General features: G+C 67.1%; 78 protein-coding genes and 2 tRNA genes (1 of these 80 running past the window's edge). 41 read left to right on the top strand and 39 right to left on the bottom strand.

Features of this window, described 5'->3' with window-relative positions; translation table 11 throughout:
• Positions 1 to 197: 197 nt before the first annotated feature.
• From B9Y64_RS10980 to B9Y64_RS10940, 9 genes are all read right to left on the bottom strand, one after another.
• Positions 198 to 1,790 carry an alkaline phosphatase D family protein gene (locus B9Y64_RS10980; protein ID WP_100440673.1) on the bottom strand — a complete coding sequence of 531 codons (1,593 nt, stop codon included), beginning with the start codon at positions 1,788 to 1,790 and terminating at the stop codon, positions 198 to 200.
• Complete coding sequence (locus B9Y64_RS10975; RefSeq protein ID WP_100440672.1) at positions 1,790 to 4,033, bottom strand: TonB-dependent receptor family protein; 2,244 nt, start codon at positions 4,031 to 4,033, stop codon at positions 1,790 to 1,792. The genes B9Y64_RS10980 and B9Y64_RS10975 overlap by 1 nt, the downstream gene beginning before the upstream one ends.
• Positions 4,034 to 4,237: 204 nt before the next feature.
• A complete protein-coding gene (locus B9Y64_RS10970; RefSeq protein ID WP_075677331.1) occupies positions 4,238 to 5,668 on the bottom strand; it encodes a replicative DNA helicase in 1,431 nt (476 codons plus the stop codon).
• Positions 5,669 to 5,965: 297 nt separating this feature from the next.
• Positions 5,966 to 6,526: an NADPH-dependent FMN reductase gene (locus tag B9Y64_RS10965; RefSeq protein WP_100440671.1), complete on the bottom strand. Its 561-nt coding sequence runs from the start codon at positions 6,524 to 6,526 to the stop codon at positions 5,966 to 5,968.
• A 66-nt stretch (positions 6,527 to 6,592) separates the two neighbouring features.
• Positions 6,593 to 8,536, bottom strand: a complete 1,944-nt coding sequence (gene asnB / locus B9Y64_RS10960) for an asparagine synthase (glutamine-hydrolyzing) (RefSeq protein ID WP_100440670.1) — start codon at positions 8,534 to 8,536, stop codon at positions 6,593 to 6,595.
• A gap of 3 nt (positions 8,537 to 8,539) precedes the next feature.
• Positions 8,540 to 10,819 (bottom strand): thiamine pyrophosphate-dependent enzyme, encoded by a 2,280-nt coding sequence (locus B9Y64_RS10955; protein WP_100440669.1) that lies wholly within the window; start codon positions 10,817 to 10,819, stop codon positions 8,540 to 8,542.
• A 63-nt stretch (positions 10,820 to 10,882) separates the two neighbouring features.
• On the bottom strand, positions 10,883 to 11,539 hold the full coding sequence (locus B9Y64_RS10950; RefSeq protein WP_100440716.1) for a glutathione S-transferase family protein: 657 nt from the start codon (positions 11,537 to 11,539) through the stop codon (positions 10,883 to 10,885).
• A 156-nt stretch (positions 11,540 to 11,695) separates the two neighbouring features.
• Positions 11,696 to 12,244 carry a GNAT family N-acetyltransferase gene (locus B9Y64_RS10945; protein ID WP_100440668.1) on the bottom strand — a complete coding sequence of 183 codons (549 nt, stop codon included), beginning with the start codon at positions 12,242 to 12,244 and terminating at the stop codon, positions 11,696 to 11,698.
• Between the two features lie 126 nt (positions 12,245 to 12,370).
• Positions 12,371 to 13,216, bottom strand: a complete 846-nt coding sequence (locus B9Y64_RS10940) for a glycine zipper 2TM domain-containing protein (RefSeq protein WP_100440715.1) — start codon at positions 13,214 to 13,216, stop codon at positions 12,371 to 12,373.
• A 163-nt stretch (positions 13,217 to 13,379) separates the two neighbouring features.
• Here B9Y64_RS10940 and B9Y64_RS10935 point away from each other — a divergent pair, with 163 nt between their 5' ends.
• Together B9Y64_RS10935 and B9Y64_RS10930 are read left to right on the top strand one after the other, a co-directional pair.
• Positions 13,380 to 13,595 (top strand): DUF6116 family protein, encoded by a 216-nt coding sequence (locus tag B9Y64_RS10935; protein WP_100440667.1) that lies wholly within the window; start codon positions 13,380 to 13,382, stop codon positions 13,593 to 13,595.
• Positions 13,592 to 14,365 (top strand): TatD family hydrolase, encoded by a 774-nt coding sequence (locus tag B9Y64_RS10930; RefSeq protein WP_100440666.1) that lies wholly within the window; start codon positions 13,592 to 13,594, stop codon positions 14,363 to 14,365. Before B9Y64_RS10935 ends, B9Y64_RS10930 begins: the two co-directional genes overlap by 4 nt.
• Positions 14,366 to 14,398: 33 nt before the next feature.
• On the opposite strand, the gene B9Y64_RS10925 is transcribed toward B9Y64_RS10930, so the two are convergent.
• Positions 14,399 to 15,226: a tRNA threonylcarbamoyladenosine dehydratase gene (locus B9Y64_RS10925; RefSeq protein WP_100440665.1), complete on the bottom strand. Its 828-nt coding sequence runs from the start codon at positions 15,224 to 15,226 to the stop codon at positions 14,399 to 14,401.
• 79 nt (positions 15,227 to 15,305) lie between these two features.
• Here B9Y64_RS10925 and B9Y64_RS10920 point away from each other — a divergent pair, with 79 nt between their 5' ends.
• Entirely contained in the window at positions 15,306 to 15,740 is a 435-nt protein-coding gene (locus tag B9Y64_RS10920) for a cytochrome c (protein ID WP_100440664.1), read from the top strand.
• Between the two features lie 136 nt (positions 15,741 to 15,876).
• The gene (locus B9Y64_RS10915) at positions 15,877 to 16,371 is read left to right on the top strand and encodes a glycine zipper 2TM domain-containing protein (RefSeq protein ID WP_005410289.1); all 495 of its coding nucleotides are present in this window, start codon (positions 15,877 to 15,879) and stop codon (positions 16,369 to 16,371) included.
• Between the two features lie 72 nt (positions 16,372 to 16,443).
• Here the strand turns inward: B9Y64_RS10915 and B9Y64_RS10910 are convergent, their stop codons facing one another.
• Positions 16,444 to 16,653, bottom strand: coding sequence for a cold-shock protein (locus B9Y64_RS10910; protein ID WP_014647720.1), 210 nt, complete (start codon positions 16,651 to 16,653; stop codon positions 16,444 to 16,446).
• Positions 16,654 to 16,888: 235 nt separating this feature from the next.
• On the opposite strand from B9Y64_RS10910, the gene B9Y64_RS10905 reads away from it, so the two are divergent.
• From B9Y64_RS10905 to arsC, 3 genes are all read left to right on the top strand, one after another.
• Positions 16,889 to 17,374 (top strand): DUF456 domain-containing protein, encoded by a 486-nt coding sequence (locus B9Y64_RS10905; RefSeq protein WP_100440663.1) that lies wholly within the window; start codon positions 16,889 to 16,891, stop codon positions 17,372 to 17,374.
• 118 nt (positions 17,375 to 17,492) lie between these two features.
• Positions 17,493 to 18,647 carry a phospholipase A gene (locus B9Y64_RS10900; protein WP_100440662.1) on the top strand — a complete coding sequence of 385 codons (1,155 nt, stop codon included), beginning with the start codon at positions 17,493 to 17,495 and terminating at the stop codon, positions 18,645 to 18,647.
• The gene (gene arsC / locus B9Y64_RS10895) at positions 18,647 to 18,988 is read left to right on the top strand and encodes an arsenate reductase (glutaredoxin) (RefSeq protein ID WP_100440661.1); all 342 of its coding nucleotides are present in this window, start codon (positions 18,647 to 18,649) and stop codon (positions 18,986 to 18,988) included. Before B9Y64_RS10900 ends, arsC begins: the two co-directional genes overlap by 1 nt.
• 74 nt (positions 18,989 to 19,062) lie before the next feature.
• Here the strand turns inward: arsC and B9Y64_RS10890 are convergent, their stop codons facing one another.
• From B9Y64_RS10890 to B9Y64_RS10880, 3 genes are all read right to left on the bottom strand, one after another.
• Positions 19,063 to 19,698 carry a glutathione S-transferase family protein gene (locus B9Y64_RS10890; RefSeq protein WP_100440660.1) on the bottom strand — a complete coding sequence of 212 codons (636 nt, stop codon included), beginning with the start codon at positions 19,696 to 19,698 and terminating at the stop codon, positions 19,063 to 19,065.
• Between the two features lie 57 nt (positions 19,699 to 19,755).
• Positions 19,756 to 20,094 carry a hypothetical protein gene (locus B9Y64_RS10885; RefSeq protein ID WP_100440659.1) on the bottom strand — a complete coding sequence of 113 codons (339 nt, stop codon included), beginning with the start codon at positions 20,092 to 20,094 and terminating at the stop codon, positions 19,756 to 19,758.
• A gap of 123 nt (positions 20,095 to 20,217) precedes the next feature.
• Positions 20,218 to 21,735, bottom strand: coding sequence for a fumarate hydratase (locus B9Y64_RS10880; RefSeq protein WP_100440658.1), 1,518 nt, complete (start codon positions 21,733 to 21,735; stop codon positions 20,218 to 20,220).
• Between the two features lie 144 nt (positions 21,736 to 21,879).
• On the opposite strand from B9Y64_RS10880, the gene B9Y64_RS10875 reads away from it, so the two are divergent.
• From B9Y64_RS10875 to B9Y64_RS10860, 4 genes are all read left to right on the top strand, one after another.
• Positions 21,880 to 22,776 carry an RNA polymerase sigma-70 factor gene (locus B9Y64_RS10875; RefSeq protein ID WP_100440657.1) on the top strand — a complete coding sequence of 299 codons (897 nt, stop codon included), beginning with the start codon at positions 21,880 to 21,882 and terminating at the stop codon, positions 22,774 to 22,776.
• A gap of 36 nt (positions 22,777 to 22,812) precedes the next feature.
• Positions 22,813 to 23,262 carry a carboxymuconolactone decarboxylase family protein gene (locus B9Y64_RS10870; RefSeq protein WP_100440714.1) on the top strand — a complete coding sequence of 150 codons (450 nt, stop codon included), beginning with the start codon at positions 22,813 to 22,815 and terminating at the stop codon, positions 23,260 to 23,262.
• A gap of 108 nt (positions 23,263 to 23,370) precedes the next feature.
• A complete protein-coding gene (locus B9Y64_RS10865; RefSeq protein ID WP_100440656.1) occupies positions 23,371 to 25,242 on the top strand; it encodes an ABC transporter ATP-binding protein in 1,872 nt (623 codons plus the stop codon).
• Positions 25,243 to 25,321: 79 nt separating this feature from the next.
• Positions 25,322 to 26,101, top strand: a complete 780-nt coding sequence (locus tag B9Y64_RS10860) for a ferredoxin--NADP reductase (protein WP_100440655.1) — start codon at positions 25,322 to 25,324, stop codon at positions 26,099 to 26,101.
• Between the two features lie 84 nt (positions 26,102 to 26,185).
• Here the strand turns inward: B9Y64_RS10860 and B9Y64_RS10855 are convergent, their stop codons facing one another.
• Entirely contained in the window at positions 26,186 to 26,665 is a 480-nt protein-coding gene (locus B9Y64_RS10855) for a glutathione peroxidase (RefSeq protein WP_100440654.1), read from the bottom strand.
• A 141-nt stretch (positions 26,666 to 26,806) separates the two neighbouring features.
• Here B9Y64_RS10855 and B9Y64_RS10850 point away from each other — a divergent pair, with 141 nt between their 5' ends.
• Positions 26,807 to 28,975 (top strand): M3 family metallopeptidase, encoded by a 2,169-nt coding sequence (locus tag B9Y64_RS10850; RefSeq protein ID WP_100440653.1) that lies wholly within the window; start codon positions 26,807 to 26,809, stop codon positions 28,973 to 28,975.
• 152 nt (positions 28,976 to 29,127) lie between these two features.
• Here the strand turns inward: B9Y64_RS10850 and cfa are convergent, their stop codons facing one another.
• The 3 genes from cfa to B9Y64_RS10835 are packed head-to-tail and all read right to left on the bottom strand — an operon-like array spanning position 29,128 to position 31,484.
• Complete coding sequence (gene cfa, locus B9Y64_RS10845) at positions 29,128 to 30,243, bottom strand: cyclopropane fatty acyl phospholipid synthase (protein ID WP_100440652.1); 1,116 nt, start codon at positions 30,241 to 30,243, stop codon at positions 29,128 to 29,130.
• A gap of 19 nt (positions 30,244 to 30,262) precedes the next feature.
• Positions 30,263 to 31,144 carry a DUF3298 and DUF4163 domain-containing protein gene (locus B9Y64_RS10840; RefSeq protein WP_100440713.1) on the bottom strand — a complete coding sequence of 294 codons (882 nt, stop codon included), beginning with the start codon at positions 31,142 to 31,144 and terminating at the stop codon, positions 30,263 to 30,265.
• A 37-nt stretch (positions 31,145 to 31,181) separates the two neighbouring features.
• Positions 31,182 to 31,484: a GNAT family N-acetyltransferase gene (locus B9Y64_RS10835; protein ID WP_100440651.1), complete on the bottom strand. Its 303-nt coding sequence runs from the start codon at positions 31,482 to 31,484 to the stop codon at positions 31,182 to 31,184.
• Positions 31,485 to 31,693: 209 nt separating this feature from the next.
• On the opposite strand from B9Y64_RS10835, the gene B9Y64_RS22145 reads away from it, so the two are divergent.
• Positions 31,694 to 31,855 carry a hypothetical protein gene (locus tag B9Y64_RS22145; protein ID WP_014037806.1) on the top strand — a complete coding sequence of 54 codons (162 nt, stop codon included), beginning with the start codon at positions 31,694 to 31,696 and terminating at the stop codon, positions 31,853 to 31,855.
• Positions 31,856 to 31,898: 43 nt separating this feature from the next.
• Here the strand turns inward: B9Y64_RS22145 and B9Y64_RS10825 are convergent, their stop codons facing one another.
• Together B9Y64_RS10825 and B9Y64_RS10820 are read right to left on the bottom strand one after the other, a co-directional pair.
• Positions 31,899 to 32,525 (bottom strand): rhomboid family intramembrane serine protease, encoded by a 627-nt coding sequence (locus B9Y64_RS10825; protein WP_049417227.1) that lies wholly within the window; start codon positions 32,523 to 32,525, stop codon positions 31,899 to 31,901.
• Between the two features lie 7 nt (positions 32,526 to 32,532).
• Positions 32,533 to 34,098, bottom strand: coding sequence for an oligopeptide:H+ symporter (locus B9Y64_RS10820; RefSeq protein WP_100440650.1), 1,566 nt, complete (start codon positions 34,096 to 34,098; stop codon positions 32,533 to 32,535).
• A 162-nt stretch (positions 34,099 to 34,260) separates the two neighbouring features.
• On the opposite strand from B9Y64_RS10820, the gene B9Y64_RS10815 reads away from it, so the two are divergent.
• Entirely contained in the window at positions 34,261 to 35,109 is an 849-nt protein-coding gene (locus B9Y64_RS10815; protein WP_100440649.1) for an endonuclease/exonuclease/phosphatase family protein, read from the top strand.
• Positions 35,110 to 35,241: 132 nt separating this feature from the next.
• Here B9Y64_RS10815 and B9Y64_RS10810 read toward each other — a convergent pair whose 3' ends face one another.
• Positions 35,242 to 35,853 (bottom strand): superoxide dismutase, encoded by a 612-nt coding sequence (locus B9Y64_RS10810; RefSeq protein ID WP_005410310.1) that lies wholly within the window; start codon positions 35,851 to 35,853, stop codon positions 35,242 to 35,244.
• A gap of 219 nt (positions 35,854 to 36,072) precedes the next feature.
• On the opposite strand from B9Y64_RS10810, the gene B9Y64_RS10805 reads away from it, so the two are divergent.
• Positions 36,073 to 36,525, top strand: a complete 453-nt coding sequence (locus B9Y64_RS10805; RefSeq protein ID WP_100440648.1) for a ribonuclease domain-containing protein — start codon at positions 36,073 to 36,075, stop codon at positions 36,523 to 36,525.
• Positions 36,525 to 36,938, top strand: coding sequence for a barstar family protein (locus B9Y64_RS10800; protein ID WP_100440647.1), 414 nt, complete (start codon positions 36,525 to 36,527; stop codon positions 36,936 to 36,938). Before B9Y64_RS10805 ends, B9Y64_RS10800 begins: the two co-directional genes overlap by 1 nt.
• Positions 36,939 to 37,089: 151 nt before the next feature.
• Here B9Y64_RS10800 and B9Y64_RS10795 read toward each other — a convergent pair whose 3' ends face one another.
• The gene (locus B9Y64_RS10795) at positions 37,090 to 38,850 is read right to left on the bottom strand and encodes a hypothetical protein (RefSeq protein ID WP_100440646.1); all 1,761 of its coding nucleotides are present in this window, start codon (positions 38,848 to 38,850) and stop codon (positions 37,090 to 37,092) included.
• A gap of 10 nt (positions 38,851 to 38,860) precedes the next feature.
• Positions 38,861 to 39,460, bottom strand: a complete 600-nt coding sequence (locus B9Y64_RS10790) for an NfuA family Fe-S biogenesis protein (protein ID WP_014037813.1) — start codon at positions 39,458 to 39,460, stop codon at positions 38,861 to 38,863.
• A 90-nt stretch (positions 39,461 to 39,550) separates the two neighbouring features.
• On the opposite strand from B9Y64_RS10790, the gene B9Y64_RS10785 reads away from it, so the two are divergent.
• The 3 genes from B9Y64_RS10785 to zupT all read left to right on the top strand — a co-directional run bounded on the left by B9Y64_RS10785 (position 39,551) and on the right by zupT (position 41,222).
• Complete coding sequence (locus B9Y64_RS10785; protein ID WP_100440645.1) at positions 39,551 to 39,901, top strand: 4a-hydroxytetrahydrobiopterin dehydratase; 351 nt, start codon at positions 39,551 to 39,553, stop codon at positions 39,899 to 39,901.
• A complete protein-coding gene (locus B9Y64_RS10780; RefSeq protein WP_100440644.1) occupies positions 39,898 to 40,314 on the top strand; it encodes an energy transducer TonB in 417 nt (138 codons plus the stop codon). Before B9Y64_RS10785 ends, B9Y64_RS10780 begins: the two co-directional genes overlap by 4 nt.
• Positions 40,315 to 40,412: 98 nt before the next feature.
• Complete coding sequence (gene zupT, locus B9Y64_RS10775) at positions 40,413 to 41,222, top strand: zinc transporter ZupT (RefSeq protein WP_014037815.1); 810 nt, start codon at positions 40,413 to 40,415, stop codon at positions 41,220 to 41,222.
• A 310-nt stretch (positions 41,223 to 41,532) separates the two neighbouring features.
• Here zupT and B9Y64_RS10770 read toward each other — a convergent pair whose 3' ends face one another.
• The gene (locus B9Y64_RS10770) at positions 41,533 to 42,507 is read right to left on the bottom strand and encodes an RluA family pseudouridine synthase (RefSeq protein ID WP_100440643.1); all 975 of its coding nucleotides are present in this window, start codon (positions 42,505 to 42,507) and stop codon (positions 41,533 to 41,535) included.
• A gap of 408 nt (positions 42,508 to 42,915) precedes the next feature.
• Between B9Y64_RS10770 and rne the strand changes: the two genes are divergently transcribed.
• Positions 42,916 to 46,200 (top strand): ribonuclease E, encoded by a 3,285-nt coding sequence (rne, locus tag B9Y64_RS10765; protein WP_100440642.1) that lies wholly within the window; start codon positions 42,916 to 42,918, stop codon positions 46,198 to 46,200.
• Between the two features lie 171 nt (positions 46,201 to 46,371).
• Here the strand turns inward: rne and B9Y64_RS10760 are convergent, their stop codons facing one another.
• From B9Y64_RS10760 to B9Y64_RS10715, 10 genes are all read right to left on the bottom strand, one after another.
• Positions 46,372 to 47,256 (bottom strand): endonuclease/exonuclease/phosphatase family protein, encoded by an 885-nt coding sequence (locus B9Y64_RS10760; protein ID WP_100440641.1) that lies wholly within the window; start codon positions 47,254 to 47,256, stop codon positions 46,372 to 46,374.
• 2 nt (positions 47,257 to 47,258) lie between these two features.
• Positions 47,259 to 50,426 (bottom strand): discoidin domain-containing protein, encoded by a 3,168-nt coding sequence (locus tag B9Y64_RS10755; protein WP_100440640.1) that lies wholly within the window; start codon positions 50,424 to 50,426, stop codon positions 47,259 to 47,261.
• Positions 50,423 to 51,259 carry a carbohydrate ABC transporter permease gene (locus B9Y64_RS10750; RefSeq protein WP_100440639.1) on the bottom strand — a complete coding sequence of 279 codons (837 nt, stop codon included), beginning with the start codon at positions 51,257 to 51,259 and terminating at the stop codon, positions 50,423 to 50,425. The genes B9Y64_RS10755 and B9Y64_RS10750 overlap by 4 nt, the downstream gene beginning before the upstream one ends.
• The gene (locus B9Y64_RS10745) at positions 51,256 to 52,137 is read right to left on the bottom strand and encodes a carbohydrate ABC transporter permease (protein ID WP_005410323.1); all 882 of its coding nucleotides are present in this window, start codon (positions 52,135 to 52,137) and stop codon (positions 51,256 to 51,258) included. Before B9Y64_RS10745 ends, B9Y64_RS10750 begins: the two co-directional genes overlap by 4 nt.
• On the bottom strand, positions 52,134 to 53,474 hold the full coding sequence (locus B9Y64_RS10740; RefSeq protein ID WP_100440638.1) for a sugar ABC transporter substrate-binding protein: 1,341 nt from the start codon (positions 53,472 to 53,474) through the stop codon (positions 52,134 to 52,136). The genes B9Y64_RS10745 and B9Y64_RS10740 overlap by 4 nt, the downstream gene beginning before the upstream one ends.
• Positions 53,475 to 53,478: 4 nt before the next feature.
• Positions 53,479 to 55,083, bottom strand: a complete 1,605-nt coding sequence (locus B9Y64_RS10735; RefSeq protein ID WP_005417626.1) for a glucoamylase family protein — start codon at positions 55,081 to 55,083, stop codon at positions 53,479 to 53,481.
• A gap of 245 nt (positions 55,084 to 55,328) precedes the next feature.
• A complete protein-coding gene (locus B9Y64_RS10730; protein WP_100440637.1) occupies positions 55,329 to 58,382 on the bottom strand; it encodes a TonB-dependent receptor in 3,054 nt (1,017 codons plus the stop codon).
• A gap of 76 nt (positions 58,383 to 58,458) precedes the next feature.
• Positions 58,459 to 59,496 carry a LacI family DNA-binding transcriptional regulator gene (locus B9Y64_RS10725; protein ID WP_100440636.1) on the bottom strand — a complete coding sequence of 346 codons (1,038 nt, stop codon included), beginning with the start codon at positions 59,494 to 59,496 and terminating at the stop codon, positions 58,459 to 58,461.
• A gap of 148 nt (positions 59,497 to 59,644) precedes the next feature.
• Positions 59,645 to 59,920: a BolA family protein gene (locus tag B9Y64_RS10720; RefSeq protein WP_100440635.1), complete on the bottom strand. Its 276-nt coding sequence runs from the start codon at positions 59,918 to 59,920 to the stop codon at positions 59,645 to 59,647.
• Positions 59,917 to 60,216: a YciI family protein gene (locus B9Y64_RS10715; RefSeq protein WP_014037825.1), complete on the bottom strand. Its 300-nt coding sequence runs from the start codon at positions 60,214 to 60,216 to the stop codon at positions 59,917 to 59,919. Before B9Y64_RS10715 ends, B9Y64_RS10720 begins: the two co-directional genes overlap by 4 nt.
• A gap of 375 nt (positions 60,217 to 60,591) precedes the next feature.
• Between B9Y64_RS10715 and B9Y64_RS10710 the strand changes: the two genes are divergently transcribed.
• From B9Y64_RS10710 to B9Y64_RS10700, 3 genes are read left to right on the top strand one after another with little or no spacing between them, the layout of a single operon-like run.
• The gene (locus tag B9Y64_RS10710) at positions 60,592 to 61,500 is read left to right on the top strand and encodes a segregation and condensation protein A (protein WP_087923091.1); all 909 of its coding nucleotides are present in this window, start codon (positions 60,592 to 60,594) and stop codon (positions 61,498 to 61,500) included.
• Between the two features lie 13 nt (positions 61,501 to 61,513).
• On the top strand, positions 61,514 to 62,392 hold the full coding sequence (gene scpB / locus B9Y64_RS10705; RefSeq protein ID WP_100440634.1) for an SMC-Scp complex subunit ScpB: 879 nt from the start codon (positions 61,514 to 61,516) through the stop codon (positions 62,390 to 62,392).
• Complete coding sequence (locus B9Y64_RS10700) at positions 62,385 to 64,022, top strand: pseudouridine synthase (protein WP_100440633.1); 1,638 nt, start codon at positions 62,385 to 62,387, stop codon at positions 64,020 to 64,022. Before scpB ends, B9Y64_RS10700 begins: the two co-directional genes overlap by 8 nt.
• Before the next feature lie 161 nt (positions 64,023 to 64,183).
• Here the strand turns inward: B9Y64_RS10700 and B9Y64_RS10695 are convergent, their stop codons facing one another.
• The 3 genes from B9Y64_RS10695 to B9Y64_RS10685 all read right to left on the bottom strand — a co-directional run bounded on the left by B9Y64_RS10695 (position 64,184) and on the right by B9Y64_RS10685 (position 66,691).
• The gene (locus B9Y64_RS10695; protein WP_100440632.1) at positions 64,184 to 64,618 is read right to left on the bottom strand and encodes a hypothetical protein; all 435 of its coding nucleotides are present in this window, start codon (positions 64,616 to 64,618) and stop codon (positions 64,184 to 64,186) included.
• 103 nt (positions 64,619 to 64,721) lie between these two features.
• Positions 64,722 to 65,528 (bottom strand): amidohydrolase, encoded by an 807-nt coding sequence (locus B9Y64_RS10690; protein ID WP_100440631.1) that lies wholly within the window; start codon positions 65,526 to 65,528, stop codon positions 64,722 to 64,724.
• Positions 65,529 to 65,542: 14 nt separating this feature from the next.
• The gene (locus tag B9Y64_RS10685; RefSeq protein WP_032129783.1) at positions 65,543 to 66,691 is read right to left on the bottom strand and encodes a pyridoxal phosphate-dependent aminotransferase; all 1,149 of its coding nucleotides are present in this window, start codon (positions 66,689 to 66,691) and stop codon (positions 65,543 to 65,545) included.
• Positions 66,692 to 66,879: 188 nt separating this feature from the next.
• Here B9Y64_RS10685 and ccmA point away from each other — a divergent pair, with 188 nt between their 5' ends.
• The 11 genes from ccmA (at position 66,880) to B9Y64_RS10630 (ending at position 75,278) form a co-directional block, all read left to right on the top strand.
• Entirely contained in the window at positions 66,880 to 67,509 is a 630-nt protein-coding gene (ccmA, locus tag B9Y64_RS10680) for a heme ABC exporter ATP-binding protein CcmA (RefSeq protein ID WP_032954317.1), read from the top strand.
• Complete coding sequence (gene ccmB, locus B9Y64_RS10675) at positions 67,506 to 68,201, top strand: heme exporter protein CcmB (RefSeq protein ID WP_100440630.1); 696 nt, start codon at positions 67,506 to 67,508, stop codon at positions 68,199 to 68,201. Before ccmA ends, ccmB begins: the two co-directional genes overlap by 4 nt.
• A 43-nt stretch (positions 68,202 to 68,244) precedes the next feature.
• On the top strand, positions 68,245 to 69,015 hold the full coding sequence (gene ccmC, locus B9Y64_RS10670; RefSeq protein WP_100440629.1) for a heme ABC transporter permease CcmC: 771 nt from the start codon (positions 68,245 to 68,247) through the stop codon (positions 69,013 to 69,015).
• On the top strand, positions 69,012 to 69,200 hold the full coding sequence (gene ccmD, locus B9Y64_RS10665; protein WP_100440628.1) for a heme exporter protein CcmD: 189 nt from the start codon (positions 69,012 to 69,014) through the stop codon (positions 69,198 to 69,200). The genes ccmC and ccmD overlap by 4 nt, the downstream gene beginning before the upstream one ends.
• On the top strand, positions 69,197 to 69,658 hold the full coding sequence (gene ccmE / locus B9Y64_RS10660) for a cytochrome c maturation protein CcmE (protein ID WP_100440627.1): 462 nt from the start codon (positions 69,197 to 69,199) through the stop codon (positions 69,656 to 69,658). The genes ccmD and ccmE overlap by 4 nt, the downstream gene beginning before the upstream one ends.
• Entirely contained in the window at positions 69,659 to 71,578 is a 1,920-nt protein-coding gene (locus B9Y64_RS10655) for a heme lyase CcmF/NrfE family subunit (RefSeq protein WP_100440626.1), read from the top strand.
• 8 nt (positions 71,579 to 71,586) lie between these two features.
• Positions 71,587 to 72,204, top strand: a complete 618-nt coding sequence (locus B9Y64_RS10650; protein ID WP_100440625.1) for a DsbE family thiol:disulfide interchange protein — start codon at positions 71,587 to 71,589, stop codon at positions 72,202 to 72,204.
• Between the two features lie 4 nt (positions 72,205 to 72,208).
• A complete protein-coding gene (locus B9Y64_RS10645; RefSeq protein WP_100440624.1) occupies positions 72,209 to 72,658 on the top strand; it encodes a cytochrome c-type biogenesis protein in 450 nt (149 codons plus the stop codon).
• A complete protein-coding gene (locus B9Y64_RS10640; RefSeq protein ID WP_100440623.1) occupies positions 72,652 to 73,641 on the top strand; it encodes a tetratricopeptide repeat protein in 990 nt (329 codons plus the stop codon). The genes B9Y64_RS10645 and B9Y64_RS10640 overlap by 7 nt, the downstream gene beginning before the upstream one ends.
• Positions 73,642 to 73,821: 180 nt before the next feature.
• Positions 73,822 to 74,934 carry a homoserine O-acetyltransferase MetX gene (gene metX / locus B9Y64_RS10635; RefSeq protein WP_100440622.1) on the top strand — a complete coding sequence of 371 codons (1,113 nt, stop codon included), beginning with the start codon at positions 73,822 to 73,824 and terminating at the stop codon, positions 74,932 to 74,934.
• Positions 74,934 to 75,278, top strand: a complete 345-nt coding sequence (locus B9Y64_RS10630; RefSeq protein WP_100440621.1) for a DUF1294 domain-containing protein — start codon at positions 74,934 to 74,936, stop codon at positions 75,276 to 75,278. The genes metX and B9Y64_RS10630 overlap by 1 nt, the downstream gene beginning before the upstream one ends.
• A gap of 100 nt (positions 75,279 to 75,378) precedes the next feature.
• Here B9Y64_RS10630 and cydC read toward each other — a convergent pair whose 3' ends face one another.
• Positions 75,379 to 77,052 (bottom strand): thiol reductant ABC exporter subunit CydC, encoded by a 1,674-nt coding sequence (cydC, locus tag B9Y64_RS10625; RefSeq protein ID WP_100440620.1) that lies wholly within the window; start codon positions 77,050 to 77,052, stop codon positions 75,379 to 75,381.
• Positions 77,049 to 78,794, bottom strand: a complete 1,746-nt coding sequence (cydD, locus tag B9Y64_RS10620) for a thiol reductant ABC exporter subunit CydD (protein WP_100440619.1) — start codon at positions 78,792 to 78,794, stop codon at positions 77,049 to 77,051. The genes cydC and cydD overlap by 4 nt, the downstream gene beginning before the upstream one ends.
• Before the next feature lie 227 nt (positions 78,795 to 79,021).
• On the opposite strand from cydD, the gene B9Y64_RS10615 reads away from it, so the two are divergent.
• The 7 genes from B9Y64_RS10615 to pgaA all read left to right on the top strand — a co-directional run.
• A complete protein-coding gene (locus tag B9Y64_RS10615) occupies positions 79,022 to 80,611 on the top strand; it encodes a cytochrome ubiquinol oxidase subunit I (protein ID WP_100440618.1) in 1,590 nt (529 codons plus the stop codon).
• A gap of 15 nt (positions 80,612 to 80,626) precedes the next feature.
• On the top strand, positions 80,627 to 81,778 hold the full coding sequence (gene cydB, locus B9Y64_RS10610; protein ID WP_100440617.1) for a cytochrome d ubiquinol oxidase subunit II: 1,152 nt from the start codon (positions 80,627 to 80,629) through the stop codon (positions 81,776 to 81,778).
• 58 nt (positions 81,779 to 81,836) lie between these two features.
• Entirely contained in the window at positions 81,837 to 81,953 is a 117-nt protein-coding gene (gene cydX / locus B9Y64_RS10605; protein ID WP_008268311.1) for a cytochrome bd-I oxidase subunit CydX, read from the top strand.
• 55 nt (positions 81,954 to 82,008) lie between these two features.
• Positions 82,009 to 82,085, top strand: a tRNA-Pro gene (locus B9Y64_RS10600).
• Between the two features lie 140 nt (positions 82,086 to 82,225).
• Positions 82,226 to 82,302: transfer RNA gene (locus B9Y64_RS10595), tRNA-Pro, on the top strand.
• Between the two features lie 222 nt (positions 82,303 to 82,524).
• On the top strand, positions 82,525 to 83,730 hold the full coding sequence (locus tag B9Y64_RS10590) for a CynX/NimT family MFS transporter (RefSeq protein ID WP_100440616.1): 1,206 nt from the start codon (positions 82,525 to 82,527) through the stop codon (positions 83,728 to 83,730).
• A gap of 342 nt (positions 83,731 to 84,072) precedes the next feature.
• Positions 84,073 to 86,079, top strand: partial view of a poly-beta-1,6 N-acetyl-D-glucosamine export porin PgaA gene (pgaA, locus tag B9Y64_RS10585; RefSeq protein ID WP_100440615.1) — the 5' portion only. The gene runs 21 nt beyond the window's last position; the window shows 2,007 of its 2,028 coding nt (coding positions 1-2,007); its start codon is at positions 84,073 to 84,075; the stop codon falls past the right edge of the window.

The raw sequence follows: 86,079 nt of genomic DNA, 5'->3' as shown, positions 1-86,079 counted from the left end.
CGACGTTAAGGTGCGGGATGGGGATCGCTCGGCTCGTCTGTCGGCTGGTACCCGCAGATATCATGTTGACGGTCCCTCCACCCTGGCTCCTACATACCTCGTAGGAGCCGGGAGGAACATACAAGCCCATGCTCGGCTGTCGCGCGCAGCGCGGGGTTTCTGCGATCGCGATGAAGAGCAGCCGAGCGTCGGCTCGGCTACAGAATCTGCACCGCCCCCGGGCGGCCGTGGGTCACCTGGAAGCGCGCCGTGGCGTGCACGGCGGCATCCGGGCGCAGCACGCTGTCGGCGAAGCGCAGCTCGGCGTCCACGGCCTGCCGGTTCAGCTGCAGCTTCCACCAGCCGCGGCGGTCGCCGTCGAAATAGCGGATATGCGGGTTCTGCGCGATCGACGGCCCGTAGTACCGCCCGTACGGTGTGTCGTCACCACCACTGCTGATCGCCGGGGCGATGAATTCGGTGGCCACGACCGGCGCGTTGGCTGCGTCGAAATCCAGCTTCAGGTCGTTGACGAAGGTGGAATGCCAGTCACCGCCGAGAACAATGGCATTGCCCTGCCCGCCCGCCTGCAGCGCCTGCAGCAGCCGGTTGCGTGCGGCGGGATAGCCATCCCAGGCGTCGTTCCAGAAGCGTTCGCGCGGTGTGCCGCCGTCCAGCCGCAGTTGCGCCATCAGCAGCTGCTGCACCACCACGTTCCAGCGCGTGCCCCTTGCGGCGGCCATCGACTGCGCGAACCACGCTTCCTGGCCCGTGCCGAGCATGCTCATGCGTGGGTCCAGCGCGGCGTCGCAGCGTGGCGACTCGCCCACCCCGCACGGATTGGCCGGGCGGAACTGGCGGCAATCCAGCAGCGTCAGCTGTGCCAGATCGCCATAGCGCAGCCGTCGGTGCACGCGCAGGCCGCCATTGCCCGCGGGCGTGCTGCGCATCGGCAGGTGTTCGTAGAACGCGCGGTAGGCCGCCGCGCGCCGCACGATGAAGTCCTCGATCGATGTGCCGGGCTTCTCCGGATGGATGCCGGAGTAGTCGTTCTGCACCTCGTGGTCGTCCCAGATCACCGCGAAAGCGTGCGCGGCATGGGCTGCCTGCAGATCCGGATCGAGCTTGTACAGCGCGTACTGGTCACGGTAGCGCTCCAGGCTCACGGTCTCTCCACTGAAACGCGCCGCGTCCAGCGTGCTGCCGCGTGCGTTCTGCAGCGGGCTGTATTCGTACAGGTAGTCGCCCGCATGCAACACCAGGTCGACATCGCTCTGCGCGATATCGCGCAGCACCGGGTAGTAGCCACTGTTCCAGGCCTGGCAGGTGCACAGTGCCAGCCGCAGCTGCTGCAGCTGCGTCTCCAGCAACGGCGCGGTGCGGAAGTGGCCGACCGCACTTTCCTCATCGCCATCGCAGGCAAAACGATAGTAGTAGTCGCGGCCGGGACGCAGGCCGTTGACCTCCACGTGTACCGAATGGGCCAGCTCCGGCACCGCAGCAGCCACGCCTCGCTGCACCAGCCGGCGCATGCTGGGGTCTTCGGCCACGAACCAGCGAACCGGCACCGCCCGCGACGGCATCCCGCCGCCGTTGAGCGGGTCGGGCGCCAGCCGCGTCCACAACACAGCCCCCTGCGGATCCGGATCACCGGCGGCGACGCCGAGGGTGAACGGATCACGGCCCAGCCGCGGCCGTGGGCCGGCCGTGGCCAGCCCCGGCATCGCCGCCAGCGCGATCGCCGCCCCCGTGCCCTGCCACGCCATGCGCAGCAGGCGACGGCGGCTTTCCGGATCCGCCGGCCCGCGCATCAGAAGCGCACGGTGGCAGTGGCCATCACCTGCCGCGGCGCGCCGACCTGCATGGTCGCCAGGCTGCGGGTCGGGTCGGCGGCATAGGTACCGTTGGTGTTGATCGAAGACAGGTAGCGCTTGTCGGTCAGGTTGGTCAGGTTCAGCGCCACGGTCAGGTTCTGTGCCGGGCCCAGCGCGCCGAAGTCATAGGCCACGGAGGCATTGACCAGCCAGTAGCTCGGCACCGACACGTCGTTGGTATAGGTCACGTAGCGCTTGCCGACGTGGTTGGCCGACAGGCGCATGTCCCACGGGCCCGGGGTCCAGGCCAGGGTGCTGGCAAACATCCATTCCGGGGTGTCGACGGTCTTCTTGCCGCGGGTCGGCACCACGCCGTTGTTCACGTAGTCGTTGTCGTAGGTGCTGTCATTCCAGGACAGTGCGTTGGACCACGCCAGGTCCTGCATCGGCTTCAGCTGCAGGGTCGCCTCGGCGCCGCGGCTGGTTACCGAACCCACGTTGGAGAACAGCGCCGGGCAACCGAGGATGCCCACGCACTGTGCGATCGCCAGCAGTCGGTTGTCGAACTTGACGTCGTACACCGCAACCGAGGCTTCATAGCCCTGCCCGTAGCCGCGCCAGCCCAGCTCCAGGGTGCGCGACTGTTCCGGCTTCAGGTTCTGCGCACTGGCATCGAACGCCGCCTGCGGCACGTTGAACGGGCTGCCCACGCCCAGCGCATAGGCGGCGATGTTCTTGGCGAACGAACCAAAGATCTCGTTGCCTTCGTTGAGCTTGAAGTTGAATCCCGCCTGCGGCAGCAGGCCCTTCTTCGAGGTCAGGCTGCTGTTGTTGGCATAGCTGCCCAGCGGCGTGCGCACGCTGGTGCGGGTATGCGGCGACTTCGCACCGATGTCGATGGTCAGGCGGTCATCGAACAGGCGGAAACGATCCTGCACGTAGAACTGGCGGGTGATGGTGGTGTAGCGCTGATGCCACACGCGCTGGTCCGGGTTGCGCAGGAAGAAGTCGTCGGTAATCGGGCCGTCGATGTAGTAGAAGTTGCGCTGCACGCTGTGGCCGTTGTCCTCGTACCAGAGGCCGGCCTCCAGCTCGTGGCCAGCAACGTTCCAGGTGAACGCCGAGGTCACGCCGGTGCGGTCGATCGCGTACTCGGTGGTGCGGATCGAGATCGGGATCTCGCGGCTGGTGCCCGGATTGGACGGATTGGACGGGCTGAACCAGTGGCCCTGGCCACGATTGCTGTGGTTGTAGACGTTGACCTTCAGCCGCATCGACTCGTTCAGGCCGAAATCGCCGGCGATGCTGGACAGGTCGTCATTGCGCAGTCCGTGGCCGGAGTAATACGCATCCCAGGGGCTGTTGACGCCGCCGCTGAATTTTCCGCGTGCCGCGGCAACGGCGCGATCCCAGTCCGGCGCGTAGTTGTCCCAGTCCCAGCCAAGACGATCGATCATCTCCAGCGACAGATCCTGGTAGTCGGCCTCGACGCGGCGCGAGGCGTTGAACAGCGCGGTGATCTTGCTGTCTGCACCAAAGTTGTAGGTGGCCTTGCCGTTGAACTGCTTCAGTTCCTGCGAGCCCTTGCCCTTCCACTTGTCGCCTTCGGAGTACACGCCGGACAGGTAGGCAGCAAAGCCCTGGTGCTCACCGGTCTCCAGGCGTGCATAGCTGCGGCGCGCACTGTCACTGCCAAAGCCCTGCGCCAGCACCACCCCGTATTCGGTGGACGGATCGATCGAATAGAACTGGAATACGCCACCGAGATTGCTGGTGGACGGCGTGCCAAGCGCGCCGATGCCGGTGGACACTTCGGCACCGCCCAGGTTCTCGCTGATCACGGCACGGCTGATATGCAGGCCGTTGCTGTTGCCATAGGCCATGTTGCCCAGCGGAATGCCATCGAGCGTATAGCCCAGGCGGTTCTGGTTGAAGCCACGCAGGCTGATGGTGGTGGACCATTCGTAGGCGCCGGTGGCATCGGCCGACTCGAAGTGCACGCCGGGTTTGCTGGCCAGCAGCTTCAGCGGGTTGGCACCGGGCGGAAGAATCTTCATGTCCTCGGCGGTCACGCGCTGCACCTGGCGGGCTTCGCCGCGGCCGATCACCGAGATCGAATCGAGGGTGGTGGCCGACTGCGCGTCGGTGGCGGGGGCGGTTTCAGCGGCAGCCAGCGACGGCAGCGAAGCACAGACCAGCAGGGCCAACAGATTGCGGCGAAGCGGAGCGTGGGACGGCATGGAGGCGGATTCCTTGGGCACGCTGGACGCCGAAGGGCGGCGTCGAAGGGCAGCAGCGGCGGAATCGTAGAAGCGTCGCGTTACATGTCATTTACACGCCACATACGGAATTTTGGCGTTCCGAATGGTGCTGGAGCCGGAACCTGGCCCAGTCGAAAGAGCCGGGCGTGGGCCCGGCTCTACACGGAGCAAGGGAAACACCCGTTATTCGAACGAACCGACCGAATCGTGGGCCAGGTTGTCGAAGCGGGTGTATTCGCCGAAGAACTTCAGCTTGCACGAACCGGTCGGGCCACCACGGTGCTTGCCGATGATGATCTCGGCCAGGCCCTTGTCCGGCGAATTTTCCTTGTTGTAGTAGTCGTCGCGGTAGATGAACACGATCATGTCCGCGTCCTGCTCGATTGCGCCCGACTCGCGCAGATCGGCCATCACCGGGCGCTTGTCGGTACGCGTTTCCAGCGAGCGGTTGAGCTGGGACAGCGCGATCACCGGCACGTTCAGTTCCTTGGCCAGTCCCTTCAGCGAACGCGAGATTTCCGAGATCTCGGTTGCCCGGTTTTCACTGTTGCCCGGCACGCTCATCAGCTGCAGGTAGTCGATCACGATCAGGCCGAGATCATGCTCGCGCTTGAGGCGGCGGCACTTGGAGCGCAGCACTTCCGGCGACACGCCCGGCGTATCGTCGATGAAGATCTTGGTTTCCTTCAGCATCTTGATCGCGCTGGTGACGCGGCTCCAGTCCTCGTCTTCCAGCTGGCCGGTACGCAGGCGCTGCGCGTTGATGCGGCCATTGGAGGAAATCAGGCGCATCGCCAGCTGCGATGCCGACATTTCCATCGAGAACACCGCCACGCCCTTCTTCGACTTGATCGCCGCGTACTCGGCGATGTTCAGCGCGAAGGTGGTCTTGCCCATCGCCGGGCGCGCCGCGAGGATGATCAGGTCGGTCGGCTGCAGGCCGGCGGTCATCGCATCGAAATCGTTGTAACCGGTCGGCAGGCCGGTGATGTTGCCGCCGTTCTCGAAGCGGTTGCGCAGCTCCTCGAAGGCATCCTTCAGTGCACCGGGCATGGCCACGAAATCGGTACGGCCACGCGCGCCCTGTTCGGCGATGGCGAACACGCTCTTTTCCGCCGACGCCAGCAGCTCGCTGCTGTCACGCCCCTCGGGCTGGAAACCGTCGTTGACGATGTCGGTGCCGACCTGGATCAGCTGCCGCAGCACCGCCTTGTCGCGCACGATCTCGGCGTAGGCCACGATGTTGGCGGCCGACGGCGTGGTACTGGCCAGTTCGATCAGGTAGGCGCCGTCGCCCACCAGTTCCATCTTGCCCTGCGATTCAAACCACTCGCCCAGGGTCACCGCATCGAACGGCCGTTCGCGCTCGGACAGCTCGCGGATCGCACGGTAGATCATCTGGTGATCGCGACGATAGAAGTCGCCTTCAGTCAGCTGGTCGTTGACCCGGTCATACGCCTCGGGTGCCAGCATCAGGCCACCCAGCACCGCCTGCTCGGCTTCCACCGAATGTGGCGGTACCCGCAACTGGTCGATGCGCGACTCGTCGCGATCGCGATCGAAGCCATCACCGCGCTCTCTGCGGTTGGAACGGAAGCCGGGACGAGCGGACATGCTGCGGTGTTTCCTGCAAAAGTGGGCCAGACGAGTGTAGGCATGCGCCGACCCCGGCGACCATGGACAAGCCTGTGGATAAGCCGTGGAGAAACGGGGGATATCCGCCGGCGCCTGGCCAGACTGGCGTGGGGGTGTCGCACTGCCTGCGACGGGCGCCATTGCGGTGCCCGAGCGGGACATTATCGCAGATCGGGCGGCCGGGGTCGGAGCCCGCCGCTGCGCGCCGGGATCCGACCCCCGGCGTGGTTGGGGTCGGATCCCTCTGCAAAGCAGAGGGCGCTGACCCCATCGGCGTCAATCGCCCTTGGCGTGCACCGCGATCAGCGCCAGGAAGCGGTCCACGTAGCCCTGCAGGAATTTGTGCGTGCCCTCGTTGTGGATCGTGCCATCTGCATCGATCAGGCCGTCCTTGAAGTGGATGAATGCCTCGGGCTGGCCCAGCACGTGCATGTCCAGGAAGGCCAGGCTGTTGCGCAGATGCTGCTGGGCCACGGCAGTACCGATCTGGCCGATGGAGGCTCCGATCACCGCCGCCGGCTTGCCGGCAAACGCACTGTCACCGTAGGGGCGCGAGCCGATATCGATGGCGTTCTTGAGCACGCCCGGCACCGACCGGTTGTATTCCGGGGTCACGAACAGCACGGCGTCGGCGGCGCGCACCTGGTCCTTCAGCCGGGTGCCCTGCGGCGGGTAGTGCGCGTCGAAGTCCTGGTCGTACAACGGCAGGTCGCCGATCTGCACGTACTGGAAACGCGCGCGATCGCCGGCGATCTTCTCCAGCGCATGGGCCAGCTTGCGGTTGCAGGAGTCCTTGCGCAGGCTGCCGACGAACACGGCGATGGTGGGGACGGACATCGGTACATACTCCTCACGGTGCGGGAGGCCCAGCCTAGTCGCCGGGCCCGTGCAGGCCGGTGAAGATCAGCCGCCCACGACGCCTGCGCGCACCTGCCGCCAATGCGCCTGCCAGGCCTGGAACATCAGTACGTTCCACAGATGGGTATGCCACTTGCGCTGGCCTGCCAGGAACTGCTGCCACAGCGGCTGCACCGCCACTGCCGACAGCACGCCCTCGCGCTCCAGCCGCGCCGGCTGCAGCAGGTCCTCGGCCCAGGGCCGCAGGTCGCCCTTCAGCCAATCGCTGACCGGTGCACCGAAACCGCGCTTGGGACGGTGCACCATCGAATGCGGCACGTAACGGCCCAGCACCCGCTTGAGCAACACCTTGCTGGTCGTCTCGCTGCGCTTGAAGCCCAGCGGCAGCGACCAGGCAAACTCGGCCACGCGCCAGTCCAGCAGCGGCGCGCGCGCCTCCAGGCTGACCGCCATCGAGGTACGGTCGACCTTGCACAACAGGTCATCCGGCAGGTAGGTCACGAAATCGGCCAGCATCATCGCGTCGGCCGGCGTACCCGCGCCGTGCAGCGGATCGGCCAGGTCGTAGAAGCTGCCGGCGGCCTGCGCGCCGGGCACCGCCGCGGCCGGGTCGCGCCAGCGCGAGATGCGGTTGCGGTAGACGTCGCCGATGCCACGTGCGCCGGTCTCGGCCAGCAGCGCCGCCAGGCCACCGGTCCGCGAGGCTTCGCCCTGCTGCTGCGAGCGTGCGCCCATCCAGCGCCGCAGCGGCCCCGGCACGCGGCCGAGCATCTGCCAGTTGCGCAGCGCGCGTACATACCGGGTGTAGCCGAAGAACAGTTCATCGCCACCGTCGCCGGACAGCGCAACGGTCACGCCCTGCCGCGCCAGCCGGGCGACCAGCGCGGTCGGCACCTGCGAAGCATCGGCAAAAGGCTCATCGAACATCGCCGGCAACTGCGGCACCACCGCCAGCGCATCGGCGCCGCTGACGTACAACTCGGTGTGATCACAACCCAGGTGCGCAGCGAGCTCCCTGGCCAGCGGTGCTTCGTCATGCCCCGAATCGGTGAAGCCGATGCTGAAGCTGTGCACCGGCTGCCCGCTCTGCGCCTGCATCAGCGCCGCCACCAGCGATGAATCGGTGCCGCCGGACAGGAACACGCCCACCGGCACGTCGGCCACCATGCGCAACGCCACCGCGTCGCGCAGCAGTGCGTCCAGCTGCTCTTCGGCGTCCTCGATGCGGCCCTGGAACGGGGCGGCCAGCGCCGCCTGCATGCGCGCGCGCGCATCCCAGTACGGGCGCTGCGCCTGCTCCGGGCGATGTGCTGCGGCGCCTGCGGCCACCGCTGCTGCGTCCAGGCGCAGTACCCGGCCCGGCATCAGCTTGTAGCAGCGCTGGTGGATGCTGTGCGGCGCCGGGATGTAATCCAGCCGCAGCAGCAATGTGAGCGCATCACGATCGATGTCGTTGTCGAACGCCGGGTGTTGCCAGAGCGCCTTCAGTTCCGAACCGAACACCAGCGTGTCGCCAGCCCAGCCGTAGTACAGCGGCTTCTTGCCGACGCGGTCGCGGGCCAGCCACAGGCAACGCTCCTGGCGGTCCCACAGCGCGATGGCGAACATGCCGTTGCAGCGCTGCAGGGTGTCTTCCACGCCCCACTGCAGGATCGCCGCCAGCAGTACTTCGGTGTCGGAATGGCCGCGGAAGGCATGCCCCAGCGGCTCCAGTTCCTCGCGCAGGGCGGCGAAGTTGTAGACCTCGCCGTTGTAGGCCATCACGTAGCGACCGTCGGCCGAGGCCATCGGCTGGTGGCCCAGCGGGGACAGGTCGAGGATGCTCAGGCGGCGATGCGCCAGCGCGATGCCCGCCTCGGCATCGACCCAGCTGCCGCCATCATCCGGCCCGCGATGGTGCAGCGCCTGGCCCATCGCCAGGGCCTGCGCCTGCAGCGCCTCGGCCGACGCCAGCGGCGCCGGCAACAACATTCCCGCCAATCCACACATGCATCAGGGTTCCTGCGCCAGGTCGAGGGCGGCGCCAATCACCGCATTGTCGCTTGGAAGCCCGAACATTGCTGCCCCCGCCAGTGGCGTGTACGTATCGGCACCGCAGACCCGGCGCAGCGGCAGATGGCCGAACCCGGCCTCGACCAGCGCGGTGACCACCCCCTCACCCACCCCGCCGCTGTGGCGCCCTTCGTCCAGCACCAGCACCCGCCGTGCGCTGGCAGCCTGGGCGGCGATGAAGCCGGCATCCAGCGGGACCAGCCAGCGCAGGTCGACCACCCGGACCTGCCAGCCCAGCCGCTGCTCGATCGCCCGCGCCGCGCGCAATGCCATCGGCACGCCGTTGCCATAGGTATAGATCACCAGGTCGCCGGCTTCCGGCGCATAGACCCGGCCCTCGCCCGGCACCAGCGCCTGGCCCTGCGCCGGGTAGTCGAACAGCCACTGGCCGTCACCCGCTTCGTGCAGGTCCTTGCTCATGTACAGCGCGATCGGCTCCAGCAACACCGCCACGCGCCCATCCACCCGCGCCAGTGCCGCCAGCGTGCGCAGCATCATCACCGCATCGTCGCCGCGCGACGGGCAGCCCACCACCAGGCCCGGGATGTCGCGCAGCGCGGTGATCGAGTTGTCATTGTGGAAGTGGCCACCGAAGCCCTTCTGGTAGCCCAGTCCGGCCACCCGCACCAGCATCGGGTTGCGGTACTGGTCGTTGGAGAAGAACTGCAGCGAACACGCTTCGCCGCGCACCTGATCGATGGCGTTGTGCAGATAGGCCAGGTACTGGATCTCCGGAATCGGCAGCATGCCCAGGTTGGCCAGGCCCTGTGCCATCCCCAGGATCATGGTCTCGTCCAGCAGGGTGTTGAACACCCGGCGTGGGCCGAAGCGGCGCAGCAGATCCTTGGTGACGGTATAGACGCCACCCTTCTGCGCGACGTCCTCACCGAACAGCAGGCTCTGCGGATACTTCGCCAGCAGTTCCTGCAGGCCATGGTTGATCTGGATCGCCAGATGACGTGGCGCCTGCCGCTCAGGCAGGGCCTCCGCACCGCCATACAGCGCCTCGCGCGCCGCAGCGGGCACCTCGCGCCGCGCTTCGGCCTGCACCGCTGCGGGCGTGTACGGTGCCAGCGGCGCCATCACCTCCTGCAGCGACTGCAGCTTCGGGCGCCTTTCAGCATCGGCGGCGGCAGCCATGCAGCGCGCGCGCATCGTCTCGTAGGCCACCTCGATGGCTGCCGCATCCATCCAGCCCGATTCCATCGCGATCTGTGCCGAACGCAGCAGCGGATCCTGCGCCTCGGCCGCGCACAGTTCCGGCAACGCGCGCCATTCCACCTCGAAGTCGGTGCCGGCGTGGCCCATCAGGCGCGTGGTGCGCAGATGCAGGAAAGTCGGCCGTCGCGTGCGCCGGCAGTGGTCCACCGCCGCCTGCACCTGGGCATGCCCGGCGGCCAGGTCGAGGCCATCAGCGAAGAAATAATCGAGCCCCGGCTGGCGGCTGAACCGTTCGGCGATCCAGCCGTCCGGCGTCTTCACCGAGATGCCCAGGCCATTGTCCTCGCAGACGAACAGGACCGGAGCCGGCAGCTTCTGGTAGGCCGACCACATCGCGGTGTTGAATGCGGTCTGTGCAGTGGCATGGTTGGCCGAGGCATCGCCGAACGAGCACAGCACGACGCTGTCGGCCGGGATCGGAAGCGCGTGGCCCAGCCGCTTGCCACTCTCGATGGCCAGCGCGGTGCCCAGCGCTTTGGGCAGATGCGATGCGATGGTCGAGGTCTGCGGCAGCACCCATAGCGGTTTGCTGCCCCACACCTTGTGGCGGCCGCCGCTGGCCGGATCATCGGCGCTGGCAGCGAACGAAAGCGCGGCATCGCGCAGCGGGTCGATCCCCGGCACCTGGCGCGAACGCTCGGCCATGAAGGCGCCGGAGCGATAGTGCAGGAACGCCGGGTCGGTATGCCGGCTGGCCCGCGCCAGCAGCGCGTTGCCCTCGTGGCCGGACGAACCGATGGTGTAGAAGACCTTGTTCTGCACACGCAGTACGCGTGCCATCAGGTCCAGCTGACGGCTGGCCAGCTGCGAATCGAACAGTTCACCGAAAGCCATGGCGCTGAGCGTGCTGCCCGGCAGGATCGGCGCATCCGGCGCAGGACGAGTGCGCGGCGTACCTCGCCAGCCACGCACCGCGTCGAGGAAGTTGGCGTCGCATACTTCGGCGCGGTTGAGCACGCGCATGCGTGCAGGAATCGGATCTGGAACCACAGCAAACATCGAACACCCTCCGTGTCGTTGTTGCGTTCCGCCGGGCGCTGGCCCGGCGCTACCCTGTGGACATCAGGCGGCCTCGAAGCGCGCGCGCACTTCGGCGGTCACCGCCGGCATCGCCAGGAAGCGTGGCTGCTCACGCACGCGCAGCAGCCAGGCGCGCACCTCCGGGAACGGCGCCAGGCTGATGCCGCCCTCGCCCGCCACATCGGTATAGGCAAACAGCGCGATATCGGCGATGCCGTACCCGTTGCCGGTGAACCACTGCGCCTGGCGCAGGTGCTGCTCCATCACCGCCAGCGCGGTCGCGGCGCGTTCGTGCAGGCGTGGCAGTTCGGCGCGGCGCGGCGAATCGGGCGCGGTCCAGCCGCGGATGAAGCGCGCTACCGCCACGCAGGGCTCGTGCGTGTACTGCTCGAAGAACATCCAGCTCAGTGCCTGCGCGCGCTCCCAGCCATCGGTGGGCAGGTAGGGCGTGCCCTCGGCCAGCCAGAACAGGATCGCGTTGGATTCGGTCAGCACGCGGCCATCGTCGCGGACGATCAGCGGCACCTTGGCATTGGGATTGAGCGCGAGGAACTCGGCGCTGTGGGTCTGGCCATGGGCACTGTCCACTTCCACCCATCGGTAACGGCTGCCGAGCTGCTCCAGCAGCAGGCGGACCTTGTGGCAATTGCCGGACACCGACATGCCGTGCACCGTCAGCGGGACGCGCTCTTCCACCATTGCCTGCTCCATCGGATCCGGCCGGCGGCCGGCTGCGGGCAGTCTGGCAAGCGCGCCGGTGAATGCCAAGCGCGGGTGCAGCATGGCGGGTAATCTGTAGAGCCCAGCCCATGCTCGGCCGCATCTGGCGAACAGCAGCCGAGCATGGGCTCGGCTCTACAGCGGCGAACGGCGCCGCCGCCACTGCTCGCGCGACTGCCCCCAGATCTGCATGGGTTTGTCGTTGTACGGCGCTGGCAACTGCCCCATGCGCAGCAGGGTGCTGCCAAGCTTGCGCGCCACGGCCCGCGAGTTGTCGTTGTCCTCGGCGATGGTGTGGATCACCTCGTCCCAGCCCAGCGTATCGAACGCCCAATCGATCGCGGCGACCGCGGCTTCCGGCGCATAGCCCCGGCCCCAGCTGGCGTGGCGGATGCCCCAGCCCACCTCGGTGCCCGGCCAGTCCTGCGGCTGCCAGGGCCCCATCCGGCCAATCCAGTCGCCGCTGGATTTCTCAATCACGCTGAACATCGAGAAGCCGAACATCTGCCAGGCGCCCGCCAGGCCGCAGAAACCACGCCAGGCCACCGAGGGCGGCTGCACGCCACCCAGGGTGCGCATCGTTTCCTCGTCGGCGCAGAACGCCAGATACGGCTCGTAGTCCTCGCGCAGCAGCGGGCGCAGGATCAGGCGCTCGGTTTCGATGCGCAGGTCGAAGATGCTCATGCCGGCTCCATGTCGAAGGGAACGTCCATGATGGTGGATTCGCTGCCTGCGCGGATGAACATCGCCGGCGGCAACGAAACGGGCCGGCATGAGCCGGCCCGTCAGGTGCTGCAGGCTGCGCCTAGATTACTGGCGCGTGGCTGCGGCAGTGGCACCGGCAGCAGCGGTCTGCGTGACCAGCTGGCCATCGACCACCGGCAGGCGATCGCTGGCCGGCTTGTTGTCCATGCGCACCGTCTTCTCGGCGCCGTCATAGCGGTAGGTCACGTTGTAGCCCTTGACCACATCGGTGTTGCCCATGGCGATGCGGGTGCCCGGCTTGCTGGCCATGCGCATGCTGCCGGTGGTGCCGTCCTCGTTGCGGTAGGTCACGTTGTAACCGGTGACACGGCTCGACTCGGAGGTCGCGGTCTCGGTATGGCACTGGCGCTCGGTGCGGTTGACCACGCGGCCACCCACATGGCGCTTGTCGATCTCGTTGCCGATGAAGCCACCGGCCACGGCACCGGCGGCGGTCGCCGCCTTGCGGCCATTGCCGCGACCAACCTGGTTGCCGAGCAGGCCACCGACCACGGCGCCAACCACGGTACCGCCCACGTTGCCATCACGCTCCGGCAGGCGTTCCTGCACCGTCACGTCCTCGCAGACTTCATGCGGGGTCTGGGTGGTGGAGGTCTCGCGCACCGGATCGGTACCGATCACGGTGGCGTACGCCTTCTGCTTCTCGGTGATCGGATCGACCTTCAGCACATCGGCGTACTCAAGGCCGCGCGGCGCGGACGGGTCGAGCTTGTCACCACGCGCGCCATCGTCGGTGGCACTGCCATCGACCAGGCGCGACTCGCCATTGGGGGTTGCGGCGCTGATGGATTCGGGCGATTTGTCGCCACTCTTCATGAAGGCGGCGGTGGCGATGCCACCGACCAGCAGCGCGCCCGCTGCGACCAGGACAGTTGTAGTTGTGCTTTTCATGACCTGCTCCTTGCGGACCATCCGCAACGTTCTCGGGGCAGATTGCAGCATGTACTGCCTGAACGGAATCTCCACATTTCCTGCTCATTCCGGTAACCCATTCAGCATCGGGAAATGCTGGGCCCGTGATAGCGTTTGCATATTCCCCACGAGGATTCCCGCCATGGCCAACCCGATGCTGCTGCCGGTACTGCAATGGGCCCGCCGGCTGCGCTACCCCACCCTGTTCAAGCTCACCGCCGGCCTGTTCGTGCTGACGCTGTTCATCCCGGACCCGATCCCGTTCGTCGATGAGCTGGTGCTGGGCTTCGGCACGCTGCTGCTGGCCAACTGGAAGAACCGCAACCCCACCACGCCCCCGCCGCTGGAACAGCGTTGAGCCTGCTGGTCGACAGCCATTGCCATCTCGACGCGGGCGGTTTCGACCCTGACCGCGCCGCCGTGATCGAACGGGCGCGGGCTGCGGGTGTGGGGCAGCAGGTGGTGCCTGCGGTGACCGCTGCCAGCTGGCCGAAGCTGCGCGAGGTCTGCCAGCAGGCGCCAGGACTTTACCCTGCCTACGGCCTGCACCCGATGTTCCTGGCCGAGCACCGGCCTGAGCACCTGCCACTGCTGCGCGGGTGGATCGAGCGCGAACGCCCGTGTGCGATCGGCGAATGCGGCCTGGACTTCTTCATCGAGGGACTGGATGCCGAGGCCCAGCAGGTCTATTTCAACGGCCAGCTGGAGCTGGCTCGTGAATTCGACCTGCCGGTGATCGTGCACGCGCGACGCGCGGTGGATGCGGTGATCGCCGCCATCCGTCGCATCGGCGGCCTGCGCGGCGTGGTGCACAGCTTTTCCGGCAGCCCCGAACAGGCCGCGCAGCTGCACAGGCAGGGCTTCCTGCTGGGGCTTGGCGGCCCGCTGACCTACGAGCGGGCACAGCGCCTGCAGCGGCTGGTGCGCGAGATGCCGCTGGAGCAGCTGCTGCTGGAAACCGACGCGCCAGACCAGCCCGACGCCGGCATCCGCGGCCAGCGCAACGAACCGGCGCGGCTGGCGATCATTGCCCGCCACGTGGCCGCGTTGCGCGGGATGGAGCTGGAGGCCGTGGCGCAGGCCACGACCGAGAACGCGCGGCGGCTGTTCGCGCTGCCGGCAATGTAACGGCTGGTGCCGGCCGCTGGCCGGCACGATCCATCACGCCTCGCTGGCCTCGATCGTTTCGGCCTTCACCTTCTTCTTCGGCTCCAGCAGCATCTCCAGCGCCTTGCCCACCGCCGCGAAGGCGAACGCGCCGGTGATATGGGTCGCCGCGCCCAGGCCGGCGCCGCAATCCAGCTTCAGCGCCGCATCGGCACCGAGGTTCGGGCGGATGCCGCAGACGCTGCCATCGGCCTGCGGGTACTTCACATTCTCCAGCGAATACACCGCCGGCACGCCGAAATAGCGCTTGGCGTTCTTCGGGAAGTTGAACTCGCTGCGCAGCTTCTTGCGGATCAGCGCCAGCATGGCGTCATGCTCGGTGCGCGAGACATCGCGGATACGCACCAGGGTTGGGTCGGTACGGCCACCGGCAGCGCCGACGGTCAGCAACGGCAGCTTGCGGCGGCGGCACCAGGCAATCGTCTCGACCTTCACCCGGAAGCTGTCGCAGGCATCGATCACCAGATCGAACCCACGGTCCAGCAGCTCAGCCATGTTGGACATCGTCAGGAATGCCTGCACGGCATCGACCTCGATCCCCGGGTTGATTGCGCGGCAGCGCTCGGCCATCGCCTCGGCCTTGTTGCGCCCGTAGTTGCCTTCCATCGCCGGCAGCTGCCGGTTGGTGTTGGACACGCAGATGTCATCGGCATCGATCAGGGTCAGGTGGCCGACGGCCGAACGGGCCAGCGCCTCCACCACCCACGAGCCGACGCCACCCATGCCCACCACCGCCACGCGGCTGCCCTGCAGGCGCTCGAGCGCGCCCACGCCATACAGCCGTTCGATGCCGGCGAAGCGTTGTTTGACCTGTTCGTTCATCGGGCTATTTTAACGTGCAGGCGCTGGCGCCCGCAGTACGCCGGCATCGAACCCACCGTTGCACGCCCGGAGAGCCCGCATGAACGCCAGCCCGCCCCGCCGCCTGTCCACCGCCCACCGCTACCAGTTCGTGCTCTGCCTGGGCCTGCTGCTCGGCCTGATCGCCACGGTGATGGTCGGCCGCGCCCTGCAGGCCCGTCGCGACCCGTTCCCGGGCAGCCTGATGCAGGTGATGCAGCGGCAGTCGCAGCTGCTGCAGCAGGCCCAGCAGCAGAACCGCTGCAGCCTGGCCGACAGCGTGCCGCGGCTGCAGGCGCTGCGCCTGCTGTCCAACGACCTGGACCTGGCCTTTCCCGGGCTGAAGGACAGTGCGCAGTTCCAGCAGCACGCCAGCCAGCTGCGCGGCAACCTCAACACAGCACTGGCCGCACCGCCAGGCGATTGCAACGCCCTCGCCCAGGTGGCGGAAACGCTGCAGGCCGACTGCCGCGCCTGCCACCAGGATTTCCGCTGAGGCGCATTCATCCTGCAGCCGGGCATAGCGCATACGGTTGGCGCGCTGTTCACGTTCGAAAGGAGAGGATTCCTCCACCCTGCTGCATGACGCAGTACCACCCAACACACCCGCCTTCACGGCCAGGAGACGCCCCATGAAGATCCAGCTCATCGCCGCCAGCGCCATCGCAACCCTTGCGCTGGCCGGCTGTGCCACCTCGCCTGGTTACGGTGGTGGTGGTTACAACAATGGCTACAACAACGGCGGCTACGGCAACAATGGCGGTTACAACCAGGGCCGCTGCGCCGACTGCGGCATCGTCACCCGCATCAACACCGTGCCCTCGGGCCGTACCGCGCCCAGCGCGACCGGCGCGATCCTCGGCGGCATCGTCGGCGCCGTGGCCGGCCATGAAATCTCCGACCACACCGGTGGCAGCCGTGGCAACAAGAACATCGCTGCCGCTGCAGGCGCGGTCGGTGGCGCCCTGGCTGGCAACCAGATCCAGAAGAATGTCACCAGCGATACCTACGACATCAGCGTGCGCATGGACGATGGCCGCACCATCGTGGTCAACCAGCGCGACCTGGGTGGCATCCGCGAAAACACCTACGTGCGCGTGGTCAACGGCAAGGTCATCCTGCGCTGACCTGCACCGGGCCAACGGCAAAGAAAAAGGCCCGCTTGCGCGGGCCTTTTTCATGCCGACAGGCGGCGGGTATTACACCGGCTGCACCTTGTCAGCCTGCAGGCCCTTCTGGCCCTGCACGACTTCAAAGCTCACAGTCTGGCCTTCCTTGAGGCTCTTGAAGCCCTGGGTCTCGATGGCGCGGAAGTGCACGAACACGTCCTCGCCATTCTGCCGGCTGATGAAGCCGAAGCCCTTCGCATCATTGAACCACTTTACGGTACCGGTCTCGCGCTCAGCCATCTCACTAACTCCCTTTGACTCTCTCTTGTTGTTGGAAACGCCTGGTGGGCGGCTGACAAGCAAGGGGGAAGCGAGGTGCATCGATGCAGCGGATCGGGAAGATCTTGCTTCATCAGGCCACGATCCACGGTGACCTTGCCAAGCTCAGCGACTGCAACTTAACCCGCCCAAAACGAAAAAGCAACTGGCAAAATCTTTCACTGTCAACCCCAAAACAGACACCATACGGGACAGCATGGGACTCTCATTCATCTTGTATCTGCTAGCGGTCATTTTTGTCCTGATCGGCATCGCCGGCATCATCCTGCCGGCCCTCCCGGGCATCCCGCTGGTGTTCATCGGACTGCTGCTGGCCGCGTGGGCTGACGGCTTCGCCCATGTCGGCTGGCCCACCCTGGTCGCACTGGGCGTACTGACCCTGCTCTCACTGCTGGTGGACGTGCTGGCCACGGTGGTCGGCGCGCAGCGCGTCGGCGCCAGCCGCAAGGCCCTGTGGGGAACCTTCGTCGGCAGCATCGTCGGCCTGTTCTTCATGCCCATCGGCCTGTTTGCCGGACCACTGTTCGGTGCCCTGCTCGGCGAGTACTGGCATACCCGCGAACTGGGCCGCTCGACCAAGGTCGGCCTGGCCACCTGGCTCGGCATCCTGCTGGGCCTGGCACTGAAACTGGCCGTGGTGATCGCAATGCTGGGCCTGTTCGCATTCGCCTGGTTCTTCTGAGCCACAAGGCCTTCACGCCACGCGCACGCTGTAGCCGTGCATAAACCGTGGGGCTGGCCGCGATCCGGTCCAGCCGCCACACTGTGCAATTCCCGTATTCACCGAAGGGCCTGCTGCAATGACCCTCCCCACGCTGCTTCCCCGTCTGGCGCCACTGGCGCTTGCCCTGATCAGTGCACCGCTGGCTGCGCAGGAGTTCGCGCCGAGCGCCGACACCTCGCCGGCCGCCTGCGCGGCGATCACCACCGACGCGGCCCGACTGGCCTGCTATGACCATTTGTTCGGGCGTACCGCGGAGGCCACCGCTGCCGCCGATGCGGCCGCCGAAGCGGCTGCGCAGGCCCGACGCGAAGAGCGGCAAACCGCCCGCGTGAGCCAGGGCGAGGAGAAGCTGCGCGAGCGGGTCAGCGACCTGTTCCGCCCGGCGACGCCGGACAGCGCGCTGGCCAATGCCGGCCGCGGTTCGCTGCTGGACAGCCGCTGGGAACTGGCCGAGGACTCCAAGCTGGGGCCGTTCCAGCTGCGCGCCTACAAGCCGGTGTACCTGCTGCCCGCATTCTGGACCAGCGATCGCAACACCATGCCGCACTCGCCGAACCCGGCCAACAGCGTGACCACCCCGCAGGTACTGGACAGTGCCGAGCTGAAGTTCCAGATCAGCTTCAAGACCAAGATCGCCGAGAACCTGTTCGGCGACAACGGCGATATCTGGGCCGGCTACACCCAGAGTTCGCGCTGGCAGGCCTACAACAGCGAGGATTCGCGCCCGTTCCGCGAAACCAATTACGAACCGGAAGTGATGATGGTGTTCCGCAACGGCTACTCGATCGGTGGCTGGCGCGGGCGCATGACCGGCATCAGCCTCAACCACCAGTCCAACGGACGAGCCGATCCGCTCTCGCGCAGCTGGAACCGGGTCATGCTCAACATCGGCCTGGATCGCGAGAACTGGGCATTGGTACTGCGCCCGTGGTACCGCATCCCGGAAAGCCGCAGCGAAGACAACAACCCGGACATCGAGGATTACATGGGCCGCGGTGACGCGACCCTGATCTGGAATCGCAACGGGCATGAAGTCTCGCTGATGGCGCGCCATTCGCTGCGCACCGGCAGCCGTTCGCACGGTGCCCTGCAGCTGGACTACGGTTTCCCGATCAGCAACCTGCTGCGTGGCCATGTGCAGATCTTCGACGGCTATGGCGAGAGCATGATCGACTACAACCACAAGGCCACCTATGTGGGCGTGGGCGTGTCACTGCTGGAGTGGTTCTGATGGACGTGACGATCTGGCACAACCCGGCCTGCAGCAACTCGCGCGGCGCACTGAAGCTGATCCGGGACGCAGGCTTCGATCCGGTGGTGGTCGACTACCTTGGCAGCCCGCCCGACACGGCCACGCTGCGCCAGGTACTGGCCGAATCGCGGCTGCGCGCACAGGAACTGATACGCGACAAGGAAGCGCTGTTCGCCGAACTGGGCCTGGAGGGTGCCGACGAAGCCACTCTGCTGGCAGCAATGGCCGAACACCCGCGGTTGATCAACCGCCCCGTGGTACGCACGGCCAAGGGCACGCGGCTGTGCCGCCCACCGGAAACGGTGCTGGAAATCCTGTAACCCGAAAAAAGGGGACGGAGGGAATTAAGTCGTTTGTGCATAAACGACTTAATTCCCTCCGTCCCCTTTTTTGGTTACAGCCAGTCGGTGATGCCTTCGCGGCGGTAGACCTCGGCGAATGCAGGGCGCGCCTTCATCGTTGAGGCGTGCGCCTTGAGCGCCGGCCAGGTATCACTGGGCCTGGGCATGTTGCGTGACCAGCGCATCAGCATCACCAGCATGTAGTCGACCACGCAGGGGGTTGCGCCCAGCAGGTACGGTCCATGCGCCTGCAGGTGGGTGGCCACCTGCTGCCATGCATTTTCCAGGCGCTGGCGCGCCATCCCGCGGCTGGCCTCGATGTTCGACTCGCCCGCCACTTCGTGCGGATAGAACCAGGCACGATAGGCCGGCTGCAGCGTATTGGCACACCAGAACATCCAGCGGTAGGCATCACCGCGCAGCGGGGTACCCAGTGCCGGCAACAGGCCGGCCTCCGGATGGCGGTCGGCCAGGTACAGTGCGATCGCTGCCGCTTCGGTCAGCACCAACCCATCAATCATCAGCGTCGGCACCACGCCGGCAGGATTCAGCGCCAGGTACTGCGCTGATTTGTGCTCGCGCGCGTCGAAATCCAGCAGCACCAGTTCATGCTCGATGCCGAGCTCGATCAGCAGCCAGTGCACCACCAGGGCGGCAGTGCTTGTCGAACCATACAGCGTCGTGCTCATGTGGCGGATCCTGTGCGGACGGATCGGCTGATTATGCGCCTGGCCGATGCCCGATGCTCAGCCGCAGCTGCTCATGCAGGTATCGCGGCGTTCGCCACAGGACATCATCGGCGCGCGCAGCGTGCAGTCATGCGCCTTCAGCTCGCAGGCACGGCGCAGCTCGGGGTTGGCAACGTCCTTGCAACGCCGGTCAGATGCCGGTGCCGCTTGCTGCTCGCAACTGCGCTGCCGGCCGCCGATGGAATCGTCCTGCGCCATGCAGCTGCGGTAGCCTGCCTGGCACTGCATGTGGCATTGCGCCGATGCGGAGAAATCCGCGCCTTCGTACGACGATGGGGTGCGGCAGCCCGCCAGGGCCAGCAGCAACCCCACCACGATGAAACGATGCAAGACCATGGACACGTCCTGTGCAAGGGCATGCCGACAGTAGCAGAGCGACTGCGGCAGGCTGGTCAAGCCTTCCCCAAGCACGGCAACGGCGCCACAAGGGCGCCGTTGCCTGGACCGGAAGCGGGAGGATTACTCCACCACCACCGGAATCTTGCCGATGCGGGCCTGCCATTCGCGCGGGCCGGTCTTGTGCACCGACTCGCCGGTGGAATCGACCGCCACGGTCACCGGCATGTCCTGCACCGTGAACTCGTAGATCGCCTCCATGCCGAGGTCGGCAAAGCCGACGACCTTGGCGGCCTTGATCGCCTTGGACACCAGGTACGCCGAGCCACCGACGGCCATCAGGTAGGCCGACTTGTGCTTCCTGATCGCCTCGATGGCGGCCGGGCCGCGCTCGGCCTTGCCGACCATGCCCAGCAGGCCGGTCTGTGCCAGCACCTGCTCGGTGAACTTGTCCATGCGGGTGGCGGTGGTCGGGCCGGCCGGGCCCACCACTTCGTCACGCACCGGATCGACCGGGCCGACGTAGTAGATGAAGCGGCCCTTCAGATCGACTGGCAGCTCCTCGCCCTTGTTGAGCATGTCGACCATGCGCTTGTGCGCAGCATCGCGGCCGGTCAGCAGCTTGCCGTTGAGCAGCAGGGTCTGGCCCGGCTTCCAGTTGGCCACGTCTTCCGGAGTGATCGTGTCCAGGTCCACGCGGGTGCCCTTGGACGAATCGTAGGTCAGCTTCGGCCAGTCTTCCAGCGACGGCGGGTCCAGCATCACCGGGCCGCTGCCATCCAGGGTGAAGTGCGCATGCCGGGTGGCCGCGCAGTTCGGGATCATCGCCACCGGCAGGTTGGCCGCATGGGTCGGGTAATCGTTGATCTTGATGTCCAGCACGGTGGTCAGGCCGCCCAGCCCCTGCGCACCGATGCCCAGCGCGTTGACTTTCTCGTACAGCTCCAGGCGCAGCTCTTCGATGCGGTTGGAGGCACCACGGGCCTGCAGCTCGGTGATGTCGATCGGCTCCATCAGCGCTTCCTTGGCCAGCAGCATCGCCTTCTCGGCGGTGCCGCCGATGCCGATGCCGAGCATGCCTGGCGGGCACCAGCCGGCGCCCATGGTCGGCACGGTCTTCAGCACCCAGTCGACGATCGAGTCGGACGGGTTGAGCATCGCGAACTTGGTCTTGGCTTCCGAACCGCCGCCCTTGGCGGCGACGATGACGTCGACCGTGTTGCCCGGCACCACCTTGACGTTGACCACGCCCGGGGTGTTGTCGCGGGTGTTGATGCGCTTGCCGGCCGGATCGGCCAGCACCGAGGCACGCAGCTTGTTGTCCGGGTGCATGTAGGCGCGGCGCACGCCTTCATTGGCCATGTCTTCCACGCCCATGGTGGCGTCATCCCAACGCACGTCCATGCCGATTTCCAGGAACACGGTGACGATGCCGGTGTCCTGGCAGATCGGGCGGTGGCCTTCGGCGCACATGCGCGAATTGATCAGGATCTGGGCCATCGCTTCCTTCGCGGCCGGCGACTCCTCGCGCTCGTAGGCGGCGGCAAGGTTCTTGATGTAGTCGACCGGGTGGTAGTACGAGATGTACTGCAGCGCGTCGGCGATGGACTGGATGAGGTCTTCCTGCTTGATCGATGTCACGGCTTGCTCGCTTGCTCGAGGCTGGCGGGGGTAATCCGCCCATTTTACCCCCTCCCCCGGCCGCGGGGTGGTAGTGCCGGCCACTGGCCGGCAAGATCACAGTTCCGTTGTCACGCCGCGCCTGGTTGGCGCGTCCTTGCCCACATGAACGCCGAAACCGCTTTCCAGACCCACCGCCCGCGCCTGATGGCGCTGGCCTACCGCCTGCTTGGCAGCCGTGCCGATGCCGAAGACGTGGTCCAGGATGCCTGGCTGCGCTGGTCAGGGGCCGACCCGGCAGCCGTCCGCGACCCTGAAGCCTGGCTGGTCACGACCACCACCCGGCTCGGCCTGGACCGGCTGCGCGCGGCCAAGCGCGAGCGCGTCCACTACGTTGGTCCGTGGCTGGCCGAGCCGCTGGCGGTCACCCTGGAACCCGACCCGGCACCCGGCCCGGCACAGGTGCATGCGCTGGCCGACGATGTCTCGGTCGCCTTCCTGACCCTGCTCGAACAGCTCGGCCCCGAGGAGCGCGCCGCGTTCCTGCTGAAGGAAGCCTTCGACCACGACTACCGCGACATTGCCGACCTGATCGGCCACAGCGAAGCCAACTGCCGGCAGCTGGTGCACCGTGCCCGGCAACGCCTGCAGGCCGGGCGGCCGCGCTTCAACGCCGATGCCAGCCAGCACCGGCAGCTGCTGGCGCGCTTCATGGATGCCTCGCAGCGCGGCGACAGCGAGGCGATCCAGGCCCTGCTGCATGCCAACGCGCTGCTGGTCTCCGACGGTGGCGGCGTGGTTACCGCGGCGGTCCGCCCCCTGCTGGGCGCCGAGCGCATCGGCCGCCTGTTCTGGGCCATCGCCCGGCGCGGTGCGTCGTATCCGGCACGGTTGGGCTATGTCAACGGCGAGCCGGCGATCCTGCGCTTTCAGGGCGATCACCTGCATTCGGTCACCACCATCGAGGTGGTCGACGGCCATATCGCCAACATCTACAGCGTGCTCAATCCAGAAAAGTTGCCGGCGGTTGTCACGCGCGGCGACAGTGTGGCGTCCTGGTAATGAAAGGCGGCCATGGTGGCCGCCGTGGAGCCCACGATGTCCCATCACACCTCCCCCCGCGTTCCCTACGCCCGCCTGGCCGCAGACGCCTTCAAGGGCCTGCTGGCCACCAGCCAGGCGGTGCATGACAGTTCGATCGACCCGACGTTGATGGAACTGGTGTTCCTGCGCGTGTCGCAGCTCAACGGCTGTGGCTACTGCATGGACATGCACGGCACCACGCTGCGCAAGGGCGGCATCGAGCCGCGCAAGCTGGACACCCTGCCGGCCTGGCACGAAAGCCGCTTCTTCGATGAGCGCGAACGCGCAGCGCTGGGCTGGGCCGAGGCACTGACCCGGCTGACCGACGGTGCGCCGTCGCAGGTGGCGTTCGATGCACTGGCACCGCACTTCGATGAGAAGGGCATCAGTGATCTGAGCATGGGCATTGCAGTGATCAATGCCTGGAACCGCCTGGGTGCCGGCCTGCTGCCGCCGCTGCCCTGATGCTCGACGGGGTCGGATCCCTTTGCCTTGCGAAGGGCTCTGACCCCGGTGCTGGCCGCACGGCTGCACTGACCCCCTCTGCACGTATCGGGCGCGCACAATAAGGGCATGCCTGCTACCCCGACCGCTGGCGCTGCCGCCGCGAAGAAACCCAGCCTGCGCCAGCGCTTCAAGGCGATGCGCAACCTGCCGCCGTTCCTGCGCATGGTGTGGCAGACCAGTCCTGCGCTCACCCTGGCCAGCCTCGGGCTGCGCCTGATCCGTGCGCTGCTGCCGGTGGCGATGCTGTACGTCGGCAAGCTGATCATCGACAGCGCCCTGCACCTGAGCCAGCACGACGCCGGCTTCCCGCCACTGGGCGAAGCCCTGTCCAGCGGCGTGCTCAATCCATTGCTGGGCCTGCTGGCGCTGGAGTTCGGCCTGGCCATCGCCTCGGACCTGCTCGGCCGGCTGGTCAGCTATGCCGACGCCCTGCTTTCCGAACTGTTCGCCAACGTCACCAGCATCCGCCTGATGGAACACGCAGCGACGCTGGACCTGGAGGATTTCGAAGACCCGGACCTGCAGGACAAGCTGGACCGTGCACGGCGCCAGACCATGGGCCGGATGAACCTGATGAGCCAGCTGTTCGGCCAGGTCCAGGACGCGATCACCGTGGCCAGCCTCGCCGTCGGCCTGCTGGTCTACGCCCCGTGGCTGATCCTGCTGCTGGCGCTGGCCCTGGTGCCGGCCTTCATCGGCGAATCGCACTTCAACGCGGCCGGCTACAGCCTCAACTTCCAGTGGACGCCCGAGCGCCGCCAGCTCGACTACCTGCGCCAGTTGGGTGCCAGCGTGGAAACGGCCAAGGAAGTGAAGATCTACAACCTGCACCGCTTCCTGGTGGAGCGCTACCGGCGCCTGTCGGTGGCGCTGTTCCACGCCAACCGTGCCCTGGCCCGGCGCCGCGCGTTCTGGGGCACGCTGCTGGCCGCACTGGGAACGCTGGGTTACTACACCGCCTACGCCTACATCGCGTGGCGCACCGTGCGCGGCGACTTCTCGATCGGCGACCTGACCTTCCTCGCCGGCAGCTTCCTGCGCCTGCGCCAGCTGCTGGAAGGCCTGCTGATCGGGTTCTCGCAGGTGGCCAGCCAGGCGCTGTACCTGGATGACCTGTTCTCGTTCTTCCAGATCCAACCGGAAATCCACTCGCGCGAAGGGGCTGTGCGCGTGCCGCAACCTATCCGCGAGGGCTTCGTGTTCGAGAACGTCGGCTTCCGCTACCCCGATGCCGAGCAATGGGCGGTACGCCATCTGGATTTCCAGCTGCGGGCCGGCGAAGTGCTGGCCCTGGTCGGCGAGAACGGCGCGGGCAAGACCACCCTGGTGAAGCTGCTGGCGCGCCTGTACGAACCGGACGAAGGCCGCATCCTGCTCGATGGCCGCGACCTGCGCGATTACGACCTGGATGACCTGCGCGCCAACCTCGGGGTGATCTTCCAGGACTTCGTGCGCTACAACCTCAGCGCCGGCGAGAACATCGGCGTCGGCCAGGTCGAGGCGATGGACGACCAGGCACGCATCGCCGACGCCGCGCGACGTGGCATGGCCGAGGAAGTGATCGACGAACTGCCCGGGGGCTACAACCAGCAGATCGGCCGCCGCTTCAAGCAGGGCGTGGACCTGTCCGGCGGCCAATGGCAGAAGATCGCCATTGCCCGCGCATGGATGCGCAATGCGCAGGTGATGATCCTGGATGAGCCAACAGCCGCACTGGATGCGCGCAGTGAGTTCGAGGTGTTCCAGCGGTTCAGGGAACTGGCGGATAATCGCACCGCAGTGCTGATTTCCCACCGCTTTTCCTCGGTGCGCATGGCCGACCGCATCCTGGTTCTGGCCGGCGGCCGGATCGAGGCCAGCGGCACCCACGCGCAGCTGATGGCGCAGGGTGGCCGCTATGCGGAGCTGTTCGAGCTGCAGGCGGCGGGTTACCGCTGAGAACGCCTCTCGTTCCGCCCAATGAGAACTTGTCTCATTTGAGATAGAATCCCCCCGACGACTCACGATAGATACGCCCATGTCCTCCGCTTTCGGCGCCGAAACGGTGCTTGAGGTCCGTCACTGGACCGATGCCTACTTCAGCTTCACCCTCACCCGCGACAGTGGTTTCCGCTTCGAGAACGGCCAGTTCGTGATGATCGGCCTGGAAACCGACGCGCGGCCGCTGCTGCGCGCCTATTCGATCGCCAGCGCCAACTGGGAAGAACAGCTGGAGTTCTTCAGCATCAAGGTGCAGGACGGTCCGCTGACCTCGCGCCTGCAGCACATCAAGCCGGGCGACAAGGTACTGGTCGGCAAGAAGCCCACCGGCACCCTGCTGATCAGCGACCTGCACCCCGGCAAGAACCTGTACCTGCTGGGTACCGGTACCGGCCTGGCGCCCTGGCTGTCGGTGATCAAGGACCCGGAGACCTACGAGCGCTTCGAGAAGGTGATCCTCTGCCACGGCGTGCGCTACGAAAAGGATCTGGCCTACCGCGATTACTTCGAGAAGGAACTGCACGAGCACGAGTTCCTCGGCGAGATGATCGGTGACAAGCTGCTGTACTACCCGGCCGTCACCCGTGAGCCGTTCGCCAACCAGGGCCGCCTGACCTCGCTGATGGAAAGCGGCGAGATGCAGCGCACGCTCGGCCTGCCGGAGCTGAGCCCGGAAAACGACCGCGCGATGATCTGTGGCAGCCCGCAGATGCTGGCCGACCTGCGCACCGTGCTTGATGCCCGCGGCTTCCAGGTCTCCCCACGTATCGGCCAACCGGGCCACTACGTGTTCGAGCGCGCCTTCGTCGAGAAATAAACAAAAAGGGGACGGAGGGGATTAAGTCGTTTGTGCCACAAACGACTTAATCCCCTCCGTCCCCTTTTTTCTGCCGATGGTCCGTTACAGCAGGGCTTCGATCGCGCCGCGCAGCTGCTCCGGCCGGGTGGTGGGCGCATGCCGCGACACCACCTGCCCCTGGCGATCGACCAGGAACTTGCTGAAATTCCATTTGATGCGGGCGCTGCCGAGCACGCCACGCTTCTCGCGTGCGAGCCACGCCCACAGCGGGTCGGCACCATCGCCGTTGACCTCGATCTTCTCCGACAGCGGAAAGCTGACCGGATAGTCCAGCGAACAGAACTGGCGGATCTGTGCGGCATCGCCGGGTTCCTGCGCGCCGAACTGGTTGCATGGGAAGCCGACCACCACCAGGCCGCGCTCACGGTAGTCCTGCCACAGCTGTTCCAGCCCGGTGTACTGCGGGGTGAAGCCACAGCGGCTGGCCACATTGACCAGCAGCAAGGGGTGGCCCTGGTAGCGGGCCAGCGCCTGCGGCTGGCCGTCAAGGTCACGGAAGCTGAAATCGTAGGCAGTGGTCATGATGGCGGGCCGTGGGCGGTGAATGCATGGTACCCGCGCAGCCATCCATGGGGGGGCTGCCGGCATGCCTTTTGACACAAGTGCGGGCGCGTCCGGCCGGGTTACCCTCGGGACCTTGTTTGCCTTACCGGAGTTCCTACCTTGACCACTCGCCTTGCCCTTGCCGTGGCCATGACCCTCGGCCTTGCCCTGCCCGCCTACTCGGCCGGCGCCGCCACCCCGGCTGCCAGCACCGCCGCCCAGCAGGCCAACCCGTTCTTCGCCGAAAGCCCGCTGCCGCTGCACTTCCCGCAGTTCGACAAGATCAAGGACAGCGATTTCGCCCCGGCCTTCGACGCCGGCATGGCGCAGCAGCTGAAGGAAGTGGAGGCGATCGCCAACAACAAGGCCAAGCCGACCTTCGACAACACCATCATCGCGCTGGAGAAGAGCGGTGATGTCCTCGACCGCGCGACCACCGTGTTCTTCAGCCTGGTCGGCGCCGACACCAACGACACCCGCAAGAAGCTGCAGGCCGACTACTCGGCGAAGTTCGCCGCGCACAGCGATGCGATCGCGCTGAACGGCAAGCTGTTCGCCCGCATCCAGGCGCTGTACGACACCCGCAACCAGCTGGGCCTGGACGCCGAAGGCGTGCGCCTGGTCGAGAAGTACTACGACAACTACGTGCGCGCCGGCGCCAAGCTGTCCGAGGCCGACAAGGCCAAGCTGAAGGGCATGAATGCCGAGCTGGCCAACCTGGGCACCAAGTTCAGCCAGAACGTGCAGTCGGAAGTGAACGCTTCGGCGATCACCGTCGACGACGTCAAGGAGCTGGACGGCCTGTCCAAGGAGCAGATCGCAGCCGCCGCCGAAGCCGCCAAGGCCCGCGGCCAGGACGGCAAGTACGTGATCACCCTGCTCAACACCACCGGCCAGCCGCCGCTGACCAACCTGGCCAACCGTGCCCTGCGCCAGAAGATCTACGAAGCCTCGACCACCCGCGGCAGCCGCGGCGGTGAGTTCGACAACACCGCGCTGGTCTCGCGCATCATGCAGCTGCGCGCCGACAAGGCCAAGCTGATGGGCTTCCCGAACTTCGCCGCCTACAACCTGACCAACCAGACCGCCAAGACCCCGGAAGCGGTCAACGCGATGCTGGGCAAGCTGGCCCCGGCCGCGGTGGCCAACGCCAAGCGCGAAGCCGCCGACCTGCAGGCGATGATCGACAAGGAACAGAAGGCCGCACGCAAGCCGACCTTCCAGCTGGAACCGTGGGACTGGGCCTTCTACAGCGAGAAGGTGCGCCAGGCCAAGTACAACTTCGACGAGTCGCAGCTGAAGCCGTACTTCGAAATGAAGAACGTGCTGGAGAACGGCGTGTTCTACGCCGCCGGCCAGGAGTTCGGCCTGACCTTCAAGCAGCGCACCGACCTGCCGGTCTACCACGATGACGTCACCGTCTACGACGTGTTCGACGCCGACGGCAGCCAGCTGGCGATCTTCATCTTCGACCCGTATGCACGCGCCTCCAAGCGCGGTGGTGCGTGGATGAACTCCTACGTCTCGCAGTCCAAGCTGACCGGCTTCAAGCCGGTGGTCGCCAACCACCTGAACATCCCGAAGCCGCCGGCCGGCCAGCCGACCCTGCTGACCTGGGATGAGGTGAACACCACCTTCCACGAGTTCGGCCATGCCCTGCACGGCATGTTCTCCAACGTGAAGTACCCGTACTTCTCGGGCACGTCGGTGCCGCGTGACTTCGTCGAGTTCCCCTCGCAGGTCAACGAGATGTGGTCGGACAACCCGGTCATCCTGAAGAACTACGCCAAGCACTACCAGAATGGTTCGGCGATGCCGCAGGCCCTGCTGGACAAGGTGCTGGCGGCGGCCAAGTTCAACCAGGGCTTCGCCACCACCGAATACCTGGGTGCGGCGATGCTGGACCAGAACTGGCACCAGATCGGCCCGGACCAGGTGCCGGCGGCCAAGGACGTGATGGCCTTCGAGCGCGCCGCGCTGGAGAAGGACGGCATCTACTACGCGCCGGTTCCGCCGCGTTACAGGACCCCGTACTTCAGCCACATCATGGGCGGCTACTCGGCCGGCTACTACGCCTACATCTGGTCGGAAGTGCTCGACGCCAACACCCAGAAGTGGTTCAAGGACAACGGCGGCCTGAGCCGCAAGAACGGCGACCACTTCCGCGCCACCCTGCTGTCCAAGGGCGGCAGCGTCGATGCGATGCAGCTGTTCCGCGATTTCGCCGGCCACGAGCCGCAGATCGAACCGCTGCTGGAAAAGCGTGGCCTGACCGGCGCCGGCAACTGATCGCCCGCGCAGTCGCCTGAAACGAAAACCGCCCGGGAGACCGGGCGGTTTTTTTTGGCTGGGGTCAGATCCCTTTCCATGGTCTGACCCTGGGGTCGGATCCCTTTCCATCGGAAAGGGCTCTGACCCCATCCACGCACTGGAATGCCGACTCAACGCGGCGCCACGTACCCGCCCGGCACGCCTTCCGGCGACAACACCAGCTGCCACAGCTGCGCGTGGCGGCAACGGAAGGTGGCCATCGACCCGGCCAGGTAGAAACGCCACATGCGGCGGAAATGCTCGTCGTAGCCCGCGTCCAGCTGTGGCCACGCCGCTTCCACGTTGCGTCGCCAGGCCTGCAGGGTCAGGTCGTAGTCGGTGCCGAAGTTGTGCCAGTCCTCCAGCACGAAACGGCCTTCGAACGCCCTGGTGATCTGCACCGCCGACGGCAGCATCGAGTTGGGGAAGATGTAGCGCGCAATCCATGGATCGGTGCGATGCCGCGAGATGTTGGTACCGATGCTGTGCAGCAGCAGCAGGCCACGCGGCGACAGGCAACGTTTGGCCACCTCGAAGAAACTGGCGTAGTTCTTGTCACCGACGTGCTCGAACATGCCGATCGAGAAGATCGCATCGAACGGTTCGTCCAGCTCACGGTAGTCCTGCAGGCGGATCTCGATCGGCAGGCCCGCGCACAGGTTCCGCGCGAACTCGGCCTGCTCCTGCGAAATGGTCACGCCGACGCCGCTGACACCGTAGCGCTCAGCGGCGAACTTCAGGGCTTCGCCCCAACCGCAGCCGATGTCCAGCACGCGCTGGCCCGGGCGCAGGCCCAGCTTGCGGCAGACCAGGTCGAGCTTGGCTTCCTGTGCGGCGTCGAGGTCATCGGCGTTGCGCCAGTAGCCGCAACTGTAGACCAGGCGCTGGCCGAGCATGGCCTGGTAGAGATCGTTGCCGAGGTCGTAATGGCGGCGACCGACTTCGTAGCTGCCCTGCCCCGCCTGCAGGTTGAACAGGCGCGCCTTCAGCGCATCGGCCACTTCGCGCCAGCCATGCACCCGTTCATCCAGATGCGCCTGCATCAGGTGGACGAGGAATTCATCCAGGACGTTGGCATCCCACCAGCCCTCCATGTAGCTCTCGCCCAGGCCGAGCGAACCGTGGCCCATGACCCGCGCGAAAAAGCGCGGGTCATGCACCTGGATGTCCTGTGGCTGGGTGCCGCCGATGCGGACCCCGGCTTCGTGGAGCAGGCCGGCGACCCGCTCCTGCAACCCTGTATCCACGCCACCTCCTCGACTGCGGTCAACCGCGTGCGAACAGTTCCACGTAGTCCTTGGCCACGTGCGGCAACAGCACCGCCGCCGGTACATCGGCAGTCTGGGTGCCGTCCGAGTATGGTCCCACCTGGTACGGCGGGAAAACAAAGCGCAGCGCGGTGATCTGCCCCTTGTCATCGGTCAGCGGCTGGAACTGGCTGAAATTGTCGGCCTGCGGGCCGGTCCCGTCGGCGATCATGCGCGATGCGTTGCGCAGCGATTCCTGCAGCTGGGCCGGGTCCATGTCCTCGCCACTGAGGCGCGTGGCCACGCGTTCGCGCAGCTGGTCGGCGACGAAATCACTGATCGCCTTCCAGCCCTTGGCATCGGCCACCAGCTTTTCGGCGCTGAGCATCTGCTGATGCTGCGGCAGCCATACGAAGCGCGCCACCAGCGGTTCGCCGTGGGCGCCACCGGTATAGCGGCTGCCATCGGCACTGACCACCACCAGCTGCGGCGTTTCCAGCAGCTTCTCGAAGCTCAGCGACAGCTCGTAGGGCATGGTCGGCTTGTCGTTGCCGAGTCCGTCCAGCGCCTGTTGCAGGTCACTGCGCGCACTCGTCGCATAGCTCTGCAGCGCGCGGGCCAGGCCCGGATAACGGTCGATGCCGGCCGGGTAGCTGATGCCCACCACCTCACGCTCGTTGTTCTCGATCACGTCGCGCAGGTCCAGCGGCGCTTCCGTGGCCGGCGTTTCGCCTGCAGCCGTCGCCTCGGCGGCGGGCGCCGCGTCGGCCGCCGGTGCCGGCTCGCTTTCACGCTGGCAACCGGCCAGCAACAGCACGCCCACCACACCGGCCAGCACGCTGCCGCGCAGTGGCCGGTTGTTTCCAATCTTCATCGGGATCCCCTGTTCATGTTTGTATATCATCGCCTGCCATGGCTGAAGCGTGGCCCGCCAGCATTCAGCCCACGAGCAGGTCGTGGTACTCCTCGTGCCGCTGCAGGAAGGCCTCGGCGTAGGAACACGCCGGCACGACCTTGTACTTCTGCTCGCGGGCAAAACGCAGTGCCACACGGGTCAGCTCACCCGCGATGCCACGGCCGGCGATCGGCTCGGGCACCTCGGTGTGGGTGATGACCATGCGCTTGCGCTTGATCTGGTAGTCCAGCACCGCCAGCTGTCCTCGCACACGGGCAGTGAAGCGATGGTTGGCCTGGTCGTGTTCGACCTCATAGGCCAGACCGGGGGGCGTGACCGAAGCCATGGAACTGTCTCCTGCGGCGACTGCGTGGATGGTGCGCAGCCGGGCGCCATGATCGCGTGAAGCCTGAACAGGGGCAAGTCCAGTCCATTCACGTCAGTTTTCGCCCCTCAAGCTGGAGGGCGCGCGGCCGCTATCGCCTGTGGAGGGGTACGGCCAGGCTGGCACGACCCTTGCGACCGTTGACCATGCGCACCACCGTGGAGGCTCCCATGCACGCCAGCAATTCCCATTCCGATACCGACCGCGCCCTGCTGGAGGGCCTGCTGCAACTGGCGGTGGAAGGGCAGACCGAGGATCAGGATTTCCAGCGCATCGGCGAAGAAGTGTTCGCCCGCCTGCTGGATACCTACGGCCAGCAGACCGCGGCCTGACCCGGCCGGGGCGGATCGGGCCCGATCCGCCCCGCGACCCGCATCAACCGCCGCCGAGGCGGAAGGTCGGGTTGGAGAGTTCGCGCAGGAAGTGGTTGAAGATGCTCGGCTGCATGGCCAGCATGAAGATCACGCCAAACGCCGCGCCTGCCAGGTGCGCGCTGTGGTTGATGCGGTCGCCGCCGCGCTTGTCCATCCAGATGCTGTAGCCGACGTAGAACGCGGCGTAGATGATCGCTGGTGCCGGGATGAAGAACACCAGGATGATCGACCACGGCTTGATCAGGATGAAGGCGAACAGCACCGCCGACACCGCCCCGGACGCCCCGAGGCTGAGGTAGTTCGGGTTCTTCTGGTTCTTCAGGTAGCTGGGCAGGATCGAGACCAGCAGCGCACCGATGTAGAACGCCGGGTAGGTCAGGTAGCTGCCGGTCAGCTGCACCATCACGCTCTCGATGAATCCCCCGAAGAAGAACAGGGTGATCATGTTGAAGATCAGGTGCGACCAGTCGGCGTGGATGAAGCCATAGGTCACCAGCCGGTCGTACTGGCGGTGACGGTCGACGGCCGGCGGCCACAGGATCAGGCGGTCGGCCAGCTTGCGGTTGTTGAACGCCATCCACGACAGGATGGCGGTGATGGCGATCAACAGCAGATTGACGGGGGTCATGTCAGGCTCAGGCGCTACGGTAGTTGTCGACCATACGATAGCGTTTCGCATACCAACCGAAGGCCAACGCCGCGACGAAGGCGAAGCCGGCGAAGAAGAACATCAGGAACGCCGCCTCGCTCAGGCCCGTGCCGGCGATCTGGTGGGTGACGGCGTCGTTGCGCACGGCGGCGTTGGACAGCAGGACCCACAGGTTGCCGATGGTGGTGGTCAGGTTCCAGAAGCTCATCACCACGCCCTTCATCGCCTGCGGCGCCTGGCTGTAGGCGAACTCCAGGCCAGTGGCCGAGACCAGCACCTCGCCGAAGGTCAGCAGTGCGTACGGCAGCATCTGCCAGAAGATCGACATGGCGTTGCCGCCGTCCATCACCACCTGGATGCCGCCGACCACGATCCAGGCCAGGCCACTGAAGGCGATGCCGGCGGTCATGCGGCGCAGCGCGGTCGGCTCGAAGCCGAAGCGGCGCAGGGCCGGGTACAGCACCAGGTTGTTGAACGGAATCAGGATCATCACCAGCAGCGGGTTCAGCGCCTGCATCTGCGAGGCGGTGAACCAGCTCGGCATCTGCATCTGCTGGCCCTGCAGGACCCAGGTCGAGGCCTTCTGGTCGAACAGCGAGAAGAACGGCGTGGTGAGCGCGAAGATCACCAGCACGCGCAGCACCGAGCGCACGCCTTCCACGGCTTCGACCGGATGCTGGCCACGGGCACGGTCCAGCTGCAACCAGGTACCGCCACCGATGCCGGCGAGGATGGCCACCAGCGCCAGGCACAGGCAGATCACGATGCCCAGCGAGCCGACCAGGCCGAACGAGGCCACCGCCAGCACCAGGCCGAGCACGGCGATCACCAGGCCCGGACGGCCCTGGCCGGCCACGCGCGCGGTCAGCGCGGTGCGTACCACGTTGGCGAACGAATGCGGATCCTTCGGCGGCAGCGGCACCAGCACGTAGCGCTTGCGACCCAGCCAGAACACGAAGGTAGCGATGAACATCAGGATGCCCGGGATACCGAACGCCCACTGCGGGCCCCAGTTCTTCAGCACCAGCGGGATCAGCAGCGAGGCAAACAGCGAGCCGAAGTTGATGATCCAGTAGAAGGCGTCGAAGACGATCTTGGCCAGGTGCTTGTTGCTCTGGTCGAACTGGTCACCCATGAACGAGGCCACCAGCGGCTTGATGCCACCGGCACCGAGCGCGATCAGGCCCAGGCCGAGGAAGAAGCCCTCGCGGCTGTTCTCGAACAGCGCCAGGCACAGGTGGCCGGCGCAGTAGACCAGGCTGAACCAGAGGATGGTGTGGTACTTGCCGAAGAACTTGTCGGCCAGCCAGCCACCGAGCAGCGGGAAGAAATACACGCCGATCATGAAGCTGTGCATGATGTCCTTGGCTTCACCGGCACGGCCTTCCGCAGTGATTTCCTGCAGCAGCAGCGAGGTGATCAGGAACTGCACCAGGATGTTGCGCATCCCGTAGAAACTGAACCGTTCGCAGGCCTCATTGCCGATGATGTACGGAATCTGGCGCGGCATCTTTCCTTGGCCGGCGATGGGGGCGACTGCGTCGTGGCTCATCCTGTAAGGCATTCCTGCAAAGCGAAAGGCGCAAGGTTACCGGAACAGGGGCTTGCGAAGCACGCTGCAGGGCTGCATGACAACGGTGCCAATCCATGGCAGGCCATCCTGGCCCTGCCGGAAGTCACGGCACCTGCACGACAAAAGCGTAAACTTATCGTTATGCGCCCCCTCGCTCACGCCCGCCTCCTGCTCAGCTGTCTCGTGCTGCTGCTGGCGTTGCCGGCACAGGCACGCACGCAGGCGCCGGCCACCGCTGCCAGTGACAGCGAGCCCCGGCAGCTGACCGTGGCCGCGCTGGAGCTGCCCAGCCGCGATGACGTGCAGTGGAAGCAGCGCCGCGAGCAGGTCGCACAACTGCTGACCGAGCTGCAGCCGGACGTGATCTCGGTGCAGCAGGTGCTGCAGCAGCAGGGCCGCAACCCGGCCTGCTGGCTGGCCAGCCGGCTGCGCTACAGCTGCGATTTCGTCACCGCCGACCCGCCCAGCCAGCCACTGCGGCATGGCAATGCCATGCTGACCCGGCTGCCGGTCAGCGAGGACGGCGTGACCCTGCTGCATCCTCCCGGCACCTTCAGTGCGGCCGGCATGATGCGGCTGAAGCTGGGCGAGGCGCTGGTCAACATCTATGTGGCGCGGCTGCGCCCGGACCCGGACGAGGCGACCGCCCGCCAGCACCAGACCAGCGACCTGATGACCTGGATCGGCGCCACCGCCGAAGGCATGCCCAGCCTGATTGCCGGCGATTTCTCGGCCAACACGGTGGAACTGGTGCGCAGCACCCCCGGATTCCAGCCGGCCCGGCGCAATCCCGGCGGCCGCGCCGAGGCACCTGCAGCCAGTGGTGGGGGCAGCAGCGGCCATGGCCTGGACGTGCTGTTCCAGGTCAAGCACTTCGGCGGCATCCGCCAGCAGCCGGTCCTGCTGCCGGCCGACGGCGACCTGCCCGGGCTGCGCCTGGGCGTGATGGCGACCCTGCGTCTGCAGGGCATCCCGGCGTCGGCCGAATAATCCCGCACTTTCCCGCCGAGCGCCCATACGCTCCCGTGCCGACCAAGGCCGGCACCTACCGGAAAGCACACCGTCCGCAAACAAAAAGGCCGGGGACTCCCCCGGCCTTTTCCGTTCATCCAGTCACCGCGATCAGGCGATCGCTTCCTGGTAACGGCGCTCGACTTCGTTCCAGTCGATGACGTTGAAGAACGCGCCGATGTATTCCGGGCGGCGGTTCTGGTACTTCAGGTAGTACGCGTGCTCCCACACGTCCAGGCCGAGGATGGGGGTGTTGCCTTCCATCAGCGGGCTGTCCTGGTTGCCGGTGCTCTCGACCACGACCTTCTTGTCCGGGGTCACGCTCAGCCACGCCCAGCCGCTGCCGAAACGGGTCAGCGCCGCCTTGGTGAAGGCATCCTTGAACTTGTCGAAGCCGCCCAGGTCCTTGTCGATGGCCTTGGCCACGTCGCCCACCGGGTTGCCGCCGGCGTTCGGCGCCATCACGGTCCAGAACAGCGAGTGGTTGGCATGGCCACCACCGTTGTTGCGCACCGGGCCCTGCAGGTTCTCCGGCAGCGACTTGAGCTTCTTCACCAGCTCTTCGACCGGCAGGTCAGCGTATTCGGTGCCTTCCAGCGCCGCGTTGACGTTGTTGATGTAGGTCTGGTGATGCTTGGTGTGATGGATTTCCATCGTCGCCGCATCGATATGCGGTTCCAGCGCGTCGTAGGCGTAGGACAGCTTGGGCAGGGTGTAGGCCATGATGCATCTCCTGATTGCGAGGGCACCCGACGATGTCGGGCGGTGCGCGGTGAATGATGGGGACAGACCGCCAGATTACCAAGGGGGATGTAAAGGAAATTGCGTCCTGCCAGTGAGCACGACGGCAATTGTTACGCAGCAGTGATGCAGCGCCCTCCTCATGTGCCGTGCAGCGCGCAGGCGCTACAGTGCGCGCACCACCCTCGCCCGCCCCTGCCCATGCGCAACCCCCGGCTGCTGATCACCGCCATCGCCCTGCTGCTGCTCGGCCTGGTCGTCAACCATTTCCTGCAGCGGCCGCCGGCGCCGCAGTTCGCGCCCGATCTGCAGGGCACGCCGGCCGCACGCGCGCCGGCCACCGCCTCGCCCGGCAAGGACAGCGGACTTCCCGCGTTCCTGCCCGCCGAAGCACGCGCGACCATCGCCCTGATCCAGCGTGGCGGCCCGTTCCCGCACCGCCAGGACGGCAGCACGTTCGGCAACCGCGAGCAGCAGCTGCCGCAGCGCGCACGCGGCTATTACCGCGAATACACCGTCGACACCCCTGGCGCGCGTACCCGAGGCACGCGCCGCATCGTCACCGGCGGCGATCCGCCGGAAGCGTGGTACTACACCGATGACCATTACGAGTCATTCCGCAGCTTCACCGTACCGGCCCAGGGAGCGCAGTGATGAGCCACGATGATTTCGGCCTCGGCCTGCACGACATCAACAATGCAGGCGTCTATGCCATCGACAGCGAGGACATCGGTGCATTGGCCGCCGCGATGCGCGATGCCGGCCTGAAAGTGATCCGCATCGATCTGGAAAGCGTGGCCGACAAGCGCACCCTGCTCGCCCGGCTGGCCGCGCAGCTGGATTTCCCCGCCGGTTTCGGCGGCAACTGGGATGCATTGTCGGACAACCTGCGCGACCTGCAATGGCTGCCCGCCAACGGCTACGCGCTGTTCCTGGCCGACGTGGATATGCTGCGCGCCAGCGCGCAGAAGGACTTCGACACCCTGCTGGACGTGATGGACGAGACCAGCCGCGACTGGGTCGGCCGCGACGTACCGTTCTGGGTGTTCCTGTCGCAGAGCGCATAAGGTCGATGGGCCGGTAGGTGCCGACCTTGGTCGGCGCTTCTGTGCCAACCAAGGTTGGCACCTACCCAAGCGCGCCAGCACGACCGTCACATCCTGCGATTGTTGCTCAACGGCGCGGGGACAAGGAAACATGCGTGGACAACGGCAGCCGCTAGCGGCTGCCGTTGTCTTCCTGCAGCTCTTTCTTGAACGGAATGTCCGGCGGCGGTCGTGCCACGGCCGGCTGGTCCTGCATGTTGGGGTTGGTCAGGCCACAGCCGCCACCAGCCTGCAGGATCGAAATGACGCAGGAGATCCGCGTGTTGGTGCCCGGCAATGGAATCTCCATCGCCTTGACGCCCTTGCGCACCCATTCGGCCAGCAACGATTCCTGCGGTACCCAGTACTTGTCGAACGAGGTCGGCGTGTAGTCGTACGGCGGACGCTTCAGCCACGTCCCCGACTGCGCGATGCGCTCCTTGCTCCAGCCGTCGTTTGCCCCACCGGGCGCACCGCGCTCGGCATGGCCGTCGCCCTCCTGCCCCGGCACACGCACGCTGCCATCGGCATTGAACAGGCCATTGCCCTTGCCGGCGACGCTGGCCTGGCGGGCACCGCCACTGCTGCCATCGCGGCTGTGGCTGGAAGATCCCCAGTCATCGCCCTTGGCAGGTGTCGCCCAGTTGCCGGGATCGGGCGCCGGGCGTGCACCTGCGTTTGCCGGCGCACGGCTGGATGCTGACGGACGAGTGCTGCTGCTCGCCTGCGCCGCGCTGCCGCTGGCCGCAGCTGCAGGCGTCGCGGCGGCACTGCCACTGGAGGAGGCCGGTGCCGCCGTCGGTGCCGCGGCCACTTCACGTTCCCGCACCTGCACATCGCGGCCAGTGGGCGCCCGCAGGGTGGGCTCACGCCCGGCCACCGCCGCCACCCGCACCTGCGGATCGGCCACGGCCTGCACCTCACGCTCGCGCACCTGCACGTCCTGCTGCGGCACGCGCACCTGCATTTCGGCGCTGCGCAGCGGTTGTGGCACGACCGGCGCGTCAACCGTACTGACTTCGCGTTCGCGCACCTGGATGTCACGCACCTGCGGTGCGCGCACGGCCAGCTGCGGGACGCGCACCTGGGTCGGTGCCGGCGGCGCCTGCACCGGCTGCACGCTGCGCTCGCGCACACTGGGTGTGCTGTCACGTGGCACGACGCTGACTTCAGTACGCGGCACGCTGACGGGCGGCACCACGAAATCCGTGCTGGCCTGCGCCACTTCGGTGGCCTGGACCGGCGAAGGCGGCGGCGCGGCAACCGGCGCCGGCTCGGCTTCGGCCGGCGGCGGTGGAACGCTGGCGACCGGTGCGGTTGCAGGGGATGAGGCGGCGGCCTCGGCAGCCACCGGACGCGGAGCGGGAGCCGTGGCAGCGCCCGCCTCCTGCCCCGTCGCAACCCTGCCAGCCGCAGCGGCCGCAGCCACCTCGGCGCCTGGCTGATCGCCACCGCCTTCCTGGGTGGCGCGGCCAACGAATTCCACCTGTACGCGCTCGCCGTCGGCGCCCTCTTCTTCCGGCGCCGTGGTGCGGATCACCGCCACCCACAGCAGCAGCATGAAGAACAGCAGGTGCAGCAGTGCACTGACCAGCGCCGAGGTCCAGCGCATCCAGCGCTGGTCGCGCGGCGCGGCATCCCAGTCCTGCCAGAACAAGCGGCGCAGCGCCTGCCACGGTGCCAGCTGCGGCGACCGGCCAGGCGGGCCGGGCAGCGGCCGGGGCAGGAAAACCGCGATCACGTCGCGGGCATGGAACGGCCGCGGCAGCGGCCCCAGCGAGCGCAGCCACAGCGCCCAGCCATAGGGCAGGCGGGTGGTCTTCTCGAGGACGGCGCGGGGCTGCTGGCGCGCCAGCAGCAGGTCAATGAGTTGCTCGGCCCGGGTCAGAGGCACGCGTCGGCGATCAGGCGACGTTGCCGCGCGGAATATACGGTGCGTGGCCGCTGTCGTGATCGGTCGCGTCGCGCACGGCGGTCACGCCCGGCACGCGTCCCATCAGGGTCTTTTCGATGCCCTGCTTGAGCGTCACGTCAGCCATGCCGCAGCCCTGGCAGCCGCCCCCGAAGCGCAACAGCACCACGCCGTCGGACGAAACTTCCTGCACGGCCACCTTGCCGCCATGCGAGGCCAGCTGAGGATTGACTTCGTTCTCCACCACCCAGTGCACGCGCTCGACCAGCGAGGCGGCATCACCGGGTGCCTCACCCTTGATGCGCGGCGCCTTGATGGTCAGCTGCTGGGCACCGGCGGTGCCGGCGACAATGTCGATCTCGGCGCCATCGAGCCAGCCAACGCTGCCGGCATCGACATAAAGGGTGAATCCATCGCAGTCCACCGCCCACTCGTCACCAAGCAGGTCGGTCGGCTCGGCGAATTCCAGCCGGGCATCGGCGCGCGGAGTACCGGGGTCGACCGCGCTCAGGCGCACGCCCATGCCGGGCACGCCCTCGCGTTCGATCAACTTGCGGAAATGGGTCTGGGCAGTGTCGGAGATCTGGATCATCAGGCTATTCTAGCCAAGTAAGCGTCAGCCGCTCATTCGATTTATACACCGTCCGGCGCATTGTTCAGTCAACACGAGGTGGAGATTCCCATGGCCGACCTGATTCCATTGGCCCAGGCCCGTTGCGTGCCGCGCAAAGGCAGCGACCACAAGCTCGGCGAAGCCCGCCTGGCTGAACTGCTGCCGCAGATTCCCGGCTGGGAGCTGAGCGAAGGCGGCCAGGCCCTGTTGCGCACCTTCCGCTTCAAGGATTACTACGCCACCATGGCCTTCGTGAACGCGCTGGCCTGGATTGCCCACCGCGAGGATCACCATCCGGACCTGGGCGTGCACTACGACCGCGCGGTCGTGCGCTTCTCCACCCACGACGTGGGTGGCCTGAGCGAGAACGACTTCATCTGCGCGGCAAAGACTTCGGCCCTGACGGAGCAACTGCCATGAACGTACGTTTGCTGAGCCTGTCCCTGATCGCTGCGACCGGCCTGGCCGGCTGTGGCTCGTCCGAACCGCCCGCCCCGCCACCGCCGCCGCCGACCGAGGTCGCAGCGGTGAAGACGCCGCCGCCGCAGTACCCGCTTGAACTGGCCTGCATGAGCGTGGGTGGCACCAGCACCTTCAAGGTGACCATCGGCACCGACGGCAAGCCGAGCGAGGTTGCACTGCTTACCGGCGCCGGCAACCCGCAGCTGGACGAGCTGGCCAGGACCGCCGTGCAGGGCTGGCAGTTCAATGCCGCCACCCGCAACGGCCAGCCGGTGCCAGCCACCATCCAGGTGCCGGTCAGCTTCAACCCGCCGCAGCCGAAGCCCGACCAGTGCTTCGCCATCGAAGAACGCCTGCGTCGCGGCGGCTGATCGCCCGTACCCCGACGAGGCCAGCCGACGCCCGCCTCGCCCTCGCCGCCCCGGCCGTGTCCGGGGCGGTTGTCTGTTGACCAGGACCGCGTCGGCACATGCTGCAGATCCCCCCCGAAAACATCTGGATCGCGCTGGCGGTCACCCTCGCGGCCGGCCTCGCTACCGCGATCGGCAGCCTGCTGGTGCTGTTCTCGCGCCGCCCCAACCCGCGCCTGCTGGCCTTCGGCCTGGCCTTTGCGGGCGGCGCGATGGTCTACGTATCGCTGTCGGAGATCCTCAACAAGTCCATTGCTTCGTTCGCACTGGCCTACGGCGAGCGCACCGGCTTCACCTACGGCACCCTGGCCTTCCTGCTGGGCGTGATCGTCATCGTGCTGATCGACCACTTCATCCCCAACCCGCATGACAGCCTGGACAAGCAGGACCCCGCATTCCGCGAGAACAGCCGCGAGTACCTGAAGCGTGTCGCCCTGCTGACCTCGATCGCGATCACCGCGCACAATTTCCCCGAGGGCCTGGCAACGTTCTTCGCGACGCTGGAAAGCCCATCGGTGGGCATGCCGCTGGCCTTCGCCATCGCCATCCACAACATCCCCGAGGGCATCGCGATCGCGGTGCCGGTGTACTTCGCCACCCAGAACAAGTTCTATGCGTTCAGCGCCAGCCTGTTGTCGGGCCTGGCCGAGCCGGTGGGCGCGGCGCTCGGCTACTGGCTGCTGTCCGGATCACTGTCGCACGCCACCTTCGGCTGGGTGTTCGGGCTGATCGCCGGCGTGATGGTGTTCCTGGCACTGGACGAACTGTTGCCGGCGGCCAAGCGCTACGCCAAGGGCCACGAGACGGTGTATGGCCTGGTGGCGGGCATGGGCACGCTGGCGATCAGCCTGGTGCTGTTCAAATGGTGAGGGGCTCCGCAAGGCACATCCACGCATGGCGTGGATCTACCCCTTGGCAGGGCACGCCGGGCGTGACGGCGGGTGGGTCCGCCTTGTAGCGAGCCGAGCACCGCAGGTCCGGCGAGGGCGAAGAGGCGCGGGTGTCTGAGCGCAGCGAGTTCCGCGCCGCCCCTCGGCGGACCGAGGAGCGCAGCGCCGGCTCGCGGATGGCGGCGTGTTTCTTTGGTTACTTTCTTTGCATGAGCAAAGAAAGTGACAAGCCCACTCATCGCAGGGAAGCGACGGCACCGACCAAGCACCCGGCGCCGCCGAACCGCCCTCAGCGCAGCCGATCCAGCGCCTCGACCAGCTCATCAGCCAGCGGCGCGTTCAGCACGTACGGGCTCTTGCCCGCGTCCAGCGCGAACTCCAGCGAGGCCGCATGCAGGAACAAGCGCTTCAGCCCGATCTGCTCACGAAGCCGCTTGTTGACCGCCGGATCGCCGTATTTGTCGTCACCGGCCACCGGGTGCCCCAGATGCTGGGCATGCACACGGATCTGGTGGGTACGGCCGGTCTCGATGCGCACCTCGCAATACGAATGGCCGCCGCGGCGCTCCAGCACCCGGAAGTGGCTGATCGATTCCTTGCCGATCGCATTGACCTGCACATGGCGCTCGCCACCCTGGCGCAGGCCCACGTGCAGCGGCGCATCGACCGTCATTACCCCGTCGGGCATGCGCCCGGCCAGCAGGGTCAGGTAGCGCTTGCGGATGCCGGCACCGTGGTCTTCCCGCAACAGCGCCTGCAGCTCGCTCAGCGCCGAGCGCTTCTTGGCCACGATCAGCAGGCCCGAGGTGTCGCGATCCAGCCGATGAACCAGCTCCAGGGTCTGCCCCGGGCGCAGGGCGCGCAGGGTCTCGATGGCGCCGAAGCTGATACCGCTGCCACCATGGCTGGCCACCCCGGAGGGCTTGTTCAGGGCCAGCAGGCGGGCGTCCTCGAAGACGATGGCCTGCTCCAGGCGGCGCATGAACGCCTCCGGCGGACCGGCCTTGTCTCCTTCCTCACTGAGACGAACCGGCGGCACACGCACCTCATCGCCCGCCTCCAGCTTGCGTTCGGCCTTGGCGCGGCCGCCGTTCACCCGTACCTGGCCGCTGCGCACCAGCTTGTAGACCAGGCTGCGCGGGGCGCCCTTCAGCTGGCCGAGCAGGAAGTTGTCCAGGCGCTGGCCGGCGCGGTCGGCCGGAACGGTGATCATGCGCACGGAAGGCTTGTCGCCAGCGGGCTTGGTGGGGTCTTGGGCAGTCATCAGGCTGTTTATTCTGTTACACTCGGGGGGCGAGATAAGGGATTGATTTCGTTGGAAGTTACTCAGGGCCAGAAGCCCAGCTTCCGACGAATCCGGCACAGTGCGCGACCACCGCCCGCGGGGCGGCCATGTTAGCGGCTCACCGGCCTTCCCGGCCATCGCCGGATGCCTGACACGCAACCGTGCTGAACATGTCCCGCGTGGCGCTCCAGCCTGGCTGACAGCTGCCTGCGGCCCTGCAACACCCCAAAACCCATAAGAGTGAAGCGCTCCCGCGGCCTGCCGTGGTGTCGTAGCGCTGGAAACCCAAGCCGCCCTCCCCGCGCTTGCGCGAATGGGCGGCGAGCCGTGTCCAGAGGCGAAACCCCATGGCGTTCCGCGCGGTAGCCGCTTGCGAGGAACGCAACAATGAAGCGAATGCTGATCAACGCCACGCAGGCTGAAGAGCTGCGTGTTGCCATCGTGGATGGCCAGTCGTTGTATGACATCGACATCGAACAGCCGTCGAAGGAACAGAAGAAGTCCAACATCTACAAGGGCCGGATCTTCCGCATCGAGCCCTCGCTGGAAGCCGCCTTCGTCGAATACGGCGGTGGCCGCCACGGCTTCCTGCCGCTGAAGGAAATCTCCCGCGACTACTTCCAGGCCGGTGTCGACCACAACAAGGCCGGCATCCGCGAGCTGCTGAAGGAAGGCCAGGAGATCGTCGTCCAGGTCGACAAGGAAGAGCGTGGCAACAAGGGCGCCGCCCTGACCACGTTCATCTCGCTGGCCGGCCGCTACATGGTGCTGATGCCGAACTCGCCCAGCGCCGGCGGCGTCTCGCGTCGCATCGAGGGTGAAGACCGGGCCGCACTGAAGGACGCCCTGGACAAGCTGAACATTCCCGACGACATGGGCGTGATCATCCGTACCGCCGGCGTCGGCCGCGATGCGGAAGAGCTGCAGTGGGATCTGGACTACCTGCTCAACGTCTGGCGCGCCATCGCCGAAGCCGCGCTGAGCAAGCCGGCCCCGTTCCTGATCTACCAGGAATCGCGCCTGATCGTGCGCGCCCTGCGTGACTACCTGCGCGCCGACATCGGCGAGATCCTGGTGGACACCGAGGAGATGTACGAGCACGCCCGCGAATTCATGCAGCAGGTGATGCCGCAGACCCTGCGCAAGCTCAAGCACTACAAGGACGACATCCCGCTGTTCAACCGCTTCCAGATCGAGTCGCAGATCGAAGGCGCCTACGAGCGCAACGTGCGCCTGCCGTCGGGCGGCTCGATCGTGGTCGACCAGACCGAAGCACTGACCGCCGTCGACGTGAACTCCTCGCGCGCCACCAAGGGCAGCGACATCGAGGACACCGCGTTCCAGACCAACCTGGAAGCGGCCGAGGAAGTGGCCCGCCAGCTGCGCCTGCGCGACCTGGGCGGCCTGGTGGTGATCGACTTCATCGACATGGCCTCCAACAAGCACCAGCGCGAGGTCGAGAACCGCCTGGCCAATGCGCTGAAGTACGACCGCGCCCGCGTCCAGGTCGGCCGCATCTCGCGCTTCGGCCTGCTGGAAATGAGCCGCCAGCGCCTGCGCCCGAGCCTGGGTGAATCCAGCCAGATCGTCTGCCCGCGTTGCGACGGCCACGGCCGCATGCGCAGCGTCGAGTCGCTGTCGCTGTCGATCATCCGCGTTGCCGAAGAGCATGCGATGAAGGAGAACACCGGGCAGGTGCTGGTGCAGGCGCCGGTGGAGATCGCCAATTACCTGCTGAACGAGAAGCGCAGCGCCCTGCGCGAGATCGAGCAGCGCCACGAGGCGCCGATCGTGATCGTCGCCGACGAGCAGCTGCACACCCCGCACTACACCGTCACCCGCCTGCGTGAGAACGAGCTGGGTGAAGAGAGCAACAAGCCCAGCTACCAGCGCGGCACCCCGCGCAAGCTGCCGGTGCACGCCCTGACCAAGGGCCAGCTGAACATCCCGCCGCCGGCGGTGACCCAGGTCAAGCACACCTCCCCCGCCCCGGTGCGCGAGGAAGCAGAGCCGGCCGCAGCCGCTCCGGCTCCGGTCGTGGCTGCGCCGGTGGCGCCTGCTCCGGGTGGCGGCGTGATCGGTTGGCTCAAGCGCGTGTTCGGTGGCGAGCCGGCACCGGCTCCGGCGCCGGCCGCGCCGGCTGCGCGCCAGCAGCAGGACGGTGGCCGCAAGGACCGCAACAAGGATCGCAACAAGGACCGCAAGGACCGTCGCGACGACAATCGTGGCAACGGCGGCAACGGCAACGCGCAGCAGCAGAAGGACGGCGGCAACCGCAAGGACCGCGGTGAGCAGCGCAAGGACGGCCGCAACGGCAACAACGGCAATGCCCAGCAGCAGCCGCAGCAGGGCAAGCAGAAAGAGCCGCAGCAGAAGGATGGCCAGCAGCAGCCGCAGCAGCAGAACAAGCCGCGCAACGAGCAGCAGGGCCAGAACCAGAACCAGCAGCAGCCGAAGCTGAAGCAGCCCAAGCAGCCGCGCCAGCAGCAGGACGCTGACAAGCCGGCCGAGAAGCCGCAGCGCAGCGCCGCCGAGGCACCGGCCGAGGCCGTGACCGCGGCTGCAGCCGTGGCCGCTACGGCCGTCGCTGCCAACGTGGTGACCGCTCAGGAAGCTGCTGCGCCGGTGGCTCCGGTTGCACCGGCCGCGTCCGCTCCGGCCGAAGCCGCTGCACCGCTCGACACCGCTGCCACCACTGGCAGCGAGGCCGAAGGGATTGCCGTGGCCGGCGAAGAGGCAACCGTCGACGCCAACGGCGATCAGGCCGGTGAAGGCGCGACCCGCCGCCGCCGTGGCCGTCGCGGTGGCCGTCGCCGTCGTCGTGGTGGCGCCGAGAACGCTGCCGGCAGCGATGGCCTGGGCGATGACCAGGACGACGCGGACGACAGTGATGACACCGATGTTGCTGATGTCGCCGAGCCGGGCAGCAACAGCGCTGCCGGGGTCGCTCCGGTCGCCGCTGCACAGCCGCCCCGTTCGCAGCCGGAATTCGATTTCGATGACGAAGCCGAACCGACCGCTGCCGAAGCCGAGAAGCCGGTCCGCGCCGCCGCCGCTGTTGTCGCCGCGCCGGTCGCGGTGGTGAGCAGCGCTGTGATCGAAGCCGCTGCGCCGGTCGTTGCCGAGGTACAGGCACCGACCGGAATCGTGGCCAAGGCCGAACCGGCGTCTTCGCCGGTACAGACCAGCATGCTCGACGCCATCGACGCTGCGACCCCGGCCCAGCCGGTGGTGGCTGCGGCCCCGGTGGTCGAAGCGAAGGCGGTCGTGGTTGAAGTCGCCCCGGCCGTTGAAGCCACTCCGGTGGCCGAAGCGCAGCCGGTCGTCGTCGAGGCTGCTCCGGTCGTGGAATCGAAGCCGGTGGTTGTTGCAGCGGCCCCGGTGGTTGAAGCCCAGCCGCAGGCCGTCGAGGCCGCCCCGGTGGTGGAGGCCGCTCCCGCGGTTGAAGCCAAGCCGGTCGTCGAGACCGCGCCGGTCGCCGAACAGCCGGTCGCTCCGGTGGCGGTTGAAGCCGCACCGGTGGAAGCGGCGGCCCCGGTCGCCGATGCGGTGGTGACGCCGTCGATCGATCCGGTCGCCGATGGCCATGCCGACGCAGCGGCCCAGGCAGCCGAAGCCAAGGCCGATGAGGAAGACGAAGAAGCCGCCAAGCGCACGCCGCCGGCGAACTGATCGCGCCTTGATCGGGTAGAAAACGAAACGGCGGGGATCGATGATCCCCGCCGTTTCTGTTTGTGCGCCGGGTGCGTGCAACGCTCTGGTAGAGGCCAACCTTGGTTGGCACCGTTGTTGGAGCGGACGCGGACACGTCCGTGCCAACCAAGGTTGGCACCTACCAGGACATCAGCGCGCCGGCGCGAACTGCAACCGGGTCCACACCCCATAGTGGTCCGAGGCCCACCGACCGCTGTCATCGGGCTGGTCGAACAGGAGCCTGGCCTCACGCGCGACCATCTCGTCCTGCTGGAAGAAGATGTGGTCGATCCGCGAGGGCGCCTGGTAGTAGTGCCGGTTCAACGTACTGACCCCGGCCAGGTCGGTGTTGACGTGCACGCTGCCGTAGCTGTCGCCATAGTGACTGCGCAGCTCGCTCAGGTCGCCGGCATCCACCAGTGCGTTGAAGTCGCCGGCAATCACGACCGGTGCACCGGCCGAGGTGCTGGCGATGAAGCGCAGCAGGTCCTCGACCTGGACGCGGCGGATGTGCTGCCCGCTCTCGTCGTTGCGCTCGTTCAGATGGGTCGCATAGACGTTGACGGCCTTGCCGTCCATATCGATGCGCAGATGGGCGACGGTCCGGTAGTCGTCCAGCGGCTGCAGCAGGTGCTCACCCTGGGCGAGGATCGGGCGCCGGCTCAGCAGTGCATTGCCGTAACGCTTCGGCGCGCCCACCGGATCGGTGGAGACGAAGATGTACCTGTAGCCAAGCTGGCTGGCCAGCCACTGCGCCTGGTTGCGCACGTTGCGGCGCTGGATCACCTCCTGCAGCGCGATGGCATCGGGCTGCAGGCGCTTGAGTTCGGCCAGGATGGTGCGGCGGCGGTTCGGCCAGTCCTCGCGGTCGTGATGCAGGTTGAAGGTCACCATGCTCATGCCTGGCGCGCTGACGGCGTCAGCCGCTGCCGCGGCGGCTGGCCCGGCCGCCATCACGGCGCCCGGCAATGCCAATGCAATGGCCAACCCCAGGGCACGCACGGTCGTGCGCACCCTTGCCCCCTGCTGCTTCATCGTTACTGCCCCTTGCGCTCGGCGCGGCGCACCGCGCCCGGTACATCGATCTCGACCCGCGCCGGCAGCTGGTGCACGTGCAGTTCCCTGTTGATCCACTCGGCCGCTTCGCCGTTGATGGTCGCCTCGCCCGGATCACCGGCGTATGGCCAGGGCAGCACCACGCCACCGACCGGCGGTACCAGGCCCGGCTGCACCTCCAGCACCAGCTGCTTGTCGCTGCGCTGCAGGCGGTAGTTGAGCTGGCCCTGCGGCGTGCGCAGGCCCTGAACGGCGATGCCCTCGCCCTGCAGCCAGGCCGTCGGAATGCCGGCGGCCAGCACCAGCGCATCGTCCATGTCGCGGCTGTAGGCGAACATGTCCAGCGCCGAGCGCACGAAGTCCGAGGCTACCCAGGCATGCGGCAGGTCACCGACGAAGAACGGCTTGCGTGGCGTGCGCGAGACCACTTCGGCCCACTGGTTCCAGGCCTGCGGCGCACGATCCTTGAAGAAGAACTCGGTCGCCTGCCAGGCGCGATCGCGCCAGCCCAGGCGGACGAAGGCGGCGACATTGCGCCACTCGTAGGGCGTGTAGTCCTTCCACTCGCGCTTGCCATCCCGACGGGCCACGAACTCCTTCCAGTAGCGTTCAAAGGTGGCATCGAGTGCCTGCTGCGGAAGGCGGCCCTGTTCACCCCCCGGGGCCAGCGCGATGGTGGTCGAGGTCGCATCGAAATCGCCCAGCTCGGCCGAGCCCGGCAGGTAATCGATGTTGTGCTGCTGCATCGCCGACAGCAGCGAGGCCTGCAGGTCATCACGGAACTGGTCACGCGATTCGGCGATCTGCATCGCTTCGACCTTGCCCAGCTGGGCGGCCAGCGATGCCGCATCCTTGTAGCCACGCAATGCCCAGAAATTGTCCCAGTACGAATGCATCGGCTTGGCCGAATAGCCTTCGTGGCTGATCGAGGCCGGCATCATCCCGTAGAACGCCGGATTGCGTGCACGATTCTCGTCGGTGCGCTCGCTGGCGCGCAGCTGCTCCATGTAGCTGTAGGCGCCCTGCACATGCGGCCACATCAGTTCAGCGAAGGTGCTGTCACCGGTATAGCGCCCATATTCGGCAACGCTGTAGATCAGCTCGCCATGGCTGTCGTTCTCCGGCACCGGATCGCTGCCGCGTGCATCGACACAGCACGGCACCTTGCCGTTCTCGAACTGGTAGGGCGCATACCAGTTGATGTAATCACGCACCGCATCACTGCGCCCCATGCGCAGCAGGCCCTCGGAAATCATCGCGCCATCGCGGATCCAGCTGCGCGCGTACGAGCGCGTGCCCGGCTGCAGGCGCGGGCCAACCCGCGAGATCAGCATGTGCGCCACGGCGGTGCGCAGGGTATCGACCAGCGCCTGGCCCGCAGCCGGCACCTTCAACGAGACCACGCCCAGCTTCTGCCGCCACTGCTCTGCCACCTGTGCCTGCGCCTTGGCCACATCCAGCGCCTGCGGCGCCCAGCCTCCGGTCTGCGGCAGCACCACCGCCACTTCGCGGCTCTGGCCGGGTTCCAGCTTGATCGTGTACAGCAGCGCACCGGAAGCCATGCCGGTGCTGTCCTTCACCGCCGTGCTGGCCGGATATTTTCCGGAGGCCAGGTGCATCGCGTCGAGCTTGCCATCGAACGTGCTGGCGAAACGGGCATCCGGCACCTGCAGCGGATAGATGCGCGGCTCGCCGTTGATGCGCACCAGCTGTTCGCCGACATCCAGCGCTTCGATGCGGCTGAAGCCGCCAACGGTGTTGAGGAACTGGGTCGGCGGGTTGACCTGCCACGGGCGGATCGCCAGCGCCAGGGTGTATTCGTGCGCCACCTTGTCTGGATTGCTCAGCCGGTAGCGGCCGATCAACTGCGCGCGCTCCGGCGTGCCCTGCACGAAGCTGGTCACCGCCAGGCCGGCCTTCTCGTGCACCCAGTCGACATTGGCGATCGGCAGGTAGTGATCCTGCAGCGACTGGGTGATGGCCACCTTCGACCAGTCCAGCAGCTTGCCGTCAAGGCGGATGAACGGCTCGATGCTGAAGCTGCCCTTGGCCGGTTCCAGCGCACCGTCTTCGCTGATCAGTGCCTGTTCCTGGCCACCATCGAGGCCGAGCAGGGTCCAGTACGGCTGTTCGCCCACATAGGCACGCGGCAGCGAGCCGCGCGGCAGATCGGCAGCCACCGAGGACAGGAACGCGTTCGGTGTGGCCGCGAAGGCCAGCGGCTTGAGCGTGATGTCACGGATGCCATAGCGCCAGTTCGGGCCATCCTGCAGATCGAAGCGCACGTAGCGCGCGTCGGTATCCGGCAACGCCAGCCAGTCGCGGCCTCCCGCACCGCCGGTCACCTCGCGCACAGTGCGCCAGTCCCGGCCATCCTCGGACGTCCGCACGGTGTAACGGCTGGCTTCCAGGTTCGGCAGCCAGTCGATCACCGCACCGCCGATCTCGCGGCTCTTGTGCAGGTCCAGGCTGATGGTCTGCTGCTTGACCCCGCCACTGATCCAGAAGGTGTCGCCCTTGCCATCGATCATGCGGTCCTGCAGCGCGGTGGCGGTATCGGCGATCACCGATGGCACCAGCGCCGAATCATCCTGCGGCGGCAGGCCCTGCAGGGTCAGTTTGTCGAAGCACACCGTGCCCCGGCCACCGACCTTGCTGTAGATCGTGAACTCGACCGCGGCGCTGCGTGCCATCTCCTTCTCGGGCGAAGGCCCCCACGCCTTGTCGATCTGGCGACGACGGTACTCGACCGGCGTCCACGCCTTGGGGAAGCTGTAGCCCGGGCGATTGACCCACCAGACGTTGTCGCCGCTGGCATCGATCAGCTTGAACTGCAGGTCGTTGCCCGGGGAATCACCGCGCAGCTGGAAGCCGAAGCGGTAGTTGGCCGGATATTCGATGTTCAGCGCACGGCGGATGCCGACGTAACCCGACACCTTGTGGAAATCGTAGTCCAGGCACAGCGCGCGGCCGCCACCGGCGCCGCTGACCGGCCGCAGCGAACCGCTGACCTGGTCGGACAGCACCAGCGTCCAGGCACCGATGTCGTCGAAGTCGTCCAGCACCTTCGGCGCCGGCAGTGCCGGTGGTGCGGCGATCGCCAGGGAAGTCCACAACAGGCCCAGTCCAACGGCGATCACTCGCTTCATCCTTTGACGCTCCCCAGCAACAGACCTTGGATGTAGTACCGCTGCAGCACCAGGAACAGCGCCAGCACCGGAACCACGGTGACCACCGCGCCAGCCATCATCATTTCCACGTCCATGATGTGCTCGCGCGAGAGGGTGGCCAGCGCCACCGGCAAAGTGTAGTGCTCCTGGTCGGTCAGCACGATCAACGGCCACATGAAATCGTTCCATGCGCCCATGAAGGTGAAGATCGCGAGGGTCACCAGCACCGGCTTGAGCATCGGCAGCACGATCTGGAAAAAGATGCGCAGCTCCCCTGCCCCGTCGATGCGCGCTGCTTCAAGCAGTTCGTCCGGGATCGAACGCGCGTACTGCCGCACCAGGAAGATGCCGAACACGCTGGCCAGCGCCGGCACGATCACGCCGCCGAAGCTGTTGACCAGCCCCAGCTGCTTCATCAGCAGGAACAGCGGCAGCATCGCCACCTGCGCCGGAATCACCAGCGCTGCCATCAGCACCTGGAACAGGCGATCGCGGCCGACGAAGTTGAGCTTGGCGAACGCATAGCCGGCCATGGTGTTGAGCAGCAGCGAACCCAGCGTGATGCCCAGCGACACCAGCAGGCTGTTGGCGAAGTTGCCGCCCATGCCGGTGCGCGCGAACAGCTCGTGGTAGTTGTGCGTGGTGATGCTCGAAGGCAGCAGCGGCGGCGGGAAATGACTGGCCTCGCCCTGCGGCATGAACGAGACCGAGAGCATCCACAGCAGCGGTGCCAGGCTGACCAGGGCCAGCACCAGCAACGCACCATTGATCATCCACGGGTACCAGCGCGACTGGCCGATTTCACGACTCATACCAACTGCCTCTTGCGGCCGAAACGCAGCATCACGGTGGTCACCGCCAGGATGATCAGGAACAGCAGGAACGCCACCGCGGAGGCGCGCCCCAGGTTCCACCACTTGAAGCCTTCCTCGAACATGAAATACAGCACGCTGACGGTGCTCTGCAGTGGATCGCCGCGGGTCATGACATACGGCTCGGCGAACAGCTGGAAGTAGCCGGACACGGTGATCACCCCGACCACCAGCAGCACCGGGCCGAGCATCGGCAGGGTGATGTGCAGGAACTGCTTCCAGCGCGAGGCGCCATCGATGCGCGCCGCTTCGTACAGGTCATGCGGGATCGCCTGCAGGCCGGCCAGGAAGATCACCATGTTGTAGCCGAAGTTCTTCCATACCGCGAACAGCATGATGGTCGGCATCGCCCAGTTGGGATCACCCAGCCAGTCGATCGGACTGATGCCCAGATGGCCCAGGCCGTAGTTCACCAGGCCGTAGCTGGTATGGAACAGGTAGCGCCAGATCACGGCCACCGCCACCAGCGTAGTCACCACCGGCGCGAACAGTGCCGTGCGGAACAGGGCCTTGAAGCGCGCGGCCGGCGCATTGAGCAGCATTGCCGCGCCCAGCGACACGCCGATCGACAACGGCACGCCGATCAGCACGAAGTAGGTGGTGTTCCACAGCGACTTCCAGAACATCGGCGTCTGCAGCAGGTCGATGTAGTTGCCCAGGCCGACGAAGCGCAGGTTGCTGCTGTCGGCCAGCGCATAGAGGTCGAAGTCGGTCACGCTCAGCGCGAGCGCCGAGGCAACCGGCAGGCCGAAGAATACGCCCAGCACGATCAGCGATGGGCCGGCGAAGATCCAGCCGGCCAGCGAAGTACGTTTCATTGCGCGCTCCCGGCGGCCACGGCGCTGCTCGATTGCGGCGACGGCGCGCGCTTCTGCAGGCGTTGTTGTTCATGCATCCAGCGGCGCTTGGCCAGCACCTTGTCCACGCGCTGGTCCAGTTCGGCCACGGCCTTGTCCTGCGGCAGGCCACCGCGCACCACCTTCTCGGTGACGATGCGCATTTCCTGCACGATGCGCTCCCATTCGAGCACCTTCGGCGTCGGCTTGACCCGCTCCAGCTGGTCGCGGAACGCGGCCGCCAATGGATCGTTGGCCAGCGATGGCGCGTTCCAGGCACTGCGGCGCGGCGGCAGGTCGCCGATGATCGAGTGGAAGCGTGCCTGGATTTCCGGGCGCGACAGGAATTCGATCAGCTTCCAGGAAGCTTCCTTCTGCTGCGACTTGCGGAAGATCACCAGGCTGGTGCCGCCGGCGATGCCCGCGCCCGGACCGTCCGGCCCCGGCAGCGCGGCGGTGCCCCACTGCCCTTCCAGTTCCTTCGGCTGCAGCTTCTTGAACTCGCGGATGTTCCAGGGGCCGGAGATGTAGAACACGTTGAAGCCGCGGAAGAATTCATCCCAGACGTTGGAAATCTGCGTCTCGGACATCTTCGGCGCCCAGCCCTGCTCGAACATGTTGGCGTAGAAGGCCAGCGTGCGGCGGAACCCCGGGCTGGAGAAATTGCCGCGGGTATCGTCGTCGCGCAGCAGCGGGTCGGGCTGCTGCAGTGCCAGCGACAGCTGCTGCTCGAATTCGTTGATCGGCATCAGTACCGCGTAGCGGTTCGGACCCTGCATGCGCTTGATCGCCGCCATCTGCTCGTCCCACTCCTGCCAGGTACGCGGCGGGTGGTCATAGCCGGCCTTGGCCAGGAGGTCCTTGCGGTAGTAGATCAGGCGCGTATCGACGTACCACGGCACGCCGACCAGCTCGCCATGGATCACGTTGGTATCCCAGATACCCTGGAAATAGTCTTTCTGATCGACCACGGCAGAATGATCAACGAAAGTCTGCAGCGGCGTCAGCGCGTCGAGTTCGGCGAACTCCGGCACCCAGGTATTGCCGAGCTGGCACACGTCCGGCAGGCCATCGGCGGCGAACGCGGTCAGCAGCTTCTCGTGCGCGGCGGTCCACGGGATGTTCTGCACATCCACCTTGATGCCGGGGTTTTCGGCCTCGAACTCGTGGATCAGCTCGCTGACCACCTCTGCTTCGCGGCCCATCGCCCAGAAGCGCACGGTGGTGGTGCCCGGCTCGGTGCGGGCGCAGCCGGCCACGGCCAGTGCGGCCAGGGCAGGCAGCGCCCAGCGGCGCAGGCGGTCGATCCAGTTCGGCATCAGGTTACTTGCCCTGGCCTGTGGTGCGGTTGGCATTGTTCTTCTGTTCCTGCGCGGCGGCCGCGCGTGATTCGGCGATACCCACCGCGCGTGCAGCCGCGGCCTTTTCGTCCTTCTGCAGTTCCAGCGGCTGGAACGACCCTTCCGGCGCCAGCCAGCCACCGCTGAAGCCGGCCCGCTCCAGGCCCTTGCGGATGTACGGGTTCTTCTTCATCACTTCCCATACGAAGTCATTGCGGTAGTTGGCGATCATGGTCAGGATCGGCCCCTGGTCGATGGCGATGTAGTCGCTGGCGACCCAGCCGCGATCCGGCACCAGGCGGCCGGTCTTGATCGGGATGTCGTAGTTGAAGCTGGGGTTGAACGAATCCAGGAAGCCGTAGCTGGAATAGATGTAGTCGCCGTAGCGCTTGTGCATTTCCAGCGTGGCCGGGATCACCTGCTCGGGTGCGAACACCACCGATGCGATCGCCGCGGTCGGGGCGATGGTGCCGTCATCGAAGTTCTCGCGCAGGCCAGCGCCGCGCGAGGAGTAGTGGCGGAACTGGCGCTGCTCGCCGCGGTACTCCTGCGTGGTGTTCTGCGGGCCATCGCTGGCGGTCAGGCCCCAGACGTTCTCGCCATAGTCCTTCCACTGCATCGGGTTGGCGATGGCGTATTCGCGCTGGGCCAGCGCGGCCGAGCGGCTGTTGAGGAAATAGGTGCTGCCACGCTCGCGCATGTAGGCGTCCTGGATGTCGCGGAAGTCGATCCAGACGTGGCTGTACTGGTGGCCGAACAGCGGGCCGAAGGACAGGTATTCCTGGCCCTGGTAGACCCCCCAGTCGTTGTCGTAGGTGCGCGTCCACACCGTCCACGCGTCCGGGCTGACCGGGTGCGTGGGCGAGCCCAGGGCGAGGATGTAGACCATCATCGCCTCGTTGTAGCCCATCCAGTCGTGGTCGATGAAGCCGCTCTCCGGGAACCAGCCCATCGAGATCAGCGGTGCACGCTGCTGCAGCCACGGCCAGTCGACCTTCTTGTACAAGGTATCGGCGATCTGGCGGATTTCCTTTTCGCGCGGATCGTCACCGTCGTAGTACGACTGCGCGAACAGCACGCCCATCATCAGCAGCGCGGTATCCACCGAGGACAGCTCAACCCAGCTGTCGTAGCGACGGCCTTCCTGCATGTCCAGGAAGTGGTAGTAGAAGCCCTTGTAACCGGCTTTGCCGGTACGCTGCGGGCCCATCGGCACGTCGCGGAAGAATTTCAGGGTGGTCAGGGTGCGGTCGATTGCCTGGTTGCGGCTGACCCAGCCGTTCTCGATGCCGATCGGGTACGCCGTCAGCGCGAAGCCGACCGAGGCGATGCTGGCGAACGGCCGCGACGGGTAGCGGTCCGGGGTCAGCCCGTTGATCTCGTTGGTGGTGTCCCAGAAGAACTGGAAGGTGCGGCGCTCGATGTCATCGAACAGCGGCGGCAGCTCGGGCTTCATCGGCCGCGGCGGTGCATCGGCCTCGATCAGGATCACCGGCGGGCGCGGCTTGGCAGGCTCCTGCTGGGCCGGCTGGCAGGCGGCGACGGCCAGGCTCAACGCTGCCGCGGACAACAGATGGCGTGCCTGCATGGCGCGATTCCTCCGGTGGTCTGATCGATGGGAAAGCATACCGTCCAATGATCTGAAATCGTTTACAAGATGCGTACTTAAAAAACCACGAAAAACGTGGTTTGACACCGCGATCATTGCCCACGCCGCTGCCCCCTGCCCGGCAGCGGCGTGGGCAATGGACCGGCGCGGGGCCGGCCATTGCCGTTTTCTCCGATGCCGCCGGCGGACCGGCGGCATCGGGGTACTGCACCGGGCGGCTCCGCTTAGAAGCGGAAGCCCACTTCCGCCTTGACCTGGCGCGGAGTGCCGATGATGTCGCCGGTCTCGTTGTAGCTCGCGGCCAGCTTCCCGTTCTTGTAGTAGTTGTAGTTCGAGAAGTTGTCGAAGTTGAACACGTTGATGATGTCGATACGTGCGTACAGCTCGGTATCGCCCGGCATCTTGAACGTCTTGGTGGCCTGCAGGTCGACCGAGCGGTAGCCGAAGATCTTGCCACCGACCAGGAACCGGCCGTTGCCACCCGGAACCGCCGCTGCCGGGGTCGGCAGGTTGAAGCCATTGGCCTGCGGCACGCCGTACCAGTCGTTGATCGCGGTCGGGGTGGCCAGGGTAATCTTGCCACCGAAGGTGATGCCCCAGAAGCCCGCATACGAACCGGTCACCACCAGGCGGTGGCGCGGTGCGCCGTTGGAGCGGATGGTCGGGTAGTCACCGATCACGCCGCGGTCGAACGCGTAGTGCTCGTTGATGTCGCGGTTGTGGCGGGCGGTGGTCCAGGTATAGGCGATCGAGGTGCCCCAGCCGCTTTCCTGGGTGAACGGCTTCTGCGCCGACAGCAGGATCTGGGTGGCGCGGGTCTTGATGCCCTGCTGGCCGATGATCAGGCTGCCGAAGCCCGGCACGTTGCAGCTCCAGGCCTGGCTCAGGCCGGCTTCGGTACCGCCGCACAGGCGCGGGTCATCGAAGAACTGGCCGGTCGGGTAGCGGTTGCCCAGGGTGAAGGCGAAGCCATCGTAGGTGAGCGTGCGCGAAATGGTGGCATCGGTCAGCCACTCACCGATCTGGTTGCTCATGCCCAGGCTGAACTGATCAGCGTACGGCACCTTCAGGTTGTTGTTCAGCAGGTCGACTTCCAGGCCTGCATTGCTGGTCGAACCGACCAGGCTCTGCAGGTTGCCGATGCCGTTGAGCAGGTTCGGGTTCCAGTCATAGCAGGCCGCATTGCCCTGGAAGCACTGGCCGGTGGACGGGTTGCGGAAGTAGATGGTCGGCTGCGGCAGGGCCAGCTTGGTGGTTTCCAGCTGCAGGTAGTCGAACAGGTCGCGGTCGTAGGAACGGCCTGCGCCGCCGTGGATCACGTGCTGCTCGTCGGCGTTGATGTCATACGAGAAGCCCAGGCGCGGCTGCCAGGCATTCTTGAATGCCTTGCGGTTGTGGCCGTTGCTGATGTAGTCGTTGATGTTCAGGCCGCTCAGCGCGAGGGTATCGGCGTAGCTCTGACCAGCGGCGGCACGCGGGTCCTGCGCGAACAGCGCATTGACCACTTCCGGCGGGGTCACGAAGTCCAGGTAGGCCGGGTTCTTCTCGTAATCCCAGCGCAGGCCGAGGTTCAGCTGCAGGTGGTCGTTGACCTGCCAGTCGTCCTGGATGAACAGGCCGATCTGCTTGACCTTCGAGCGCACTTCACCGGACACGCCGGACACGCCGGACACCGGCTTCACGAACTGCGCCTTGTACGGAATGCTGTCCGGGAAGGTCGGGTTGTCGATGGTGTAGTAGAACTGCGGGTTGATCTGCGCCGCGTCGGAGGCGTACAGGTCGATCTGCTTGTACTTGGCACCCATCTTGATGGTGTGGTCGCCGGCCCACTCGATGCCGTCCAGGGTCAGGTTGTCTTCGATCGACCAGCCCTTCTGGCCCTTCACCTGCGACGACTGTGCCGAGGAACCGCCGATCGAGACGATGGCGCGCTCTTCGCTGCCGTCCGGCGCGGTGTAGTTGATGCCGTTACCCAGGCTCAGCGGCTTGGGGTTGTTGAACGAGTCCTCGTGGGTGACCATCAGCTCGTTGTAATAACGCTCACCGCTGTGGTTCCAGCGCAGCGCGTAACGACGGTCGGTGTTCTTGGTTTCCTTGCCGTGCATCGGCGCGGTCTGGTCCGAGAACTGCTGCTGGGTTTCGTCACGGTCCTGGAAGGTCAGCTCCAGGCGATCGTTGTCGGTCGGCTCGAAGTCGATCTTGCCGAAGATCAGGTCCTGCTGGAACGGCTGGCTGGCCGGGCCCAGGCCAGCCTGGGCATCGGCCGGAATACGGTTGGCCTTGCTGGTCACCGAACCATGCGGGGCGATGGTCACCGGCAGGTCGAAGCGCTTGGCTTCATAGGTAACGAAGAAGTGGGCCTTGTCCTGGATGATCGGGCCACCCAGGGCGAAACCGTATTCCTTCTCGGCCGAATCTTCCTTGCTCTTGCCCGGCTGGCGTTCGGCCGGGGTCATCGCACGCATGCTGTCGTTGGTGTAACGGTAGAAGGCTTCACCCTTGAACTCGTTGGTACCCGACTTGGTCGCGGCGGTGACGGCTGCGCTGGAGACCTGGCCGTACTCGGCCTTGTAGTTGCCGGTGATGACCTTGTATTCACCGATGGCCAGCTGCGGGAACGGATTGCCGGCGCTGCCGGACTGGCCGGCGACGCCGCCGCCCTTGACGTAGCTCTTCTGGCCCACGCCGTCGATGTAGACGTTGGTGCCGTCGGCATTGGTCGCGCCGCTGCGCAGCGAGGTGTTGCCCTTGGCGTCGCGGGTGAAGATCATGCCCGGCACCGCGTCGGCAAACTCCAGGAAGTTGCGCGAGACCTGCGGGGTGGTCTGGATCTGCTGCAGGCTGACGGTCTTGCCGACTTCCGAGGTGCGCACTTCCTGCAGCAGGGTCGGCGCGACGACGTTGACGGTGTCCAGGTTGGTGGCTGCGGTCGCACCCGGTGTGCTGCTGGCAGCACCGGCGAAGTTCAGCGTCGCGGTCGACGCCACGGTGACGGTGACCTTCTGCGACTGGCCGTTGGCGACCACGTCATAGGTGCCCGGGTCCAGGCCCATCAGCGAGTAGCTGCCATCGGCGCGGATGGTGCCGCGGCGGACGGTACCGGTGGCCACGTTGGTGGCGGTGACTTCGGTGCCCGCCTGGGCGCCGGCGACCTGGCCGCGAAGGCTGGCATTGGCCGACTGCGCCATGACGTTCGGGGCGGCTGCCAGCATCAGGCAGCTGACCAGCGCGGTGCTCAGCAGCCGGCGCGCCGGCGTGCGGAAGGTGGTATGCATCATCAACTCAATCTCCGGGTGGCGGTAACCGCTTGCGCGGTCCCTGCGATCAATCAAAAAAGAAGGAACGCCTCTGGCTTCAACGGCCGGATGGCGGAGTGGTGGAATCGCGAACTATCAAGCGGGGAACCAGGGTCTGCTTGTCCCCTGTCCCATCCGTGGAGGTGCCGTCCATCAACTGCATCAGGCGCGTCATGGCCCGATCGCCGAGCTCGGCGATGCTGACCTGCATGGTGGTCAGCGACGGGTGGACGAAACGCGCCAGTGGAATGTCATCGAAACCGGCCAGGGCGACATCGGACGGCACATGGACACCTGCCTGCGTGAAGGCATACAGGCAACCCAGGGCCATCATGTCGTTGGCAGCGAACACGGCATCGGGCAGCGCTCCGGCTGCCAGCAACTCCTGACCGGCACGATGGCCGGAAGCTTCGTCGAAATCACCGGGCAGCTCGATGCCTTCGGCGTCACGGCCGAAGGCGGCCAGCGCGTCACGGAAGCCGCGCAGGCGCTCGCGCGCGTCGAAGTTGAGGTCCGGGCCAGAAATGAAAGCGATGCGGCGGTGACCGGCGTCGAGCAGGTGGCGGGTCATCGCCATCGCGCCGGCGTGGTCGTCGATGCTCAGCACCGGGTGGTCCTGCCCAGGCAGATAGGTGTTGATCAACACCGTCGGCAACGACTGCGGCAGGTTGTCGGTCAGGAAGCCCGGGCTCTCGGCATAGGGCGAGAGCACCAGCAGGCCGTCGACGCGGCCGCGCATGGCACGCAGGGCGGCGCCCTGCTGTTCCTGGTCACCGTGGTAGCTGGACACCAGCAGGTGCTGGCGGCGGTTGCGGGCGACATTGTCGATGCCGCGCATCAGCTCGGAGAAGAATTCGCCGTACAGGTCGGGCAGCACCACGCCCACCGTATTGGTGCGGCGGCTGCTCAGGCTGCGGGCGGCGGCGTGCGGGGTGTAACGCAGCCGTGCGGCGACCTCCAGCACAAGCTGGCGGACCGGTTCGGCGACATTTTCATGCCCGTTGAGCGCGCGGGAAACCGTGGCCACGGAGACCCGGGCTTCGCGTGCGACGTCTTTGATTGTGATAGCTGCTTTGTTCACGAAGCCGCCCTCCACGGCTTGGACCTACCAGCATTGGCGCGGAATGTAAGCGTTTCCATCTGGGCTTGTAAACAGTCCGTTAGGCGAATGTCCCGAAATGGACATGAAAATCTGTCCCTGGCGAGGCCCGTCAGGACCGGCCAGGACAGTGCGGGACAAGGGCTCAGCCCTGTTCTGACGGGGTATGTGCGCGGATGGACAGCGCGTGGATATCGGTGTCCATCATCGACCCCAGCGCGGCGTAGACCGCCCGATGCCGGGCCAATGGAGCCAATCCGGCGAAGCGTTCGCTTACCACATGCACGTTGAAATGGCCGCGCCCGTCGCGTGCACCGGCATGGCCGGCATGGCGATGGCTGTCGTCCTCGATTTCAAGCACGCTGGGCGACAGCGCCTGCTGCAGTGCATCACGGATCCGCTCGATCCGTTCCGCGTTCACGGCAGGACCTTGCGGAACGGGCGCACCTGCACGCGGGTGTACACGCCTGCGGCCACGTACGGGTCGGCATCGGCCCAGGCCTGCGCCTGCGGCAGCGACTCGAACTGCGCGATCACCACCGAACCGCTGAAACCTGCCGGACCCGGGTCTTCACTGTCCACCGCCGGGCACGGGCCGGCCAGCAGCAGGCGTCCCTCGTCGCGCAGCGCGTGCAGCCGCGCCAGGTGTTCCGGCCTCGCCTGCAGCCGCTGCGCCAGCACATCCTGGCCGTCATAGCCTTCAATCACATACCACACCGGCATTTCCTCGCTTGCGTTGTCGGGTCCGCAGATTCTAGCCAATGCAGCCCCTGCCCCGGTCCGGCTGGACACTGGCGCGGCAAAGGCTTACCCTAGGGTCCATTGCACGTGGCTGGATGCAGCAGCCCGTCGGTTTTTGCGGCCACCGCAGCCCCCGACGACCGATCCGCTGCTTCAAACCGGACCACCTGGCCGGGCCACGTAGACGACCTCCCCGTAGTTCTGTCGCTGCCGTTTACTACGGCGCGTCCTGCTGTTTGATATGTGTGGAATCGCGCCGATCCCGGCGTGTCTGGTGCCCTGGGGCTCCGTGGCGTTGGCCCGGTGAACCCGGTGCCGCGACTGGTCCGATGCAATCCTGATGTCCATTAGATGACTTCCGAACTCGCGCTCGACGCGAACCCGCCAACCCGGCCGCCCGCCCCCCAGCAGCAGGAAATGCCGCTGGCCGTGGTGCATGGGCAACCGGTCCTGCAGATCCCGCAGGACCTGTACATTCCGCCGGACGCGCTGGAAGTCATCCTGGATGCCTTCGAAGGCCCGCTGGACCTGCTGCTGTACCTGATCCGCCGCCAGAACCTGGATGTACTGGACATTCCCGTCGCCGAAATCACCCGGCAGTACGTGGAGTACATCACCGTGATGCGCGAGCTGCGCTTCGAGCTGGCGGCCGAGTACCTGGTGATGGCGGCGATCCTGGCCGAGGTGAAGTCGCGGATGCTGCTGCCGCGCCCGGTCAGCGAGGAAGGCGATGAGGCCGACCCGCGCGCCGAGCTGGTGCGCCGGCTGCAGGAGTACGAACGTTTCAAGCAGGCCGCCGAGGACATCGACGCCCTGCCCCGCCAGGACCGCGATACCAGCCTGGCACACGCCTTCATGCCCGAACGCGCCACGGTGAAACTGCCGCCGCCGGTGGACCTGAAGGAAATGCTGCTGGCCCTGCACGACGTGCTCAAGCGCGCCGAGCTGTTCAGCGGCCACGCCATCAAGCGTGAGGCACTGAGCGTGCGGCAACGCATGGGCGAAGTGCTGGGACGCCTGGAAGACGGCAAGTTCTACCGCTTTGAAGGGTTGTTCACGGCTGAAGAAGGCAAGCTGGGCGTGCTGGTCACGTTCCTGGCGGTGCTGGAACTGGCCAAGGAACAGCTGCTGGACATCGTCCAGGAAGAACCGCTGGCGCCGATCTACGTGAAGTCGCTGGCCGCCGGCAACACCAACGCTCCGCTGCAGTTCAGCAGCGAGTTCGACGACAACGACGACGCCGCCAATGCAAACGAGTGAGCGCTGACTGCCGATGGATCAATCGCTGATCAACCGCATTGTCGAGGGTGCCCTGCTGGCTTCCAGCCAGCCGCTCACCCTGGCCCAGCTGAAGGACCTGTTCCCGGAAGAGGAACCGGCACCGCCGGGCAGCATCGAACGTGCGCTGGAACGCCTGCGCGAGGCCTGCGAAGGCCGCGGCGTGGAACTGGTCGAGGTCGCCTCCGGCTTCCGCTACCAGGTCACCGGCGAAGTGCATGGCTGGATCAGCCGGCTGTGGACCGAGCGCAAGACCCGCTACACCCGTGCCACCCTGGAAACCCTGGCGCTGATCGCCTATCGGCAGCCGATCACCCGCGGCGAGATCGAGCAGGTGCGCGGCGTGGCGGTCAGCAGCAACATCATCCAGGCGCTGGAAGAACGCGAATGGATCCGCGTGGTCGGCCACCGCGACGTGCCCGGCAAGCCGGCGCTGTTCGGCACCACCAAGGGCTTCCTGGACTACTTCGGGCTGAAGCGGCTGGACGAACTGCCGCCGCTGTCGGAACTGAAGGACCTGGGCGAGCTGGAGCCGCAGCTGGCGCTGGACCGCGATGCACCGGCCGTCGCTGGTGCCGAGGGTCCTGACATCAGCGCCGATCCCGATGCAGCCGCCAACGATGACGCCGGCCTGCAGGGCGGCGATGGCAACACCCCCGATTCCGTCGGCGCAGCTGCTGCGCCGGCCACCCATGAGCAAGCACCTTCGCCCCTCGATGATGGGCACCCCGATTCCGCGCCGGGCGAGCGCGCGGTGCCAGTGAACGAACGCGAAGACAACGCCGTCGCGACGACGACCGTGGCTGTTGACCAAGCCGATTCCGAACCAGAGGCCGACCTCGAAACCGTCGGCCGGAGCAAAACTGATGAGTGACACCCCCCGTAACAAGCTCTCGCTGAAGCGCGAAGCCACCTCCGAACAGTTCAAGCTGGAAGAGCGCCTGCACAAGGTGCTGGCCCAGGCCGGCCTCGGCTCGCGCCGCGCGCTGGAACAGCGCATTGCCGAAGGCCTGGTCAAGGTCAACGGTGAAGTTGCGCAGACCGGCATGTCGGTCAAGAGCGGCGACAAGATCGAACTGGATGGCCGTGGCTTCGTCGCCACCGCCCTGGCCGAGCCTTCGCGCGTGCTGGTCTACAACAAGCCGGAAGGCGAAGTGACCACCCGCGATGATCCGGAAGGCCGCCCGACCGTGTTCGAGTCGCTGCCGCCGCTGAAGGGCGCGCGCTGGATCGCCATCGGCCGCCTGGACATCAACACCACCGGCCTGCTGCTGGCCACCACCGACGGTGAGCTGGCCAATGCCATGATGCACCCGTCGTTCGAGGTCGAGCGCGAGTACGTGGTGCGCGTGCGTGCGCCGGAAGGCGAGGAAAAGGTCTCCGACGCCATCGTCGACCGCCTCACCTGCGGCGTCGCGCTGGAAGATGGCCCGGCCAAGTTCGATGAGATCGAACGCATCGGCGGCACCGATTCGCACGACTGGTTCCGCGTCGTGGTGAAGGAAGGCCGCAACCGCGAAGTGCGCCGCCTGTGGGAATCGCAGGGCTGCCAGGTCAGCCGCCTGAAGCGCACCCGCTATGGCAAGGTGAGCCTGCCGCGCGAACTGGCCCGTGGCCATTCGGTGGAACTGGGCACTGCACAGGTGGAAGCCCTGCGCGCGCAGCTGAAGCTGGAAGAAGGCGCACCGTCGGCACTGACGCTGCAGCCGGTGATCGGCCAGCGCCGCGCCGCCAAGACCACCGTGCGCGTGCGCGAAGGTGGCCGCGGCAATGCCTACGTCAACGGCCACAACACCGCCGACGAAGGCCGCGAGCTGCGCCGTTTCGACAACGTCCGTGAAGACCGCGGCCGTGGTCGCGGCGGCAAGGGTGGCGGCTTCAAGGGCGGCCTGACGGTCAGCGGTGAAGCGGCAGCCAAGCAGTCGCAGAAGCCGTTCAAGCAGCGCGCCCAGAAGAACGATCGTTCGCTGCCGGAAGGCAATCCGGCGGCGTTCCGCACCTGGTACGTGCCGGATGGCGTGAGCACCGGCCCGAGCGGCCATCGCAACGCCGGTCCGGGCGCACGTGGCCCGGGTGCCCGTGGCCCGGGTGCGGGCGGCCAGGGCCGTCCGTATGGCAAGCCGAAGGGTCCGGGTGCAGGCGCCGGTGGCGGCCAGGGCCGTGGCGGTTTCGGTGGTGAAGGCCGTGGCGGCGCAGGCGGCCAGGGTCGTCCGGCCGGTGCGGGCAACCGCTCACAGGGCCAGGGCAACAAGCACCCGTACGGTCATCCGGGCAATGCCCCGAGCTTCCCGTCCGACCACGCCACTCCGGGCTTCAACCCGTATGGCAGCCCGAAGCCGGCACAGGGTGCCCGTCCGGGCGGTCGCGGTCCGGGCGGTGGCAACAACCGTGGCCCGGGCGGCAACCGTGGTCCCGGTGGCCCGGGCGGCAACCGTGGCCCGGGTGGCCCCGGTGGCAACCGCGGTCCGGGCGGCCCGCGCCGCAGCGGCCCGCGCGGCGGCTGATCAGCGCCCCGACCGAAACACGAAACCCCGGCTCCGGCCGGGGTTTTTCTTTAGAAAAAGGGGACGGAGGGGATTAAGTCGTTTTTGCCTCAAATGGGCGAAAACGACTTAATCCCCTCCGTCCCCTTTTTTGCGTGGCGATGGCGGTGGTCCGGCCCGGCTCAACGCCGGCTGATGGTGAAGGCGGCGCCGTCCACGCCCAGATCCCAACCCTTGCCGGTGCCGGACAGGGCCAGCGAGATGTCGCCCTTGGTCATCACCTGCGCGTTGCTGGACTTCACCGCGCCCGCATGCGCGCCAACCGAGGCGTAGGTGCCCAGCAGCTCGTTGACGCTCACCGCGCCGGTGAAGCTGCCACGGCCATTGGTGATCTTCGACTTGCCCACGGTCAGGCCGCCGCCCTTCATTTCGATGCGCACCGGCAGGCTTGTGCCGTTGCTGCAGCTGACCGTGCCATTGCCGGAGGCGGTCTTGTAGATCAGTGACCAACCGGACAGGTTGTAGCGCAGCTGGCAATCGAGGTTGCCGGCAGCGTGCGCGGCCGGGGCCAGCGTTGCAGCGGACAGGGCCAGCAGCAGGGCGAAGGACTTGTTCATGGCAGGACTTCCAGTTCGGTCGGACTGCCGGCGAATCTAGCAGCGCGCGCGTGCACGCTGGATGCAGGCGCGCGCGTTGGTGCGGCGGCGTTCAGGCCGTCGCTCAGGCCTGTTCGTCCAGGTGGAAGGCATCGGCATCGAGCATCGCCGGGAAGCGTGCGCGGTGCGCGGCCAGCGCCTCGGCCGAGATGGTGGTGGTGACCACCTGTTCGCGCTCGCGTATCTCCACCTGCGGCTGGCCGAGGAAATCCAGCACCGCGCTGTCACCGGCGTAGTGCAGCTGGTTGCCATCGACACCGACGCGGTTCACCGCCGCCACGAAGCACAGGTTCTCGATCGCCCGCGCACGCAGCAGGGTCTTCCACGCATAGGCGCGCGCCGACGGCCAGTTGGCAACGAAGATCTGCAGGTCGAAGTCCAGCTGCTGCGGGCGCTCCACGTTGTAGCGGTTGCGGCAGAACACCGGGAAACGCAGGTCGTAGCAGACCTGCGGATTGATCCGCCAGCCTTTCCATTCCACGCTCAGGCGCTCACGGCCAGCGGCATAACGCTCGTGCTCGCCGCCGTAGCGGAACAGGTGGCGCTTGTCGTAGCACTGCAGCCCGCCATCAGGCGTGGCGAACAGCAGGCGGTTGTAGACGCCGTCGCCCTCGCGCAGCTGCACGCTGCCGATCACCGCCGCGTCCAGCACCTTCGCCTGTTCGCGCACCCAGGCCACGGTCGGGCCGTCCATGCCTTCGGCCTGGGCGATGGCTTCGTTGGAGAAGCCACTGGTGAAGGTCTCCGGCAGGATCACCAGGTCGGTGGTGCCGGCCAATGGGGCCAGCAGCGCGCCGTAGTACTCACGGTTGCCCGCCGGGTCGTGCCAACGGGTGTCGCCCTGGACGAGGGAAATGCGCAGGTCCTGCATGTCCGCTCCTCCGCTCACAGCAGGCGCAGGCGTTCGATCGCCGCGTCCATGGTCGCTTCATTCTTGGCGAAGCACAGGCGCACCAGGCGCTGGCCGGCCGGCGGATTCTCGTAGAACGGCGACAGCGGGATGGCGGTGACGCCCTTCTCGATGGTCAGCCACTTCACGAACTCGTGGTCCGGCAGGTCGCTGATGGCCGAGTAATCGACCAGCTGGAAGTAGCCGCCCGGGACCGGCAGCGCCTTCAGGCGCGTGCTGGCCAGCTGCTCGCGGAAGCGGTCGCGCTTGGCCTGGTAGAACGCGCCCAGCTCCAGGTGGTGTTCGGGCTCGTCGCGGATCATCGCGGCGAAACCATACTGCGCCGGGCCGAAGCTGGTGAAGGTGTTGTACTGGTGCACCTTGCGGAACTCGGCGGTCAGCGCTGGCGGGGCGATCGCATAGCCGATCTTCCAGCCGGTGCAGTGGTAGGTCTTGCCGAAGCTGGAGATGACGAACGCGCGCTCGCGCAGTTCCGGGTAGCGCAACGCCGATTCATGGCGGCGGCCGTCGTAGATGATGTGCTCGTACACCTCATCGGAGATCAGGTAGATCTGGGTGCCGCGCAGCAGCTCGGCCAGCGCCTGCATGTCCTGCGCCGACAGCATCGCGCCGGACGGGTTGTGCGGGGTGTTGACGATCAGCATGCGGGTGCGCGGGGTGATCGCCGCACGCACGCGGTCCCAGTCGACCGCGAACGTCTGCGGATCGAGCGACACATGCACGGCCTTGGCACCGGCCAGGTCGATCGCCGGTTCGTAGCAGTCATACGCCGGGTCGAGCACGATCACTTCCTCGCCGGCACGCACCACGGCGTGGATGGCGTTGAAGATGGCCTCGGTGCCGCCGCTGGTGACGGTGATCTCGCTGTCCGCGTCGACCTGCGCGCCGTAGCAGTCCAGGGCCTTCTGCGCGATGGCCTGGCGCAGCGGCGCCACGCCGGTCATCGGCGGGTACTGGTTCAGCCCGGCGGCCATCGCCCTGGCGGTCTCGTCGATCAGGCGCTGCGGCGCCGAAAAATCCGGGAACCCCTGCCCCAGGTTGACCGCGCCATGTTCGGCGGCGAGCTGGGACATCACGGTAAAGATCGTGGTACCGACCTTGGGCAGCTTGGTGGTGGGTTGCATCGGCCTGGGGAATATGGGGAGACAGACGCCTGAGTTTACGCAATCCCCGCCTCGGTAGTGCCGGCCGCTGGCCGGCAACCTCGGCCAGACAACCTGCGCTGGGGGCCATTGCCGGCCAGTGGCCGGCGCTACCCCGTGAATTCACCGCTACAATTGCCGCCGCACTCCGGCATGAAGACCTTTGCCCCTTGGACACCCCTGCATTGCTGGCCGCCAGCGGCCTGAGCTTCTCCCGCAATGACGAGCCGGTGTTCGGCCCGCTGGACTTCCATGTGGACGCCGGCGAGGCCCTGCTGGTGCAGGGCGGCAATGGCGCCGGCAAGACCACGCTGCTGCGCGTGCTGGCCGGCCTGGCCCGGCCCGGTGCCGGCCAGGTGCGGATCGACGGCAAGCCGGCCAGCAATGCCGAGCGCGCGCGCTATGTCGCCTATCTCAGCCACCTGCCGGCCCTGAAGCCCGACCTCGGCACGCTGGAAAACCTGCACTTCCTGTGCGGCCTGCACGGCCGGCGCGCGCGGCAGATGCCCGGCAACGCGCTGGCCATCGTCGGCCTGGCCGGCTACGAGGACACCCTGGTACGGCATCTGTCGGCCGGGCAGAAGCGGCGGCTGGCACTGGCGCGCATCTGGCTGTCGCCGGCGCCGCTGTGGCTGCTCGACGAACCCTACGCCAACCTCGACCTGGAGGGCATCACCCTGGTCAACCGGATGATTTCGGCGCACCTGCGCGCCGGTGGCGCTGCGCTGGTCACCACCCACGGCGCCTATGCGGCACCGCCGGTGCGTACCCGCCAGCTCGACCTCGGCGGTGCCGCATGATCGCGCCGGGCACCGAACCGGGCCTGTGGCAGACCGCAGGCGCCCTGCTCAAGCGTGACCTGCGCCTGCTCTGGCGCCGCCGCGGCGACGCGCTGCAACCGCTGCTGTTCGCGGTGCTGGTGGTGGTGCTGTTCGCGCTGGCCCAGGGCCGCGAACCACAACTGCTGGCCGCCACCGCCGGCGCGGTGCTGTGGCTGGCCGTGCTGCTGGCGGGGCAGCTGTCGCTGGATTCGCTGTTCCGTTCCGATGCCGAGGACGGCTCGCTGGAACAATGGCTGCTGGCACCGGTGCCACTGGCCTGGCTGGTGCTGGTGCGCGTGCTGCTGCATTGGGCCACCACCGCCCTGCCGCTGATCGCGGTCAGCCCGCTGCTCGCCGAAATGCTGCATCTGCCGCATGACCAGCTGCCGATGTTGCTGGCATCGTTGCTGCTGGGAACGCCGTTGCTGAGCCTGATCGGTGGCGTGGTCGCGGCACTGACCGTAGGCATCCGACGCTCTGGTATTCTCGTGGCGCTGCTGTCGTTGCCGCTGTACGTGCCGGTGCTGGTGTTCGGCGCAGGCAGCCTGGCGGCAGCCGGACGCGGGCAGGATCCGGTCGGTGCGCTGCTGATGCTGGGCGCCGGCCTGCTGGTCGCGCTGGTGCTGGCTCCGCTGGCCACCGCCGCTGCAATACGCATTTCTCTGAGTTGACCGAGCTGAGAGCCAATCCACCCCTGCTGGATAGCCGCCACGCATGAATCCGATTGTCCGCTGGTTCCACCAACTCGGTTCGCCTCCCACGTTCGACCGTTTCGCTGCCCGCTGGTCGCGGGTGTTCTACCTCGCTGCGCTGCCGGTGCTGCTGGTCGGCATGTGGCAGGCGCTGCTGGTGGTGCCGCCGGAAGCGAAGCAGCTGGACAGCTTCCGTATCCTCTACATCCATGTGCCCAGTGCCTGGATGAGCCTGTTCGTGTTCGCGCTGATGGCGCTGTATGCCGCCATCGCGCTGATCTGGCGGATCAAGGTCTGCGAGATCCTGGCCATGGCCTGCGCGCCGATGGGTGCGGGCTTCACCCTGATCACCCTGTTGACCGGCAGCATCTGGGGCAAGGGCACCTGGGGCACCTGGTGGGACTGGGACCCGCGCATGACCAGCGAACTGGTGCTGCTGTTCCTGTACCTGGGCGTGATCGGCCTGTACCACGCCATCGAGGACCGCCGCAGCGCCGCGCGCGCGGCCGGCCTGCTGGCCATCGTCGGTGTCAGCCTGCTGCCGGTGATCCGCTACTCGGTGGACTGGTGGGGCGGCCTGCACCAGCGCCAGTCGATCAACGTGTTCGGTGAATCGGCGATCAGCAGTGCGATGATCGCGCCGCTGTGGTGGATGGTGATCGGCACCAAGTTCTGGTTCGCCGGTTCGGTGCTGGCCAAGGCCCGCGCCGACAATCTCGACCGCGAGGCCGGCAAGGCCTGGGTCGGTGGTCGCGTCGATGCCGAACGCCCGGCCCCGGAGACCCAGCCATGACCCACCTGCCCTATGTGATTGGTGCCTACGCCGTGTTCGTGCTGGTGCTCAGCGCCGATGCCATCGGTTCGTGGCTGCGCCTGCGCCTGGCACGCCGGCTGGCACTGGCCCGTCAGCAGCGGCAGCAGACGCGCGCCGGCCGGCAGGACGCAGCCGCCCCGCTGTCGACGGAGCTGGAACGATGACCCCGGTACAGCGTCGCCGCCTGGTGTGGGTGCTGCTGGCCCTGCTCGCTTCCGGCCTGGCCACTGCACTGGTGGCGATGGCGCTGGAGCGCAACATCGCCTACCTGTATACCCCCTCGGAAGTACTGCGCGGCGATGTCGATGCGCAGTCGCGCTTCCGCCTCGGCGGCATGGTGGTGAAAGGTTCCTTCAACCGCCCGGTCGGCTCGCTGGAGGCACGCTTTGAAGTGACCGACGGCGACGCGCAACTGGCGGTGACCACGTCGCGGATCCTGCCGGACATGTTCGCCGAAGGTACGGCGGTGGTCGCCAGCGGCCGCATGCAGGACGGCACCTTCGTCGCCGATGAAGTGCTGGCCAAGCACGACGAGAAGTACGTGCCGAAGGAAGTGGCCGACAAGATGGGCGACGCCCACCGCAAGCACGACGTGCCGGTGACGGCACCCGAGGTGCGCTGAGTGCTGCCCGAACTGGGTCAGATCCTGATGCTGTGCGCGTTGCTGGCCTCGCTGCTGCAGGCCGGCCTGCCGCTGGTCGGTGCGCAGCGCAACAACACGGCCTGGATGGCGGTGGCACGGCCTGCCGCCTTCGCGCAGCTGCTGCTGGTCGCCGGTGCGTTCGCGGTGCTGACCGCTGCGTTCGTGCAGCAGGATTTCTCGGTGCGCTACGTGGCCGAGAACTCCAATTCGCTGCTGCCGATGATCTACCGCTACTCGGCGGTATGGGGGGCCCACGAGGGCTCGCTGCTGATGTGGGCGCTGGTGCTGGCGCTGTGGACCGGCGCGGTGGCGCTGTTCTCGCGACACCTTCCCGCGCCGGTGCAGGCACGCGTGCTGGCGGTGATGGGCGTGGTCAGCGTCGGCTTCCTCGCCTTCCTGATCTTCACCTCCAATCCGTTCCTGCGCCTGAACCCGGCGCCGCTGGAAGGTCGCGACCTCAATCCGCTGCTGCAGGACCCGGGGCTGATCATCCACCCGCCGATGCTGTACCTGGGCTATGTCGGCTTCGCGGTGCCGTTCGCGTTCGCGGTGGCCGCACTGCTGGAAGGCCGCGTCGATGCACGCTGGCTGCGCTGGACGCGGCCGTGGACCAACGTCGCCTGGGGCTTCCTGACCCTGGGCATCGCGTTGGGCAGCTGGTGGGCCTATTACGAACTGGGCTGGGGCGGCTGGTGGTTCTGGGACCCGGTGGAAAATGCCAGCTTCATGCCGTGGCTGGTCGGTGCCGCATTGATCCACTCGCAGGCCGTCACTGAAAAGCGCGGCACCTTCGGCAGCTGGACCCTGCTGCTGGCGATCGCCGCCTTCGCGCTGTCGCTGCTGGGCACCTTCCTGGTGCGCTCCGGCGTGCTGACCAGCGTGCATTCGTTCGCTGCCGATCCCTCGCGCGGACTGTTCATCCTGGTGTTCCTGTCGCTGCTGGTCGGTGGCAGCCTGCTGCTGTTCGCACTGCGCGCCAACCAGCTGAGCGTGGACGCCGACGATCCGCGCCGCGGCTTCACGGCCACCTCGCGCGAGACCCTGCTGCTGGCCAACAACCTGCTGCTGGCCACCGCCTGCGCGATGGTGCTGCTCGGCACGCTGTACCCGCTGCTGGCCGATGCGCTGTCGCTGGGCAAGATCTCGGTCGGCCCGCCCTACTTCGGCAGCCTGTTCCTGCTGCTGATGGCACCGATGATCCTGCTGCTGCCCTTCGGCCCACTGGTGAAATGGCAGCGTGACCAGCCCTCGCGCGCTTTCGCGCTGCTGGCACCGTGGCTGGGCCTGGCGCTGCTGCTGGGCGCGCTGGCCTGGTGGCAGGCGCCGCAGAACGGCTGGAAGGCCGGCATCGGCGTGGCCGCTGCGGCCTGGGTCGCACTCGGCACCGCACGCTTCGTCTGGCAGCGCCTGCGCGGCAATGGCCGCTTCACCGCCGAAATGCTCGGCATGATCATCGCCCACACCGGCATCGCCGTGTTCCTTGCGGGTGCGCTGCTGGTGGAGGCGCTGAACGTGCAACGCGAAGTGGCGCTGGCACCGGGCCAGCAGCTGGTGGTCGGTCGCCACGAAGTGCGCTTCGAGGGCGTGGACCATCGCGAAGGCCCCAACTTCATCGCCGACCGTGGCCACCTGCGCGTATTCCGCGACGGCCGCGAGCTGGCCCTGCTGCATCCCGAGAAGCGCCAGTACGCCAGCGGCGGCCAGGTGATGACCGAGGCCGGCATCGATGCACGCTTCGACGGCGATGTCTACGTGGCATTGGGCGAGCCGCTGGGCAACAATGCATGGGCGGTCCGGGTGCACATCAAGCCGTTCGTGCGCTGGATCTGGCTGGGCGCGCTGTTGATGGCCCTGGGCGGATTCATCACCGCCGCCGATCGCCGTTTCCGTCGTCCGTAGGAGTTCCCATGTCCGAGTCCCCCGCCCCACGCCCCTCCCGCCCGCTGCCGCCGGTAGCCATCGTGATCGGCGTGCTGTTCTTCTTCGGCCTGCTCGGGCTGATGATCTACGGGGTGATGAAATCGGGTGACCCGCAGCGCGACGTGCTGCCGTCGGCCTTGATCGACAAGCCGGCACCGGCGTTCGCGCTGCCGGTGCTGCACGACCCGGAAATGATCGTGCACAGCGACGACCTGCGCGGCGCGCCCTACCTGTTGAACGTCTGGGGCAGCTGGTGCGCGGCCTGCCGCGAAGAGCACCCGGTGTTGACCCGCTTCGCCGAAAGCAAGCGTGTGCGCGTGATCGGCTACAACTGGAAGGATGACCCGACTGACGCGCTGCACTGGCTGGAGCAGCTGGGCAACCCGTTCATGGTCGTGCTCAGCGATGTGGAAGGCCGCACCGCGATCGACTGGGGCGTGACCGCCGCACCGGAAACCTTCCTGGTCGATGGCAGCGGCATCGTGCGCTGGAAGTACAGCGGTGCGATGACCCAGCGCGTGATCGACGAGAAGCTGATCCCGGCACTGCAGAAGATCGAGAAGGCCCAGGGCAGTGCCGGCAACACCCTGCATACGGCGCCCTGAGCCCATGCGCTGGCTGCTGGCGCTGCTGCTTCTGATGCTGCCGCTGGCCGCGCCGGCCCAGCAGCCGCTGCACGACCCCCAGCCGCTGCAGTTCCGCAATGACGCCGAGGAGCGCCGCTTCCACGACCTGGCCGCGCAGCTGCGCTGCGTGCAGTGCCAGAACCAGTCGCTGGCCGATTCGAACGCGCAGATCGCGCAGGACCTCCGTCGCGAGGTGCTGCAGCTGATGCAGCAGGGCCACGACGACGCACAGATCAAGCAGTTCCTGGTCGCCCGCTACGGTGAGTTCGTGCTCTATCAGCCGCCGTTGCAGCCGGGTACCTGGCTGCTGTGGGGCGGCCCCCTGCTGGTGCTCGGCGCCGGTGCACTGGTGGTGCTGGGCATTGTCCGCCGACGGGGTCGCAGCGTCGGCGCCGCAGCGGCCGGCAAGGCCGATGAAGGAGACGGATGGTGAGCCATTGGCTGCCGGTGCTGGCCGGCCTGGTTGCTGCGCTGATGGCAGCGCTGGTGCTGTGGCCACTGCGCCAGCATGGGCGCCGCGGTTTCGCGGTGGGTGTGCTGGCGCTCGGCGTGGCCGGCGCCTGCCTGTATCTGCTGGTCGGTGACCCGCGTGCGGCGCAGGTGCAGCCGGCGCCATCGGTGGCCACATTGCGCGACGGCGTGCAGGCCCTGCAGGACGCGCTGAAGCGTGATCCGCAGCGTGCCGATGGCTGGGCATTGCTGGGTCGTTCGCAGGCCGAGCTCGGCAATGTCCCGGCCGCAGCAGAGGCCTTCGCGAGGGCCGCCGCATTGGCTCCGGAAGATCCAGGCGTGCTGGTGGAGGCTGCGCAGGCGCGCGCGCAGGCCGATGCCGGCAAGCAGTTCGATGACACCGCGATGGCCTGGTTGCAGCAGGCGCGTGCACAGGCACCCGATGCCGAGCGCGCCAGCTGGCTGCTGGGCATCGCCCTGCGCCAACGCGGAAGGAATGCCGAGGCCGCCGATGTGTGGAGCAGCCTGCTGCCACGGCTTGAACCCGGCGCTGCGCAGGCGTTGCAGGCGCAGATCGCCATCGCCCGCGAGGCCGCCGGCCAGGCACCCGACGCCGCCCCTGCGGCGCCACCGGCACTGCTGCAGGTGCGCGTGCAGCTGCCTGCGTTGAACAACGCGCAGTGGCCGCCCGGCACCCAGGTGTTCGTACTGGCACGGGCCGTGGGTGGACCGCCGATGCCGGTCGCCGCACGCAGGCTGCCACTGGCCGGTTTCCCGGCCCTTGTCGGGCTGGGCGACGCTGACAGCCCAATGCCGACCGCACCGCTGTCGGCCCATCGCGAAGTGGAAGTGCTGGCGCGCATCTCGCGCACCGGCAGCGCCAATCGCAGCGAGGACGATCTGCAAAGCCTCCCGGTGAAGGTAAGCCTGCCGCATGAGGGCGTGGTGGAGCTGCGGTTCCCGTGACCTGTAGAGCCGAGCCCTTGCTCGGCTGCGGTTGGGTTGCCGGCGCCGGGCAGCCGAGCATGGGCTCGGCTCTGCAGTAGATCCACGCCATGCGTGGATACGACGGTCCGGTCCGCATCCATCCACCGATGGAAACCAGCGTGTCGCCAGCTCCACATGCGGCACCGCTAGAATGCCTGCATGACCGAATTCATCCCGCCCGGCACCCGCTTCCATGCCCTGCCCTCGCCATTCCCGTTCAAGCGCGGCGGTGCCCTGCACGGCGCACGCGTGGCCTACGAGACCTGGGGAACGCTGGCGGCCGACGCCAGCAATGCGATCCTGATCGTGACCGGGCTGTCGCCCGACGCGCATGCCGCAGCCAACGAGGCCAACCCTGCGCCGGGCTGGTGGGAAGCGATGGTTGGCCCTGGCAAACCGATCGATACCCACCGCTGGTTCGTGGTGTGCGTGAATTCGCTGGGCAGCTGCAAGGGCTCGACCGGCCCCGCTTCGCTCAACCCGGCCAGCGGTGAGCCCTACCGCCTGGACTTCCCCGAGCTGTCGATCGAAGACGGCGCTCGCGCCGCGATCGAGGTGGTGCACGCACTGGGCATCGAGCGGCTGGCCTGCGTGGTCGGCAATTCAATGGGCGGCATGACCGCACTGGCCGTCCTGATGCTGCACCCGGGCATTGCGCGCAGCCACGTCAACATTTCCGGCAGTGCGCAGGCGCTGCCGTTCTCGATCGCGATCCGCTCGCTGCAGCGCGAGGCGATCCGCCTTGATCCGCGCTGGAATGGCGGTCACTACGATGATGCCGAGTACCCCGAGTCCGGCATGCGCATGGCGCGCAAGCTGGGCGTGATCACCTACCGTTCCGCGCTGGAGTGGGATGGCCGCTTCGGCCGCGTGCGGCTGGATTCGGACCAGGCCGACGACGATCCGTTCGGCCTCGAATTCCAGGTGGAAAGCTATCTGGAAGGCCACGCACGGCGCTTCGTGCGCTTCTTCGATCCCAACTGCTACCTGTACCTGAGCCGCTCGATGGACTGGTTCGACCTGGCCGAGTATGCCGACGGCGACGTGTTGGCCGGGCTGGCGAAGATCCGGGTAGAAAAGGCGCTGGCGATCGGCGCCAACACCGACATCCTGTTCCCCGTGCAGCAGCAGCAACAGGTCGCCGACGGCCTGCGTGCCGGCGGCGCCGATGCGCGCTTCATCGGCCTGGAATCGCCGCAGGGCCATGACGCCTTCCTCGTCGATTTCGAGCGTTTCGGCCCGGCCGTGCGCGGCTTCCTCGACGCGCTGTAGTGGCGTGGCGGCGCAACCTCGCGCTGGCCGCGTCCGGCGCGTTGATCGCGCTGGTAATCAGCGGCGTGCTGCCGCTGTGGCTGGGCGGCTGGTTCCTGCTGGCCAGCGCGGTGTCGTTCGGCCTGTACGGCCATGACAAGCGCGCCGCCCAGCGCAAGCAGTGGCGGATTCCCGAGCGTACCCTGCAGCTGCTGGCCTTTGCCGGCGGTTGGCCTGGCGCGCTGCTGGGCCAGGCGCTGTTCCGCCACAAGCACCGCAAGGCCTCGTTCCAGTGGGTATTCTGGCTGTGCGTGCTGGCCAACGTGGCCTCGATCGCGGTGATGCTGCGCGAGTTCTCGCGATAGCCAACCTGTAGAGCCGAGCCCATGCTCGGCTCCGTACAGAGGCAGCCGAGCATGGGCTCGGCTCTACAGTAGATCCACGCCACGCGCGGATGTGCATCGGTCAAAGTTCGCGGACCAGGGCGCCATCGCGCAACCGGTACTGCGCATCGACCACACCTTCGGGCAGGTCGTCGTGGGTGATCATCAGCAGGCTGCGCCCGTCCAGCAACCCGGAAAGGTCCTGCAACAGCCCGCGTGCGGTATCCACGTCGAGGCCTTCGGTCGGTTCGTCCAGCAGCAGGATCGGTGCATTGCGCAGCAGCGCACGGGCCAGCGCCAGCCGCCGCGCCTGGCCGGCCGACATCGTCGCACCGTTCTCGCCCACCCAGGCCTGCAGGCCACCGTTGCGCTCGGCCCATTCGCCCAGTCGCACGCGGCGCAGCACCGCCCACAACGCGGCGTCGCTGGCTTCGGGATCGCCCAGCCGCAGGTTCCCGGCCACGCTGCCGGCAAACACCGGCGCGTTCTGTGGCAACCAGGCCAGCTGCTGGTGCCAGTCAGCCTGGGCGAAGTCGCGCAGATCACGGCCGCCATAGGTCAGCCGCCCCTGTTGCGGGTCCCACAGCCGCAGCAGCAGGCTGGACAGCGTGGTCTTGCCACTGCCGCTGTCGCCGCGAATCGCGATGCGCTCCCCCGGCGCCAGGGTCAGCTGCAGCCCGGACAGCACCGGCCGCACTGCACCGGGCCACTGGAAATGCACGTCATCCCAGTGCACCCGCGCGGCCTGCGGCACCGCCTGCGGTGCCTGCGGATCCTCCACCGTCGGCGGCTGCTCGACGATGGCCTGCAACCGATCAGCGGCGATACGCCCGGACTGCAGCGATTGCCAGGCCAGGCCCATGCCGGCCCACAGCTCGATCAGCGCAACGGTGAGGAACACCAGGCCCGCCGCCATTTCCGGCGCGATGCGCTGCTGTTCGGCCGCGTGCAGCGCCAACGCCAGCATCGCCACCAGCCCCAGCCCCGCGATCACGCCATGCAGGGTCGAGGCCGCGATCAGGCGCCAACGCCGACGGCGGTCCCGCGCGGCCAGCTGCTTGGCCGCCACGCGCACCTTCAACTGCCAGGCCGCATCGGCATGCAGCGCGGCCAGATCGCCCGCGCCCTCCAGCCCTTCGAATGCGGCAGTGCGCAGCGCGGCACGGTGCGCGGCGCGATCGGCCTCTTCATCATCGTGGCCACGCACACCCAGCCACGGCACGCCAAAGGCGATCAGCAGTGCAAGTACCGCCAGCAGCAGCGCCGCCGACGGCAGGATCAGTGCCGCCGATGCCACCGCCACCAGCGACAGCGCGCCCAGTGCCACCAGCGGCCCGATCGCGCGCACCAGCAGGCCATCCACTTCGCCGATGTCACCGAGCAGGCGCGCCAGCAGGTCGCCGGTGCGCGTCGCGCCCAGCCGTGCTGGTGCCAACGGCAGTGCACGGCGGAAGAACCACACGCGCAGATCGCGCGCGATGCGCAGGGTGGCATCGTGGCCGACCAGCTTTTCGAAGTAACGCGACACGATGCGCGCCATGGTCAGCCCGCGGATACCGGCCGAGGGCGAGAAGAAATTGAAGCCCTGGCCGAGGCCGGCCGCACCGGCCAATGCAGCAGCGGTGAGGAAACCACCGGACAGGCCCAGCAGCGCAGTGCCGGCCAGCATGGTGGTCCACAGCAGCAGCATCGTCAGCAGCAGGCGCGGCCGATGGCGCAGGAACACCGTGCGCAGCGAATCGGGCGAACGGCTCATGCGCGCACCGCCTGCGCCGGCTCGACCAGGCGGCCTTCCGGCAGCAGCAGGCAACGGTCGGCCCAGGCGATCACTGCCGGGCTGTGGGTGGCGACCACCACGCTGCGGCCACGCGCATACGCGGCAAGGCTGCGCAGCAGGGCCGCTTCGGTATCGGCATCGAGGAAGGCGGTGGGCTCATCCAGCAGCAGCACCTGCGGATCGCGCAGCAGCAGCCGGGCCAGGCCGATGCGGCGTGCTTCGCCACCTGACAGGCCGAAGCCGCGCTCGCCGATCATCGTGTCCAGCCCCTGCGGCAGGCGCTGCGCGAACTGCAGCACCTGCGCGGCCTCGGCCACCGCTCGCAGGCGCGCATCGCTGGCACCCGGATCGGCCAGCCGCAGGTTGTCGGCGATGCTGCCATGGAACAGGTACGGCCGCTGGCTGGCATAGGCCACCTGCACGCCACGGCGCAGCTGCAGCCTGCCGGCGCGCGGCGGCAGCCACCCGGCCAGTGCTTCCAGCAGCGTGCTCTTGCCCGATCCGCTGGGGCCGACCAGGGCCAGCCGCTGGCCCGGTTCGAGCAGCATGTCCAGATCCTGCAGCACGTCCTCCGTCGCACCCAGCGGGCGCAGCGCCAGCCCCTGCGCCTGCAGCGGCGGCAGCGCGGCCTCGGCCGGCTCCGCCGCCAGCGGCGCGATCTCGTTTTCAATCAGGCCCTGCTCGTCGGGCAGCGACTGCAGCAGCCGTTCCACTTCGGCCGCGGCAGCCAGCGCATTGGCGCGGTCGTGGTAGTGCGCAGCCAGGCGGCGCAGCGGCGCATAGAATTCCGGCGCCAGCAGCAGGCAGAACAGGCCCGCGCCCAGCGTCGGCACCACTGCATGCAGCGACATCATGCCGAGGTAGCTCAGGCCCAGGTACAAGGCCACCATCGCCACGCTTACCGAGGCGAAGAATTCCAGCACCGTGGACGACAGGAAGGCGATGCGCAGCACTTTCAGCGTCCGCACGCGCACGCCTTCGGCGGCCGCCTCGATCCCCTCCAGCTCGGCTTCGCCGCGGCCATACAGGCGCAGCAGGCCCAGGCCCTTGATGCGGTCGGCGAAGTGGCCGCTCATCCGCGCCAGCTCGCCCAGCTGGGCACGGCCAGCGGCTTCGGCGCCCCAGCCCACCAGCATCATGAAGAACGGCACCAGCGGTGCGGTGAACAGCAGGATCAGCGCCACCACCCAGTCGACCCAGGCCACCGCGGCCAGGATCAGCAGCGGCACCACCACCACTTCGGTGCGCACCGGCAGGAAGCCGCTGTAATAGCTCTCGATCGCGTCGCCGTGATGCAGCATCAGTTCGCCCAGCTCGCCGGTGCGGCGCTGGCGCAGCCACAACGGTCCATGGCCAAGCAGGCGCGCAAACACGCGTTCACGCAGGGCCAACCGCGCGGCATCGGCCACATCACCGGCTGCGGCCTGGGTGGCGCTGCCCAGCAGCGTGCGCAGCACCAGGATTGCCGCCAGCCCGCCCAGCACCGGCAGCCCCGAGGCCAGCGGTGCGCGCTGCACCAGCACCTGCTGCACCAGCCAGGCAATGGCCGCGGCCTGGCCGATCAGCAAGGCACCGGACAGGCTGATGCACAGCGCCGCCAGGCGCTGGCGGCCTCGAGCAGGGCGTGCCAGGTCTGCCAGCCAGGCCGAGCGGGCACGCCGCTGGCGGGCGGCTTCAGCATCCGGGGAAAGGCCGTCAGGGGTCGTTTCGGCAGCGCTCAAGGGTCTTCACGGGCAACGGGGGCGACACGGCATTGTAGGCGCAGGCAACAGCCCACCCCTGCGGCCAGCGGTCGCAGTCTTCATCAGGTTCGCATACGATCCCTTCGCACACCTGTTCATACATTGATCTGGATCAAGGCTGTTTGAAGTAGTCGGTCACATCATTCACGTCGTAGACCACCCTTCCCGCCACCTGCAACGGCACTATCCAACGAGGTAGCCAGGCCATGATTGATCAGACAGTCGTAGAACTGTCGCGGCTGCAATTCGCGCTGACCGCGATGTACCACTTCCTATTCGTACCGCTCACCCTCGGCCTGTCCTTCATGGTGGCCATCATGGAGAGCGTGTACGTGATGACCGGCAAGGAGATCTGGCGCAGGATGACCCTGTTCTGGGGCGTCCTGTTCGGCATCAACTTCGCCATGGGCGTCGCCACCGGCATCGTCATGGAGTTCCAGTTCGGCATGAACTGGTCCTACTACAGCCACTACGTGGGTGACATCTTCGGTGCGCCGCTGGCCATCGAAGGCCTGATGGCGTTCTTCCTGGAAGCCACCTTCGTCGGCCTGTTCTTCTTCGGCTGGAACCGCCTGAGCAAGGTCAAGCACCTGATGGTGACCTGGCTGATGGCACTCGGCACCAACCTGTCGGCGATCTGGATCCTGATCGCCAACGGCTGGATGCAGAACCCGACCGGTGCGGTTTTCAATCCGGAAACCATGCGCATGGAGGTCGTCGACTTCATGGCGGTGGTGTTCAACCCGGTGGCCCAGGCCAAGTTCGTGCATACCGTCAGCGCCGGCTACGTGACCGGTGCGGTGTTCGTGATGGCGATCAGCGCCCTGTTCCTGCTGCGCAACAAGCACAAGGACCTGGCCCGTCGTTCGTTCGCGGTGGCCGCGGCCTTCGGCCTGCTGTCGTCGCTGTCGGTGGTGGTCCTGGGTGACGAGAGTGGTTACGCCGCCAGCGAACACCAGAAGATGAAGCTGGCCGCGATCGAAGCGATGTGGGAGACCGAGCGTGCGCCGGCCGACTTCACCGCCTTCGGCATCCCGAACCAGCAGACCCACCAGAACGACTACGCGGTGAAGATCCCGTACCTGATGGGCCTGATCGCCACCCGTTCGTTGAACCAGCCGATTCCGGGCATCCTGGAACTGGTCGAGCGTGCCGAGCACCGCGTGCGCGGTGGCCAGCTGGCCTACGGTGCACTGGAACGCCTGCGCGCCAACAAGAACGACCTGGAAGCGCGTGAGATGTTCGACCGCCACTGGCAGGATCTGGGCCACGGCCTGCTGCTCAAGCGCTACCGCGATGACATCCTCAACGCCACCCCGCAGGAAATCTCGCAGGCGGCGATGGACACCGTGCCGCGCGTGATGCCGCTGTTCTGGACCTTCCGCGTGATGGCCGGCCTCGGCTTCTACCTGATCGCCTTCTTCGCCCTGGCCTTCTACTACTCGTGCCGCAACAACTTCCAGGACAAGCGCTGGTTCCTCAAGGTGGCCCTGTGGACGCTGCCGGCACCGTGGATCGCGATCGAGTGCGGCTGGTTCGTGGCCGAGTACGGTCGCCAGCCGTGGGCGGTTGATGGCGTGCTGCCGACCTTCTATGCGGCATCGGGCCTGGCCCTGCATGAGATCGTGCTGACCCTGGCAGGTTTCACCGCGATCTACACCGCGCTGATCGTGGTCGAGATCAAGCTGATGCTCAAGGCGATCCGCAAGGGTCCGGACGAGGTGCTGCCGTCGCTGCAGTCGCCCCAGCCGCATGCTTCCCACAATGCCTCGGCGCCGGCCGCCGGCCAGGCCTGAGGCAGGAGAACCACGATGGATTTCATTCTTCTGGACTACACCACGCTGCGCGTGATCTGGTGGCTGCTGCTCGGCATCCTGCTGATCGGCTTTGCCGTGATGGATGGTTTCGACCTGGGCGTGGGCACCCTGCTGCCCTTCGTTGCCCGCAACGACGCCGAACGCCGCCTGGTGATCAACACCATCGGCCCGGTATGGGAAGGCAACCAGGTGTGGCTGGTGCTCGGTGGCGGTGCGATCTTCGCCGCCTGGCCGCCGCTGTATGCGGTCAGCTTCTCCGGGTTCTACCTGGCGATGTTCGTGATCCTGTTCGCCCTGATCCTGCGTCCGGTCGGCTTCAAGTTCCGCAGCAAGATGCCCAGCGAACGCTGGCGCAACACCTGGGACTGGGCGCTGTTCATCGGCGGCTTCATCCCGGCGCTGATCATGGGCGTGGCGGTGGGCAACGTGGTGCTGGGCGTGCCGTTCCACTTCGATGACAGCATGCGCATCTTCTACACCGGCTCGTTCTTCGGCCTGCTGATGCCCTTCGCGCTGCTGGCCGGCCTGCTCAGCGTGTCGATGCTGGTCGCCCACGGTGCCGCCATGCTGGTGCTGAAGACCGACGGCCCGGTGGCCGAACGTGCAGCCCGCTTCGGCAGCATCGCCGCGATCATCGCCTTCGTGCTGTTCGCGGTGGGCGGTGCCTGGGTGGCCTTCGGCCTGCCGGGCTACCAGATCACCTCGCAGGTGGTCACCGATGGCGCCACCAATCCGCTGCTGAAGACCGCCGAACTCGGCGCCGCCGGTGGCTGGATGCGCAACTACAGCGCGATGCCGGCCACGATCCTGGCCCCGCTGCTGGGCCTGGCCGGCCTGCTGGCCAGTGCGGTGCTGCTGCGTGCCCGCCGCGGCGGCCTGGCCTTCATCGCCTCCGGTGCGGCCATCGCCGGCATCATCCTGACCGTCGGCTTCGCCATCTTCCCGTTCCTGCTGCCGTCCTCGAGCCAGCCCACCTCCAGCCTGACCGTGTGGGACGCCTCGTCCAGCCACCTGACGCTGTGGATCATGCTGCTGGCCACGGCGGTGTTCCTGCCGATCATCATCGCCTACACCACCTGGGTGTACCGCGTGCTGAAGGGCAAGACCACCACCGAAGAGATGGGCAACAACCCGAACGCTTACTGATTGCTTGCCAGTGTGCCGACCAACGGTCGGCACCTACCCGGAATGAAGGAGACTGATCATGTGGTATTTCGCCTGGATTCTCGGTGCCGGACTTGCATCGACGGTAGCCATCCTCAACGGCATGTGGTTCGAAGCCCGCGAGCAGAACCGTATCGAGAAAGAAAATCGTCACTGAGCCGTAAAAAAGCCTTGCCGCCCTGGCCTTCACACGGTATCTTAGGCGGCTCCTTCGGGGTGTAGCTCAGTCTGGTAGAGCGCTACGTTCGGGACGTAGAGGTCGCAGGTTCGAATCCTGTCTCCCCGACCACTCATGTGGTCGCATTGAAGCCTGGTGAAGTCGTCCAGGCTTTTTTGTTCCCTGAAGTGGCACTGCTTCGGCAGTGTGAAGAAAACAGCATTTACCCCTTGCCGCCATCGGGGTGAATCGCTAGAATAGGCGGCTCCCTTCGGGGTGTAGCTCAGTCTGGTAGAGCGCTACGTTCGGGACGTAGAGGTCGCAGGTTCGAATCCTGTCTCCCCGACCACTCCGGTGGTCACCAAGAAGCCTGGAAGACATCATTGTCCTCCGGGTTTTTTTGTACCCAGCGCCCGGTGCACCCGCATGACGGGACCTTGCCGGACCACGCACGTACAATGGCCGCGCTGCCGGCCCACCTGCAGCCACTCCCCCACCAGCCGCATCGGCGCAGCCCGATGCCGGCACTGCACGCCACGTTCGCGGCGTGCGACACCTGCAAGGACCACCGATGAGCTCCACCACCACCGATTCGCCGTCGCTGCTGCACGGCCGCGTTCTGGCCTTCGCCGCAATCCTGCTGGCAGCGATCAACCTGCGCACTGCGGTCACCTCGATCACTCCGCTGCTGGACGTGCTCGGCCAGCAGTTCGGATTCGGCACGACCATGACCGGCGTGCTGGGCATGCTGCCGACCGCCTCGTTCGCACTGTTCGGCGTGGCCACCCCGGCACTGGCGCGGCGCCTGGGCCTGGAACGCACCACCCTGCTGGCGATGGTGATGGCAATGGCCGGCCTGCTGCTGCGCTCCAGCGCCGGCAACGTCGGCACGCTGCTGCTGGGCTCGGTGCTGGCGCTGGCCGGCATGGGCATCGGCAACGTGGTGGTGCCGCCGCTGGTGAAACGCTACTTCGCCAACAAGGTCGGCACCATGAGCACGCTCTACATCAGCGTGCTGCAGCTGGGCACGATGCTGCCGGCCCTGCTGGCGGTGCCGGTGGCCAACGCCGCGGGCTGGCGTGTGTCACTGGGCATGTGGGCGCTGCTGGCACTGGCCGCCGCGTTGCCATGGCTGGTGCTGGCCAAGCGCGCACCGAAGCCGCAGGCCGACGCCACCGATCCCACCGCACAGCCGCACGGCAAGGTCTGGCACACGTCGCTGGGCTGGAGCATGACGCTGATGTTCGGCATGACCTCGCTGATGACCTATTCGATGTTCACCTGGCTGCCGCGCATCGTGGTCGAGGCCGGTGGAACGCCGGCGTTCGGCGGCGTGATGGTGGCGGTGTTCTCGGCGCTGGGGTTGCTGCCGTCGCTGGTCATTCCATCGATGGCGGTGCGCATGCAGAACCCGTTCCCGCTGGTGCTGATCGGCTATTCCTCGTTCGTGATCGCGTTCGCCGGCCTGCTGCTGGCTCCGATGAAGGCCCCGCTGCTGTGGGCCTGCCTGCTCGGCGTCGGCCCGTCCACCTTCCCGCTGGCACTGACCCTGATCAACCTGCGTACCCGCACCCCGACCGGCTCGGCCGCGCTGTCGGGCTTCATGCAGGGCGTGGGCTACAGCTTCAGCTGCCTGGGCCCGTTCCTGGTCGGCTGGCTGCACACCGTCAGCAACGGCTGGACGATCCCGTTCAGCTTCCTGTTCGGCTGCGCCACCCTGATGCTGTGCGCCTCGTGGGTCGCCTGCAAGCCGCGCAAACTGGAAGACCTCTGGTGACCGGCCGGGGCCGCCTGCCGGCCTCGACAACTGCCGATCCGTCTTCACGTCCGTCTTGACGCCGGACTGACAATTCCCGGCGGATAGTGCCGGTGAATGCCCATCCTTGCCGCGTGCCGGCATCGGGCATGGGGGCGGCACCGCCGCCCGGAGCACCACTCGGTGTGCGGGGGACTTTCGGCTTCAGACAGACATTGCAGGTCGCTGTCCGGGTTGTATCCGTCCTGATTGGGCGGGCATGCACGAAGGGAGTGACGCAGAACACAGCCACGCCAAAATCTGGCATGTGATGTGCGTCACACTTTTACAGGTTGTCTGGTTCGGAAGCCAAGGGGGTCCCCAATGGTTGTCCACCGTCGGCTGGCGTTCTGCGTCGGCCTTGCCTGCACCGCCCTGGCCTGGGCCAGCAGCGCTGCCCCGCCCGACCGCGAGGCGGCCCTGGCCGAGATCGGCCGCTACCGCGACCAAGCCCGCTGGCTGGATGCGCTGGGTGCAATCGAGCGCGCGAGCCAGCAGCAACCCAACGACGACCTGCTGTTCAAGCTGCGCGTGCTGACCCTGGGCGACATCGGCAACGCCTGGCGCGCGTGGGAGCTGTACCAGCAGCGCCCGCAGCTGTTCGACGATGCCCAGAAGCAGCGGCTGGAAGGCGACTACCTGGCCAAGCTCGTGGTCTGGAGCCTGGCCTACAGCAGCAGCGAGGACAGCCGCCTGGAAGAGGCCGAATCGACCCTGGCGCGCATGCAGCGCTACCTCGGCGGTGAAGCTTCCCCCGCCGCACAGGCACCGCTGCGGATCCGCATGGACCGGCTGATCCTGCTCAACCGGCTGGGCCGCCATGCACAGGTCCGCGAGGAAGCACGGGCACTGCAGGCCGAAGGCCACACCCTGCCCGACTACGTGCTGCCCGCAGTGGGCGATTCGCTGATGGGCACCCTGCACCCGGAGGAAGCCATTCCGGTGCTGCAGGCGGCGGTGGCCGGCGACCCGACGCGCGATGCCTCGCATTCGGAGCTGGCCTATGCCTACCTGGAAAGCGAGCAGCAGGAAAAGGCGATCGACCTGCTACAGGCATGGCGCGACAAGGAGCCGGCGTGGCGCTGGAGCAACGGCAAGTCACCGTACGCGAACTGGTCCCGCTACGAGGCCGATCTCAACCTGGCGATGGTGCGCGCCTACAGCGGCGAGCTGGGCACCGCGCAGCACGACCTGGAATCGATGGTGGACATCGCACCCGGCAACGGGGGATTGCAGAGTGCGCTGGGCAGCGTCTACATGATGCGCGGCTGGCCACGCATGGCACTGCAGCGCCAGCAGATGGCACACGCGCTGGACCCGCGTGACATCGAACCGCGGCTGGGCATGCAAGAGGCCTATGTCGCCCTGCAGCGCGACGACCTGGCGCGGCCGCTGCACGATGACCTGATCGCGCGCTACCCCACCCAACCGGCAGTCGAACGCATGGACCAGGCCTGGCGCGCACATCGCGGCTGGCAGCTGAAGGCATGGACCGACATCGGCCGCAGCTCCGGTGGCGGTGGTACCTCGCCGCTGGGCAACAACGATCGCCACTACGGCGTGGAAGTGGAGACGCCGATCCTCGACGACCGCTGGCGGTTGTTCGCCCTCGCCGACCGGCGCTCCACCGACTTCCAGGACCAGCGCATCGATCCGCTGTGGCTGGGCGCGGGCGTGCGTTACCGCTTCGGGCAGCTGGATGCAGAAGCAGCAGTGCTGCGCGCCAACGACCACATCGGCGATACCGGGCTGCGCGCCGGCGTCGGCTGGCAGTTCAACGATTACTGGCATGCCGGCGTGGTGGCCGCGCGCAACGATCCGGAAGCCTCGATGCAGGCACGCGCGGCCGGCATCACCGCCGACAGCGTGAGCGCACAGGTGGACTACCGGCGCAGCGAGCTCACCCACTGGATGTTCGGCGCCAGCCGCTTCCGCTACGACGATGGCAACCATCGCGAGCTGTTCAGCACCAGCCTCGAACAGCGCCTGCTGACCCGCCCACGCTGGCTGGTCGATGGCCTGGCCAGTGCCTACACCAGCCGCGGCAGCCGCGACGATGCGCCCTACTTCAACCCGAAGCGCGACCGCATGGTCGAGATCGGCCTGCGCATCGACCAGCAGCTGTGGCGGCATTACGAGCGCCACTTCCGGCACCGGCTGACCGTCTCGCTGGGTGACTACTGGCAGGAGGGCTTCGGCAGCGCAGTGGTACCGTCGGTGTCCTACATGCACGAGTGGCAGCTGGGCCCCGGCCGCGTGTTCGAGTACGGCGTGCGCTGGTCACGGCCGGTCTACGACGGCCATCGCGAGCGCCATATCGGCTTCGAAGCC

The sequence above is a fragment of the Stenotrophomonas maltophilia genome (assembly GCF_002799245.1).
Taxonomy (GTDB): domain Bacteria; phylum Pseudomonadota; class Gammaproteobacteria; order Xanthomonadales; family Xanthomonadaceae; genus Stenotrophomonas; species Stenotrophomonas maltophilia_S.
Note: the sequence above shows the minus strand (reverse complement) of the source record. Positions and strands in the feature narration are given on the sequence as shown.

Excerpts from the sequence above, each read along its gene's own strand:
- B9Y64_RS10980 (WP_100440673.1), bottom strand. The coding sequence starts at position 1,790 with ATGCGCGGGCCGGCGGATCCGGAAAGCCGCCGTCGCCTGCTGCGCATG.
- B9Y64_RS10975 (WP_100440672.1), bottom strand. The coding sequence starts at position 4,033 with ATGCCGTCCCACGCTCCGCTTCGCCGCAATCTGTTGGCCCTGCTGGTC.
- B9Y64_RS10970 (WP_075677331.1), bottom strand. The coding sequence starts at position 5,668 with ATGTCCGCTCGTCCCGGCTTCCGTTCCAACCGCAGAGAGCGCGGTGAT.
- B9Y64_RS10965 (WP_100440671.1), bottom strand. The coding sequence starts at position 6,526 with ATGTCCGTCCCCACCATCGCCGTGTTCGTCGGCAGCCTGCGCAAGGAC.
- asnB (WP_100440670.1), bottom strand. The coding sequence starts at position 8,536 with ATGTGTGGATTGGCGGGAATGTTGTTGCCGGCGCCGCTGGCGTCGGCC.
- B9Y64_RS10955 (WP_100440669.1), bottom strand. The coding sequence starts at position 10,819 with ATGTTTGCTGTGGTTCCAGATCCGATTCCTGCACGCATGCGCGTGCTC.
- B9Y64_RS10950 (WP_100440716.1), bottom strand. The coding sequence starts at position 11,539 with ATGGTGGAAGAGCGCGTCCCGCTGACGGTGCACGGCATGTCGGTGTCC.
- B9Y64_RS10945 (WP_100440668.1), bottom strand. The coding sequence starts at position 12,244 with ATGAGCATCTTCGACCTGCGCATCGAAACCGAGCGCCTGATCCTGCGC.
- B9Y64_RS10940 (WP_100440715.1), bottom strand. The coding sequence starts at position 13,216 with ATGAAAAGCACAACTACAACTGTCCTGGTCGCAGCGGGCGCGCTGCTG.
- B9Y64_RS10935 (WP_100440667.1), top strand. The coding sequence starts at position 13,380 with ATGGCCAACCCGATGCTGCTGCCGGTACTGCAATGGGCCCGCCGGCTG.
- B9Y64_RS10925 (WP_100440665.1), bottom strand. The coding sequence starts at position 15,226 with ATGAACGAACAGGTCAAACAACGCTTCGCCGGCATCGAACGGCTGTAT.
- B9Y64_RS10920 (WP_100440664.1), top strand. The coding sequence starts at position 15,306 with ATGAACGCCAGCCCGCCCCGCCGCCTGTCCACCGCCCACCGCTACCAG.
- B9Y64_RS10915 (WP_005410289.1), top strand. The coding sequence starts at position 15,877 with ATGAAGATCCAGCTCATCGCCGCCAGCGCCATCGCAACCCTTGCGCTG.
- B9Y64_RS10910 (WP_014647720.1), bottom strand. The coding sequence starts at position 16,653 with ATGGCTGAGCGCGAGACCGGTACCGTAAAGTGGTTCAATGATGCGAAG.
- B9Y64_RS10905 (WP_100440663.1), top strand. The coding sequence starts at position 16,889 with ATGGGACTCTCATTCATCTTGTATCTGCTAGCGGTCATTTTTGTCCTG.
- B9Y64_RS10900 (WP_100440662.1), top strand. The coding sequence starts at position 17,493 with ATGACCCTCCCCACGCTGCTTCCCCGTCTGGCGCCACTGGCGCTTGCC.
- arsC (WP_100440661.1), top strand. The coding sequence starts at position 18,647 with ATGGACGTGACGATCTGGCACAACCCGGCCTGCAGCAACTCGCGCGGC.
- B9Y64_RS10890 (WP_100440660.1), bottom strand. The coding sequence starts at position 19,698 with ATGAGCACGACGCTGTATGGTTCGACAAGCACTGCCGCCCTGGTGGTG.
- B9Y64_RS10885 (WP_100440659.1), bottom strand. The coding sequence starts at position 20,094 with ATGGTCTTGCATCGTTTCATCGTGGTGGGGTTGCTGCTGGCCCTGGCG.
- B9Y64_RS10875 (WP_100440657.1), top strand. The coding sequence starts at position 21,880 with ATGAACGCCGAAACCGCTTTCCAGACCCACCGCCCGCGCCTGATGGCG.
- B9Y64_RS10870 (WP_100440714.1), top strand. The coding sequence starts at position 22,813 with ATGTCCCATCACACCTCCCCCCGCGTTCCCTACGCCCGCCTGGCCGCA.
- B9Y64_RS10865 (WP_100440656.1), top strand. The coding sequence starts at position 23,371 with ATGCCTGCTACCCCGACCGCTGGCGCTGCCGCCGCGAAGAAACCCAGC.
- B9Y64_RS10860 (WP_100440655.1), top strand. The coding sequence starts at position 25,322 with ATGTCCTCCGCTTTCGGCGCCGAAACGGTGCTTGAGGTCCGTCACTGG.
- B9Y64_RS10855 (WP_100440654.1), bottom strand. The coding sequence starts at position 26,665 with ATGACCACTGCCTACGATTTCAGCTTCCGTGACCTTGACGGCCAGCCG.
- B9Y64_RS10835 (WP_100440651.1), bottom strand. The coding sequence starts at position 31,484 with ATGGCTTCGGTCACGCCCCCCGGTCTGGCCTATGAGGTCGAACACGAC.
- B9Y64_RS22145 (WP_014037806.1), top strand. The coding sequence starts at position 31,694 with ATGCACGCCAGCAATTCCCATTCCGATACCGACCGCGCCCTGCTGGAG.
- B9Y64_RS10825 (WP_049417227.1), bottom strand. The coding sequence starts at position 32,525 with ATGACCCCCGTCAATCTGCTGTTGATCGCCATCACCGCCATCCTGTCG.
- B9Y64_RS10820 (WP_100440650.1), bottom strand. The coding sequence starts at position 34,098 with ATGAGCCACGACGCAGTCGCCCCCATCGCCGGCCAAGGAAAGATGCCG.
- B9Y64_RS10815 (WP_100440649.1), top strand. The coding sequence starts at position 34,261 with ATGCGCCCCCTCGCTCACGCCCGCCTCCTGCTCAGCTGTCTCGTGCTG.
- B9Y64_RS10810 (WP_005410310.1), bottom strand. The coding sequence starts at position 35,853 with ATGGCCTACACCCTGCCCAAGCTGTCCTACGCCTACGACGCGCTGGAA.
- B9Y64_RS10805 (WP_100440648.1), top strand. The coding sequence starts at position 36,073 with ATGCGCAACCCCCGGCTGCTGATCACCGCCATCGCCCTGCTGCTGCTC.
- B9Y64_RS10800 (WP_100440647.1), top strand. The coding sequence starts at position 36,525 with ATGAGCCACGATGATTTCGGCCTCGGCCTGCACGACATCAACAATGCA.
- B9Y64_RS10790 (WP_014037813.1), bottom strand. The coding sequence starts at position 39,460 with ATGATCCAGATCTCCGACACTGCCCAGACCCATTTCCGCAAGTTGATC.
- B9Y64_RS10785 (WP_100440645.1), top strand. The coding sequence starts at position 39,551 with ATGGCCGACCTGATTCCATTGGCCCAGGCCCGTTGCGTGCCGCGCAAA.
- B9Y64_RS10780 (WP_100440644.1), top strand. The coding sequence starts at position 39,898 with ATGAACGTACGTTTGCTGAGCCTGTCCCTGATCGCTGCGACCGGCCTG.
- zupT (WP_014037815.1), top strand. The coding sequence starts at position 40,413 with ATGCTGCAGATCCCCCCCGAAAACATCTGGATCGCGCTGGCGGTCACC.
- B9Y64_RS10770 (WP_100440643.1), bottom strand. The coding sequence starts at position 42,507 with ATGACTGCCCAAGACCCCACCAAGCCCGCTGGCGACAAGCCTTCCGTG.
- rne (WP_100440642.1), top strand. The coding sequence starts at position 42,916 with ATGAAGCGAATGCTGATCAACGCCACGCAGGCTGAAGAGCTGCGTGTT.
- B9Y64_RS10760 (WP_100440641.1), bottom strand. The coding sequence starts at position 47,256 with ATGAAGCAGCAGGGGGCAAGGGTGCGCACGACCGTGCGTGCCCTGGGG.
- B9Y64_RS10755 (WP_100440640.1), bottom strand. The coding sequence starts at position 50,426 with ATGAAGCGAGTGATCGCCGTTGGACTGGGCCTGTTGTGGACTTCCCTG.
- B9Y64_RS10750 (WP_100440639.1), bottom strand. The coding sequence starts at position 51,259 with ATGAGTCGTGAAATCGGCCAGTCGCGCTGGTACCCGTGGATGATCAAT.
- B9Y64_RS10745 (WP_005410323.1), bottom strand. The coding sequence starts at position 52,137 with ATGAAACGTACTTCGCTGGCCGGCTGGATCTTCGCCGGCCCATCGCTG.
- B9Y64_RS10740 (WP_100440638.1), bottom strand. The coding sequence starts at position 53,474 with ATGCCGAACTGGATCGACCGCCTGCGCCGCTGGGCGCTGCCTGCCCTG.
- B9Y64_RS10735 (WP_005417626.1), bottom strand. The coding sequence starts at position 55,083 with ATGCAGGCACGCCATCTGTTGTCCGCGGCAGCGTTGAGCCTGGCCGTC.
- B9Y64_RS10730 (WP_100440637.1), bottom strand. The coding sequence starts at position 58,382 with ATGATGCATACCACCTTCCGCACGCCGGCGCGCCGGCTGCTGAGCACC.
- B9Y64_RS10710 (WP_087923091.1), top strand. The coding sequence starts at position 60,592 with ATGACTTCCGAACTCGCGCTCGACGCGAACCCGCCAACCCGGCCGCCC.
- scpB (WP_100440634.1), top strand. The coding sequence starts at position 61,514 with ATGGATCAATCGCTGATCAACCGCATTGTCGAGGGTGCCCTGCTGGCT.
- B9Y64_RS10700 (WP_100440633.1), top strand. The coding sequence starts at position 62,385 with ATGAGTGACACCCCCCGTAACAAGCTCTCGCTGAAGCGCGAAGCCACC.
- B9Y64_RS10695 (WP_100440632.1), bottom strand. The coding sequence starts at position 64,618 with ATGAACAAGTCCTTCGCCCTGCTGCTGGCCCTGTCCGCTGCAACGCTG.
- B9Y64_RS10690 (WP_100440631.1), bottom strand. The coding sequence starts at position 65,528 with ATGCAGGACCTGCGCATTTCCCTCGTCCAGGGCGACACCCGTTGGCAC.
- B9Y64_RS10685 (WP_032129783.1), bottom strand. The coding sequence starts at position 66,691 with ATGCAACCCACCACCAAGCTGCCCAAGGTCGGTACCACGATCTTTACC.
- ccmB (WP_100440630.1), top strand. The coding sequence starts at position 67,506 with ATGATCGCGCCGGGCACCGAACCGGGCCTGTGGCAGACCGCAGGCGCC.
- ccmC (WP_100440629.1), top strand. The coding sequence starts at position 68,245 with ATGAATCCGATTGTCCGCTGGTTCCACCAACTCGGTTCGCCTCCCACG.
- ccmD (WP_100440628.1), top strand. The coding sequence starts at position 69,012 with ATGACCCACCTGCCCTATGTGATTGGTGCCTACGCCGTGTTCGTGCTG.
- ccmE (WP_100440627.1), top strand. The coding sequence starts at position 69,197 with ATGACCCCGGTACAGCGTCGCCGCCTGGTGTGGGTGCTGCTGGCCCTG.
- B9Y64_RS10650 (WP_100440625.1), top strand. The coding sequence starts at position 71,587 with ATGTCCGAGTCCCCCGCCCCACGCCCCTCCCGCCCGCTGCCGCCGGTA.
- B9Y64_RS10645 (WP_100440624.1), top strand. The coding sequence starts at position 72,209 with ATGCGCTGGCTGCTGGCGCTGCTGCTTCTGATGCTGCCGCTGGCCGCG.
- B9Y64_RS10640 (WP_100440623.1), top strand. The coding sequence starts at position 72,652 with ATGGTGAGCCATTGGCTGCCGGTGCTGGCCGGCCTGGTTGCTGCGCTG.
- metX (WP_100440622.1), top strand. The coding sequence starts at position 73,822 with ATGACCGAATTCATCCCGCCCGGCACCCGCTTCCATGCCCTGCCCTCG.
- cydC (WP_100440620.1), bottom strand. The coding sequence starts at position 77,052 with ATGAGCCGTTCGCCCGATTCGCTGCGCACGGTGTTCCTGCGCCATCGG.
- B9Y64_RS10615 (WP_100440618.1), top strand. The coding sequence starts at position 79,022 with ATGATTGATCAGACAGTCGTAGAACTGTCGCGGCTGCAATTCGCGCTG.
- cydB (WP_100440617.1), top strand. The coding sequence starts at position 80,627 with ATGGATTTCATTCTTCTGGACTACACCACGCTGCGCGTGATCTGGTGG.
- cydX (WP_008268311.1), top strand. The coding sequence starts at position 81,837 with ATGTGGTATTTCGCCTGGATTCTCGGTGCCGGACTTGCATCGACGGTA.
- B9Y64_RS10590 (WP_100440616.1), top strand. The coding sequence starts at position 82,525 with ATGAGCTCCACCACCACCGATTCGCCGTCGCTGCTGCACGGCCGCGTT.